Below are 115,343 nucleotides of genomic sequence, written 5' to 3'. Positions count from 1 at the left end.
GTCGAGCAGGATAATGCCGCTGACGTTACGACGGATACGTTTGACCTGAGCCACCGAATTACTCCTTGGTGTCTTCAGGTTCAGCAGCGACCGGGTGCTGATTGTCTTCAGCAACGGCACGCTCGATCAGCGCTGACAAATGCGCGCCACGCACGACGGATTCGTCGTAGTGGAAGTGCAGTTGCGGCACGCTGCGCAGCTTCATTTCACGGGCCAGTTGCATGCGCAGGAAACCTGCGGCGGCATTCAGCACCTTGATGCTTTGCGCGATGTCTTCAGCGTTGTCCTGCCCCATCACGGTGATGAAAATCTTCGCGTGACCGACGTCACGGCTGACTTCAACGGCGGTAATGGTGACCAGACCCACACGTGGATCTTTGACTTCACGACGGATCAGTTGGGCCAGCTCGCGCTGCATCTGATCGCCGATACGTTGGGTACGGCTGTATTCTTTTGCCATGATTTTGTTACCTGTTACTGCCCTGCGGTGAAACCCGCAAGGTCTGAAAGCGGCAAACGCCCGGCCTGACAAATGCCAGACCGGGCGTTGCGTTTAGAGTCCTTGTGATGCGCCACACCCTTGGGTGCGGCCGGCCATCACGGCTCCTGAAGTGCGCGAGTTAGAGGCTGCGAGCAACCTGAACCTTCTCGAAGACTTCGATCTTGTCGCCGACTTTAACGTCGTTGTAGCTCTTAACGCCGATACCGCATTCCATGCCGGCACGTACTTCGGAAGCGTCATCCTTGAAGCGGCGCAGAGATTCCAGCTCGCCTTCGAAGATAACGATGTCTTCACGCAGTACGCGGATTGGACGGTTTCGGTGCACAACACCTTCGATCACCATGCAACCAGCGATCGCGCCAAACTTCGGCGAACGGAACACGTCACGCACTTCGGCGATACCCAGGATATTCTCGCGAACATCGCTGCCGAGCATACCGGTCAGGGCTTTCTTGACGTCTTCGATGATGTCGTAGATCACGTTGTAGTAACGCATATCCAGACCTTCCTGCTCGACGATCTTCCGTGCGCCAGCATCGGCACGCACGTTGAAGCCGAACAGTACAGCGTTGGAAGCCAGTGCCAGGTTAGCGTCGGATTCGGTGATACCACCCACGCCGCCGCCTACTACGCGCACTTGTACTTCGTCGTTGCCCAGGCCATTCAAGGCACCGTTCAACGCTTCCAGCGAACCACGGACGTCGGATTTGAGGACGATGTTGAGCGTCTTCTTCTCGGCCTGACCCATGTTTTCGAAGATGTTTTCCAGCTTGCCGGCGTGAGCGCGAGCCAGTTTGACTTCGCGGAACTTGCCTTGACGGAACAGAGCCACTTCACGGGCTTTCTTCTCGTCAGCAACAACGCTCATCTCGTCGCCAGCGTCCGGGGTACCGTCCAGGCCGAGGATCTCGACAGGGATGGAAGGACCGGCTTCTTTGATTGGCTTGCCGTTCTCGTCGAGCATGGCGCGCACGCGGCCATAGTTCGAACCGACCAGCACCATATCGCCTTGACGCAGGGTACCGTCTTGAACCAGAACGGTTGCAACCGGGCCACGACCTTTGTCGAGACGCGATTCAACCACAACGCCACGGCCAGGAGCCGATGGAGTTGCTTTCAGTTCGAGAACTTCAGCTTGCAGCAGAACAGCTTCGAGCAGTTCGTCCACGCCAGTACCGACTTTCGCCGAAACCGGTACGAACGGCGTATCACCGCCCCACTCTTCGGAGGTCACGCCGTGAACCGACAGTTCGCTACGGATGCGATCGAGATCGGCGCCCGGCTTGTCGATTTTGTTCACCGCTACAACCAGTGGAACGCCAGCCGCTACCGCGTGCTGAACAGCTTCAATGGTCTGCGGCATCACGCCGTCGTCCGCTGCAACCACCAGGATCACGATGTCAGTCGCCTTGGCACCACGAGCACGCATTGCGGTAAACGCGGCGTGACCCGGGGTGTCGAGGAAGGTGACCATGCCGCGTTCGGTTTCAACGTGGTATGCACCGATGTGCTGGGTGATACCACCGGCTTCGCCAGCAGCTACCTTGGCACGACGGATGTAGTCGAGCAGGGACGTTTTACCGTGGTCAACGTGGCCCATTACGGTCACGACTGGTGCACGGGAGAACGACTCACCTTCAAACTTCAGGGACTCGGCCAGGGAATCTTCCAGGGCGGTGTCGCTGACCAGGGTCACTTTGTGGCCCAGTTCTTCTGCTACCAGTTGAGCAGTTTCCTGATCAAGCACCTGGTTGATGGTCGCTGGAGTACCCAGTTTGAACATGAACTTGATGATTTCAGCAGCCTTGACCGACATCTGATTGGCGAGATCGCCAACCGTGATGGTCTCGCCGATCTGCACATCACGCACGACAGGGCCGGTTGGGCTCTGGAAACCGTGAGCGTTGCGCTTCTTCAGCTTGGCCTTGCCGCGACCACCACGACGGAAGCCATCGCTTTCTTCGTCGGTAGTGCGTGGCGCCACACGTGGAGCCGGCGCTTTTTCTTTGACCGAGGCGCGATGCGGAGCGTTTTTGCGCTCGCCATCACCGCCACCGCTGCGACGATTGTTATCGTCAGCACGTGGCTTGTCCGGACGGCGCTGTTCGTTCTGCTTGTTACGAACTTCAGCAGACGGCGCTGGAGCAGCGGCAGAGACCGGTGCGCTTTCGCGTACAGGTTCGGCAGCGGCAACCGGCGCAGCAGCAGGGGCGCTATTAGCGTTCTGCGCAGCAGCAGGCTGATTACGCGCTTCTACTTCGGCGCGTTGCTTGGCTTCTTCTTCAGCCTTCTGACGGGCAGCATTTTCTACTGCGCGACGCTCATCCAGTTCACGCTTGCGCTCGGCTTCGATTTCTTCCGGGCTGCGCTGTACGAAAACTTTCTTTTTGCGGACTTCAACGCTGATGCTTTTGCTGCCAGCAACACGCAGGGTGCTGGTGGTTTTACGCTGCAGCGTGATCTTGCGTGGTTCTTCCACTTTCGCCTTGTGGCTGCTTTTCAAGTGAGTCAGCAGGGACTGCTTCTCACTGTCAGTCACATTTTCTTCGGCGGCGGTGTGCGGCAGACCTGCCTCACGCATCTGCTGCAACAGGCGCTCTACCGGTGTTTTGACCTCATCGGCCAGTTGTTTCACCGTGACTTGCGTCATGCACTTCTCTCCTCAGGCCGCGCCTAATTACTCGAACCAGTGGGCTCGGGCGGCCATGATCAACTTGCCGGCACGATCATCGTCAATGCCGTCGATGTCGAGCAGGTCGTCAATAGACTGCTCGGCCAGGTCTTCGCGGGTAATTACGCCGCGCACCGCCAGTTCCATCGCCAAATCCTTGTCCATACCCTCAAGCGAGAGCAGGTCTTCGGCCGGATGGGCGTCTGCCAGCTTTTCCTCAGTAGCGATGGCTTTGGTCAACAAACGATCCTTGGCACGAGCGCGAAGCTCGTTGACGGTATCTTCGTCAAAGCCGTCGATGTTGAGCATTTCTTCCACCGGTACGTAGGCAATCTCTTCCAGGCTGGTGAAGCCTTCATCTACCAGCACCTGTGCCAGGTCTTCGTCGACTTCCAGCTCGTCGATGAAGTTGCGCAGGATGTCGCCGGTTTCTGCTTGCTGCTTAGCCTGGATGTCCGATTCGGTCATCACGTTCAGGGTCCAGCCAGTCAACTGGCTAGCCAGACGCACGTTCTGACCACCGCGACCGATGGCCTGAGCCAGATTGTCTGCGCCAACGGCGATGTCCATTGCGTGGGCATCTTCGTCAACGATAATTGCCGCAACCTCAGCCGGGGACATGGCGTTGATCACGAACTGAGCCGGGTTGTCGTCCCAAAGAACGATATCAACACGCTCACCGCCCAACTCACCCGACACTGCCTGGACGCGCGAACCGCGCATACCGATGCAAGCACCTTGTGGGTCAATGCGTTTGTCCTTGGAGCGGACGGCGATCTTGGCGCGCGAACCCGGATCACGGGACGCTGCCATCACTTCGATCAGGCCTTCAGCAATTTCCGGCACTTCGATGCGGAACAACTCGATCAGCATTTCCGGCGCGGTACGCGACAGGATCAGCTGCGGGCCGCGGTTCTCGGTGCGGATTTCCTTGAGCAGCGCACGCAGACGCACGCCGACACGGAAGGTTTCGCGAGAAATGATGTCTTCACGGGCCAGCAACGCTTCAGCGTTGTTACCCAGATCGACGATCACGTTGTCGCGGGTGACTTTCTTCACGGTGCCGGAGATGATTTCTCCCAGGCGCTCGCGATAAGCGTCAACCACTTGAGCGCGCTCGGCTTCACGCACTTTCTGCACGATGACTTGCTTGGCAGTCTGTGCAGCAATGCGGCCGAACTCGATGGATTCGATCTTTTCTTCGACGACGTCGCCAACGTTGGCACCCGGATGCGTTTCAGCAACCTTGCTCGGCCAGGTTTCGATGGCCGGATCGTCGAGATCATTCTCTTCGACGACCGTCCAGCGACGGAAAGTTTCGTATGCCCCGGTGTGGCGGTTAATTTCCACACGCAGGTCAACTTCGTCTTCAAAACGCTTTTTGGTAGCAGTGGCCAAAGCCAGCTCCAGCGCTTCAAAAATTACGCTTGCCGGTACGCCCTTTTCATTGGATACCGACTCAACAACCAGCAGTACTTCTTTGCTCATCGTACGCCTCGCCTTTCGCAAGCCATTGGATCCGCGGGATCCGCGTCTCAGTCAAAACTGGGAATAATGTTGGCCTTGTCGATCATATCGATCGGCAACAGGAATTCATGGTCGTCTACCTGCACCACGACATCCTGTTCTTCTACACCGCGCAGAAGGCCCTGAAAGTTGCGTCGACCTTCAAAAGGCGAGCGCAGCTTGATCTTCACTTGTTCACCGACAAACTGGGCGAACTGCTCAATAGTGAACAGTGGGCGCTCCATGCCAGGCGAGGAAACTTCAAGGGTGTATTCAACGGTGATTGGATCTTCAACATCCAGCACACCACTGATCTGACGGCTGACAATGGCGCAATCGTCCACCAGCACGCCACCCTCTTTATCGATATAAACGCGCAACATCGAGTGACGACCCTGAGCCGAAAACTCGATACCCCAGCATTCATAGCCCAGGGCCACGACCACCGGGGCCAGCAAGGCCTGCAACTCTTCTAGCTTGCTCGACACCTGAACCCCCTAGTGCATGATATGTGCATGCTTTGCAAAATAAAAAAATGGGCGAAACGCCCATCCTTGAAACGCCGTCGAACAGCGGCGTTGAAAGTGTCCAGCTAACAAAAAGCCCCTGAAAAGGGGCTCCTTAAACTGGTTGCGGGGGCCGGATTTGAACCGACGACCTTCGGGTTATGAGCCCGACGAGCTACCAGACTGCTCCACCCCGCGACAAAGCTGGGGCGGAAGTATACGACCGATCCCTTATAGGGTCAATGTAACCTTCCACCTGCAAGAAAGCCCGCAACAGCGGGCTCTCCTGACTAATTGGTACCGAGAAGGGGACTCGAACCCCTACACCCTATGGGCACAACCACCTCAAGGTTGCGTGTCTACCAATTCCACCACCTCGGCAAAACTACGTTTGAAACCCTTCTTACTTCTGCTCTTGAGCTGGAGGTACGTCAGTCGCTGGAGTAGCCGACTTTTGCTCTTGAAGCACCGGGACATCATCAGAAGCCGGTTGTTGTTGCTTAGGTACTTCCAACACTGCCGGGTTTGGCAAACCTGCTTGAGTCAGCTGATGAGCTTTCTCTTTAGCAAAGTAACCTAACCCTAAGCTGGTTATGAAGAAACCGGCGGCAAGTATAGCAGTAAACTTACTAAGAAAGGTAGAGGAACCTTGGCTTCCGAACACAGTATTTGAAGCACCTGCTCCGAAAGACGCGCCAGCGTCCGCACCCTTACCCTGCTGCAGCAAAACCAGAGCAACTACGCCCAATGCACCCAGCAGATGAAAAACGACTACGACTGTTTCCAGCATTTTTTCAGTTTCCCGCGGCGCGACAGATCGCACCGAACTCATCTGCATTCAGGGAAGCTCCACCAATGAGCCCCCCATCGATATCCGGCATGCCGAACAGTTCGACCGCATTGGCCGCCTTCACGCTGCCGCCGTATAGAAGCCGCACACCTCGTGCGACTTCAGAATTCTCTGCCGCCAACTGCTCGCGAATGGCTTTATGCACATCCTGCGCCTGTTGCGGCGTTGCAGTCAGTCCGGTGCCAATGGCCCAGACAGGCTCGTAAGCAATGACTGCTTTTGCAAAAGCACCAACACCCAGCTCCTCGATGATGCTGCCCAGCTGACGCCCGACAACCTCAAGAGTTTTCCCGGCTTCGCGCTGCTCGAGGGTTTCCCCTACACACAACACCGGAATCAAGCCACATGCCTGTGCCGCTGCGAACTTGCGATTCAGCATCCCGTCTCGCTCGCCCATGATCTGGCGGCGTTCGGAGTGCCCGACAAGCACAAGGGAACAACCTGCATCCACCAACTGACTCGGTGCAATTTCACCGGTCAATGCACCTTGCATGGATTCCACCGCAGAATTCTGCGCACCGACCGAAATCGATTTACCTTTCAAGCCATCAACCACTTGGTTGATATACAAGCAAGGCGGGAATACCGCGACATCAACACCGCTTGGCAAGGCCAGATGACGAAGGCCGTTGATCAGCTCAGCGACGCTGGCGCGGGTACCGTGCATCTTCCAGTTACCAGCTACCATAGGGCGACGCATGCTGTACCTCGTCGGTCAAAGTGGGCGCAGATGTTACCCAACACAATCATGCCTTGCAAGCCGAATCAGGCAGAAACTTCAGTTACCAGTTTTGCCAGTTCTTCGGCGTAGCTTCGAACCTGCGTTTCGTCCTCGCCTTCGACCATGACGCGCACCAGAGGCTCTGTCCCGGACTTGCGCAAAAGCACACGACCACGACCCGCCATTGCCTGGGTCACACGCGCACTGGCTTCCTTGACAGCAGGATGCTCCAGCGGATTATCGCCGCCGCCAAAACGCACGTTGATCAGCACTTGAGGGCACTTGCGCAGCGCCTGACGGCTTTGCGCCAGACCCTCGTTACGAGTCTTGAGCGCCATCAGCACCTGCAACGCCGCGATGATCGCATCACCGGTCGTGGTGTGATTGAAGCAAACGATGTGCCCGGAATTTTCACCACCGACCAGCCAGTTGCGTTCGAGCAATTCAGCAATCACATAGCGGTCGCCGACATTGGCACGGATAAACGGAATTGAAAGCTCCGCCAGCGCCAACTCAAGACCCAGGTTGCTCATCAGCGTACCAACCACGCCGCCTTGCAGTTTGCCGCGTTCATGCAGGTCACGGGCGATGATGAACAACAACTCGTCACCATCAACGATGGCACCGGTGTGATCGACCATCAACACGCGATCACCGTCGCCATCGAAGGCAATACCCAGATCAGCATGCTCAGCCAGCACCGCCGCCTGCAACTGGCCCATATGGGTCGAGCCGCAGTTGTCGTTGATGTTCAAGCCATTAGGTTGCGCCGACAGCACCACCACTTCAGCACCCAGCTCGCGGAACACGCTAGGCGCTACCTTGTAGGTCGCACCGTGGGCGCAGTCGATAACAATTTTCAGCCCGGAGAAGCTGGTACCGGTCGGCACACTGCTTTTGCAGAACTCGATGTAACGACCGGATGCGTCGTTGATACGCGACACCTTGCCGATCTTGCTCGACTCAACCACCGTCATCGGTGTGTCGAGCAACTCTTCAATCATCAGCTCCAGCTCATCTGGCAGCTTGGTGCCTTTGCCGGAGAAAAACTTGATACCGTTATCGTCGTGCGGATTGTGCGAGGCACTGATCACAATGCCGGCTTCAGCCTGGAACGTACGTGACAGATAAGCGATGGCCGGCGTCGGCATCGGGCCCAGCAGCATCACATCGGCACCCGCCGAAGTCAGGCCGGCTTCAAGCGCCGATTCGAACATGTAGCCGGAAATCCGCGTGTCCTTGCCGACCAGCACCTTGCAGGCACCCATCTTGCGGAACGCCATGCCGGCAGCCCAGCCAAGCTTGAGCATGAAGTCAGGGGTAATCGGGTATTCACCGACTCGACCACGAATGCCGTCAGTACCAAAATATTTCTTGCTCATAAGTGCTCCATCATTCTTATTCAGCTGATTCCACGGCCGCGAGCATCCGCACCACGTCTACCGTTTCGGCCACATCATGGACACGCAATATACGCGCACCTTTCAGCGACGCCAGTGCCGCCAGTGCCAAACCGCCGTGCAGCCGCTCACCGACAGGACGATTCAGCGCCTGCCCGATCATGCTTTTACGAGAAACGCCCACCAGCAGCGGCCGGCCCAACGCATGCAGGGCTTCCATGTGCTTGAACAAGCTTAGATTGTGCTGCAGGGTTTTGGCGAAGCCAAACCCCGGGTCGAGGATGATTCGCTCGGCAGGAATACCGGCAGCCGCACATTGCGTCATGCGCTCAGCGAGAAACTCACCGACTTCCCGAGTGACATCCTGATAATGCGGATTGTCCTGCATATCGCCAGGCTCACCCAGCATATGCATCAGGCACACCGGCAAACCAGTTGCCGCTGCTGCATCCAGTGCACCATCACGCTGCAATGAACGGACATCGTTAATCAGACCAGCACCGAGCCGCGCCGTTTCGCGCATCACGGCAGGCGTCGAGGTATCAACCGAAATAACTACATCAAGCTCGCGATTGATCAGCTCGACGATCGGCGCGACGCGTTCAAGCTCTTCAAGCGGCGAAACCGCACGCGCGCCGGGGCGAGTCGACTCGCCGCCCACATCGATCAGAGTTGCACCAGCGGCGACCATGGCTTCGGCGTGGCGCAGGGCCGCGTCGAGCTGGCTGTAGCGGCCGCCGTCGGAGAAAGAATCGGGAGTGACATTGAGAATGCCCATGACATGCGTATGGGCCAAATCAAGAACCCGGTTGCCGCAAGGCAACCGGGTCAGGGACTGTGCAAAAGTCATTTCAAACCTTAAACGTCAGCAGCCGGACCGCCAATCGGTGTTTCCGGACGCTCATCCTGAACAACCGGAGGAGGCGGCGGTGTACCCGTGCCACCCGACCAGTCGCGAGGTTCGCGAGGTGTGCGACCGGCCATGATGTCGTCGATCTGTTCAGCATCGATCGTTTCGTACTTCATCAGAGCGTCAGCCATGGCATCGAGCTTGTCACGGTTGTCCGTGAGGATCTGCTTGGCCGTGCCGTAGCATTGATCAATGATGCTGCGCACTTCGGAGTCAATCAGCTTGGCAGTCTCACCAGAGAAGCTGGCAGCCTGACCACCACCGCCGCGACCGAGGAACACTTCGCCCTCTTCTTCGGCGTACATCAGCGGACCGAGTTTTTCCGACAGGCCCCATTTCGTCACCATGTTCCGTGCAATCTGGCTGGCACGCATGATGTCGTTGGAAGCACCGGTGGTAACACCGTCGAAGCCCAGTGTCATTTCTTCAGCAATACGGCCGCCGTACAGCGAGCAGATCTGACTGATCAGTGCGCGCTTGGACAGGCTGTAGCGATCTTCTTCCGGCAGGAACATGGTCACACCCAGTGCACGACCGCGCGGGATGATCGACACCTTGTAGACCGGATCATGCTCAGGCACGACGCGACCCACAATGGCGTGGCCCGCTTCGTGATAAGCAGTGTTCTGCTTTTCTTTCTCGGACATGACCATCGATTTGCGCTCGGCGCCCATCATGATCTTGTCTTTGGCCAGTTCGAATTCTTTCATCTCGACGATGCGCTTGCCGCTACGTGCAGCGAACAGCGACGCTTCGTTGACCAGGTTAGCCAGGTCAGCACCGGAGAAGCCCGGAGTACCACGTGCGATCACGGCCGGAGCGACGTCGTCACCCATTGGCACTTTGCGCATGTGGACTTTGAGGATCTGCTCGCGACCACGGATATCCGGCAGACCGACAACAACCTGACGGTCGAAACGGCCCGGACGCAGCAGCGCAGGGTCGAGTACGTCAGGACGGTTGGTTGCAGCGATAACAATGATGCCGTCGTTCATTTCGAAGCCGTCCATCTCAACCAGCAACTGGTTGAGAGTCTGCTCACGCTCATCGTGACCACCACCCATGCCGGCGCCACGATGGCGGCCGACGGCGTCGATTTCGTCGATGAAGATGATGCAAGGCGCGTGTTTCTTCGCCTGCTCGAACATGTCACGCACACGGCTGGCACCGACACCGACGAACATCTCGACGAAGTCAGAACCGGAAATGGTGAAGAACGGCACTTTGGCTTCGCCGGCAATCGCCTTGGCCAGCAAGGTTTTACCGGTACCCGGAGGACCGACCATCAGCACACCGCGAGGAATACGACCGCCCAGGCGCTGGAACTTGCCCGGGTCACGGAGGAATTCAACCAGCTCGCCCACTTCTTCCTTGGCTTCGTCGCAACCGGCAACGTCAGCCAACGTGGTTTTTACCTGATCTTCGGAGAGCAGGCGCGCCTTGCTCTTGCCGAAGCTCATCGGCCCGCCCTTGCCGCCGGCACCGCCCTGCATCTGGCGCATGAAGAACATGAACACCGCGATGATCACCAGGATCGGGAAGCTGGCCACCAGAAGCTGGGTCCAGATGCTTTGCTGCTCAGGCTGCTTGCCTTCAACCACAACGTGATTGTCGACCAGATCGCCGATCAGGCCATTGTCCTGAATCGCCGGACGAATGGTCTTGAAGCTGTCGCCATCGTTGCGTTTGCCGGTAATCACATAGCCATCAACCGCTACGCGTTCGACCTTGCCATCCTTGACCTGCTGGATGAAGTCGGAATAGTTGAGGGTCTGCGGCTCGTTAGGGCTGGAGAAGTTGTTCATCACTGTCACCAGGACAGCCGCGATGATCAACCACAGGATCAGATTCTTTGCCATATCGTTCAATTAACTACCCTCTGAAGCAAGCTCCGCTACTGGCGCGCGCTTCGCATGATATTCACCGGCCTAACTTACTACATTACCTACGGCTCTGGCAGGCGCCGTCTGTAACCCTTTGTGAAACACTTTCTACACAATATTCGCTAATGCGCTCGGGGCGAAATACGAAAAACCTATCACCCCGCCAAAAAAACTCCGTTTTACTCACTACGCCCGCGGTAGCCCCAAGCCAGCATGTATTGCTCGCGGGAGGTGCCTCGAGAAGAGTCCGGCTTGATCATCTGGATCTTGTCGAACTTCTTGCGAGCATCCTTCAGGTAGGTATCGAACCCTTCACCCTGAAAAATCTTGATTACAAAATTACCGCCCGGCTTGAGGATTCGCTCCGCCAAGTCTAGCGCCAGTTCACAAAGAAACATGGCTTTGGGCATGTCCACTTCGGGCGTACCACTCATATTGGGGGCCATATCGGAAATCACAAGGTCCACCTGCGAATTACCTACCGCCTCAAGGATCTGTGCGAGCACTGCATCCTCGGTGAAGTCACCTTGAATGAAAGTCACGTCCGGAATGCTGTCCATTTCCAGAATGTCCGAGGCGATCAGACGCCCCTGACCGCCGATCAACCGGCTGGTGACCTGCGACCAGCCGCCAGGCGCTGCGCCCAGGTCGACAACGCTCATGCCGGGACGGATCAGCTTGTACTTCTCCTGGACTTCCAGAAGCTTGTAACTCGCACGCGAGCGGTAGCCATCCTTCTGGGCCTGCTTCACATACGGGTCATTAACATGTCTTTTCAGCCAACCAAGGCTTGTCTTGGAACGCGCCATTGGGCACCTCGATAATTAGGGTCGTGATTAATTGGGCGGATCCACGAGCCCTCGGGTAAAATGGCCGCCATTTTACAGAATCCAGACGAAAGGGTCAGATTATGCCGCTCACTCAAGAGCAGAAGAAACAGTACAAATCCATTGGCCACCATCTGAAACCCGTTTTGACGGTAGCCGACAATGGTTTGACAGAAGGTGTGTTAGCCGAATTTGAACGTGCATTGGCGGATCACGAGCTGATCAAGATCAAGCTCACCATCCTTGATCGCGAAGCGCGCCTGGCGCAAATCGCAGAGCTGTGCAAGGTCGGCAAAGCGGATCTGGTACAGGTCATCGGCAAGATGGCACTGGTGTATCGCAAGAACTTCAGCGCCAACAAGCAGCTGTCGAACGTTCATCGCTTCAAGTGATGACAGGGGTCAAGGGTGTGCTTCGCGCACCCTGACACTCCACCCCGGCACCGGTTGCATTACCAGTATCAAACCGGAAAAGCCCAGAATCAGAAAACTGAATTCCTGCCAGCGCTGCGCCTCCGGCCAGCCGACACGCACCGCGACAAACATCGCGCACGCGTACAACGCCATCAGCAGCACCTGCCCGCGAAAATCCCGCCATAGACTGGCAAGGCCTTCGGCCTGAACCAGCACCAAAGCCTGAAATATCACGCAAGCGGCAGCGAATCCCACCACCAGCACTTCAAATGCAGCGGCTACTTCATCGATCAGCAGCGGCGCCAGGCCAATTTTGCCCAGTGCCGGCTGCAAACCGAGATGAATAAGCCATAGACCGCCGACCCATAACATCTGGGTCAGCTGCCAAAGCATGGCGCCCGCGTGCAGCGGGCGCCCTTTTTCAGATGTGACGGACTTCGACAATCTCGTACTCGATCACGCCACCAGGCGTTTTAACCGCCACCACATCACCCTCTTCCTTAGCAATCAAGGCGCGGGCCAGTGGCGAACCGACGGAAATCTTGCCGAGTTTGAAGTCAGCCTCGTCCTCACCCACGATGTGGTAAGTAACGCGCTCATCCGTCTCGACGTTGGCAATTTCCACGGTCGTGCCGAAAATCACTTTGCCAGTGTGCGGGATCGACGTGACATCAATGATGACCTGATTCTGAATCCGGCCTTCGATGTCACGAATCCGCGCCTCGACCATGCCTTGCTGTTCGCGCGCGGCATGGTATTCAGCGTTTTCCTTCAAGTCACCCAGCTCGCGAGCCGTACCGATGTCCTGGCTGAGCTTCGGACGGACGACCTTGGTCAGGTGAGTGTGTTCTTCTTCCAGGGCTTTGGCGCCCTGAACAGTCATTGGGTATTTGGTTATGCTCATGCCTTCAATCCTGCGTGTAGATCTTGCAAGCGGCGCACGGTCTTTTCCGGACCGAACTTCAGCGCTTCACAGATAGCTTCGCCAGCAGCAATGGTAGTGGTGCAGTAGATCTTGTGCTGCAAGGCATTACGACGAATGGAGTACGAATCAGCGATCGACTGACGACCTTCGGTGGTGTTGATGATCAGCGTGACTTCGTCATTCTTGATCATGTCGACCACGTGCGGACGACCCTCGGTCACCTTGTTCACACGGCGCACTTTCAGGCCTGCGGCTTCGATCAGCTTGGCAGTACCGGCAGTGGCAACCACTTCGAAACCCAAGTTGATCAGATCACGGGCCACGCCTGCAACCAATGGCTTGTCGTCGTCACGTACGCTGATGAACGCAGTACCGCCGGTCGGCAGCACTTCGCTCGCGCCCATCTGGGCTTTGGCGAATGCTTCACCGAAGGTGTCGCCGACGCCCATCACTTCACCGGTCGACTTCATTTCTGGGCCGAGGATCGGGTCAACGCCAGGGAATTTGGCGAACGGGAAGACCGCCTCTTTCACGCTGTAGAAGTTCGGGATGATTTCTTTGGTGAAGCCGATTTCTTTCAGGGTTTTACCAGCCATCACGCGGGCAGCGATCATGGCCAGGGAAACACCGATGCACTTCGATACGAACGGCACGGTACGGGAGGCACGCGGGTTGACTTCGATGACGTAAATGTCTTCGCCTTGCAGCGCCAACTGTACGTTCATCAGACCGACAACGCCCAGCTCCAGGGCCATCTTCTTGACCTGTTCGCGCATCTCGTCCTGGATGTGCGCAGGCAGCGAGTACGGCGGCAGCGAGCACGCCGAGTCACCGGAGTGAACGCCAGCCTGTTCGATGTGCTGCATGATTGCGCCGATGACAACGTCTTTGCCGTCGCAGACCGCGTCCACGTCCATTTCGATGGCGCAGTTGAGGAAGTGGTCGAGCAGCACCGGGCTGTCGTTGGACACTTTCACCGCATCACGCAGGTAGCGCTTGAGTTCTTCTTCTTCGTAAACGATTTCCATCGCGCGGCCACCCAGTACATAGGATGGGCGTACGACCAACGGGTAACCGATCTTGCTGGCGGCACGAATTGCTTCGTCTTCGCTGCGCACGGTGGCGTTTGGCGGCTGACGCAGGTTCAGGCGCTCAACCATTTGCTGGAAACGCTCACGGTCTTCGGCACGGTCGATCGCGTCAGGGCTGGTGCCGATGATTGGCACGCCGGCGGCTTCCAGAGCGCGAGCCAGTTTCAGCGGAGTCTGGCCGCCGTACTGGACGATCACGCCTTTTGGCTTCTCGACGCGGCAGATTTCCAGCACGTCTTCGAGGGTTACCGATTCGAAGTACAGACGATCGGAGGTGTCGTAGTCAGTGGAAACAGTTTCCGGGTTGCAGTTGACCATGATGGTTTCGTAGCCGTCTTCGCGCAGTGCGAGGGCAGCGTGAACGCAGCAGTAGTCGAACTCGATACCTTGGCCGATACGGTTCGGGCCACCACCCAGAATCATGATCTTGTCGCGACCCGACGGCGCGGCTTCGCACTCTTCTTCGTAAGTCGAATAGAGATAAGCGGTGTCGGTGGCGAACTCGGCGGCGCAGGTGTCAACGCGCTTGTAGACCGGGAACACTTCCAGCTTGTGACGGTGAGTCCGCAGGTTCTTCTCGGTCACACCCAGCAGCTTGGCCAGACGCTGATCGGAGAAGCCTTTGCGCTTGAGCTTGTACATCACGTCGCGGTCGATCGCGGACAGACCGAGGGTCTTGACCTTCTCTTCGTCCTTGATCAGATCTTCGATCTGTACCAGGAACCAAGGGTCGATCATGTTCATCGCGAAGATTTCTTCGACGGTCATGCCGGCGCGGAAAGCGTCTGCCACGTACCAGATGCGCTCGGCGCCCGGCACGGTCAGTTCACGCTTGAGCACGCTCATGCTTTCCGGGTTGCTCAGGTCGAGCTTCTCGTCCAGACCGCAAACGCCTACTTCCAGACCGCGCAGAGCTTTCTGCAGGGATTCCTGGAAGGTACGGCCGATGGCCATGACTTCGCCGACCGACTTCATCTGAGTGGTCAGGCGCGCGTCAGCCTTGGCGAATTTTTCGAAGGCGAAGCGCGGCAGCTTGGTGACGACGTAGTCGATCGACGGCTCGAAGGACGCCGGGGTTTTGCCGCCGGTGATGTCGTTCGACAGTTCGTCGAGGGTGTAGCCCACAGCCAGTTTGGCCGCGACTTTGGCGATCGGGAAACCGGTGGCTTTCGAAGCCAGCGCCGAGGAACGCGATACGCGCGGGTTCATTTCGATCACGACCATACGGCCAGTGTCCGGGCAGATACCGAATTGCACGTTGGAACCGCCGGTCTCGACGCCGATCTCGCGCAGTACCGCCAGGGAGGCGTTACGCAGGATCTGGTATTCCTTGTCGGTCAGGGTTTGTGCTGGAGCCACGGTGATCGAGTCACCGGTGTGCACGCCCATCGGGTCAAAGTTTTCGATCGAGCAGACGATGATGCAGTTGTCCTTTTTGTCGCGGACAACTTCCATCTCATATTCTTTCCAGCCGATCAGCGATTCGTCGATCAGCAGCTCTTTGGTCGGCGACAGGTCGAGACCGCGGGCGCAGATTTCTTCGAACTCTTCACGGTTGTACGCGATGCCACCACCGGTGCCGCCCATGGTGAAGGACGGACGGATGATGCACGGGAAGCCGAGGGTTTCGAGAACCGCGTTGGCTTCTTCCATGCTGTGGGCGATACCGGAACGCGGGCACGCCAGGCCGATGGATTTCATCGCCTTGTCGAAACGCGAACGGTCTTCAGCCTTGTCGATGGTGTCGGCGTTGGCGCCGATCATTTCTACGCCGAACTTCTCCAGAATGCCTTCGCGTTCCAGGTCCAGGGCGCAGTTCAGAGCAGTCTGGCCGCCCATGGTTGGCAACACAGCGTCCGGACGCTCTTTCTCGATGATCTTGGCAACGGTCTGCCACTTGATCGGCTCGATGTAAGTCGCGTCGGCCATGTCCGGGTCGGTCATGATGGTGGCCGGGTTGGAGTTCACCAGGATGACGCGGTAGCCCTCTTCGCGCAGGGCTTTACAGGCCTGGGCGCCGGAGTAGTCGAATTCGCAGGCCTGGCCGATAACGATCGGGCCAGCGCCGAGAATCAGGATGCTTTTAATGTCTGTACGTTTTGGCATGGGTTTGTCACTCAAATCCGCAGGTCAGTCGGCAAGCCGTCTTGATCGATTTCTGAAGTCCCGAGGGGGCCGCCGGTGCCGGGGCCGCCCTCGAGGGGCTTCTCTCTACAGTCTCAAGGCGAACGCTTAGCGTCGCTTGGCCATCTCGTTGATGAAGCGGTCGAACAGTGGCGCGACGTCGTTCGGGCCCGGGCTCGCTTCAGGGTGACCCTGGAAGCTGAACGCGCTCTTGTCGGTGCGCTCGATGCCTTGCAGGGTGCCGTCGAACAGCGATTTGTGGATCGCACGCACGTTGGCTGGCAGGGTTTCTTCGTCTACCGCGAAACCGTGGTTCTGGCTGGTGATCATCACAACGCCAGTGTCCAGATCCTGTACCGGGTGGTTGGCACCGTGGTGGCCATGGCCCATTTTCAGGGTCTTGGCGCCGGAGGCCAGAGCCAGCAGTTGGTGACCGAGGCAGATGCCGAATACCGGAATTTCGGTTTCCAGGACTTCCTTGATCGCCTTGATCGCGTAGTCGCATGGCTCCGGATCACCCGGGCCGTTGGACAGGAACACGCCGTCCGGCTTCAGCGCCAGCACATCGGCCGCTGGGGTCTGGGCAGGTACGACGGTGACGCGGCAGCCGCGTTCGACCAGCATGCGCAGGATGTTGACCTTGACGCCGTAGTCGTAGGCAACCACGTGGTAAGGCAGCTCGGAGGCTTCGATGGTCGCGTGGCTGTCGGTTTTCAGATCCCAGACAGTCGAGCGCCATTCGTATTGCTTCTTGGTGCTGACGACTTTCGCCAGATCCATGCCCTTCAGGCCCGGGAAGCCTTGCGCAGCAGCGATTGCAGCTTCTTCGGAGATGTTGTCGCCGGCCATGATGCAGCCGTTCTGTGCGCCTTTTTCACGCAGGATGCGGGTCAGGCGGCGGGTGTCGATACCGGCGATTGCCACAACGTTGTTGGCTTTCAGGTAATCGGACAGGGACATCGTGTTACGCCAGTTGCTCGCTACCAGCGGCAGGTCACGAATGACCAGGCCAGCGGACCAGACGCGGTCGGACTCGGCGTCTTCCGGCGTGGTGCCGGTGTTGCCGATGTGCGGGTAAGTCAGGGTAACGATTTGTTGGGCGTAGGAAGGATCGGTAAGGATTTCCTGATAGCCGGTCATTGCGGTGTTGAACACCACCTCACCAACGGTCTGACCGTCGGCTCCAATGGCTTCGCCGCGAAAAATGCTGCCATCAGCAAGGGCGAGTATGGCTGGCTTAGTCAAGAAGACCTCCCGTAAATAAAGCATGAAGGGGCAATCGCAGGTTGTAAAAAAGCGGAGTGACGTATGGACACGTCACCCCGCTTCTTCACTGAATTATTCTGCGCGCTTTTAGTGGACACACTAAAGCTGTAGCTTACAGGAAAGACCTCGATTTCGGAAGGGCGAAACACACACAAACTCGCCTTATAAAGGCATGGCGACGCGCGACCACGGTGATGGCACGGTTGACACCCCTTCACCCCTCTCTAGAATAGGTACCCATCTCAAGTTTCGAGCAAGAAACCCTGAATGAGTACCCATATCAGCATCGCTGACGCCGCCACGCTGCTGAATGTCAGTACGCAACGGGTCAGAACCCTTTGCCGCAACGGCGACCTCCAGTCCGAAAAGATCGGTAACACCTGGATCATCGACCACGCCAGCTTAAAAAATTACGGGCTCCGAACCGCACATATGATTGCACAAGATCACCCTGCTTACGCCGTGCAGACGTCGTCGAGCGAGCGCAAACCTATCGCTCTGAGTTTTTTCTCCGGCGCCATGGGCCTCGATCTCGGCCTGGAAAAGGCTGGTTTCGATATCCGCCTGGCCTGCGAATCGAACAAGCATTGCCGCCAGACCATCACCCTGAATCGCCCCAACACCGCGCTGCTCGGTGACATCAATGACTGCACCGCCGAGCAAGTGCTGGAAGCCGCACAGGTGCGCGCCGAAGACGTCGACCTGATCGTCGGCGGCCCGCCCTGCCAGGCCTTCAGCACCGCCGGCAAGCGCAAGGCGTTCAATGATGATCGCGGCAACGCCTTCCTCAAGTACATCGATCTGGCGCTGGAAATTCGCCCTCGCTTCATCGTGATCGAGAACGTGCGCGGGCTGTTGTCGTGCCCGATGGATCATCGCCCGCACAATCAGCGCGGCAGCGAATTCCCCGATCTGTCCCTCGACGAAATGAAGGGCGGCGCGCTTAACTTCGTCATCAGCGTGCTGCGACGTGCCGGCTACACCTGCACGTTCAACCTGTACAACTCAGCGAATTTCGGCACGCCGCAAATTCGCGAGCGGGTCATCATTGTCTGCTCCCGCGATGGCAAAGAAGCGCCATTCCTGACGCCGACCCACTCCGAAGACGGCTCCCATGGCTTGCCGGTCTGGAACAAGCTGCGCGGCGCACTGGTCGGTCTGGATCAGCACACGCACCTGAACTTCCCGGAAAAACGCCTCAAGTACTACCGCATGCTCACCGCCGGACAGAACTGGCGCAGCCTGACTCCGGACTTGCAGCAAGAAGCTCTCGGCAAGTCGTATTTCTCCGGCGGCGGCAAAACCGGTTTCCTGCGCCGTCTGCATTGGGAAAAACCCTCGCCGACGCTGGTCACTCACCCGGCCATGCCGGCCACCGACCTCGCGCACCCGGAAGAGGATCGCCCGCTGTCGATTCAGGAATACAAACGCATCCAGGAGTTTCCGGACGATTGGCAACTGGCCGGCCCGCTGATCGAGCAATACAAACAGGTCGGCAACGCCGTACCGGTCAGCCTCGGCCATGCGGTCGGCAAGTTGATTCGCGACCTGCTCAGCGGCACCGATCAGGCGCCGCCGCAGGACTTCCGCTTCTCGCGCTACCAGGCCACGTCGCACAACGACTGGCTGCAAGTGTTCGAGCAGCAGAAGAAGAAGCTCCAATTCGACCTGGAACTGGCCTGATTCACCGCCGAGGGAGCGTCTGCTCCCTCAAGCCTCACGCCTCACTCATCGCTTGAAGAGTTGAGGCGTACCAGACGATCCCACTGGATCGCACCCTCAGCGTTGCAAAACTCACTGGTGAATTCTTCCGTGAACTGGTTGACCAGTTGCGTGTACGAGTCCTGGAATTGGGCATTACGCTCGTGCGCCTTAAAGCCCAGCGGCCCGATCAGCTCGACAAACAGATCCGGGTCGCCCGAGATAAACTCCCAGAAACGCTGCCCGCAGAGTTTGCTGTAGTCGCCCTTGTCCGGATTGTTATCACGCCCGTAGCAGCAACCGTTGACGGCAACGATGTTCAGGCCGGACTGGCTGGTACGCAATGTCCGCTGCGCCGTTTTGAAGTTGGTGCGCATTTGGGTGATCTGCGAGCTGTTGCCCCAGTTCGGCCCGGACTTGATCGCGACCAGATGACGGCGCCCGTCTTTATCAAACTCCAGATCAACACCGGCGACCGCTGACTTCCAGCCTCCATAGGTCTTGCCATTGATGAAGATCGCCAGCCCTTCCAGCCAATCGCCGAACAGGGTTTCCTCGTTAGAGGACACGTGCGCATCAACAATCCCGCGAACGATCTGCTCCGCCGTCTGCATGTCCTTGGCTTTGAACATGTAGGGATTCTTGCGCTTGAGCACACTCTTGAGCTTCAACCGCGACAGGCTGTCGAGGCGCTTCTGGTGAAACGTGCCGATATTGTCTTCGACGTACTTGGCCACATCGGCCAGATCCAATGGTTGCATCCGTTGCATTCCTTTCAAAAATTGAAACTTCAGACAAAACAAAGGCGCTTTACGCGCCTTGTTTTTTTCACGATCGAATTACTTCAGATCGAGCACATCCTGCATGTCATACAGGCCCGGCTCACGGCCATCGAGCCATAGCGCAGCACGCACCGCGCCCTTGGCGAAGGTCATGCGGCTGGAAGCCTTGTGGGTGATTTCCAGACGCTCGCCCTCACAGGCAAACAGCACGGTGTGATCGCCGACCACATCACCGCCGCGAACTGTGGCAAAACCGATGGTTTCACGCTCACGCGCGCCGGTGTGGCCTTCACGCCCATAGACCGCAACCTTCTGCAGATCTCGATCCAGCGCATCGGCAATCACTTCGCCCATGCGCAGCGCGGTACCCGAAGGCGCGTCGATCTTGTGCCGGTGATGAGCTTCGATGATCTCGATGTCAGCCTCATCGCCCAGCACCCGCGCGGTCATCTCAAGCAATTTCAGCGACAGGTTGACCCCGACGCTGAAGTTGGCGGCAAACACGATCGGGATGTCTTTCCCGGCATCGGCCAGCAATTGCTTCTGCGCCGCGTCCAGCCCGGTGGTACCGATAACCATGGCTTTGCCTGCCTTGCGGCAGAACGCCAGGTTTTTCAGCATCACTTCGGGCAGAGTGAAGTCGATCAGTACGTCGAATTCTTCAGCCACGGCTTCGATGTGAGCGGACAGCGGCACGCCAATACGACCCAGCGAAGCCAGCTCACCGGCATCGACGCCGATCAACGTGCTGCCCGGACGCACCACGGCAGCGGTCAAACCGGTCAGCGGCGCGCGCTGTTGCACGGCTTCGACCAGAATCTTACCCATGCGCCCAGCAGCGCCCATCACAGCTATACGTCGCATGCCGACTCCTTACAGATCGCCGAAGAAACGCTTCACACCGTCAAACCAACCGGTGGTTTTCGGTGAATGGCTGTTGTCGTCGGCCAGCGAGCTGCGGAATTCTTCCAGCAGTTCGCGCTGACGACGGTTCAGATTCACCGGCGTTTCGACCGCAACGCGGCACATCAGATCGCCTGCACCGCCGCCACGCACCGGCGCAACGCCTTTGCCACGCACACGGAACTGCTTGCCGGTCTGGGTGCCTTCAGGGATTTTCAGTTTGACGCGACCGTCGAGGGTCGGGATTTCCAGCTCGCCGCCCAATGCTGCGTCGACGAAGCTGATCGGCACTTCGCAGAACAGATGCTTGCCGTCACGCTGGAAGATGTCGTGCTCGCGGACGTTGATGACCACGTACAGGTCGCCCGTCGGGCCGCCCTGCGTACCCGCTTCGCCTTCGCCGGACAGACGAATGCGGTCGCCGGTGTCGACGCCGGCCGGTACTTTGACCGACAGGGTTTTGTACTCTTCAACGCGACCGTCACCGTGGCAGGAATCGCACGGATCGGAAATGATCTTGCCTTGACCATGGCAGCGCGGGCAGGTTTGCTGCACCGAGAAGAAGCCTTGCTGCATGCGCACCTGACCGATGCCGCCGCAGGTCGGGCACGTCGATGGCGAGGAGCCTTTCTTGGCACCCGAACCGTCGCACGGCTTGCAGTTGACCAGTGTCGGAACGCGGATATTCACCGACGTGCCGCGCACCGCTTCTTCCAGATTCAGCTCCAAAGTGTAGCGCAGATCACTGCCACGCTGAGCGCCGCCACGACCACCGCCGCGACCGCCACCGAAGAAATCACTGAAGACATCGCCAAAGATGTCAGAGAAGTTCTGACCGCCAAAACCGGCACCGCCGCCACCCATGCTTGGGTCGACGCCGGCATGACCGTACTGGTCGTAAGCCGCACGCTTGCTGGAATCGGACAGTACTTCGTAGGCCTCGTTGGCCTCTTTGAACAGTTCTTCCGACGCTTTGTCATCGGGATTACGGTCCGGGTGATGCTTCATCGCCAGACGACGGTAGGCCTTCTTCAGGTCTGCATCGCTTGAGCCACGCTCAACACCCAACACTTCGTAATAGTCACGCTTTGCCATAAGTCTTCTGCACTCTTGAGGACGTCCGGCAAACCCCTCCTGAGGATCGCCAAACTCGTTGAGCCCCAATACAGGCCCGGACCCAACTCACGTCAATTCAACGATCCTGGTCTTTGATTCTGCGGTACTTGCGGCGCGAAAAGCAGGAGCATTCCCGGCCATACCGCCAGCATCCGAACGTTGTCGCATGCTGTAAAAATTCGCGTATTCCAGATACGCCAACGCGGGAGCTAGCTCCCGCGCGGCGACATCCTACCAGTCACTGCCCGAAGGCAGTCAACCGGCCGACCAACAACTTACTTGTGGTCTTTGACTTCTTCGAACTCTGCATCGACAACGTCGTCAGCCTTCTCAGCCGATTCGCCTTGCGGGGCTGCGCCATCAGTTGGCTGAGCCTGTTCGGCGTACATCTTCTGAGCAACCGGAGCGGAGACTTTCGACAACTCTTCAACCTTCGCTTCGATAGCAGCCTTGTCGTCGCCTTTGACAGCGGCTTCCAGAGCAACCACAGCCGCTTCGATCGCAGTCTTCTCTTCGGCGGTGACTTTGTCGCCCGCGTCAGCAACCATTTTGCGAGTCGAGTGAACCAGTGCATCACCCTGGTTACGGGCAGCGGCCAATTCTTCGAACTTGCGGTCTTCTTCAGCGTTGACTTCAGCATCACGAATCATTTGCTGAATTTCGTCATCGGACAGACCGGAGTTGGCCTTGATCACGATCGACTGAGTCTTGCCGGTAGCCTTGTCTTTCGCGCCGACGTGCAGGATGCCGTTGGCGTCGATGTCGAAGGTTACTTCGATCTGTGGCACGCCACGTGGTGCAGGTGGAATGTCCGCCAGGTCGAACTTGCCCAAGGACTTGTTCTGAGTGGCTTGCTTACGCTCACCCTGCAGCACGTGAATGGTCACAGCGCCCTGGTTGTCGTCGGCAGTCGAGAACACTTGCGATTTCTTGGTAGGAATCGTGGTGTTTTTCTCGATCAGCGCGGTCATCACGCCACCCATGGTTTCGATACCTAGGGTCAGCGGGCTGACGTCGAGCAGCAGAACGTCTTTCACGTCACCGGCCAGAACAGCGCCCTGAATCGCAGCACCCATGGCAACAGCTTCGTCCGGGTTCACGTCTTTACGTGCTTCTTTACCGAAGAAATCGGTTACCAGCTTCTGTACCAGCGGCATACGGGTCTGACCACCGACCAGAATCACGTCGTTGATCGCGCCAACGTCCAGACCAGCGTCTTTCATGGCGATGCGGCAAGGTTCGATGGTGCGCTGAACCAGGTCTTCAACCAGTGCTTCGAGCTTGGCACGCGAAATTTTCACGTTCAGGTGCTTCGGACCGGTCGCATCTGCAGTGATGTACGGCAGGTTAACGTCGGTCGACTGGCTCGAGGACAGTTCGATCTTGGCTTTCTCAGCGGCTTCTTTCAGGCGCTGCATCGCCAGCGGGTCACCTTTGAGGTTCATGCCGCTTTCTTTCTTGAATTCGTCGACGAGGTAGTCGATCAGACGAATGTCAAAGTCTTCACCGCCCAGGAACGTGTCACCGTTGGTGGCCAACACTTCGAACTGGTGCTCGCCGTCAACTTCAGCGATTTCGATCACGGAGACGTCGAAAGTACCGCCACCCAGGTCATAAACGATCACGGTGTGATCGCCCTTGGCCTTGTCCATACCGTAAGCCAGAGCGGCTGCGGTTGGTTCGTTGATGATACGTTTTACGTCCAGACCCGCGATGCGGCCGGCGTCTTTGGTCGCCTGACGCTGGCTGTCGTTGAAGTAGGCCGGAACGGTAATGACCGCTTCAGTCACTGGCTCGCCGAGGTAGTCTTCGGCGGTCTTCTTCATCTTCTTCAGAATTTCAGCCGAGATTTGTGGCGGCGCCATTTTCTGGCCGTTCACTTCAACCCAAGCGTCGCCGTTGTCAGCCTTGGCGATCTTGTACGGAACCATCTGAATGTCTTTCTGCACAACTTCTTCGTCGAAACGACGACCGATCAGACGCTTAACGGCGTACAGAGTGTTGTGCGGGTTGGTCACAGCCTGACGCTTGGCCGACTGACCTACCAGGATTTCGCCATCGTTGGCGTAAGCGATGATCGACGGCGTGGTACGCGCGCCTTCAGCGTTTTCAATAACTTTTGCTTTGCCGTTTTCCAGCACGGAGACGCAGGAGTTGGTGGTCCCCAGGTCGATACCGATAATTTTGCCCATGTTAACTCTCCCGAAACTTTGGATTTGGATGCCGCAGCAGTGGTGGCTGACTGCGGTAGCACTTAAACGCTTGACTTCTAAATGGGGGCCTTGCGGCTAATTTCAAGCCTTCTCGTCAATCGAAGGCGAAATTGGCGCAGGCGCCTTGCTGACCACAACCATGGCCGGGCGCAACAGGCGACCGTTGAGCTGGTAGCCTTTCTGAAACACCTTCAGAACGCTGTTCGGTTCTACGTCGGCGCTTTCTTGTGCAGCCATCGCCTGATGGTAAACAGCGTTGAACGGTTCGCCATGCGGATCGATCGCTTCAAGCTGATAACGCTTGAGGGTGTCGTGGAACATTTTCAACGTCAGCTCGATGCCTTCACGCATCGGACGGATGCTTTCGTCGTCCGGGTTCGACAACTCGAGACCGCGCTCCAGACTGTCGACGATCGGCAGCAGGTCGCTGGCGAATTTCTCCAGGGCGAATTTGTGCGCCTTCTCGACGTCCAGTTCGGCACGGCGGCGGACGTTCTGCAGATCGGCAGCTACGCGCAGAGATTGATCTTGCGCTGCGGCCAATTGCTCTTCGAGCACTTGCACACGGGTCGCCAGGTCATCACTCGAACCTTCCGGCGCCTGAGGGGCATCTGGGTTTTGCGTATCTACTGTCTGTTCGTCAGCCATAGAATTCTCCTTTCAATTTCTTCCGCGAGCCTGACCCGCGCTTCTGTCCCGATATATGGGGCCGCAAAATCAGGCTTCAAGGGCCTTCAAGCATTAACCCTACAAAAAAGTGCCGCATTCTCATTCCCTGATGCGCTAAGAAGTTTTGCGGTTCAAGCAAATCGAGCTAAGCGAGGGCATTGTCAGGCCGAAACAAAACACTGTATAAATAACCAGACCTAAAGCCTGGGAGCGGCCTTTATGCTGGTGCACCTGTCCGTACATAACTACGCCATCGTTGAACATCTCGATCTCGAACTTGATCGCGGGATGAGCGTGATCACAGGGGAAACCGGCGCCGGCAAGTCGATCATGCTCGACGCCCTCGGCCTGACCCTGGGCGATCGTGCCGACAGCGGCGTGGTTCGCCCGGGCGCCGACAAGGCCGACATCCTCGCGACGTTCGATCTGGTCGACATCCCCGAGGCCAGCGCCTGGCTGGCCGAGCGCGATCTGGACATCGACGGCCCGTGCATCCTCCGTCGGGTCATCACCAGCGAAGGCCGTTCGCGTGGCTACATCAACGGCACGCCCTGCCCGCTCGGCGACCTCAAGTCCCTTGGCGAATTGCTGATCGATATCCACAGCCAGCATGAACACCAGTCGCTGCTGAAAACCGATACCCATCGCCGTTTGCTCGACGAATACGCCGGCGCGACCGATCTGGCCCGTCAGGTTCAACTGGCTGCCCAGCGCTGGCGCCAGACTCGTCAGGAACTGGAGCGCCTTTCCAATTCCGGTGACGAACAACGCGCGCGCCATCAACTGCTCAGCTATCAGCTCGAAGAACTTGAAAATCTCGGTCTCGGCGATAACGAACTGGAGCAACTGGAGCAGGAACACAAAAACCTGACCAACGCCGAAACCTTGCTGGGCATTTGCCGGCAAGTGGTCGAGCAATGCAGCGAAAGTGATTCGGGCAATGTCCTGAACGCGCTGACCGCCAGTCTCAATCGCCTGTCGAGCGTAAATAATTCGGTCGGTGCTCTGGGCGAAGCCAGCAGCTTGCTGACCAGCGCGCAGATTCAGGTTGAAGAGGCGGTGGGCGAACTCAATCGATTCCTCGACAACTTCGATGCCGATCCGGCACGTCTGCAATATCTGGAAGAACGCCTCGACGCTATTTATACGCTAGCGCGCAAACACCGGATCCAGCCGACCGAAGTCGCGGAAATGCAGCAGAAGCTGCTGGATGAAATCGAAACCCTGAATGCCAACGATGAATCCATCGAGCGTCTGGGTGAGGAGCTGGCGTCCTACGCCCGTCATTATCAGGAGAAGGCTCGCGAGCTGAGCGATTTGCGTCATCAGGCCGCCGGCAGCCTTGCCAGTGCAGTGGAACAAGAGATTCAGCGTCTGGGCATGCCCGGCGGCCGATTCACCATCGAGCTGCGCGCCAACAGCAGTGACGAACTGCTGCCGAACGGGTTGGAACAGGTCGAATTGTTGGTCAGCGCCAACCCCGGACAACCGCTCAAAGCGCTTGCTAAAGTGGCGTCCGGTGGTGAGCTGTCGCGGATCAGCCTGGCGATTCAGGTGATCACTGCGCAGACATCCCGCGTTCCAACGCTGGTATTCGACGAAGTGGACGTGGGCATTGGTGGCCCGACGGCGGAAATTGTCGGCCAGTTGCTACGTCGCTTGGGTGAACGCGGACAGGTACTGACGGTGACGCATTTGCCGCAGGTGGCCGCGCAGGGTCATCAGCACCTGTTTGTGCACAAAGTGCGTGGCGATGAGGCAACCCACACAGCCGTGTCCAAGCTGAGCAAGACCGAACGAATAGAAGAAGTCGCACGGATGCTCGGCGGCATCGATCTGACCAAGGAATCGTTGGCTCACGCGAAAAAAATGGTGGTTACCGCGAAAGTTTAAGATTTTGAAACAATAGAAAGCACGAAGGCGACCCTTGGGTCGCCTTCGCTCGTTTCGCGAACCTGAATTCGCGCGACATGCTTACTTTTTCTTGCGGACGTACAGCACCAGGTTGTGATCAACCATCTCAAAGCCATGCTTCTCGACGATCGACTTCTGGAGTTTTTCGATTTCTTCGTCGAAGAATTCGATCACTTCACCGGTTTCCACGTTGACCATATGGTCGTGGTGGCCACCGTCAGCCAGTTCGAATACCGCGTGGCCGCCGTCGAAGTTGTGACGGACCACCAGGCCAGCTGCTTCGAACTGGGTCAGAACACGGTAAACCGTGGCCAGACCGACGTCCTCGCCAGCTTCCATCAACGCCTTGTAGACGTCCTCGGCACTCATGTGACGCTGCTCGGTAGAGTCGAGCATTTGCAGGATCTTGACCCGTGGCAGGGTCACTTTGAGGCCGGCTTTGCGTAGTTCGCTATTTTCAACCATGGTCAGCTTTCTCGCGATGCTGCTTCGCAGCTTCTCTTAATGCGGGTATGATCGGCGTTTACGTTGTCCCAGCCAAGATAGTGGAAGTCGCCCACCGATGCAAAACACCAAGCTCTTGCTAACCAGTTTCACCTTTGTGGGACTGCTCGCACTCGCCGGTTGTTCATTCCCCGGGGTTTACAAAATCGACATCCAGCAGGGCAATGTCGTCACGCAGGATATGATAGACCAGTTACGCCCGGGAATGACCCGGCCGCAAGTACGGTTTATTATGGGTAACCCCCTGCTGACCGACACGTTCCATGCCGATCGCTGGGATTATCTGTATAGCCTGCAACCGGGTGGCGGTGAACGCCAACAGGAACGCGTCAGCGTTATCTTCAATTCCAACGACCAGCTTGTCAGCTTGTCCGGTGACTTTATGCCGGGCGTCAGCCGTGACGAAGCCATTCTCGGTAAGGACAGTGGCACTAACGTGACCGCTCCTGCTGAAAACACCGAGAAGCCAGCACCGGAAAAACCGGTCAAGCCAGGTTCCTTGCTGGATCAGATCCAGAAGGACGTCGATGGTGTGGAAACCGTTCCGGTTCCGACACCAGAGCCGCTGGACACCACGCCGCAATAATTTGCGACGCAATAAAAAACCCGGAAATTCCGGGTTTTTTATTGTCTGGCGTTTGGCATCTTAAAGATTTCGGGCTTTTGCCTCAGCCGCTTTGGCTGCACGCAAGCGTCGAACTTCCTTCGGATCAGCGAGCAGAGGGCGGTAAATCTCAATGCGCTCGCCTGCCTGAATCACCCGCGAATCGGGATTCGGCACTACCTTGCCGAAAATCCCCAACGGACACTCCCCCAGATTCAGCTCAGGAAACTCGTCAGCAATCGCCGAAGCGAGCACGGCTGCGCGCACTGTCGCACCCTCTGCCACGCTGACCGTGCCCAGAACCTGGCGATCAACCGCGGCATACACCACTTCTATCTCGATCACCGGCTTAACCATGTATCTGCTTGGCGCGCTGGCAGAACGCATCCACCAACGTGTTGGCAGCCTGATTGAACAGCGGCCCCAACGTCGCACGCACCAGCGGCCCGGCGTAATCGAACGATAAATCCAGGCTGATCTTGCAGGCCTTTTCGTTCAACGCCTTGAATACCCAGACGCCGTGCAACTGGTTGAACGGGCCTTCCTCAAGATTCATCTCGATCGACTGTCCCGGCACCAGCGTATTGCGCGTGACGAAATGCTGACTCAGCCCGCCCTTCGCCACGCCAACACTGGCACGCATGTGCTCAGGCGAGCTTTCCAGCACCTCGGCCGCCGAGCACCACGGCAGAAATTCCGGGTAACGCGCTACGTCGTTGACCAGGTCGTAGAGGAATTGCGCCGGGTACGGCAACAGGGCTGAGCGTTGAATATGAGTCGTCATGTAAGCGTTACTTCCAGAGCTGAGCGGCAAACACTACAACAATGCCGATTGGCGCCACGTAGCGCATCAAGAACAGAGACAGGGCAAACAGTTTCGGGTTGCGGATCGACAACTCGTCACGCACCGCTTCACGCCCCATCACCCATCCGGCGAACAATACAAAACACAGGCCACCGAGCGGCAACATGATCCGCGAGGTGAAGAAATCGATCACACCGAAGAAGTCCAGACCGCTCTTCGCACCCCATTGGTAGAGGTGGAACAGACCGTCTTCGTTCACGAAAAATTTGGCTTCCTTCCAGATATTGAAGGAAAACACCGTGCCCAAACCGACGAACCAGCAGGTGAACGCCAACCAGAACGTCACCCAGGCGCGGCTGACTTTGGTGCGTTCAACCAGATACGCCACCATCGGCTCGAGCAGGGAAATCGCCGAGCTCCAGGCCGCGACGGCGACCAGCACGAAGAACACCACGCCCATCAATTGGCCGAAGGCTACGTTACCAAAGGCAAATGGCAGGCTGACGAACATCAGGCCCGGGCCTTCGCTCGGGTTCAGGCCGGCAGCGAAGACAATTGGAAACAACGCCAGACCGGCGACCAGCGAGACAAAGGTATCAAGCAGCGCCACGCCGACCACCGTGCCGGACAGCGACGCGTTCTTCGGCATGTACGCGCCGTAGATCATGATCGAGCCGACGCCAACGCTCAGCGAGAAGAACGCGTGGCCCATCGCAGGCAACAGACCGTCGAGGACTTTTTCCGGATGGAAGTCGAACATGAAATGCACGCCTTCCATGAAATGCCCGGTGGTCATGCTGTAACCGAGCAACACCAGCACCATCACAAACAGCAACGGCATCATGATGCGCAGGCTGCGTTCCAGGCCGGCGACCACGCCTTTGGCGATGACGAAGGCGGACAGCAGCATAAAAATCGTGTGCCAAAGTGTCAGGCGCCATGGATCGGCGATGACATTGCCGAAATACGCACCGACTTGATCGGCCGTCGCGCCCTGGAAGTCACCGCGACCCATGTCGACGATGTAATCCAGCGACCAGCCGCCGACCACACTATAGAAAGACAGGATCAGCAATGCCGTGATCATCCCGGCAAACGCGCCCCACGACCATTTGGCCGAGTGCCCGGCTTCCAGCGCCAATACCTTCAAGGCGTTCGCCGGACTCTGCCGTGCGCGGCGGCCAATCAGGGTTTCAGCGAGCATGACCGGGATGCCGATCAGGGCGATACACGCCAGAAACATCAGTACAAACGCACCGCCGCCGTAGACCCCGACCATGTAGGGGAATTTCCAGATACTACCCAGTCCCACGGCCGAACCGGTCGCGGCGAGTATGAATACCCAGCGGCTAGCCCAACTGCCGTGGACAGAAACCTTGTCTGTCGACATCGTTTATCACGCCCAAGCGTTAGAAAAAGAGGCCGCATTGTCCGGGATTCACTCAACCTGCTCAAGCACGCAGCATCACCGTAGCCGACGGCCGTTTATCTCCATATAATGCCGCCCCTATGGCTAAACAGAAGAAACACCCAACAGGGACCATCGCGCAGAACAAAAAGGCGCGACACGATTACTTCATCGAGCATAAGTTCGAGGCTGGTCTGGTCCTGGCCGGCTGGGAAGTAAAAAGTCTGCGGGCAAGCAAGCTACAGCTGGTTGACAGCTATGTCCTGCTCAAGGATGGCGAAGCGTGGCTGCTCGGTAGCCACATCACGCCTCTGATGACCGCAAGTACCCACGTCATCGCTGACCCGGTGCGCACACGCAAATTGCTGCTCAACCGCCGCGAGCTGGAAAAGCTTGCCGCGATGGTGCAGCAAAAGGGTTACGCCTGCGTCTGCCTGTCCTGGTACTGGAGCAAGCACATGGTCAAGTGCGAGATTGCTCTGGGCAAGGGTAAGAAGGAATACGACAAGCGTGACACCGAGCGCGAACGCGATGCTGGTCGTGAGCTGCAGCGTGCTGTGCGCAACAAGGGCAAGGAAGACTAGTCTTCGCCTTTGAAGGCAAAGATCGCAGCCTTCGGCAGCTCCTACAGGAAAATACATATTCCTGTGTAGGAGCTGCCGCAGGCTGCGATCTTTTGCTTTAAAAAAATCACATGCCCTTGCGCCGCTCCGCCCGAGCCATGCGCTGAACCTCCTGCCGCACCTCTTCCAGCACTTCCTGCACATACAGAATGTGTCGGCTGGAGACTTCCCGCGCTTGCTCCGCGCGACCTTCAATAATCGCCAGATACAATTCCCGATGCTGGGTGATCAGCATGTCGCGGGTTTCCGTGCGCTGCTTGTACATGCCGCCAATGTTGGTCACCACGTTGCGCTTGAGCAGATCGAACAAACCACGAATGGTGTGCAGCAACACCGCGTTATGACTGGCTTCAGCAATCGCCAGATGGAATTTCGCATCCGCCGCGCCTTCTTCCACCCGACTGACTTCGTCGTGGCGCGAGTAGCAATCCTGCAACTCATCGAACGCCGCCGTCAGCCGTTCACGATCGAAGTCCGTCGCGCGCAATGCTGCGTAATAGGCGCACGATGCCTCCAGGGTGTGGCGAAACTCGAGCAAGTCGCGCTGCGCTTCAGGATTGTTTTCGAGCAGATGCAGCAGCGGATCGCTGAACGTTGAGCCCAGGCTTTCCACCACATAATTGCCGCCGCCCTGACGGCTGACCAGCAAGCCTTTGGCCGCGAGCTTCTGAATCGCCTCACGCAATGACGGACGCGACACGCCAAATTGCTCGGCCAGCGTGCGCTCCGCCGGAAGCCGTTCGCCGGACTTCAGCGTGCCCTCAAGGATCATCCCCTCGAGTCGCTCGACAATATCGTCAGACAAACGGCGCTGACGTATCTGATCAAACCCCATAACTCACTTCTCCACGATCCCGACCGCTCGCCGGGCTCTCTATTCTGGCCTATCGGCGCCTTGCCGACACCTACCAGACGCCACTTCGTCAAAGCGGATCAGACGCGATCTGCACTGCACGTTCGACAAAAGTTTTAGGGCGACAAATTGACACACCGATACCAAGGCTTTTACCCTAGCCAACAGCGATTGTAAATTGGTCTTACCAATTAACCAAGAACGCTGACAGTGCCTGACCAACAACAATTAGGGGCCACCCCATATGCAAACCTGGCAACAGCTCTACAGCCCGCTCGGCAGTCTCGGCGTGTCCGCACTCGCGGCCGTCATCCCCATCGTGTTCTTTTTCCTCGCGCTGGCGGTGTTCCGTCTCAAGGGCCACGTGGCCGGGAGCATCACCCTCGCCCTGTCGATTGCCGTGGCGATCTTCGCGTTTCAGATGCCGGTCGACATGGCTTTCGCCGCCGCCGGTTATGGTTTCGCCTACGGTTTGTGGCCGATTGCCTGGATCATTGTCGCGGCGGTGTTCCTCTACAAACTGACGGTGAAAAGTGGTCAGTTCGAGGTCATTCGCAGTTCGGTGTTATCGATTACTGACGACCAGCGCCTGCAAGTGCTGCTGATCGGTTTCTGCTTCGGGGCGTTCCTGGAAGGTGCCGCCGGTTTCGGCGCGCCCGTGGCGATTACCGCCGCGCTACTTGTCGGGTTGGGCTTCAACCCGCTGTACGCCGCCGGCCTGTGCCTGATCGCCAACACCGCACCGGTTGCGTTCGGCGCCCTGGGGATCCCGATCATCGTTGCCGGTCAAGTGACCGGAATTGACGCGTTCAAGATCGGCGCCATGACCGGTCGCCAACTGCCGCTACTGTCGCTGTTCGTGCCGTTCTGGCTGGTGTTCATGATGGACGGCCTGCGCGGCGTTCGTGAAACCTGGCCGGCTGCATTGGTCGCGGGCCTGAGCTTCGCCATCACCCAATACTTCACCTCCAACTTCATTGGCCCGGAACTGCCGGACATCACTTCGGCACTGGCCAGCCTGATTTCCCTAACCCTGTTCCTCAAAGTCTGGCAACCGAAACGCACCGCCGGCACACAAATCGCAGGCGCTACCTCCAGCGCAGCGATTACCGCCAGCGTCGGCGGTTTCGGCCAGAAGCGCACTACCGTGGCTTCGCCTTACAGCCTCGGGGAAATTTTCAAAGCGTGGTCACCATTCCTGATCCTCACCGTGCTGGTAACGATCTGGACGCTGAAGCCTTTCAAAGCGATGTTCGCCGCTGGCGGCTCGATGTACAGCTGGGTGTTCAACTTTGCGATTCCGCACCTTGATCAACTGGTGATCAAGACCGCACCGATCGTTGCTGCGCCAACCGCGATTCCAGCGGTATTCAAACTCGACCCGATTTCCGCGACCGGCACGGCGATTTTCTTCTCGGCGCTGATCTCGATGCTGGTGCTGAAGATCAATTTCAAAACTGGTCTGACCACTTTGAAAGAGACTTTCTACGAACTGCGCTGGCCCATCCTCTCGATCGGCATGGTGTTGGCGTTCGCCTTTGTCACTAACTATTCCGGCATGTCCTCGACCATGGCCCTCGTGCTGGCCGGCACTGGCGCGGCGTTCCCGTTCTTCTCGCCGTTCCTCGGCTGGCTCGGCGTGTTCCTCACCGGTTCCGATACATCGTCCAACGCGCTGTTCAGTTCGCTGCAAGCGACCACCGCGCACCAGATCGGCGTCAATGACACCCTGCTTGTCGCAGCGAACACCAGCGGCGGCGTGACCGGCAAAATGATCTCGCCACAATCGATCGCCGTGGCCTGCGCCGCGACCGGTTTGGTCGGCAAGGAATCGGATCTGTTCCGCTTCACCCTCAAGCACAGCCTATTCTTTGCAACGATTGTCGGTCTGATCACCCTGGCTCAGGCCTACTGGTTCACCGGCATGCTGGTGCACTAAACCTACAAGAACCATGGAAAAAACCGACGCCGGTTGGTGATGCCGGCGTCAGCAATTCACCACCCGGTCTGTAAGGCTGCTGAAAGCAACACTCTCTATATTCAGCAGCCTCAGCGGACGGATAACCGGGTTCACCCGGAGACACGCCTGATGAGCGAGCTTTTTTACAACGCTGTGCCGAACGCGACCCGCGTGGCACCGCCACTGCCCGAACCTCGGCAATACCCCAGCGAGAAACCGTCGCGGGTTTATCTGTTCGGGACGTGCGTGGTTGATCTGTTCTACCCCGAAGCTGGGATGGACGCGATCCACTTGCTGGAGCGCGAAGGGATTCGGGTCGAGTATCCGCAAGGGCAGAGCTGCTGCGGCCAACCGGCCTACACCTCGGGTTACACCGAGCAGGCGCGGACGGTAGCGCGCTCGCAACTGGCGCTGTTTGCCGGCGATTATCCGGTGGTGGTGCCGTCGGGTTCCTGCGCGGGCATGCTGCGCGAGCATTACGCCGACTTGTTCAAGGACGAGCCGGACACGTTGAAACAGGTTCAGGCCCTCGCGGCCCGCACCTATGAACTGGCCGAGTTTCTACTGTTCGTCTGCAAGGTGCAGCTCAAGGACAGCGGCGAACCGGTCAAAGTCGCGCTGCACACTTCGTGTTCGGCACGCCGCGAAATGAACACCCACCTGCACGGTCGCGAGTTGTTGGCGCAGTTGAGCAACGTGGAACGGGTCAACCACGACCACGAAAGCGAATGCTGTGGCTTCGGCGGAACATTCAGCGTCCGTATGCCAGACATTTCCGGCGCGATGGTGGCTGACAAGACCCGCTCGCTGAAGGATTCCGGCGCGCATAAGGTGTTGAGCGCCGACTGTGGCTGTTTGATGAACATCAACGGCGCATTGGAGAAACAAAAAGAAACGCTACGCGGGCAACATCTCGCCAGCTTTCTGTGGCAACGAACCGGAGGTGCGCAATGAGCACTTCCGCGATTATTCCTACGGTCGCCGTAGAAGAAGATTTCCGCACCCGGGCCCACAACGCCTTGGGTGATCAGCAGTTGCGGAACAACTTCCGCACTGCGATGGATTCATTGATGACCAAACGGGCAGCCGCTTTCAGCGATGCCCACGAAAGAGAACACTTGCGTGCTCTGGGCAACTCGATCAGAGCCCGCGCGCTCTCCAAGTTGCCCGACCTGCTCGAGCAACTGGAAACAAACCTGACCCGCAACGGTGTGACAGTGCACTGGGCGGAAACGGTGGACGAGGCCAATGGCATCGTCTTATCGATCATCCGTGCTCACGAGGCGCGGCAAGTGATCAAGGGCAAATCGATGGTCAGCGAAGAGATGGAGATGAACCATTTCCTCGAGGCTCAAGGCATTGAATGCCTGGAGTCCGATATGGGGGAATACATCGTCCAGCTCGACCACGAGAAGCCTTCACACATCATTATGCCGGCGATCCACAAGAATGCCGGTCAGGTCGCGTCCTTGTTCCACGACAAACTTGGCGTGGAATACACCAAGGACGTTGACCAACTCATTCAGATCGGTCGCAGAGTCCTGCGGCAGAAATTCTTCGAAGCGGACATCGGCGTCTCCGGTGTCAACTTCGCCGTGGCCGAAACCGGCACCCTGCTGCTGGTGGAAAACGAAGGCAACGGCCGCATGACCACCACCGTGCCGCCAGTGCACATCGCCGTCACCGGTATCGAAAAGGTTGTGGAAAACTTGCGCGACGTGGTGCCGTTATTGTCGCTGCTGACCCGCTCAGCGCTGGGCATTCCGATCACAACCTACGTCAACATGATCTCCGGGCCGCGCAAGGAACACGAACTCGACGGCCCGCAGGAAGTGCATCTTGTGCTGCTCGACAACGGTCGCAGCCAGGCATTCGCCGACAGTGAATTGCGTCAGACCCTGAACTGCATCCGCTGCGGCGCCTGCATGAACCATTGCCCGGTTTATACCCGCGTCGGCGGTCATACCTATGGCGAGGTTTATCCGGGGCCGATCGGCAAAATCATCACCCCGCACATGGTTGGCCTGGCAAAAGTCCCGGATCATCCGAGCGCGTCATCGCTGTGCGGTGCCTGCGGTGAAGTCTGCCCGGTAAAAATTCCCATCCCGGCAATCCTGCGGCGCTTGCGCGAAGAAAACGTCAAAGCCCCGGACAGTCCCCATCAAGTGATGCGCGGTCAGGGCAGCAAGTATTCGCGCAAGGAACGTTTTATCTGGAACGCCTGGGCCAGGCTCAACAGCTCGCCAATTTTGTATCGATTATTCGGATTCTTCGCCACGCGCCTGCGGGCGCTGACGCCAAGCAACGTCGGCCCGTGGACACAAAACCACAGCGCACCAAAACCCGCCGCCCGCTCACTGCACGACATGGCCCGCGAGCATCTGGCCAAACAGGGAGATCGCTGATGAGCGCCAAGCAAAATATCCTCGGCAAACTGCGGAAAAGTCTGACCGGCGCCACGCCGATTGCCGACGACTTCGACGTCGATTTGGTGACGCAGCCCTACACCTACAGCGCCGAACAACGCATCCCGCAACTGCGCAAACTGATGGAAGCGGTACACACCGAAATCCACATGACCTCCGGCGAAGAGTGGCCAGCACTGCTTGCGCAATTGCTGCGCGATCGTCAGTTACCGAGCCTGTTGATTGCACCGACTACCGCCCACGGGCAGAAAATCACACAACACTGGGCGAACAATCCTGACCTGCCGACGCTGAAATCCTACGACCGGCCCATGGAAGAATGGAAAGCCGAGCTGTTCAACGACACTCCGGCCAGCCTCACCGGCACCCTTGGCGCGATCGCCGCCACCGGCAGCCTGATCCTGTGGCCAACCCGCGAAGAACCACGGCTGATGAGTCTGGTACCACCGGTGCATTTCGCGCTGCTCAAGGCCAGCGAAATCCGCGACAACTTTTATCAGGTTCAACAGGAATTCGAATGGGCGCAAGGCATGCCGACCAATGCGTTGCTGGTGTCCGGCCCGTCGAAAACCGCCGACATTGAACAAGTGCTTGCCTACGGCGCCCACGGCCCGAAAGACCTCGTGGTGCTGATCCTGGAGAACCAATGACGCTTCCAGTGAATTTCCTGCGTGATGCGCAGCAACTGATTCCGGCCGAGCGCCGTTTTGATGATCCGTTATCGACGCTGGCCTTCGGCACCGATGCGAGTTTTTATCGGCTGATTCCGCAGTTGGTGATCCGCGTTGAATCTGAAGACGAAGTCGTGGCGCTGCTGAAGTTGGCTCAACGTGACCATGTCCCGGTGACCTTCCGCGCGGCGGGTACCAGTCTGTCCGGGCAAGCAATCAGCGATTCCGTGTTGATTGTGCTTGGGGATAACTGGAACGCCCGCGAGATTCGTGGCCAAGGTACGCAAATCCGCCTGCAACCGGGCGTGATCGGTGCGCAAGCCAACGCGTGGCTGGCGCCGTTCGGACGCAAGATCGGCCCGGATCCGGCGTCGATCAACGCCTGCAAAATCGGCGGCATCGTCGCCAACAACGCCAGCGGCATGTGCTGCGGCACCGCGCAAAATACCTATCACACGCTGGCCGGCATTCGTCTGGTGCTGGCCGATGGCACACGGCTCGATACCGAAGACGCGGCGAGTGTCGCGGCATTCCACGCCAGCCACGGCGAACTGCTCGAACGCTTGGCGACGTTGGGCCGCGAGACCCGCGCCAATGCTGAACTGGCTGCACGAATCCGCCACAAATACCGTCTGAAAAATACCACCGGCCTGTCACTCAACGCCCTGGTGGATTTCGATGAGCCTGTGGATATCTTGAGCCACTTGCTGGTCGGCTCCGAAGGCACGCTCGGCTTCATCAGCGCGGTGACGTACGACACGGTAATCGATCACCCGAACAAGGCCTCGGCGCTGATCGTCTTCCCCGATGTGGAAACCTGCTGCAACGCGGTTACCGTGCTGAAAAACCAACCGGTGTCCGCCGTAGAACTGCTTGATCGCCGCAGTCTGCGCTCGGTGCAAGACAAACCCGGCATGCCCGCTTTCGTACAACAACTGTCGAACAATGCCTGCGCGCTACTGATCGAATCCCGCGCAGCGACCTCTGCACTCCTACAGGAACAACTGGCGCAAATCATGGCGTCGCTCGGTGGTTTCCCGGTGGAGAAGCAGGTCGACTTCACCGAAGACCCTGCCGAGAACGCCAAGCTCTGGGCCATTCGCAAAGACACCTTCCCTGCCGTCGGCGCCGTACGTAAAACCGGCACCACGGTGATCATCGAAGACGTGACCTTCCCGGTCGCACAACTGGCCATCGGTGTGAACCGCTTGATCGAGTTGTTCGACAAACATTCCTACGACGAAGCGATCCTTTTCGGACACGCGCTGGAAGGTAATCTGCACTTTGTCTTCACTCAAGGCTTCAACAACCCGGAAGAAGTCGCACGCTATCAAGCGTTCATGGATGACGTCGCGCAACTGGTCGCTGTGGAGTTCGGCGGCTCGCTGAAAGCCGAGCACGGCACCGGGCGCAACATGGCGCCGTTCGTGGAACTGGAATGGGGCAGCGACGCCTATCAACTGATGTGGCAACTGAAACGTCTGCTCGACCCTAAAGGAATTCTCAACCCGGACGTGGTGCTCAGCGAAGATCCGCAGATCCATCTCAAGCACCTGAAGCCGCTGCCGGCGGCCGACGAGATTGTGGATAAGTGCATCGAGTGCGGCTTCTGCGAACCGGTTTGCCCGTCGAAAGGACTGACCTTGAGCCCGCGCCAGCGCATCGTAATCTGGCGCGATATTCAGGCGAAAAAACGTGCCGGCGTCGACACCACCGAACTGGAACAAGCCTACGAATACCAAGGCATCGAAACCTGCGCCGCCACCGGTCTGTGCGCACAACGTTGTCCTGTAGGCATTAACACCGGCGAGCTGGTGAAAAAGCTCCGAGGCCGACACGCAACGCATCAGAAAACGGCTGACTGGATTGAAGGAAATTTCGCCAAGACTCTGCAGGGGGCACGCTTCACTCTGCATGTCGCTAATGGTGCGCGGATGATGCTCGGCGCGCCGCGTCTGGCGAAACTCTCGGCAACGATTACGCGCCTGTCCAAAGGCCAGGTGCCGTTGTGGACAAATGCGATGCCGCAACCGGAGAAAGTCATTCGCTTCAACCCGAGTGTGTCGGACGAACGCCCGCGTGTGGTGTATCTGGCCGCGTGTGTCTCGCGGGTCATGGGCCCAGCGGCGGGTGATAAAGAGCAGATGTCGCTCTACGACAAAACCCGTGGCCTGCTGGAAAAGGCCGGTTACCAAGTGGTCTTCCCGGACAATCATGACAACCTCTGCTGCGGTCAGCCCTTCGCCTCAAAAGGCTACGCCGAGCAAGCCGAACACAAGCGTCAGGAGTTGATCAGCGCCCTGCTCCACGCCAGTCGCGGCGGTCTCGATCCGATTTATTGCGACACCAGCCCATGCACGTTGCGCCTGGTGCAGGACGTAGGAGAAACCCGTCTCGATCTGTACGACCCGGTGCGCTTCATCCGTACGCATCTTCTCGATCGACTGGATTTCACCCCGCAAGACGCACCGATTGCCGTGCATGTGACCTGCAGCACCCAGCACCTGGGTGAAAGCCAGGCGTTGATCGATCTGGCGCGCAAATGCAGCAAAACCGTGGTGATTCCGGAAGGCATTCATTGCTGCGGTTTTGCCGGCGACAAGGGCTTCACCACGCCGGAGCTGAACAGCCATTCGCTACGCACTTTGAAGGACGCGGTGCAGCATTGCAGTGAAGGAATTTCCACCAGCCGCACGTGCGAAATCGGCCTGACGCAACACGGCGGCATCGACTATCACGGCCTGGTTTATCTGGTCGATCGAGTCACTCAGGCGAAGGCCTGCTGAAGAAAATCAGAACCCTTGCGCAAGACCGCAGTCCACAGAACAGGCCCCGAACACTCGGGGCCGTTCCTTCTTTCGGTGACCGGCACTCCGGGTCAGCGAAGTCTGGATCCCTCAGCGCAAGGAGATACACATGAAACGTTCTGTACTGCTCGGTCTGTTCGTAACTGCCTCGGTGATGGCGTCGACTTCGTTTGCCGCCGGGCCAGACAGCCTGTGCGAAGCCAATCTGCAAACCATCAATAACGCGAAATCGGAATATCAGACTTCATCGGAGCTGAACGCGCGCGTCTCCGCCAGTGTGGCGAAAGCCCAGGCCCTCAAGGCCCAAGGCAAGATTGACGACTGCGTCGCGGAAACCCAGCAAACAATTCTGGAAATCCAGAAAACCTCGGGGGACACCAAGAAGTGATCGTGAGCAGGCGTTTTGATACCAGATGTAAAAAAAACCGAATTCCTGCGTAGCGCGGCGGTCGATTGAACAGGCCCTACGCTAACGTAGCCTGTTATGACCTCGGCATCGCCGCCAGACCGTCCGGCAGCACCGAGACCTACCGTTCAAGGAGATACCCATGAAGCATTCTGCAATTGCTGGATTGTTCATCGCTGGTGCACTTCTGGCGTCGCCGGTGTTTGCGGCGGATAAAGACCTGTGTGCCGGGAATCTTCAAGTTATTAAAGACTTTGTCACCAGCCAGCCTTCCATTCCGGAAACCTCGCTGAACAACGTCAAGACCGCCCAGGAAGACGCCATGAAGGCGCAGGCTGCCGGGGACGATGGCAAATGCGTTGAAATCACCAACGGCATGATCACGAAAATGCAGATCCGCAATCCAACGCGTAACTGACACACCCGGAAGCCAACCTTCGGGTTGGCCTTCCCGGCCGATTGACGTACACTGCACAGGCTTGTTGCTCAAACAGATGTACTGAGCAATGAGTTCGGGGCCGTTTAGGATTCGACGCCGGTTGCGAAACTTTAGGTGCATGCCGACTTGGTAACAGAAGTCGTAAATCCACTGTTGCAACTACTTATAGTTGCCAATGACGAAAACTACGGCCAGGAATTCGCTCTCGCTGCGTAAGCAGCCTTAGCCCTGAGCTTCTGGTACCTTCGGGTCCAGCAATCACCAGGGGATGTCTGTAAACCCAAAGTGATTGTCATATAGAACAGAATCGCCGTGCAGTACGTTGTGGACGAAGCGGCTAAAACTTACACAACTCGCCCAAAGCACCCTGCCCTTCGGGTCGCTGAGGGTTAACTTAATAGAAACGGCTACGCATGTAGTACCGACAGCGGAGTACTGGCGGACGGGGGTTCAAATCCCCCCGGCTCCACCACTTCATCATCTAAAGACGTCCACGGACGTCTTTTTTTGTGTCTGAAGCCCAGTAAATACGGGGCTTTCAGCGCCATCAACGTCCACAGACGTCCAACAGCAGCCACGCTTTGTGGCATTCCAAATGGCATTCCAAGCCCAACAGTGCTAATTTTTGGAATGCCAACACCATTCTGGAATGCCAATGTGCGCACAAGCTACTCGCCTCTCTGAGCTCAAAATCAAATCTGCCAAGCCTTCTGAAAAGGATTACGTCCTGTTTGACGGTGGCGGACTTCAAATGCGGGTGAGAAGCAATGGCTCTAAGCTACGGTACCGACGTCACTCGCCAAGTGTCGTACGTCGAAGCTGGCAGTCTACTGATGAAGTTCTACCTGCATGCAGGTGTCCCGGACAATGAGCTGATCTCGACATTCGATAAGCGTTACATCAGTGGTTGGGCAGCATGGAATCAGGAGAAGGGCGGAGCTGTATCAGCGGCAGTGAAGACTTCTGCTAATCCCCAATCCGAGTGGCCAGAAGTCAAAACCGCCTGGTGTAACCCACGGATGGACGACGACTGCTACATCAACAGCAAGAAGGTACCGATTGCCGAGTTGGGCAAATACCTTCCAGCGATCAGTGAATCTAATGTCGACCAGTTAGGTGGCCACTGTGAAACCATCCTCTGCTTCGACAAAGATGACCAGCCGATGGGCTATCTGTTGCAATAACAAACTTTGTGCCGGGGGGGACCAATCAACGTCAGCGAAGCTCCGCTACTATCCCACCCATTCCTTCGGTAGCCACATTACTAATAGAGGGAGCATAACGATTTCCCTCTTTTTTTAGTTATCGGTGAAATGGCATGGTGTTCTGATCGCGCCGTCGACCAGAACACCTCAACATCCGACTACAGATCCTGTATCACTAGCTTCGCCTTATGAGCATGACACTGAATCGAGGCGGGCGGGATGCTGAACTTGACTTCAGCATTTTTGAAAATGGCCATGTTTTTCTGTACGTGCTCACTCACTAGACAACAAGCTGTTCCAGCGTCTTGACGTCCTTGAAAACAACATCCGGCACCAACTTGAAGTGCTCACGGCCACATTCGATCTTCAGGTTCTCCTTGCTTCTTCGCTCCCCCGTAACCGTGCTCGACTTGGTTTCCGCGACAAAATAAACACGGGCATCGTTTTCGAACACTACCGCCCAATCCGGGTTATAGCTTCCCAGCGGGGTTGCGATCTTGAACTCACCGGGCAGCTTGAAGAAAAACTTCACCCGCTCGTCGATACTGCAATCGTGTGCGAACTGGCTTTCCGGATCGCTTTCACTCAGCACGCAAGTAAAGGCGTCGCCCAAGGGGTTCTTGTCTTCATCAACCGGCTGGGCCTCAAGCAGCGTCTTGCGGATCGGCGTCGTCAGCTCGTCATTTGCAGGCGGGTACACGCTGCTCAGATAGGTTTCTAGCTCTTCGTCGAACAGCGCCATTTCATAGCGCCGCCCATTGATCTGGTGGTACTCGATTCCTTTCACCAGCAGCGCTTGCAGGCAATTCTTGATCGCCGCAATGGCGGTATCGAGAAACACCTGTGGGTTGATCAACAACTCGCCAAGCCTGCCCGACCCATCCAGAATCGCGAATATGGATGAGCGGGACAAATGCACCCGGTTCTGGATGTAGGCATACACGTCCGGCACAACGATCTGTTCCATTTGCGCATCGGAGCTGCCCACGCCGGTTTCCACACCGTGCACACCATCCTTGCGCATGACGATCTTGGCTTTCAGCGCACGAATTTTCGGCGCTTGCACTTTCGGGTACTGATTCACATCCGCCAGCGCCTCAACGCACTGCTTGACCAACTCAGGGGTATCGAGTTTGACGGTGTAGCGCGTCTGATAGCTGATTTCTTGCCAGATCGCCTTGAATAGCTCCTCCTCTTCTGCGCTGAGTTTTTTGCGTTTTACCCGCGCCTTGGCACGTGCGTTCTTCACGCGGTTGTCAAAGCTCACACCGGTTTCTTCCTCGATCTCGGTCTGCAGTGCTTTGGCAAAGGCTTCGTAGCTTTCGTTCGGAATCACGGTCAGCACATTAACGCGCTTGTCCTGTACCCGTTCACCTTTCTGGTTCACACACAAGCGCAGACCCCGACCGATTTCTTGCCGCTTTTTCAGAGCACTGTGGCTTTCGTTCAGCGTGCAAATCTGGAACACATTCGGGTTGTCCCAACCTTCGCGCAGAGCTGAGTGACTGAAGATGAATTGCAAGGGCTCATCCATACTCAGCAAGCGTTCTTTTTCTTTCATGATCAGGGCGTAAGTGTCATCGTCCTTCGCCACATTGCCTTTGGTATCCACCCAGATGGTCTTGGCGGCCGTGCCTTTTCCCTTTTTGTCGCCAGAAAAATAGCCGTTGTGCACAGCACTGGCGGCATGGGGGATCAAGCCCTTGTATTGCGACTTGCTGGCGTACGTGTTGAAGGCGGCTTCAAAATACTCGGCAAACTTGCCGGGCACGGGATTACCGTCTGCATCAAAAGCACGATAGTTGGCCACCTTGTCGATAAAGAACAGGCTCAGCACTTTGACGCCAATGTCCTTCAGGTTTTTCAGCTTGGCGAAGTGGGCGGCCACGGTGCGCTCGATCTGGAAGCGCATTACATCTTCTTCCAGGCCGCCTTGCTGCGCGTGCAGGCTCAGCACCCGCCCGCCAGAAAACTCGATCTCCTCATCCTCTGCGCGGATTTCGTTGAGGATGTAGCCATCGGCATACACATCGCGCTCATTGGATTTGGCGTGCAAATCCTCGCCCAGCTTCAGGGTGAGCGCCTTGCGCCTCACGCCTGTCTTTTCGTTGACGTCGATGCTGACCTTGACGGTAATGCCCCTCGCCTTCGCGTCGATGCTGATTAGCTCAATGAAGGCCTGATTGTGGCTCTCGTCGGCCAGCACGCCGTCCACTTCAATCTGCTTGACCAGCCCCAAATCGTAGGCCTGCACCGGGTTCAATGAATACAGCAGGTTGTAAGGGTTTTTGTGGGTGGCGGAGTAGCGCAGCGTGCATAGTGGATTCAGCTCCATCAGGGCACGGCGGCGGATGTCAGTTTCAAAGTTCTGCGGCTCATCCACGATCACGATGGGATTCACCGCCTTGATGTATTCAATCGGTGCAAACGCCCGCTCGCCCTTCTGGTTGATCTTGTTGCTGTCTTTGGTGAAGCTGTCGATATTGATCACCAGCACGCTGAGCGCATCGCTCTGCGCAAAGTGGCGCAAGTCGCTAAGCTTGTTGCTGTCGAACAGCATCGGCACGCAGGGCACATTGGCGTAATCCAGCGCGAAGTGCTCTCGGGTGATCTGCAGGTTTTTCATCGTGCCTTCGCGAATCGCCACGCTGGGCACCACCACCACAAACTTCCTGAACCCATACATCTTGTTCAGCTCGTACATGGTCTTGATGAAGGTGTAGGTCTTGCCGGTGCCGGTTTCCATCTCCAGCGTAAGGTTAAGTGGGCAAAACTCTTCTTTGCCATTGTCGGACACGGACTTCACCAGCTCGCTCGACACCGCCACGCCATTGGCTTGCTGCACCTTCTGCACATTGGCCAGCAAGGCTTCGTCCGAAAGCTTGAGCGCGTTGCCAATGCTGCCGTCGTTAGCATATTCCACACTGGCGGCTTGCCCGGCCAGCGAGAAATCCGACTTGGCCAAAGGCTGACCATCAAACACCTGCACGACTGCCTCAACCGCACGGGTCTGGTAGGCCTGATGCGAGAACTGTAACTTCATGGTTTGCGTCATGGCACGGCCCCTCAGATCACGGTCAGGGCAATATCCAGCCCTGCCAATTCCAGCTGCAGGTTGGATAGCAACTCATCAGCTTTGTCGCCTACAAAGCAGGAGTTCAGCAACACCACCTGCGCCGGCCGAGCCTTGGATATTTCCTCCTTCAAGGCCGAGGAGTAAGACTCAAAACACAGCCAGAGCTGCTTGTCATCGGGCATCAGCACGCGATGCACCGTCACCCCAGCAAGCTGCACCGGTTTGCTGATCGCATGCACGCACAGCGCGCCCAAACCATGCTTCAGCAACAGCTCTGCGAGCATCGCCGTCTGGGCCTCTGCCGCTTCAGGTGAATGCCCATCTTTCTCCGCACGCTGGAACAGATTGAGCGTTTCGCGCAGCGCGGCCTCATCAGCCACATCACCGCGCCAGACTTTGAAATTGGAGGGTGCTAAGGTGAAATGGGCACAAGCCAGATCAGCGGTTTTGTCAGGATGTTCGGCCTTGAGCTTGGCAATCACCTTGTCGATGCGAACACGGGTAATGTCGGCAATCGTGCGATAGCCGGCTTTGTATGCCTCACTTTCTTTATCGAGCATCTCAGGTATTTGAACACTGATGCTTTGACGAGTGCCGCCGTCTTCTCGGTTCAACTCCATTACAGCCTGTGCAGTTGTGCCACTGCCAGCGAAAAAATCCAGTGCGATGAAATCATTGCCACGGATCATTTTTCCTAAATACTTAACTAGTGCAATGGGTTTGGGATAGTCGGTAAATGGAACATCTAATGCCATAAGATTTGCTGTTGCTTTTTGTGGTCCACCAAACCCTGTTAGAACTGAAATGACATGGCTAGGCTCGCCACGAACCTTTACCGCCTCAATTGCACCGGATGCTGCAATTTCAAATGTTGTAGCTTGTCCTTTTGCGTCTTCGATCTCACGACACCCATTGGCAATGAAAGCCTCAAGCAAATCTTTCGAACTCCACCCACTAAATACTGTTGCAGGTTGCGTTAGCCGACCTCCTACCACTTTTATTTCATCGAGAACATGTGGCCATGAGTCTTGACGAACCCCAATCGTTCCCGCCTCGAAAGCTGCAGGAAAACCTGCCGGGAGAATCACTTCACTAGTTGGATTTTTTGGCCCATTCTTTACGATGGTATTTCTGATTTCTGCTCGGAATATTTTGCTATCACTTGGCGTGCTCGGATCAACAGCTAATGGATGAGGGAAGAGGTATTCATTTTTTGCATAAGCCAGAACATATTCATGGCAACGCTTAAATTTTGCTTGATTGTCAAAGTTTCCATCAGTTCGCCATGCAAATTGACACAGCAGATTTTCCCCACCGAAAACTTCATCGCACAACAACCTCAAATTCGCAATTTCATTTTCATCGATACTAATGAAAATAACTCCATCGTCGCGCAACAAATTCCGAGCCAAATACAAGCGCGGATACATCATCGACAACCACGCACTGTGGTATTGACCACTTTCTTTGCTGTTCTTTTTCCAAAGACTTTGCTTATTCAGATAACCCGCTTCGCTCTTTTCGCCCGAACGCTTTTGATATTCGTCCAGCGTCTCGGAATAATCGTCGGGATACACAAAGCTATCATTGCCAGTGTTGTACGGCGGGTCGATGTAAATGATCTTGACCTTGCCGTGGTAGGATTTTTGCAGCGCGCGCAGCACTTCGAGGTTTTCGCCTTCGATCAGCATGTGCGGAGCATGGGGCGGGTTGCTGGCGGCGGGCAGCAGGGTGTGGCTGGTGGATTTCTGGATTTCGCGCCGGGCGGCGGCCTTGCCTGCCCATGAAAGCTCGTAGTGTTCAGCCGGAGCAATGCGCTCTTGGCCGATCAGCTCTTTGAGCTTTTCAATGTCGATCTGGTTGTCGCTGATGACTTCCGGCGCAGTGTGGCGTAGCAGAGCCAGCAGTTCGGCCTGGCGCTCGGCCAACGCATCGGGGCTGTAACCCAGTTCGGTATTGTTGTTTTCCATAAGCAACATCCTGTGATCTTCAGATTTGTTTCGTTTACACCAACTGCCAGCGCAGGGTGAAAAGTATTTGGGTTTCGGTTTTTTCCTGCATCCGCTGTTGCAGCGTTTCAATCAGCTCGTCCCGCTTGGCAATGATCTCGTCCTCAGTATTGAAGATTTCCTGCCTCAGACGGCGTTGCTTGCGCTCCAGCTCAGATAGCTCACGCTGGATGGACTCCTGCTCTTGCAGCGTCGCAGCTTTGCGGGCATCACGCTTTAGTTGGGCAATCCTGGCCTTGGTGTTCTTAAGCGCTTCCTCAGCAGCGACGAGCTTGTCATCTGCCCAACGCTCCAGCTTGTCACGCTCTTCATTGAACAGTCGCTGGTTGGCCTCCAGCACGCTGGCAATGGTGGCCTGCACCAAACGCTGACTGTTCGCCGCTAGGGCATTGGGTGCTGCATCATTGATAGCGACGGGCTTACCAGCCGCAGGAATGGTCAGCAGTTTTTCGCAGACTTCCTGATCAAGCAGCTCACCGTCGTCCGTCTGGCCGGAGAACAAAAGCGCCTCGGTTGTCTCAAAGGCTGTAACTTCGAGTCGCACCAGAGTGAGCCAACCGGACTTGCCGAGTAACTTTTCAATAACCGAGATGCGCGTGCCATGCTGGGCGTAGTCGAGTTTGAGCAGGGCAATTGGAGTAGAGGCGTCAAGGCTTGTGGCAATGCTCCACTCGCCCAACGGATGGCTAAGCCGGTAGGCGTGCGCCAACATATCGAGCTGAGCGGCACCACGGATGAGCTGATAGCGGCCGGGCACTATTTGCGGGGTATTACCTTCTGGCGGGCTGTTCAGCGAAAAAGCATAAGCCTGATGGTCAAAGCGTGCCCGATCATTCAGGGCATAGCATGTCACACCCCAGAACCAGCGCCCTACTCTGTCTAGCCGGGCTTCAGCTTCGTCCAGTCGTAGCTTGAGGCGGTCGTGAACATCCTCATCGAAGTTCTCCAGCAGCTGGGACTGGGTGTCCTTTATGCGATCATTGATCGCTTCTTCTAGCTCTGTCTGCAACGCATTAAAGGCAGCTGCTATCTGATCTGGCTGGCGACAGGTATCGTAGATTTTCTGTATTCGTTTCTCGAAGTCCAGGCCACCTTCGATGCTGCCTAACACCTCATCACTGGCACCGAACACACCAGAAAACAGGCTGAATTTTTCAGTCAGCAACTCCAATACGCGCTGATCTGCCTGATTGCGGGTGTTGAGGAAGTTAATAACCACCACATCGAATTTCTGACCGTAGCGGTGGCAGCGACCTATGCGCTGCTCGACACGCTGTGGATTCCAAGGGAGATCGTAGTTAATTAGCAAGGCGCAGAACTGAAGGTTCACACCTTCAGCAGCAGCCTCTGTGGCGATCATGATTTCCGCACCGCTGCCATCGATCTTGCGAAAGTGATCAATCAGCGCAGTGCGGCGGTCCACTTGAGGGGATCCGGTTATCCGATCAGTGCCTTTATGTTCAGTCAGCCATTGCTGGTAGACAAGGGTGGAGTCGGGATGGTTGTTCGTGCCACTGAACAGCACCAACTTGCCGTCATAACCGCTGGCAGACAGGAACTGATGCAGGTACTCCTGAGTACGTTTAGATTCGGTGAATATGATGGCCTTACGCGAGGCCCCAAGCTCAGCCATGCTGGCAAAGCCTAGTTGCAAAGCAGTGAGCAGGGACTGAGCTTTGGTATCAGTACGCAGCCCATGTGCGAGATCAATGATGGCCGTCAGCTCATCTATTTCTGCCTGGATAAACTGTTTTTTATGCTCCGGATTATGAACGGTCGGCTGTGACGGCAGCAGTTCATCGGTATCAGGTTCGTCCTCTTCCAAATAGTCGGTTTCGAGGTCGTCCTCTTCTACCCACTGCTCCAGTAGATTGATCTGCTCTGCCGAGGCCTCGTCTACTAGCATCTGCTCCAGTCGAGCCCGGACGGTAATCAACGTAGCGAGAATGGCCGGCGTACTAGATGCGAGCAATTTGCGCAGAATCAGACCTGTGAGGTGGCGCTGACTCTTGGGTAAAGCAAAAGAATGCTCGCGCAGCAGAAAGGTAGATACCTGATCGTAAAGCGCGTGCTCATCATCCGTGGGACTGAATGGCTGAGTCATAGCCTTGCGCTCAGTGTACTGGATGTACTCCAACACATCCTTACGCAAAGTCCGCTGGGTGAAACCAGCAAGCCGTCCTCGCAGCTCCTCTAGTCCACCAGAGTTATTTAGATACTGCTTTCGAAAGGCTTTTTCATCGCCGAAGAGATGCTCATCGATAAGGGTGGACAGCCCATACAACTCCATCAACGAGTTCTGCATCGGAGTAGCCGTTAGCAACAACTTCTTGCGACCTTCCAGCGCCCGTCGCAAGGCCTGGCCAGTTCGGTTGCTCTGGCGGTGTGCATTGCGAAGCTTGTGAGCTTCGTCGAGAACCACTACATGCCAGGGAATGGCGCGCAGTTCAGCCTCAAGACGAGCAGCAAACTGGTAGGACATGATCAGGACTGATTTGCCAGCGAGATGCTGCAAAGTCTCAAGTGCGCTGCCGGATGACTGCTTCTTGAGTGCCACGGCATCCAGCACAGTGCAGGGCACGGCAAACTTCTCTGACAGCTCTTGCGCCCACTGCTTGCGCAGGCTGGCCGGGGCAATAATCAGCAGCCTGCGACTGCGCTCCGCCCATAGCTGACAGACAACCAGCGCGGCTTCGATGGTTTTGCCCAAACCTACTTCATCGGCGAGCAACACTCCTTGCTGCAAAGGATTACGTAAAGCAAACAGTGCTGCCTCGATCTGATGAGGATTCAGATCAACACTTGCGTCAAACAGGGACTGAGACAGGCGGTCAATGCCATCGGCAGCATGGCGTCTTGTTAACTCGTGCGCGTAGTACTTGGCGTGGTAGGCAGAAATCATTTCTTTGCTCCGGCCGTACGCTCCGGCTCCGAATATCCTGGCGCTAGCACAGCATTTTTAACGCCGTATATTGCCAATGAGTCCTTCAGCCAAAGACGGTGTTCTGGCCCTCGCAGACTATGATCCGGGGTACAGTCCACGCTCCATTTGCGCAACACATAGCCCACCGTTGCAGCACGCAGTTTCATTCGCACTACGCCTCCATGCATGCCGTAATCCATCTCGGTAATTTCCGGGTGCGGCTGATCCGGGTGCGGCACCAACTCCAACTCAACAATGCGAGTCCACTGGATATCCTGATCGCTCAGCTCATGGGATGCCGGCGACTCCTCCTTGAGCAAGCGCGGGCGTTTGATTCGCGTGATTACAAAGTCACGAAACTCTTGGTTTCTGCGATCAAAGGCTCGTACATGCCAATGCAGCCCTGTATCGATCAACGCGAAAGGCACAATCTCGCGTTTGGACTTACCGCTGGAAATAGAGTGGTACTCGATAGCCAGGGGGCAGCCCTTATGAATGGAGCGAGTCACACTCGCCAGCACATCCAAATCGGGGTTCGTCAGCCTGAAGGGAATCTCACAAGGCACCCAGGTTTTGAACAGCAGCGGTTCGCCATCGCCGAAGGCCTGCGCCAGCCAAGACATGACTCTTTCGGCCGGGTAATTGAATAGCGCACAGAAATCTGCGCCAAGTACATATGCCTTACCCTTGGAGTCATAATCGATGTTGCCGGGTGCTAGCTCCCTATACAGCGCAAGATCTCGGGTGGCTGCAGCAGACTGAATAGCAAAGCGCTCGACCAGATCCTGCCGACGAACATCCCCAACGAAGCGCACGCGCAGCTCGATAAAAGCCAGGCGATCACGCTGTGGCTGAGCGAACTCTGCAAGCGGGTTCATGGGCGTCATGTGGTTTTGCAACTCTTGATGAAAATAATTTAGCAGAGCTTATGGCATGCCTTTAAGCACGTCCATGGTTTCATTTAACAAATGAAGTCATGATCATTTTGATCGCTATAAATTCAGGACTAAGAAGGGTCATCACGCAAACCCGAAGAGGCCCGCCGCAACACAGCATCCTGTATCGTCGGACAGGAAATCAGCAATCGCCGTTACCGCCAGCAGGGCTCATAAATTAAACGAGCCCCCAAAGATCACGCACCGATGGCGGCATTACCCCCTACTGGTATCGAATCCTCGCTGACGATCCCCGTAGGACTTCGTAGCTGCCTTGCAGAAGTAGCTCGCCCTATAGAACAGTGCAGGCAATTCGTCGACATCACCAGGTCGGACATTTCGCAGGATCCGGTATTCAGCGTTCGGCGGGATATTCACCAGTCCTCTCACTTCATCAACTGACAGCCCCAGAGCACTGGCCCAGGCTTCCTTCATGCGGTTATTGATGTTGCTGACTTTAGATTTGAGCCACCCACCCGTGCAAACTGAATAGTCATCTCCCAAAGAAAATCTATGATCTCAGTCTCGTCGAGCGAGCTCGCATCTTCAACATCCCTCATTGGCTTACGAAAAAATGCGCTGATGTCACCTCGGACGCCAAGGAAAAAGTCTGATTTAGCTACATCTAGCGGCTCCCAGTGCCGCGCCAGAAGCTCTGTCACGCAACCGCTCAGAAAAGTAAGCGTCCAGCGAAGTCATCTTCTCGATCCCAGCCATAAGGACGATGGTGTCCACCTAAAAATACGTGGACACCTCAGTTCCCACGCACCGTGATCCGTCACGAGCCAGAAAATACCCAATGCGCATGCGGCTGCCAACTTCAACGCATCGGCGAAGACGTCAGCGAGAAGCTCGATTACACACCCGGCGTGTTCACCGTCGAGCAGCACATACGTGGAAAATGGGCCTGTCGCCAGTGCGAAACGCTAATCCAGGCACCGGTACCGGCCCAGGTAATCGATAAGGGCATCGCTGGCGAATACGCCAGGAAAAAGCAGCGCCGATAATCAAAACGCTACATGACTGGATGTTGGCCCAGCGAGATTTGGTGCCCAACGGATCGGCAACGGCCAAAGCCCTGGATTACAGCCTAAAACGCTGGGTAGCGCTGACGCGTTACCTGGAGGATGGGGCTGTGCCCATCGACAACAACCAAGTCGAAAACCAGATCCGACCGTGGGCACTGGGGCGCTCGAACTGGTTGTTTGCCGGATCGCTACGCAGCGGAAAACGGGCAGCAGCGATCATGAGTTTGATCCAGTCGGCACGCATGAATGGGCATGATCCATATGCGTATCTGAAGGATGTTCTGACCCGTCTGCCGACGCAGAGGATGATCAGCCAGAACAATCAGCACCGTTGGACTTAAATTCAAGCCCGACCGATGATTTCCCTCACGCTCAAACCGACAACCCTTCACCCGTGGTGAAAATCAGTCCACAAAAGAGAAAAACGTTCAGGTTATCCAGCGCTCGCTTACCAAAAGCCTGGGACAAGGAACAAAGTGATTAACTGTCCGATCTGAAGCGACATACAACGTTTGGCATTCCAAATGGCATTCCAGACAAAAAAAATAAAACCGATCTTTTTCTTAATAAACAATAAGTTATATTTCATTTTCAGATTACCCCGGCCCCATCAACTCAAAAAAAAGACGTCCTCGGACGTCTTTTTTTATGGCTGAAATTCAAGCACGCACGCATCATGAAATTGCGAAAAATGGGGATTTGCACTGCGCCTAGACAGTGTGATGATTATGCATTTCGTCGGCGAACACCCTGCAATGACAGCTCTTCGCCTGTAAATGCGCCACCTGTATGTGCTCATCTCAAATCAAAGTTTATTTTCAACCTTATGGGTACTCTCTCCATGATAAGCGGCCAGCAGCATTCAAAAGACCTTAGCTTTGCGGGCTTGATGAGCCTTAAAAGCAGGTCACGTGACCGCCAGGTTGATGCTGTCTATTCATCTGCCCCTGAGATGCTTGAAATGGCTGCTGTCAGTGCAAAAGCCGCGCTTCGAAGCAGCTCTACTTTACTCCCTCGCCCACAACGATTTTCTGCGCTTAGCGACTGATGCCTGACACGGATAGCGAAGACGCTCGGTTCGCCCAGCTTGAAGGTTCGGAGCTCCGTAAACACTCTTAAGCTAGAGTTTGGAGGTCAGGTAACCGTCGACCTATTACTCAAGCATATCGACAACTCTGGACGACTCTATAAAGCTGGCGTCGATAAGATCGACCACCATATCCCCGAGCGACACTCGCGAGCCGACTTGATGGCCGAGCTAGGGTTTTAACATCAGGAGTTCATTGATGACCGCAACCAAGTCCGGCTCACCCAACGACCAAAAAAGCGCCTTCGCCGATTTCATCCGCAATGCCGGATCCGAGCAAAAAAAGCGTATTTACAGTGAAGTGTTGGCCGAAGCCACCAAGCAACAAAATCAGGTGATAGCGGAAGCAGAAGCCAAACGGATCTGATCCGAATTATTGGCATGAAGCCCGGCAGATGACCGGGCTTTCTTGTGCACAGGGGTTCGCTCAATCCTCAGCATTTCTCTTCGGAAATCTCCGAAAAAAACCTCGCCCCCCAACCCCCACCAACACCCCCAACACAATCGCCGCTAACGGCACCGCCCCCACCCATGTCATCGTCGGAAACACCAACAAGATCTGCGAGTCATTCCCGCCCAGCATCATCGACGCGCCAATCCCCATCAGCATCCCGGCCAGTAAATGCCGAACAACCGGCAACCACTGCAACCGCTGATAACAAAACGTCCGTCGCTTCAACGTGTACACCAGCATCCCCAACAGCAACATGCCAAATACTGCCACTCGCTGAACCGTCAACGCGCCCTCATCCATCGCCCAGAACATCCGCGACAAGTCATAAAAGAACACGCTCGGCGTCCACTGCGGTTCGAAGGTGTAGAGCGCGCTGGTCAGAGCGCCGAGCAGCAGGCTCGAAACCACCACACGCCGATCGCCATGCATCTGTGACAAAAACACCAGAACCAGTAAGACGATGCCGATAGTCAGCCAATACTGATGGCTGGATATTTCCGCCATCTGCTGAATCTTGTGTTCAGTGAGCATGTTGAGGTGGTGCCAAAGCACGATGCCCAGCACCCAGCCGATCACCGTAAACATTTTCGCCAGATGACCGCTGGCGAGTTTGGTCAGGGTGCCGACGCTGCATCCGTCGTTGAGCACCGAGGCGATACCGAACAGCAAGCCGCCAAGTACCAGTGACCAATAGCCCACCTCAGGAATAAACAGCGGCTGACTGAACCCGGACAATCCATACAACGGCCCCAGCAACAATCCAAACAAGCCACAGGAAACCAACGACACAAACAGTGTCGGCCGGCGTCGCAACAATTGCCCGACCGCGTTGACCAGGCACATGCCCATGCGTTGGGACACGAAGCCGATGAGGAAGGCCAGCAGTAGCGAAATCAACAGTGAAAGCACAAGGCTCTCCGTTTTTGGAACGTGAGGTCGGTTGGACGTTATCGCAGATCGCGCGCGGTGCAAACCTTGCGGATGAAGTGCGAAAGCGCTTCTACACTCACAGCGCACATGCCTTTCAACGCCGACACCCGAGTGATGATGACTTCCTTAAAAGACCGCATGCAAACCGGCAAGGACGCACGCAAGCAGTGCCCGCGTAGTGCTCAGGCGTCGACGGGCAAGATGAGTCGTGATCCGATTCCGCTGATCAAGGCGTCGAGTCAGGGGCGTGTCGAATCGTTGGTGGAGTTGCGTTACGGGCGCATGCTGGTGTCGCCGTTTACGTTTTTTCGCGGCAATGCGTTGTTGCAGGCGCATGACTTGTCGAGCACGGCGACCATGGGTTTGATTTCGCCGATCTGCGGTGATTGTCATTTGATGAATTTCGGTGGTTTCGCCACGCCGGAGCGCAATCTGCTGTTCAGCGTCAATGATTTTGACGAGGCGCATCCCGGGCCGTGGGAGTGGGATTTGAAACGTCTGGCCGCCAGTCTGGTGATTGCCGCGCGCGACTTGCGCCACGGCGATTCGGTCGAAGAGTCAGTGTGTCGCGACATGATCGGCGCGTATCAAGCGACGCTGCTGGAGTGCGCCGAACAGAGTTCGCTGGAGAACTGGTACGAGTCGATCAGTTACACCGACTTGCTCGCGCAGGCGCGCAAAACCACGCTTGAACACGTGCAGCGCGCTATCGAAAAAGCTGAGCAGCGCACTCACGCAGGACTGCTGCCGAAGATCAGCGAGCGCGATAAACACGGGCGTCTGATTATTCGCGATGACTTGCCGGAAATTTTCCATCTGCACAACAACTCCACGTTGCTCGATGCCGAGGATGACTGGCTGCGACTGTCGGACTGGCGTCCGCTTTACGAGATGTTCATGCGCGATTATCGCGGCACTCTGCAACCCGATCGTCTCGAATTGTTGTCGCGGTTTCATGTGCAAGACATGGCGTTCAAAGTGGTCGGCGTCGGCAGTGTCGGCACCCGTTGTCTGGTGGCGCTGATGACCGACGATCAGGAATTTCCGCTGTTTCTGCAATTCAAGGAGGCGCGGCGCTCGGTGCTTGCCGATTACGTCAAAGGCAAATCGCGGGTGCGCCACGAAGGTCAGCGCGTGGTCGAGTGTCAGCGTTTAATGCAGGCGGCCAGCGATCTGTTTCTCGGCTGGACGACGGGGCCCAACGGTCGGCATTTTTATGTGCGGCAACTGCGCGACATGAAAATCTCCGCCGAACTGGAAACCTTCGACGCTGAAACCTTCGCCGCCTATGGACGGGTTTGCGGTCGTGCCCTGGCCCGCGCGCATGCGAAAGCGTCCGGACAAGCTGCGCAAATCAGCGGCTACATCGGCAAAAGCGATGCGCTCGCCGATGCGTTGTTGAAGTACGCGCAAAGCTACACCGCGCAAAATGAACGCGACTTCGAACGCTTTCAATTGGCCTGTCGCAAAGGTCGATTGCGCGCACGTTCGGAAGCCGACTTTACCGCTGATTACCTGCCTTGAACCGGGCTAGAGCGGCCGCCAACGAGATGAATTTTTCTTCACTGCCCCTGCCCGACCGAACCTGTAAAGTTCGCTCGCTCATTCAAGAAACTACGGTTCGCCCGCGCTCCTGCGGGCTTTTTTTTGCCTGAAATTCCTCATCGTTGAAAGTTTCCCGTATAGGCGCTGCCGAAGGCTGCGATCTTTTGATCTTGAAAACGCAGGAGCGAAAGATCGCAGCCTTCGGCAGCTCCTACAGAACATCAACCGGTTTGTATTTTCTGCGGTGTCGGGCAATGCTGTCTGACAACCCTGCCGACCGGAACGTCCGATGCCGCTGTTGACCCTACCCTGCCAACGCCTGACGCTGGCGATTCTTGCCCCGGATCAGGCGGAACTCGAAAGTGAGTTCTATCGCCGCAACCTGCGCCATCTCGCGCCGTGGTCGCCGATTCGTACCACTGAATATTTCTCCACTGCACAAATCCGTCGACGTCTCGAGATTCAGGCCAGTGCCTTCGAGGCCGGGCTGGCGATGCATTTCGCGCTGTTGTCGCCGGACGGCCAGCAGATGATCGGCGCGTGCAATTTCAGCGGGGTTATTCGCGGGGCGTTTCAGGCGTGTTATCTGGGTTATCACATCGATGAAGCCCATCAGGGCCAGGGTTTGATGCAGGAAGCCCTGGAGGCTGGCATCGCGTACATGTTCGAGGGGCAGAACCTGCACCGGATCATGGCCAACTACATTCCCGGTAACGAGCGCAGTGCGCGGTTGCTGGAGCGCTTGGGTTTCGAGCGTGAGGGTTACGCCAAGGCGTATCTGAACATTGCCGGACGCTGGCAGGATCATGTGCTGACGGCGCTGGTCAATCCGCGGTTCGAAACACCGGACAAACGTTGGTCGCGACCACTCGCTTAAGCTTCACGAATTGTTCAGCATTGCCGACGTATGCTCGGGGTTCCCGCCCCTTTCGGTAGCCTGAACGTCATGTCGCGTGCCGTCACTTCGCTGTTTCTGCTTGCCGCCCTGCTGTTTTTCTTTGCGCTGGGCAACCATCAGCTGCAAGGCTCCACCGAGGCCCGCGTCGCCGGCATCGCCATGGAAATGCATCTGGACAACGACTGGGTGACGCCGCGTCTGTTTGGCGAAGCGTTTCTGGAAAAACCCCCGCTGAGTTTGTGGCTGGACGCCGGTGCAATGCGCGTGTTCGGCGTTTCGCCGTGGGCGGTGCGGTTGGCCTCGGCGGTGGCCGGGCTGCTCAGCGTGATGTTGTTGTACGGCATGTTGCGTCGCTTCGAGCGGCCGAAAAGGGTCGCGTGGACGGCGGGGATTCTGCTGGCAACCATGGCCAGTTACTGGAGCAACGTACGTGGCGTCGGTGAAGACGCGCTGCTGGCGCTCGGTGTAACAGCAGCATTGTTGGCGTTTTTCCAGGCGCAGCGATTGCCAACGCAGGGCAATTCGCTGCTGTTTGTCGTCGGCATTGCCATCGCGACGTTGAGTAAAGGTGTGCTCGGTTTGGCGATGCCGGGCGTGGTGATTTTTGCTTATCTGCTGACGGACAACCTGATCGACAGGCGCTTGAAGATCAGGGATTGGTTGCGGCCGGGAGTGCTCACGGCGGTCGGTCTGATTCCGCTGCTGATCTGGCTGGTGGTGCTTTATCAGCATGGCGGTGCGCAAGCGGTCAGAGAAGTGTTGCTGACTAACAGTGTCGGACGTTTCAGCGGGTCGTTCGTTGAGGCCGGGCATTACGAGCCGTTTTATTACTACCTCGCCAAGCTGCCGCAAGCGTTTTTGCCGTGGAATATCCTGGTGTATCTGGGGCTGTGGCACTTCCGTAAAGAGTTGAAGGCGAATCGGTATCTGCTGTTTTTCAGCCTGTGGATCGTGGCGCAGTTTGTGATGCTGACGTTGGCGTCGAGCAAGCGCACGGTGTACTTGATGTCGATGACGCCGGCGGCTGCGGTGATCGCGGCTGAGTATGCATTTGTGTTGTTTGAGAGGTTGAAAGCGTACGAATCGGCGAATCGATTTGTAGGCTGGGTCGCTCGACGACGTCAGGCATTGGCGTTCGGCGTGTTGGCTGTGGTGATCGCCGGTTATCTCGGCGCGGCGCAGTGGGCGCTGCCGAATGCGGATAAACACCTGTCGTTCCTGCCGCTGACGGAACACATTCAATCGCTGCAGGCGAGTGGTCATCAGGTGGCGTTGTTTCAGGCGAATGAACGGGTGGGCGGCGCGAGCGTGTTTTATACGCAGAGTGTGCTGAAGGGACTGGATAAGGAGGCGCAGTTACGGGCGTTTCTGGGGGCAGCAGCGACGAATGTGGCGGTGATCTCGGCGGATGCTGAGCCTGCGGCGCCGCTGAAAGTGCTGAAGACCATGAAGGTTGGGCGGCAGGCTTATTACTTTGTCACCGACTAGATCGGGCTAAACACAAAGCCCTGTGGTGAGGGGATTTATCCCCGATGGGCTGCGCAGCAGCCCTTTCTTTTGAATCAAGAGAGGGGCCGCTTCGCGCCCCATCGGGGATAAATCCCCTCGCCACAGGTTATTCACTGGATGGGCATTCCAACTGTTGCCGACGTGGCGACTGACACTGTCCGCTCATGCTTCTCCAACACCGGCATCTCCAACCGCGCCCGTCCATAAAACGCCAACGCCGTCAGCAAACACGCCAACCAGACAAAGATCCCTGCCCAAAACGTGTGGGACATGTAGTGCCAGCCTTGCAGGACGCGTGTCGTGCCGTAGACAAAACCGAGCAACAACGAGCCCCACAAAATCGCCTTGGAAAACCGCCACTGGTAGCGTCGCGCAACAAAGTACAGCGCCAGCATGGTGAAGCCACCCGACGCGTGCCCGCCCGGCCAGCAACGGCCCTCGCCCGCTTCATGGAACAACTGGAAATTCTCGTACCACTCGACATGAGCCATTTTGCCGCCGTACAGCGTGGTCTCGATCGGGCAGTAAACGCTGGTGTGCGCCTTGAGGAAGTGGATCACTCCGGTGCAAACGGCGAACGCCACCACAACGAAGAAAAAATCCCTACGGTGATCGGCGGTAAATCGCAGCACCGGCGCGACTCGGCTGCGCTGCAGAAAGGCACCCAGTCGTGGACGTTTCTGCGGATTGACCAATGGCCAGATGACCGAGAGCATCGCACCGATCACGGCGATTTCCCCTGTCCAGTTCGGAATGATCCGCGCCCATTTGTGCGTGAGTTTTTCGAAGAGGTGGATTTTGTCGAGCGGGAAAGTCTGGGTCAGCGGATCGAACAACAGGTTGCTGAGAGCGATGTCGATTTTGGTCATGTCGAACAGCAGAAACACCACCGCTGCACAGAGCAGCGGGATGCCAAAGTTATAAGCGTAGAAACGCGATTTCATCGGGTGGTCACCGTGCGCCAGTCGGAGGCTTCAATGAAGCCGAGCATTTGTGGGGCCGCCGGATTGGCAGCGGCGACAAACAGCGAAGAGCCGTAACCGGGATCGGAGGCCGGTACGTTCAGGTCTTTCTCCAGTTGCCCCATGCATTCGCTGTGGGTCACCAGGATCAGATTGCGCCCCGGCACTTTGTGCGCCAGCGCCTCCTGCAACATCCGCCCCTTGCAACTGATCAACCAGTCGGCGGCGGTGGAGGTCTTGGTGAACATGTAACCGGCGGTCTGCACGGTGCGCTCGATCGGGCTGTTGTAGAGGTCGGCGTTGCTCAGGCCCAGTTGTTCAAACTGCGAACCTACCGCATCCGCGACACTGCGCGAACGTTGAGTGATGCCGTCATTGCCGCTCAGGCACGGCGCTTTGGAGTGATCGCAGCGTTCGACGTGGCGCACCAGCACGATCATGTCGCCTTGCGCCCAGCCCTGCGCCAACGCCTGCGCGCCGGCGACATTGCCGTGGGCCAGGTCAGGCACGGCAGCGGGTGCCAGCAACCACAAGGTCAGCGGAATCACCAGCACGGAGGCGGCCAACACCACCCACGTGTTGCGAAAACGCGCCAAACCGCTCAGATCGATCGAGCGTTTGACGCCGAACAGATTCAGTCTCAATTCCACAAAAAGCCGCCTCACCGGCATGCATCACTTGTCATTCGATGCGGCGAAGGTACAGAGGCGGGCGTGGGCAGCCAGTGAAACCCATGTGAAAAAAGTCTTGGGATCCTTTGTTACAAATTCCGTAGGACAAAATCCTTTCAGCTCTCGGCATTGCGGCCGATACAGACCTGCTAACACCCTTGCTGGCTCAAAAAAACAACAATCTTCCAGCCTAACCGACGACCAAGAAACCCAACGTTTCTGGAGGATTTTTGATGAATAGCTGGTTCGGCAACATCAGCGTGAACATGAAATTGGGCCTGGGCTTCGGCCTGGTGCTGGCCCTGACCTGCGTCCTGGCCCTGACCGGTTGGACCAGCCTCGGCGGCCTGATCGACCGCAGCAACTGGATGAGCGACATCACCCAGCTCAACTCCGGCCTGACCAAACTGCGCGTGGTGCGCCTGCAATACATGCTGACCAACGGCGACGAAACCGCCGCGCAAAACGTGCAGACCACCCTGGAGGCATTCGCCGCGCAACAGCAGAAGTTGATCAGCAGCTTCAAGAGCCCGGAAAACGTCAAGTTGCTCAAGGCGCAGGCGGCGACCATCGCTGAATACCAGACCTCGCTGAACAAAATGCGCAACGCCTACCGCACCGCCAACAGTGCGCGCGACGCCATGAGCGTGAATGCCGAGGCCGCGTACCGTCAGATCGAATCGATCAGCAAACATGTGCAGCAAATGGACATGAGCGAGCAACGTTTCGAACAGTTCCAGGCCATCACCACGGCCAAGGAAGCGTTCATCCTCACCCGCTACGAAGTGCGCAGCTACATGGCCGCCACCAACGCCGACACCGAGCAGAAAGCCGTCGCCCAACTCGACGTCGCGATCGCCAGCCTCAAGCAATTGAACGTGCATTTCGCTGACACTCAGGCAGATGCCCTGCGTCAGCTGGAGACCGCGCTGGTCAATTACCGCAGCGCATTGCAGGCGTTTAAAAACGCCAACAGCGAAGCCGTGCAGGCGCGCAAGGAAATGACCGATCAGGGCGCGACCATCGTGACCCAGAGCGAGCAGCTGTATCAGATCCAACTCGATCGTCGTGACGCCGAAAGCGCTCAGGCCCGTACTCTGCAACTGATCAGCACCCTGCTGGCGTTGCTGGTTGGCGTGATTGCCGCGGTGTTGATCACCCGTCAGATCACCCGTCCGCTGCGCGAAACCATGGCCGTGGTCGACCGCATCGCCAGCGGCGACCTGACCCACAATGTCATCGTTACCCGTCGCGACGAACTCGGTGTGCTGCAACAAGGCATCGCGCGCATGGGCGTGACCCTGCGCGACTTGATCAGCGGCATCCGCGACGGCGTCACCCAGATCGCCAGCGCCGCCGAAGAGTTGTCCGCCGTCACCGAGCAGACCAGCGCCGGCGTGAACAGCCAGAAAGTCGAGACCGATCAGGTCGCCACCGCAATGCACGAAATGACTGCCACCGTGCAGGAAGTCGCGCGCAACGCCGAGGAAGCCTCACAAGCCGCTGCCGCCGCTGACGGCGAAGCCCGTGAAGGCGACAAAGTGGTCAACGAAGCCATCGCGCAGATCGAACGTCTGGCCAGCGAAGTGGTGCGTTCGACCGAAGCCATGAGCGTGCTGCAACAGGAAAGCGACAAGATCGGCAGCGTCATGGACGTGATCAAAGCCGTCGCCGAACAGACCAACCTGCTCGCGCTCAACGCTGCGATTGAAGCGGCACGTGCCGGTGAAGCCGGTCGTGGATTTGCCGTGGTTGCCGACGAAGTGCGTGGCCTGGCCCAGCGCACACAGAAATCCACCGAAGAAATCGAAGGCCTGGTCGCCGGTCTGCAGAACGGCACCCAGCAGGTTTCGGCGGTGATGAACAACAGCCGCGCACTGACCGACAGCAGCGTCGCGCTGACCCGCAAGGCTGGCCTGTCGCTGGAAAGCATCACCCGCACGGTGTCGAATATTCAGTCGATGAACCAGCAAATTGCTGCGGCGGCTGAACAGCAGAGCGCGGTGGCGGAAGAGATCAGCCGCAGCATCATCAACGTGCGCGACGTCTCGGAACAAACCGCAGCGGCGAGTGATGAAACCGCGGCGTCGAGTGTTGAGCTGGCGCGCTTGGGTGGTCAGCTGCAGCAGATGGTCAGCCACTTCCGGGTCTGATTCGACCGCTAAACTGTCCGTTGCACGTCTCCGGCGCTGGAGCCGTGCAACGACATCTACTGCGCCCGATGCATGTCCCGCCCCCGCCCTTCAAATTCCTACATCCTCGTGATCCCTTTCCGATGTGCAGCGGTGAATATCCTGTGTCCAACGGCTGCAATGGCTGACAGCGCTGTCGAAGCGTCCCGCGTAGTGTCGATTCTCCACAGAGAAGGAGACAACCGGGATGACCGACCGAACACTGCTCAAGACGTTGATCCAGACGCACAGTCCGAAAGATCAGGAGAGCGAGTTCAAAGAGCTTTTCGACAAAGATCTGAAGTTCGGCTCGATCTTCGACATCACCCGACTGACCGAGGCCGAATTCGCCGCCAGGGTCCGCGCCGGCATTGAAGCCAGACAATCACTCAGCCAACTGTCGTCCTCAATCGATACAAAAATGCTTTTCGACAATGTCAGATGCCTTGCGGCGCAGCTCACTCATCTCTACCGGGAACAGCGCACTTCAGATGGAAAAGCACAACACCACTGGCATCCGTCGAGCATTCGCAAAGCCGAGGAACAAGCCCCCACTTATACCCATCTGTTCATGGAAAACTGGGACGATGCCTGCAAGGTCGATTCGATTGCCGCCATCGATTCGCAGGTCGCCTATCTCCGCGCGCTGTACCTGTTTGCCCTGCAACTGGAGTCAAGTCCCTCAGTAAACAGCGAAGAGAAAAACGATCGAATTCTTTTGGCTGCACGACGCCCGGATCTGTCGCTACTGTCGATCAGTCATCAAAGCACCTTCACTGCTCAACCGATGCTCAGGATCGTCAACGAAACGCTGGATAACAATATTCGCGCAGGGCTGTTATCGGCCCCCGACAAAGCTCAATCGACCTATCAACTGCTGGCTCAACGGCAGTTCCCTTTCGTCCTTCCCTACGAATTCTTTCATCACCAATGCCTGTTGGGGCTGAACGAAAAAAACACTGCGCTGGGCGAGTTGAACTATCGCATCAGCCAGCATCTCCCCTTAAACCAGCATGAAAGCCATCTTTATGGCAGCGTGCCGCAATCTTCACCGCGTGTGGCACAGGCCCTGATGTCAGGATTGGGACCCAAGCGTCAGGCACTTCTGACTGACTGGCCTGATGCCAGAACACTGTCGAGCGTCGCAAGTGATTCGTTTACAGCCGAGCAACAGTCGCAATACTGGAAACCTGTTTACGGCCCGGCAACGACCGACGATCTCAGTCACATCAGCACCTTCCTCGAGCGAACCGGGCTCAATGCCGACCAGTTGGAGGCATTACTCGCGCAAGGCCGATACGCCCTGCACAACTCCCCTCAGAATCGTCTGGGGGCTAGCTCATTCGGTGCCGGTACAGCTCGTTACGTCAACGGTGCGACTAGCGCCCGCTACCCGGCGATGACGATCGACCGAAACACGAAACCTGCGCGCATCACACATGCAACCGCGCAACGTTTAGAGCGCCTGCATCGAATGATTCGCCTGCAACGCTGGCTGGAGATGCCCTTTGCCGATCTGGATGTCCTCATCTGCAGTGCCATGGGCTCGCCGCGCGCACCGGAACCCACGCTGCAAATTGATCGCCATGTGATTCGCGCACTCGGTGTGTATCGATATTTTCAGCGCAACTATTCACTCAAGGCTGAGGAATTCGCCGCATTACTGCACCTTGTATCAACGTCCGCGACCAGTGATGAGCCGGCACTCTTTGACCGGATCTTCAATCAGGCGCGCTTGTTCGATGAGCCGCTGTTGCTTGATGGCCGAGCGTTTTCGTCAAACCCGACAGATCCACTCTCGCATTCGGTTCTGCAGCATTTGAGCGCCAGCCTGGGTATTTCCCTGTCGGAAAACGCGCTGTTGCACATTGTGAAAAATACCGAGAAACAACTGGGCTCGCTGAAGTGCGACGCGCACACGTTGTCTTCCATTTACCGCCAGGCTCGCATTGCGCAGCTGTTCGGCTTCACCGTCAGTGAAAGTGCGACGCTGGCGAATCTGTTGGGCGGAGAAAGGATTGCCGCGTATCTGGTGTCAGGTCAGACCAAAGAGCATGAAATCAAGGTCGATTGCTCCGATCTTGAAGGGCTCAAGATAAACCTGTGCATCGGCGCCCCGTTGTCGGCGGACATGAAGCACTGGCACTTGCTTCCAGGCTCCAGCATCGAGATAGGAACGGCTTTTTTTTCCGACTCGATCGACAACGTGATCACTGTCCGCTATCCCCGCAATTTATCCGGGGAGCTGCCTGAACTCTATTTCAAGATGCCTCATGAGGTCGCGGCGAATACCGTCACGCCCTTAGCGGGGACTGTGTCCACCTACGGTGGCACTCTCGATGAACTGCTGCAGTTGCAAAGCCCTTTCGTAACGCTAACCAGGCAGGGCGCAAACCGGGCACTGTTTGAAACCTACGTAAAGGTCACACTGACCAGCGCCGAGAGCGCGCCACGGGATCTCGACATGCTTGATGTCCTGATGCAAATGGACTGGATCAGCCGCTGGATCAAGCAGTCCGTCTTTGACATCCCGGGACTTCAGCAGCTCCTCGAGCCGGCAAGCAGCAGCGAGCAAATGCTGGGTAAGTTGCTGCAACACTTCACCAGTCTGCAGGCTGCAACACGAAAAGCCGTGGTGACGACGCCCGAGTTGGCAGCCTTGTCATTGCCCGACAGTGCGAATTTGCGCGCAGAGTTGGCGATCGACTTGCTCGATGAAAAGGGTCTGGTGAAAAATTTCGCGCCGCTGGCAACGGACGACGCCTCTGAAAAGATGGACGCGGCCCTCGAGAAATTACCCGCGCTGTTGATTCACGTCGACGACGACGCGGAAAGTCAGAGACTAAAGAAAAACGCCCGACAAAAACTCAAAGACCTGCTCCTGCCAGCCCATGATCGACAGCAACATCTGATCGAGACGTTTCTTCAGGAAACCTGCTGGCTTCCCATGACGTGTGCAAAGGGCGTAGTGATCTGGGCGAAGTCCTCGATCCACCGAATCCTGCTTGCCGCATTGTCCTCGGAACGATTGAACGATCTCGCATCGACCCTCGAACCCGTCCTGCGCCATGCCCGGGCGGCCGTTCAGCTGCAAATGAGCAACAGGGCATTACAGGTTTTCCAGAACCATCCCGATTGGCTGCAACGCTCGAATTCGGCATTGGCGCTGACACTCGAGACCCTCTACCTGCTCGACCGGATAGTCCATTGCATGACGACCCATCAGCATGATGAAGAAAGCCTGTTGAATTATCTGGAGCTGGCCAACGAACCCGGCTCATCCGCGGACGCCAGCAACCTTCATCTGGCTCGTCTGCTGAACTGGACGCCGGCGCAAGTCAGTCTGTTGACCGCCCGACTACCCCGCTCACGGGCCAGCACCATGGAGGACATTGACTGGCTTGTGCGCTGTCACGACACCTGCGCAAAAACCGGGCTCGGCGCGGCGGCCTTGCTTGACGCGACCAGACTGCAGAACGACAGCCCTGAAGAACACTGGAAATCCGTCGGTGAGGCGGTAATGGCCAGCGGAAACTGATCCCATCTCATGCTCAAGGAACGAACATGAAAGCACTGATCGAAAAACAACTTGAAGAAAGTCTGCGTGACGCGCTGCTCGGGCTCTATCTGTCCTTGATCGATTCGGACGTTTCAAACAGCGGCGACATTGAAACGCAGCTCAAGACCGCGAATGACCTCTACCACCACTTGCTGCTGGACGTACTGGTCAGCCAGGACGTGCCGACCAGCCCGGTGGCTTGCGCTATCGCCAGCCTGCAGCAATACATCAACAGCATTCTGGATAGCATGGAGCAGGGGTATCAAACGGCAGTCGTTGCACCCGACCAGATTGAAACCTGGCGCACGGCGATGCATGAATACCAAGGCTGGGCAACTAACGAACGCCTGCACTATTTCCCGGCGGCCTATCTTGATCCAACGTTGCGCCAGAACTGCACCGAGAGCTTCAAGAAACTGGAAAACGACCTCAACCAGAACCAGTTAAGCATTGAGTCTGTACAAACCACGGTACTGGCTTATCTGAGCAGGCTGGAAGAAGTGGCAAACCTGAAAACCGTCAACGGTTACATCGACGGCAGCGTTTTCAGCGCCAGTACTTATTACTTTGTTGCCCGATCCAGAACGGCGAACACCTGGTACTGGCGCTCACTGGACATGACGAAAAGACCTAGCGTCCCTGAGTCACTGACCAGCCAATACGATGCGCCCGAACCCCAGGCCTGGTCGGACTGGAACCGCTTCGATCTGCCCTTTTCCGAAAGCGCCATTGAACACACTGTCCGTCCCGTGATGTTCAACAAGCGCCTGTATGTGATCTGGGCCGAATGCATCTTTCAAGACAAAGCCTCAAGCAACAGCGATCCAGCGAAGCCCAAGACCAACCCCTTATTCCGTCTGAATATGTGTTTCAAGAAATACGATGGAAGCTGGAGTACGCCCACAAGCTGCGTGCGAGCCTATGGGCTACATACAGAGATGCACACGCGGAGCGTGGAGCAAGTGCTGAAGGGCACACAGACTATCGCTGTCTACGATCAGAATAATGCGTGCCTGTTGGTCACGCTGTATGTCACTGACGTGCCATACGTCAAAAAGGCTGCGAAACATTTGCTCTGGATGTCGGCGCAGATCGACAAGGATGCCATCTCCAGATCCGACATTCGTGCAAGCGGTCTGCTAGAGGCTGACACAGACATTCCTCTGAGAAATCTTGCCGAGCACTTTCCGCCGGGTGAGCAACGACAACTGCAATTTCTCCATGAAGCGCTTCAGAACGAGCGCACCGCCCCCAGCATCAACACTCACTTCGATGGGAAGACAGGAACCACTGAGTTCATCGACTTCGCCGGATCCGAGATCGAGTTCACGGAATCCGGCAGCACAGTCACTGAAAAGCAAAAACGCTCGCCCATCCGAATGAACATCACGTTCGCCAGGCACCTGATCGAACGTGCCGAAGCCAGCATGGATGAGTTGCTGAGCTGGAGTTCACAGCACTTGCCCGAGCCGCCCTTCGAGGCGGGCGGCGATGCCGGGGTAATGGATTTCCATGGTGCCTACGGTCGTTATTTCTTCGAGCTATTTCTCTATTTGCCGTGGCTGGTGGCCCATCGTTTCAATCAGGAGCGGCAATACGCTCACGCCGAAAACTGGTTGCAGTACCTGTTCAATCCCGGTCGTAAAAAAATCGAGGGCGGCAGCCCTGATTACTGGAACTCAGTACCGCTGACTTCCAGCACTCCGGTGCCAGGGCAACTCAGCCATGCCATTCAGGGCCCGCAGGATCCGCATCAAATCGCACTGAGTCACCCGGTTCACTTTCGAAAAGCCTTGTACATGCTCCATATCGACATCTTGCTCAATCGCGCCGATGCCGCCTATCGCCGGTTGACCCCCGACGGTTTATCGCAGGCAAAGCTATGGTATGTCCGGGCAGCGGATTTGCTCGGGCCGCGACCGGATATCCGCCAGACCGACATCTGGAACGCGATAACCCTCGGCGACTTCAGCAGCGAGATCAACGCGGATCTGCGCAGTTTTGAAAAAAAACTGAGCACCGAAAACAAAGACATATCGGCACAGGAAAATCTGGCACCTGAGGTGTGCGTGCGACCTTACGCCCATCCACCGTCGATCCATACCATCGATACCCCGCACCTGCGGTTGCCCTTCAATCCCGTATTGATCGCGCACTGGGACAGACTGGAAAGTCGCTTGCACAACCTCAGACACAATCTCGATATCGTTGGCCGGCCCTTAAACCCTCCAATGTTCGGTTCAACTCCGGACTCGAGCGATCCATTGAGCACCAATCCGCCAAAAGCGGCGGAGCCCGGCAACGTCCAGCGCTCCGGTCTGGTGATTCCACCCTACCGCTTCAGCGCAATGCACGCCCAAGCCATGACGGCGGTGGAAAGTGTCATCCAGTTCGGCGCAACGCTGCTGTCCTTTATCGAGCGTAGCGAGCAGGCCAGCTATCTGGAGCTGCAACAACACCATGTCTGGGACATCGCCAACATGGCCGTCGAACTGCAGACGCATTCCCTGACCATCGACCGCAAGTCCCGCGAGGCATTGCTTGCCGGTAGAGCCATCCTTGAGGGACGCCGGGACTACTACGGCAAGCTGGTTGATGAAGTCCTCAATCCTGAAGAAGTCGGCGCCGCCGTTGCCCATCTGACCGGGCGCATTGCCGAGGCTGGCGCACATGCGGCACAGGCCGTCGGCCATGGATTGAAGCTCGTACCGAATATTTTCGGCCTGGCCGACGGTGGATTTCGTCTGGAAGGCGGCCCTATGGCTGTGGCAGCAGCGGCAATGGGTGCAGCCACTGCCGCCCACGGAACCGGCGAAGCGCTCGAACGGGCCGCCCAATACCGTCGCCGCCATCAGGAATGGCTATTCGCCCGCGACCAGGTCACTCTCGAAATTGCCCAGATCGATGCCCAACTGGCGCTGGAGGCCGAAAAGGAAGCCGCCTCGCAACTGCTATTACGACAAACCCGGACGGCACTGAACCAAGCCCGCAACGCCTACAACTTTCTCAGCAAGCGTTTTACCAACTCACAGCTTTATCAGTGGTTCACCAATCAGCTCTCGAGCTTCTACTATCAGGTGTATGACTCGACACTCGCCCTGTGCCGACTGACGGAACAGTGTTGGCGCTATGAGCTGGCCGATGATTCAACCCCGCCCTTCTTTGAGCATCTGGCATGGAATACCACCTATCGGGGTCTGGGCCCGGGTGAGCGAATGAAGCTTGGGTTGCTGAAGATGAACGATGCCTACCTGCTGTGCCATGACCGCGAACTGGAGATTCGCAAGACCGTGTCGCTGCGACGACTCAAGCAGAAAGAGGACGATCTGCCAGGCGGGGCGAAATCCATCAACAAGCCCTGGGATGACATCGTCCCCGGGGATGGCGGCAACCCGGCGATGCAAGGCATCAAATTCGAGCTGGTGAACAATGGATCCTGCGAGTTCGAGTTGAGCCAATCGCTCTTCGACCATGACTATCCCGGACACTGTCTGCGCCGGATCAAAAGCATCAGTGTTTCGCTGCCGGCCATCGTCGGCCCTTATGAAGATATCCGCGCCACGCTGACCCAAACCGCGAGTGAAGTGGTCTTGCCCGGCGACGGCAAGACTGTCCTCAAACAGGCAAGATTGAATCAGCAAATCGCATTGTCGACGGGCGTCGATGACAGCGGCCTGTTCATGCTGAACTTTCAGGATGAGCGCTTCTTGCCGTTCGAATACACCGGTGCGGTCTCGAAATGGAAGTTGTCCTTTCCCAATCACCGCTCGCAAAAAGCCATGCTCGAATCGCTCACTGATGTCATCGTTCACCTGCGCTACACCGCCAGGGTCGGAGGGCTCACGCCATGACCCAAGACCCTCAACTCATTGCAACGCCGCAGTCGCTACCCAAGGGAGGCGGTGCGATTCAATCGCTCGGAGCGGACATCGGCACGGTCGGTTCCAGCGGCACGGCCACCTGCGAAATCGCCTTGCCGATCTCGGCAGGTCGCGGTTATGCACCAGCACTGTCCTTACGCTACAGCTCCAGCCACGGCAATGGGGTATTCGGTCTGGGTTGGTACCTGCCAGTGCCGACCATATCCAGGCGCACCAGCCTGGGCGTACCGGCATACAACGATGAGGATTTGTTCGTCGGCCCCGAAGGCACGGTCTGGATGCCCGACCGGAACAAGGACAGCGGTGCAATCGAATCCACCCGGAAACACTACGCTGACGATACGACAAACCCCGTTCATAGCGTGGTGCGCTACCGCCCCCGGGTCGAGCGCGGCTTCGATCGCATCGAACACTGGTCGAGCGCTGATAACCCGGTCGGGTTCTGGCTGGTAGGCAGCGCGGATGGCCACCAGCACGTCTATGGCAAAACACCGTCGGCACGCCGCGCTGATCCGGCCCACCCTGATCATGTTGCGGAATGGTTGCTTGAAGAAAGCATGAATGCCCACGGTGAACACATCCTTTACGAGTACACCGCCGAGCCCCTCGCTACAGGCATCCAGCGTTACTTGACCCGTGTGCGCTATGGCAACGTCACTGGCGCTCCACAGCTTTACGCATTCACCCATCCATCCGCCAATGATCGACGCTGCCATTTCGAGTTATGTTTCGACTACGGCGAACGTGCGGCCACGCTGGAGGACAAACCTGACGTCGCCGGGCGAGCCATCGTAGAGGAGCGTCCAGATCCGTTCTCGGACTTTCGCTATGGTTTCGAGTTGCGCACCACGCGCCTGTGCCGGCAGGTGCTGATGTTTCACCATTTCCCTGATGAAGAAAAAATGACCAGAGGCCCGGTACTGGTACGCCGCGCTTTGTTCGAGTACCAGACCTCGCCCCTGTCCTGTAGTTTGCTGACCGCCGTGTTCAATCAGGCCTATGGCAGTGACGGCAATACCGATTACCTGCCTCCGCTCGAGTTCTCCTACACCCCGTTTGACTGGCAACCCGAGACAAACCGGTTCCAGCCCTTCGAAGTGCTGAACACGCTGCAACATCCGCCCTTGTTCCAGTTTGTCGACCTGTACGGCGAGGGTCTGCCGGGGATTCTTCAGCAGACTGAAAAAGCATGGCGTTACTGTGCCCCCAAACGTCATGAGGACGGCGGCGATCGTGTGGACTATTTGCCTGCGCAATTACTGCCACGCATCCCCGTCGCTGACACCGACAAATCTGTCCGGCAAATCCTTGGCCATTTCACCGGCAATGACCGGCCGGACTGGCTAATGCTCCAACCGGGCATCAGCGGCTTTTTCACCCTTGATGCTTTAGGCAAATGGTCGGGATTCACGCCCTTTGAGGCATTCCCCACAGAGTTTTTCCAGGCCAACGGACAGTTGGTCGATCTGATGGGGACGGGCCTCGGCGATCTGGCCATCATCGGCCCCCGCAGCGTGAGGCTGAATGCCAGCCTGGGCAAGGCAGGGTTCAAAATGGCAACCGACATACTGCGCATGCCTGATGACGATGACTTGCCCAGTGACAACCACTCCCCCAGCGAACTGGTGGCCTTCAGCGATGTGCTGGGCAGCGGCCAGCAACATCTGGTGCGCATTCGTCACAACGAAATGAAGTGCTGGCCGAATCTTGGACGAGGCCGATTCGGCACAGGCCGGGTCATTGCCCCACTTGATTTTGCCTACGAATCCTTCGATGCATCGCGCATTTTGCTGGCTGACCTGGATGGCAGCGGCGCTACCGACCTGATCTATCTGCAAGCCGATGGTGCCCGTATTTTCATGAACTGCTTTGGCAACGGACTGGCGGCACCGATCAAATTGCCTTGGCCCAATGGACTGCACCTGGATCGTTTCTGTCAGGTCAGGGCAGCCGACCTGCAGGGAACCGGTTGCTCCAGCCTGGTGATCGAGATACCGGGAAGCGCGACGAGGTATTGGCGCTATGACTTCGTCAACGGTAAACCGTACTTGCTCGGTACAACCGACAACAACATGGGCGCCATTCACAGCATCCGCTATCGCAGTTCTGCCCAAGAGTGGCTGGATGAGAAAAAACAGTTACTGGCGAAAAACAAAAAAACGCTCTGTCGATTGCCGTTTCCGTTACCCGTGGTCAAGGAGCAGACCGTGCACGACGAAATTACCGACAATCGATTGACCCGCCATTTCACTTACCGACGCGCAGCCTACGACAGTGCAGAGCGTGAGTTCCGCGGTTTCGGATTGCTTGAACAGACAGACAGCCTCGAGAGCGGATCCAGCCCCTACAGCGCTCATACCCCGCCAATGCTCAGCAAAACCTGGTTCCACAGCGGTGACACCATTGATCCACTGTTGCCGGTTTCGGACTGGCGTGACAAAGACGCGGTCGCCTTGAAACCAGCCATTCAGAACATAGGCGAAAGCTGGTCTCCCGACACCCACAAACGCAAGGCGGCGACAGCCCACTGGAAATCCCGTCAGCGTGAGATGGCCATCGCGTTGGCGGGCAGCGTCCTCCGTGAAGAAACTTACGCCCGCGATGCCGATGCCCGATCAGTGGTTCCTTACTCAGTGCAGACGTATCGTTATCAACTGAACGAACTCCGGGGACGCGGCAAGCACAGTCCGTGTTCCATCGTGCACCCCGTACTTGCCGAAACGGTACGCCTTGATTACGAGCGGATCGCCGATGATCCGCAATGCCGCCATACACTCAATCTGCAATGGGATCAGTACGGGTTTACCACCCACTCCATGGAGATCCGTTATGCCCGACGCAAACAGGCCACTGATGCCAGTCCCTTCACTGATGAGTGGCAACAACAATGGTGGCGTGATGCGCATGACGATCAACAGCAGTTTTACTACGTGCAGGAAAACCGAGAACGCTTCATTCATCTGGATGCAGGGCAGAGCCATCGCCTGGGATTGCCGTATCTACAATGCGCCCACGCCTTGAGATTGCCCAAGTCGCCGCTCCCCGACGGACTCGACCCCGCCGGCATCAACCATGAAAGCATGCTGAAACTGAGCGCCACCGCTCGCTGGAAAACCTTGCGCGTCTTGACCGCTCTGTCGGTGCTGCGCTACCGCGACAGCAAGACTGATGAAACATTGGCCGATGGCCAGGCAAGTATCGAAGCGCTGGTGGATCATCGCGAAACTGCCGAGATCAACGACTTGGCACTCAAAGCCTTCGCCACACTCCAGACCGCGCCCCGTGCTGTTGATATCCGCGAAAAACTGCAAGCCAGCGGCTACCGGAATATGACCATCGCGCCGCCACTGCAAGACACTTGGGCGATTGCCGCAGACCTCTGGTCGGTGCGACGCGATTACACCACTTACCAGGGCGCGGACGGTTTTTTCAGACCCAAAACGTTCAGCGCCAGCAGACAACAGGCGCCGACTACGATCGGCTATGACCGTTACCATTGCCTGATTACTTCGATCACGCTGCCGGATCAATGCACCACACGAACACGCGCCATTGACTATCGAACCCTGAGCGCCACCCAACTGATCGACCCCAACGGCATCATCCGAGAAGCGCGTTACGATGGCTTTGGAAACGTACGCGTGCTCAGCCAGTACAAAAACATCGTCGACAAGCAACAGGGTTTCAAACCGCTCGACGCTCATCCGTTGAACACGTCAACTGTCGCCGCCATCGAGTCGCCTCAGCGATCCTTGCAACAAGCGGCCAGCGCATTCTTCTATGCCCCTCTGAGCTGGATGGGAATGGTGGCACCTGTCGATACTGAACAAGAGTCGCAATGGCGCAATCAGGCGATTGCGTCCGGCGAATTGCTCCCGGGCGGGTTCATTCGCGCCAGCACCCGCAAACGCTTGCAGCAACTCGCAACCCTGACACCGGCGCAACGCTACTTGCGGCGTGAGACAAGTAACGCCGTGCGTGAACCGGTGCACAGTGTTGCATTGCAGGCTGATCGCTACCCGGACGCTGCCGGGCAACAGATCGGCATCATGATCGCCAGTCAGGACGGCTTTGGCCGGCCTCTGCAAAACAAACAGAAAGTCGATGCACGCTGGCGAGTCAGTGCACCGGTGGAATACGACAACAAGGGTCGAGTCATCCGCCTCTACCGGCCATGGTTCAGTGACGATTACCGCTACAGCCACGACGCGATAAAACGTACATCGGGCTTTTGCGATCAACAATTCTACGATCCCGCAGGGCGATTGATCAGGGTCATCAATGCCAGCGGTGATGAGCGCCGATATGCCTATCACCCTTGGTACACCCTGAGCGAGGACGAAAACGATACCCACGCCGACAAGCCTTTCGAGAACACGCTTTCGCTTGAGCCGGGAGACGCATCATGAGCGCTCTTCATCGCCATACGCCGACCCTGAACGTCGTCGATAGCCGCGGGGTTCAAATCCGCCAGGTCAGGTACTTGTGCAATGACCCTTTCAGCCGTCCGCAGGCACGCATCAGCAGAAGCCTGCACGACATCTCTCGGCAGTCCGTCGAGCACTATTCACCCACGGTCGATGCCAGTCCCCCCATCACAGATTTCAGCGAAATCACCAGCCTGTCCGGCGCAATACTGTTGACCCGAAGCGTTGATGCTGGCTGGTGCGTCAGCCTGTTTGGGGAGGCTGGCCAACTTGAGGAGAAATGGGATGCTCGCGGCAGTCACTGGCAATTCGAACACGACAGACTGATGCGTCCAACGGCAATCCACGAGCAACACGAGGCAGAATCACGACAAAGCATTGAGCGCTTTATCTACGCCGATGGCTCAGCCGACCATGCGCACGACAACCTGTGCGGCCGCCTGATACGTCATGACGATACCGCCGGCAGTCGAGCCTTGGCCGGGTACGATCTGGATGGCAACCTCATCAGGGAAACCCGGCGCTTTGTGCTGCAGCCACTCGCAGTGGACTGGCCACAACTCCCCGAAGAGCGGAACACCCTGCTGGAAGATGCCCCCGGTTTTTCGACAGCCTGGGACTACGCTGTGACGGGTGAGTGGCTCATGCAAAAGGACGCGAGCGGGCATATTCAACGTCGCGACTTCGATCTGGCGGGCCAGTTGAAGAGCGTCACCTTGCAAAAGCACGATGACACCGGGCAAACGCTGATTCTTGACCAGGTGACCTACAACGAGCAGGGGCAGATCACTTCGCAGAATGTCGGTGGCAAAATCACCCAGCAGACGTCTTACCAGCCCGCCAATGGCTGGGTGAAGGAACGCAAGGTGGCCACGGCCGATGGTCGAATCCTGCAATCAATGCACGTCGACTACGATCGGGTCGGCAATATCGTGAGCGTTACGGATAGCAGCAAGGCCGAGCAACACCACACTAACCAGCGCATCCTCCCCGTCAGTACTTATGAGTACGACAGCCTTTATCAACTGATCCAGGCGACAGGACGGGAGATAAAAGGGGCGCGCGTGCAAGCGTCGCTCCCTGCCTGGCTCCCTGTATCCGGCGACCTCAGTCGTTTGGTCAATTTCACTCAGCGATACAGCTACGACACGCGTGGCAACCTCATAACGTTGCGGCATCAATCTGAAGGCAACAACTACACCCGCGCCCTGCAAGTCGCCGCCGGCAGTAACCGCGCCCTGCGCAGGAAAAAGGGCGATGTCCCACCCGATCTCGACAATGGCTTCGACGCCAATGGCAACCAGCTCGCCCTGCAACCGGGCCAGCCGCTGGAGTGGAATAACCGCAACCAACTGCAACGTGTTGCGGTGATCGAACGGGCCGATGGCGACGCCGACCAGGAAACCTATCTCTACGACGCCACTGGTCAACGCGTACGCAAACGTCAAATTCGAAAAGCCCACGCCACCACACATCTGCGCCAGACGCTTTATTTGCCGGGACTGGAAGTGCGCACTGACAGCAGGTCAACGCTTGATGTCATCACCGTCGATGCGGGAGCGTGCCAGGTCACGTGTCTGTACTGGAAAAAAGGCCGCCCTGACGCCATCAACAATGGTGCTCTGCGATACACCTTTAATGACCATCCCGCCTGCACCACACTGGAACTCGATGGCGACGGCCAACGCATCAGCGAGGAAGGTTATTACCCTTTTGGTTCGACCGCATGGCGGGCGGCACGGAGCGAAATCGTGGCCAATTACCGCACCGTTCGCTACTCCGGCAAAGAGCGCGATGCCAGCGGGCTGTATTACTACGGCTCGCGTTACTACGCGCCCTGGCTCCATCGCTGGATCAGTGCGGATCCGGCCGGGAGGGTAGACGGGTTGAATCTGTATGGGTTCGTCGCCAACAACCCACTGCGGTACAAGGATCATGCCGGTCTCTTCAAGTATGAAGTCGGCACTTTCAGTACCCAGCCCACTGCCCCGGCCCCGGCGGCTACACGCGCTTCGGTTGCGCACAGCGCCTCCAGCGCGTATCTGGATCCTGGCGATCTTGAGCGTTACAGACTGGCCTATGACACGATCTGGACGACACGCTCATTACTTTCAAACGGCCCAGGCAATCAGATCGGCGCCATTTCCAATAGTCTGGAGCTGTCCTCGGCAATGACCAATGCCCTGCGCGCCAACGTCGGGCAACCATCGGCCGTGCAGCCCTGGGCACAACACGCAGTGGCCGCTGCGACCGGCAATTGCGATGAATACGCTGTCGTCAGTTCCAGCCTGCTCTCATCCTCAGCACGCAACAGCCAGCTACTTCCCGTTCACCTCTCGGAAATTCCCGGACACAGATTCACGTTACTGGGAGACCCTGGCCTGGATCCGCTGGTCATCGATCCTTGGGTGATTTATCCGATGCCGCACTTGCTCTCGGAGAGTCGCTACCCCCAAGTAGCTTCAAGCCTCAACGTCACTCCGCGGATGCCGCAGGATCCTGCGTATGAAATTGCCATGGCTGACGTCGCTGCGCTCGCGCCGCTGTATACGCAACAGCCGCAACAAAATCCGACGCTGGTTAACGACCAGTTGGTGCAGGCCTATTCAACCGGGGCTTCAAGTACCTGGATATGGCATCAACTGACTTCCCAGCAGCAATCCAGCGACATCAACATCAGCGACGGCTTCAATTTCTTCAACTTCGCTGAAGTCCCCGTGGGGCATCTCAACCAGATTGAGATTGAAACCCGCCTGGCTGATGACATAGGCAACATGTTCCCCGCGAACTACTTCAAGCGGTTCTGATTAAGCATTCTGCCTTGATCGAGTTGGCCCAGGTCATGCCCTGCACGAGGCATGGCCTGGTTCCAAGTCGGTTACCGCGTGCCGCGCTGGCGCAACGCCGACGGCATAAAGTACGCATCCTCGGGCACCGGCTGGGCGAAATCCACGGTCTCGGCTTCTTCGTTGTCGAGGTTCTGCACGTAGTAACGACGGGCCTGCAAATCATGGAAAACGTCCAGCGCACTCCACGTTGTGGGCAGGTCGTAGAAGTTTTTCAGGTAGGCCATCGACACGCGCCACAGCTCCCCTCGCCCGTCGTATTGATCGACCAGCGCAGCGCCCCAGCTGTCTTCATCGAGGAACAACACGCGTTTCGAGTAGATATGCCGCGAGCCCGGTTTCAAGTTGCCTTCCACCACCCAGACCCGGTGCAGTTCGTAACGGGTGTATTGCGGGTTGAGGTGGCCCGGGGTGAGCAGTTGCGCGTACTTCACGTCGGGGCTGGAAACTTTGTAGTTGTTGTAGGGAATGTAGATTTCCTGTTTGCCCTTGAGCTTCCACTCGTAGCGATCCGGCGAGCCGTTGAACAGGTCGGTGTCGTCGGCGGTGCGCAGGCCATCGGAGGATGAGATCGGCGTGTCGTACGCGAGATTGGGCGCGCGGCGTACGCGGCGTTGGCCGGCGTCGTAGACCCAGGCCTGACGTGGGTCTTTGAGTTGGTCGAGGGTTTCGTGAACGAGGGCTGCGCCACCGGCCAGACGCGCCGGACTTTTTACGAAGGCGAGGTAGTAGAACAGGATGTTTTTCAGGTCGGCGAACTGGCCGTTCGGGCGGTAGTAGTTGAACAGTGCTTCCTGTTGCGACGTCACCAGCGCAAAGCTGCCGTTGCGCTGCACCGGCGCTTCGGAAGCGCGGCGCACGACGTAGATGCCGCGATAGCGAGTGATGTGATTCCACAGCACTTCGACGCCGTCTTTCGGCACTGGAAACGGCACGCCGCCGTAGGCATCGGAGAAACCGCTGCCGCCTTCGAGCAGTTTCGCCGAGGTCGCGTTTTTCAAGGTGTTGTCGTACAGCCACTGCGGCGCCGAGCCGGAGCGACGGGACGGGTAGATCGGCATCTGAAAGGTGTCGGGATAGCTGTTGAACAGCGCGATCTGGCCGGGGCTGAGGTGGGCTTTGTATTGGTCGAGATTGGCTTTGGTGATGGTGAACAACGGTTTGTCCGCCGCGTACGGATCAGGGTGATGCTGACCCGGTTTGTAGCCGGCCGGGGCTTGGATGATGCCGCCCGTCCAGGCCGGGATGGTGCCGGCGGCGTTGCCAGCCCGCTCGGCGCCCATGGGGGTCAGGGTGGTTTTCAGTTGTTCGGCTTGTTGCGGGGTGATGGCGGCGAAAACGCTGCCGGCGGCCAGGCTCATGACAAGCGCCAGCGTGGTCTTGGTCAATCGTGAAGTGTGAAACATGACTTTCTCCAGAATGCGAAACCTGTGGGAGCGAGCTTGCTCGCGAAAGCGGTATATCAGTCGATACCTAAGTTGAATGTGCCGGCCTCTTCGCGAGCAAGCTCGCTCCCACAGGGGGATGAGGTGTTGCAGAAATCTCGTGTGCAGCTCAAAGGAAATACTTGAGGTTGAACCCGACGTTGTCGCGGTCGCGGATGCCGTTGTTTTGTCCGCCGCCGTAGAACTCGGTGTACTGCAATTCGGCTTCGAGCTTGTTCTGATAGTTGGCCTTGATCCCCAGCGTGTAGGCCTTGCGACCTTCGATGGTGTTGCCGGCCTGGTAGCTGTTGCCCTGAAAGTCGTCTTTGTAAACGATGTAAGGCGAGACGTTGACCCCGGCGTACACGTCGTTCCACGTGCCGTTGAGCATTGCCGTGTAGCTGTAGGAATCACGGTTGACCTGATCGTCGCGATCACCACCGGACACATAGGAATAGTTACCAGTCCCCGCGTAATAACGCGTGCTGCCGTCATAAGCGGTGTATTGCAAACTGCTGCCGCGCAGATGTTCCGAGGCCAGTTCGAAGATGCCGAACAGCGAGTCGAACGAGGCCGTCGGGCCGAAGTTGTAGATGGTGCCCAGCGAGGTGTTGAACGCTTCGACGCGCTCGGCGTTGTTGATCTCGCTGTTGAGATTGACCATCTGCCCGCCGACGTTGATCGACCGGCCCGTCACCGCCACCGCCGCACCGTTGGCCAGGTCGCCGATCAAATCGTTAGTGGCCGCGACGCCAATCGGCAGGTTCGGCCGATAAGCGATTTCGCCAAACACCGAGGCCTCGCCCAGCGTGGTGTTGAAGCTGAAGCCGTACATGCGGATGTCTTCGGCGTAACGACGATGCGCCTGAATGTTGCCCATCACATCGGCCGTGGCCAGACCACCGGCGAGCGCCCCGGCCTGATCGCCGGCAACGCCGGACAACAGGTTGGTCAGCGCATCCATGTCGATGCCCTTGTACCCGCCCAGATCCGCCGCGATGGTCGGTTCCTTCGCGTGGTAGTTGACCATGTACAACCCGAACTCGGTGCTGTTGAGCTGCTCGGCGATGTAGCGGAAAGCGAAGCCGAACTGCCCGTCGTTGCGCGCGTTGTAGTCCTTGCCGATCGACGCCACTTTCAACGTGTTGCCGTACGCAGGCGTCACACCGTTGGCGTACAGCCCGGTGGTTTGCAGGGCTGAACTCAGCAACGGGTTGTTACCCAGTGCGCTGTACAGGCCGATGACGTTGCCAAACCCCGGCACCGGCGTATCGAGCGCGGTGCCGCTGAAGTTGTTGTAACCAGTGTTGCCGCCATCGGCGAACAGGTCGGTTTGCGAGTAGAAAGTGCCGACCGGATCGATGCGGGTTTCTTTCCAGTTGGTCTGATAGAAACTCTCCATGGTCAGCGAATCGGTGAGGCCGACGTTGAAGCTCAGCGCCTCTACCGGCACCAGCACTTCCTTAACTTCGGCGCCGGGCAAACGGTACTTGGCCGCGTCCACCGGGTTGGTGGTGTTGATCCCGCCGCGATAGAAAATCCCCTCGCCCCAGTTGAACACTTGTCGCCCGACTCGGGCGGTCACCGGCATCTGCGCGACGTCCCAACTGCCGTGCACATACGCGTCGAGCATCTCAATGCGGCTGCCGGCAATATCGCGGGTCTGGCTGGTAAAACGGTCGTCCTGCGGGTAGCTCTGGCTCGGTTGCGAGGGGCTGTTGTTGTCGTAGTAGTTGTTGCGCTTGTCCATCAATTGCGTGTCGTAAAACCCCGTGCCGCGCATGAACAAACCGTAGTTCTGATAGTTGGCTTCAAGCTCGGAAGTGATCTTGTACACCTCGGAAACCAGCCCGGTGTCGAAGTTGCGATTGCCGTCGTTGGTGTTGACGTCATCGTTGGATTTGTCGCGGCCCTGCACCCGCCACATACGACCGTACGACAACGTCGTATCGATCGAACCGGTGACCTGTTTGTCCATGAAGCTGAACTCCACCGCGTGCGCCGCATCGACTGCGCACAGTTGCAGCAGCCCTGCCAGGCCGACACCGGGGAGCGCCGCGCCCGTCAGGCGCAATCGAGTGTTGATCATGTGTTCCTCCTTCCCTGTTTTTTATTGTTTTTTGTCCTGTCGCGGTGGCTAGGGCGCCAATCCCGCGCTGACGTAAATCCGGCTGTGCGCGCCGAAATGGCCGAGCAGTTTGAACAGCTGTTGATTGAGTGCCGGATGGTCGAAATCTTCGCGTTGCAGCTGATTACCGCTGCTGAAATCGCTGGTCGCTGGCGCCGTTTCCAGCCACTGGCCGATCGCTTCGTCGAAGGCGGCGGAATCATCGACCGACTCGGCGCTGACCACTTCGCGCAGGTAGTCGACCGAGTACGGCGGATAGCTTTTGTCTTGAGCGACATTGGTATAGGCGTCGAGCATCGGATGCGGATTGCCTGCGCGCAGCAAACGCCGCAGCCAGGTCGATTGATACTTTTCGACTTCCATGTGCCGGGTCGCAACGCGTTCGATGGAGGCCTGTTTGTCGGCGGCGAAACCGGCCAGCGCCTTGCCTTCCAGCAGCAGAAGACTGGCGAGGTCGACGCCCGGCAATGGCTTGGCGTGATACGGCTGTGTCAGATCCTGAACGTGGTGCAGGCCCCAGCCGAGAAAGCGATAACCCCAATACGGATGGCCGCTGGCAAATGCCAGTCGCGCCAGGCCCATGTATTGATACGCGCGCCAGTCCGGCCAACTGCGTTCGAGGAATCCGGCAGCGGCATAGACCACCGGGCTTTCGTGGAAGAAGCCCATGTGGAACGGCGCTTGCGAGCTGTACTGGAAACGCTCGTCACCAAAGGGTTGCGGGCCGAAACCGTAGCGCGCGCCAGCGTCGCCGGGGTTGTCAGTGAAGAGGTTGATGTCGTGGCCGTAATCCGGCTCGTCGGCGGCGCTGGCCAGCACGGCCAGTGGCGCGACTTTTTCATGGTTGGCGACGACGATAAAGCGCTGGCGATTCCACGGTGACAGGGTTTGTTCGACCATGACTTGATTGGCCTGCAAATGCTCGCGCTCGGGCAGGTCTTTGCCGGGTAATGGCTGGATGACCATCGCCAGATGAATCTGCGGGTTGATGCGCAGCGCGGTGAAAAAGTCGTGGCGCAGATTGTCACCCGGCGTGGCCGGTAATTTCAGCGCATCGGGGCGTGGCGGGTATTGAGCGAAGTGATCGCGGGCGAAGTTTTCCTGCTCTTCCAGCAATGCGCTGATCGCTTGGTATTGCAGCGTGAGGAAGGTTTCCAGCGGCTCGACTTCGACGGTCGGCGCATCGCGCAACGCCGGCAGATCCTGCAACGCCAGGTAGCTGCCCACCGTATGGTTCGACCAGCCCCAAGCACTTGGGGCCGTTGCACAAAGCAGCAACAGGAGGAATGTCAGCTTCATTGCCGGGTTCTTATTGGAGGTGCCGTGGGGAATGAGCCTAACAACCGCCCCCGCCGCTGACACTGTCCGATCTCACCAGAAAAAGTCTCCGATGGCGCCAATTCAAATCTCAACACGATCCCTGTAGGAGCTGCCGAAGGCTGCGATCTTTTGATGTTGATCCTGAAAAAAAAGATCAAAAGATCGCAGCCTTCGGCAGCTCCTACAGGGGGATTGTGGTGTGCTTTTTAGGCGGGGTAGCCGGTGATTTTGCGGATGCTCTGGTACAGCGGTTTGAGCTGGCGGTACGCCATTTCAGGTGACGATACGATCCCTGTAGGAGCTGCCGAAGGCTGCGATCTTTTGATGTTGATCTTAAAAAACAAGATCAAAAGATCGCAGCCTTCGGCAGCTCCTACAGGGGGAATTGTGCTGTGCTTTTCAGGCGGGGTAGCCGGTGATTTTGCGGATGCTCTGGTACAGCGGTTTGAGTTGGCGGTACATGCGCAGGTAAACCTCTTTGTACAGTTGCTCGTAAATTTTCTGCGCATCGGGTTGTGGGGTGAAGACCTCGCCGACGCGGGTCATCGCGGCGATTGCAGTTGGGAAATCTGCGTGCAACCCGAGCCCCACTGCACAGCAGATCGCCGCCCCCAAGCCAGATGCTTCGTACACATGCGGTCGCTCCGCCGGCAGGCCGAAAATATTCGCCGTCAGCTGCATCGCCGCATCACTCTGCGAACCGCCACCGGCCACGCGCAGGCGCTTTATCGACACCTTCGAACGCCGCTCGATGTTCTCCATGCCTTGGCGCAACGCATACGCCAGCCCCTCAAGAATCGCCCGGTAAATATGCGCGCGGGTGTGCACATCGCCGAAGCCGATCATCGCGCCCTTCGCTTCCACGCCCGGCTCACGAATCCCCGGCGACCAGTACGGTTGCAGCATCAAACCCATCGAGCCCGGTGGCACCGCATCGACCAGCGCATCGAACAACTGCTCCGGCTCGATGCCCTGCTCTTTGGCCTGCTGCATCTCGCGCAAGCCGAACTCGTTTTTGAACCAACTGACCATCCAGTAACCGCGATAAATCATCACTTCGCAGTTGAACTGATCCGGCACCGCCGACGGGTACGGCGGAATCAACGGGACGATTTCCAGATAGCGCGAACGGGTGCTGGTGATCGTCGCCGTGGTGCCGTAGGACAGGCACACCGTGCCCGCATCGACCACGCCGGCACCGACCACTTCACAAGCCTTGTCGGCGCCCGCCGCAATCAGCGGCAAGCCTTCGGGAATGCCGGTGTGGCGAGCGGCTTCAGCGGTGATGTAGCCGAGGGTTTCACCGGGTTTGTGCAGGGTCGGCAATTGCTCCGGACGTACCGCCAGCGCCTGCCATTTCCAGTCACTCGGCGCGGCCCATTTCAGCCGTTTGAAATCGAACGGCAGGTAGCCAACGCAGCAACCCACCGAGTCGACAAAACGTCCGCACAGTCGATGCGTGAGAAACCCCGACAGCAGCAAAAACTTGTCGGTCGCCGCCCACACCTCTGGCTGATGCTGCGCAATCCAGTTGGCCTCAGCCTGGGCACGAAAATAATCCACCGTACCCTGCGCGCCGACCAGTTTGAACAGCCAGCCCCAGGGCCCTTTGATCCCGCCCTTGACCTCGCTCTGCCGCTGATCGAGCCACAAAATCGCCGGGCGCAGCGGTTTGCCCTCCGCATCAACATTGATCACCGTGCCGCGCTGAGTGGTCAGGGAAACGCCAGCAATCTGCGAACGATCAATGCCGGTTTGCGCCCAGACTTGCTGACACGCCTCGCCGAGTTTCGCCCAGTAATACTCCGGATCCTGCTCGGCCCAACCCGGTTGCGTCGAGTAATACGCCTGCAGTTCGACCTTGCCTTTGCCGAGCAGATTGCCCTGCAGATCGAAGAGCAGCGCGCGCACGCTCTGGGTGCCGTTGTCGATCGCCAGCAGGTAACGCTTGTTCGGGTGGTTATCCATGGAGCTCTCTTCAAGGGGCATCAAGGCGTGGCATCCGGCAGACCGTGATGGCGTTGCCACAACGCCCGATAACGCTGAATTTCCTGCTGCCAGTATGCGTCGCTCCAGCCGAGTCGTGGCTGGCAGATTTGGCGGATGGCGGTGAAATGGTCTTCGCCACCGTGAGGCAGCAAAAGGCCGAGACGCGTGCGGCGCAACAGTAGATCGTCGAGGTGCAGAACCATTTCCGCTTCGCAAGCGAAGGCCAGTTCCGCCCACAAGGTGTCCGTGGCGCCGACCGTTTCGTGGCCGATATCGTTGATCAGTTGCGCCAGCCTCGGCAGGTTTCGGCCATGCCTTCCGGCCAGTCGTCGCCATTGCTGGTTGCTCAATTCTGCAATCGCCAGCGCAGGTACGGCGGCAAACACCGGCGCGGCGTCATCGACGAAGGGACGTTCGAGCATGTCCGCGCAGGCCTTGAGCACTTCGATGGCTTGCGGGCGAAACGTGGTCAGTTTGCCGCCGGCCAGGGTCACGCAACCGGGCTCCTGCCACAGCACATGTTCACGGGTTTCGTTCGACGGTTGGTCTTGATGATTGCCCGCCGCATTGCCAACTACTGGACGTACGCCCGACCAGGTCGACAGCACGTCATCGGCCGTCACTTCAGCACCGGGAAATTGTTGTGTGCAGGCCGCCAGCAGATAGTCGAGTTCTTCGCCGCTGATGCTCGCGCTGTGATCCAGATCTTCGCGGTGATCGAGATCCGTGGTGCCCACCACCGTCGCGCCTTCCCACGGAAAAACGAACACCGGACGGCGGTCGCGTTCATGCAAAAACGTAAACGCCTGCGCCACCGGCAAACGCCAACCCGGCAGCAATAAATGACTGCCACGCAACGGCCGCAATTGCCCTGGTGCCTCAGTCGGCCGCAAGCGCTCAGCCCATGCACCGGTGGCCACAGCAAGCACGCCACAGCGCAATTGCAGGGTCGCGCCGGCCTCGCAGTCTTCGATCTGCACGCCGCACACTCGGCCGTTTTCTCGCAGCAAATGCTCGACACGAACGCCGTTAACTACGACCGCGCCATCCGCTCGCGCCTCGCTCAACACGCGCATCACCAGCCGTGCATCGTCGGTCAGCGCATCGACAAAACTGGTGCCGCCGAGCAAGTCACTTTCCTTCACGCCCGGCGCCAGATATCGGAGCTGTTGTGCATCATGAAAACGATGGCTGCGCCGCCCCGCCAAGGCGTCGTAAACGCTCAGCAAACCACCCAACACCCGAGGCCCGGGAAAGCCGCCGCGATAGTGCGGCATCATGAAACTCATCGGCTCGACCAGCCCCGGCGCTTCGTCGAGCAAGCGCTGACGCTCGCGCACCGAATCGCGGGTCAGGCGCCACTGGCCCTTGGCGATGTAACGCAAACCGCCATGGACCATTTTCGACGATCGACTGGACGTGCCCCAGGCAAAATCGCGCTGTTCCAGCAACAGGCAGCGCCAGCCACGACGCGCCGCTTCACGCAGGATTCCGGCGCCGCTGATGCCGCCGCCGATGACGATCAGATCCCAAGTTTCCTCGGCCAGCGTCGGCAACATCTGCTGGCGCCACGCCGCGTTCCAGTCCTGACTCATGGCCATCACTCCGGCAACAGCGTGCCGGGGTTGAGGCGCCCGGCCGGATCGAAGTGTTTGCTCAGCGCCTGCAAGGTATCCATCGCCAGTGCGCCCTTCTCGCGCAACAGGTACGGCGCGTGATCTTTGCCGACGCCGTGCTGGTGACTGATGGTGCCGTGGTTGTCGACAATGGTCTGGCTGGCCGCGTGTTTGAGCGCTTTCCAGCGCGCGAGCGTCGCCGGATAGTCAGCCGCCGGGCGAAACACATAAGTGGTGTAGATGCTCGAACCTTCGCCATAGACGTGCGACAAGTGGGTGAAGACATGCACGCGTTCGCCCTCGGCGGCCAAGGCCTCGCGCAGACTGTTTTCGATGAGGTTGAGCAGGTTGTCGACGTTGCTCCAGTCGGTGGCGGTTTCGAGGGTGTCGACCACGTAACCGGCGTTCCACAGATTTTCGCGCAGGTAAGGGAATCGGAAGCGGTTCTGCGCCCATTTCTTGCCGAGCAAGGTGCCGGTGAACACGCCGCCGAACGCCTTCAGATGTTGCCGCGCCTGTGTCAGCGACAATGCGTTTTGCCGACGATTGCCGGTGACGCCGAAGGTCAGCAGGCATTTGCCCTCTGCTGCCCCCCTTAGCTTCAGATACTTTTCCAGCCAGGCGATTTGTTGCGGATGACCGGCCAGTGCCAGTTGCGTTTCGGTTTCCACGGCGTTGGATAAACGCAGCATCGACAGCGGCACGCGTGCCTGGGCCAATTGGCGGATGGCTTGCAGGGCCTTGGTCCAAGAGGGCAGAAATACACCGTAGAAACGCTCATCCGCCGGCAACGCGCTGACCCGCACCTTGACCTCGGAAATGATCCCGAAACGGCCCTCGCAACCGAGCACCACTTCGCGCAAATCTGGCCCGGCAGCCGAAGCAGGAAAGGTTGGAATGTGCATCGGCCCGGCAAAGGTTTCCAGCGTTCCGCCCGCAAATAATTGCTCGATCCGGCCATAGCGCAACGACTGCTGACCGCTGGAACGACTGGCAACCCAACCACCCAATGTCGACAATTCCCACGACTGCGGAAAATGCCCCAACGTGTAGCCCCGCGCACGCAACTGACTTTCCACCTGCGGCCCACTCGCACCGGGGCCGAACGTCGCCAGCAGGCTTTGCTCGTCGAGATCGATCAGCCGATTCATCCGCGCCAGTGACACCGTCACCACTGGCCGCGCCGAATCCGGCGGATTGATGTGCCCGGCCACCGAGGTGCCGCCGCCATACGGGATCAGGCACAAGTCCTGTTCGTGGGCGAGCGCCAGCAATTGGCGAATATGTTCAGCGGTCTCGGGAAACGCCACCGCATCGGGATAATTGCCCAGCGCACCTTCGCGCAACGCCAGCCAGTCCGGCAGGCTCTGGCCCCGCGCATGCAACAAACGATCATGAGCATCGATACTGTACAAAGTGTGCGCCGACAACCGCGAGGCCGGCACACGCGCCAATGCCGCTTCAAGCGTGGCATCGGGCAGCGCGCGTCCCTCGCCCAGTCGCTCATGAAGAAACTCCGCGCCCTGGGCCGGCAGTTCGACCACCGTGCTTGCATCTCCCCAGCCGTTCCAGCGTCGCATGCGTGTGTCCTTTTTTGCCGTCAGATCAGTGATATTTCAGGCCCCCATACTAGCCAGCGGCCGCAAAGTGTCACGGTCGCATCCGGCCAGTTCGTGTAGCCAATTGAGTCAAACGTCGCGCAAGCGTCAGCCATTTACTTTAGTAGTGGTTTCAAATTACCTTTCAGGCATTCATCCGCCCACGCGGCCGTCGATCAAAGGAAGGGATCATGCAATCGCTCGGCTTCACCTCAGTTCCGCCCCTGCTCAAATACCTGCGCCACGCCGAACAACTGGGCATGGCCGTCGAACCGGCGTTGGCGGCGGCGGGTTTGCAGGCGCAGCAGTTGAGCGACAACACCCTGCGTTTGCCCGGTGAGGCGCATGAGCGGCTGCTGGATTATTTCTGCGAACACTCGGGGGATCCGTTGTTCGGGCTCAACGCGGCGAATTTCGTCCTGCCCAATTCGTGGAGCGTGCTCGGTTACATCACCATGAACTGCGCGACGTTGGGCGATGCGATGAGCCGGATCATGCCGTTCGAAAAACTGGTCGGCGACATGGGCGTGAGTCGTGCCGAGGTGCTGGATGGCCACGTGCATTTGATCTGGACGTGCCGTTATCAGCGCCCACGGATTCGTCGGCATCTGGTGGAAAATGTGCTCGGTTCCTGGCTGCAATATGCACGCTGGATCGCCGACACGCAGATGTCGCCGGCCGCTGTGTGGCTCGAACACTCGTGCCCGGCCGAGGCGACGCCTGCGCAGTACGAGGCGTTTTTCGATTGCCCGGTGGTGTTTGATCAGGCGTATTCGGCGCTGATCGTGCCGCTGGCGTATTTGCAGTTGCCGCTGCGACAGGCCGATGCGCAGTTACTGCGCACGCTGGAGGAACATGCGCTGGGGTTGATGGCGACGCTAGAGGATGCGTCGCTGGAGCAGCAGGTGAAGAATATTCTGCGGCAGTTGCTCAAGGAAGGATTGCCGCGCAAGGAACAGGTGGCTGAGCATCTTGCTGTTTCTGTTCGCACGTTACAGCGCCAGTTGCATCAGGCGGGGACGTCGTATCAGCAGATTCTCGATGATTTGCGCCAGGAACTGGCTGAGCATTATTTGCTCAACAGTACGTTGCCGATTCAGGACATCGCGCAGTATCTGGGGTTTACCGAACCGAGGTCGTTTCACCGCACGTTCAAGAGCCGACGCGGGATGCCGCCGGGGGAGTTTCGGCAGATGCATCGGGGGTGATCGCTCCGGCCTCTTCGCGAGCAAGCCCGCTCCCACATTGCGTCGGCGGTGAACATCAACTTTGTGAACAACGGAGATCAACTGTGGGAGCGAGCTTGCTCGCGAAGACGTCAGTTGCAGCACCCGATGCCTACAGGTAAATCTTAGATACTTGAGCGCAATAAACATCCAGCATCACAGATGTTTAAGGACACTCAGCGTTACGCGAAACAGCCCACAAATCCTTGCGCCATAACCTACGCCTAAGCCAGAATCCGCCGGCTTGTGCGCCCTGAGCATGCTGCGTAACTTGATTGCGTCACTGATTTCCAGTGATCGGGTTTAGTAGCCCGGTGGTAACTCGGCTGGTCGTACATTCATCACAGGTGCTTGCATACCTGAGCTTGATGGTGGCTGTACGCAGGGCGCTTCGGCGCGCCGGCTTAGCTGAGTTCCCCGGTCTACTAACCTGCGTACAGCTGCCACCCTTTCGTTTAGTAGCCAAAGGGTTGCCGCTCAACAAAGGGAACACAGCTATGTTCAAGATAACGCCAAACCCGCCGGCCACCGACCCGGCATCCCCCTACGAATCCCCCGACTCCAGAAAATTCCACGAAGCCGCCGAGCGCGCGCTCGACCACTACCTCGGTCCGACGAACGCCGACCTCATGGCCACGCCCTACTCGCCCAACACACTGTACATGGCCAACCCCGCAGCAAACACCGAATCCCTGCTGACCGACGCCAGCGAAACCCTTGGCTCGGCCAGCGTCATGCTCAACAACCATGCCGCGCAGGTTGAAGGCACCCATCGCAAGACTTTGCAGGGCATTGCGCAAGTGGTGATGGTGGCGGAAATGGCGGTCAATCGCGTGCTGGACCAGTTAGTGCCGACCGAGTAACGCAAGAGCCCGCGGCCCAACAGGAAGGGTTGGATGGCGGGCTTCTTTTTGCGGTGTGCCATGTTCCCCTCACCCCAGCCCTCTCCCGAGGGAGAGGGGGCCGACCGAGGTGTCTGGCGCTATACATCGACCTGAATGACCGAGTCGATTATGGATTCGACCGAGCAGGTTCAGGTCGGCGTATCTCTCAAGCAACCCCGGATCTGTCCCCTCTCCCTCTGGGAGAGGGCTAGGGTGAGGGGCTTTTCAGCTCAGAGACAAATCGCATTGGTAAACACCAACCGATTACCAAACGGATCCGCAATCGTCATGTCCTGACTCCCCCACGGCATCGCCTGAATCTGCGGGTGCGAGAACTTGTAGTCCTTGGCGATCAATTGCTGCTGAAACGCCTCCAGCTCATCCGTCTCGATACGCAGCGCCGAACCCGGGCTCGCGTCGCCATGGTGCTCGGACAAATGCAGCACACACTCGCCACGCGACACCTGCAGATACAGCGGGAAATTCGCTTCAAAGCGATGCTGCCAGTCGATCTTGAATCCGAGAAAGTCGACGTAAAACTCTACCGCTTTGGCTTCATCGAAGATCCGCAGGATCGGGGTGGTTTTGCCGAAGCTCATGGGGTGCTCCCTGACTGGTTGGCCCCACAGTGTAGACGGGGTGGATGTCAGGAATTCGGCTTGTTGATGGCTTTCTTTAATCTCAGATTGCCACTATGAGACGTAGATCAAAAGATCGCAGCCTTCGGCAGCTTCTACAGGGGGGATTTCGACTGATGAAATCCTTTGCGTAAATCACCTTCGCGCGCCAGAAACCGCCCTTCCCTGCGCCCATTTGCCTGCCCGTCGCGGTAACTCAACACGCCATTGATCCAAACCCCGTCAATACCCTGCGCCGCTCTTTGCGGATCGTTGAAATCCGCGACATCACGCACTGTCGCCGGATCGAACACCACCAGATCCGCCCAATACCCTTCACGAATCTCGCCGCGCGCCTTCAAACCAAACCGCGCCGCCGACAAACCGGTCATCTTGTGTACGGCGGTGTGCAGCGGAAACAGGCCGACGTCGCGACTGAAATGGCCCAACACCCGTGGGAACGCGCCCCACAGGCGTGGATGCGGGAACGGATCTTCCGGCAGTCCGTCGGAACCGACCATCGACAACGGATGCGCGAGGATTCTTCGTACATCCGCCTCGTCCATGCCGTAGTAAACAGCCCCCGCCGGTTGCAAGCGTTTCGCGGCATCAAGCAGCGGCAGATTCCATTCCGCAGCGATGTCGATCAAGTCGCGACCGCTGACTTCCGGGTGCGGCGTCGACCAGGTGATGGTGATGCGATGCGCATCGGTGACTTGCTTCAAATCCAGCGTCGAAGAACTCGCCGCATACGGATAGCAATCGCAGCCAACCGGGTGGGTTTTCGCGGCCTCTTCCAATGAAGCGAGGAGCTCAGGGCTGCGCCCCCAGTTACCCACCCCTGCACACTTGAGGTGGGAAATAATCACCGGCGATTTGGCGTGACGACCGATCTGAAACGCCTCATCCATCGCCTCAAGAACCGGGGCGAACTCGCTACGCAAATGCGTGGTGTACACCGCGCCGAATGCCGTCAGTTCTTCGGTCAGTTGCATCACTTCATCGGTGGACGCGTTGTAAGCACTGGCGTAGGCCAGACCTGTGGATAAACCCAACGCACCGTCCTCAAGGCTTTCACGCAATTGCTCGCGCATCGCCGTGATTTCTTCCGGAGTCGCGGTGCGCAACAGGTCATCCAGATGATTGCTGCGCAGCGCCGTGTGGCCGATCAGTGCGGCGACGTTCAGCGTGGTGTTCGCCGCTTCAACCGCCGCGCGGTAATCGCTAAAACGTGGATAAACAAACGCCGCCGCCGTGCCGAGCAGGTTCATCGGATCCGGCGGATTGCCTTTCAAACTCACGGGCGAGGCGCTGATCCCGCAGTTGCCGACAATCACCGTGGTCACACCTTGGCTGAGTTTTGGCAGCATCTCTGGCTGACGAATCACCACCGTGTCGTCATGGGTGTGCACGTCGATAAAACCCGGCGCCAGCACGCGGCCAGCGGCGTCGATTTCTTCGGTCGCCGTGGCCTCGGACAAATCGCCGATGCGCTCGATACGGCCATCGCGGATGGCCACGTCGGCCTGGTAGCCGGGCGTGTTGCTGCCGTCGATGATCAGGGCATTGCGAATCAGGGTGTCGTACAACATGTCAGTCTCCCAGCGGTAGGTGATCGTCGCCGCCACGGTATTCGTCGAGGGCCAGTTTGATCCGCCGCAGACGTTCTTGATTGTCTTCAGGATTGGCCAGCGCTAGCTCGGTGGCGAGCACGTCGATGGCGAGCAGCATGCCGTAGCGCGCCGCCGTCGGTTTGAAAATGAACGAGGTTTCCGCACTCTGCAGCGGCAGCACGACGTCGGCCAATTCGGCCAGCGGCGAGTCGGCGCGGGTGATGGCGAGAATGCGTGCGCCGTAGTTGCGTGCCAGTTCGACGGTCTCGAGCAGCTCCGGGGTGATGCCGGTCAGCGAGCAGACGATGACCACTTGTTCGGCGTTGAGGCTGGCGGCGGTGACGCGCATCATCACCGCGTCATGACACACCGCAACCGGGTAGCCGAGGCGCACCAGCCGCACCTGCAATTCATCGCTGCACAGCGTCGAGCAACCGCCCATGCCGAAGGCGTGAATCATCCGCGCCTGGCCGAGCAATCTCACTGCATCGGCGAAGCGTGATTCATCGAAACCGGCCAGATGCTGACGCAAGGTGGTTTCGATATCGCCGACGATTTGTCCGTAAAACGCTGACTGATCGGGCGTACCGGCAGGGTCGAGAAAACGGCTGCCAACACCGCTGGCCTGGGCCAGTTGCAGGCGCAGATCACGCAGGTCACGACAGCCAACCGTGCGCGCAAACCGCGACAGCGTGGCGGTGCTGACTTCGGCGCGTTGCGCGAGGTCTTCGAGGCTGGCACTCGCGGCGAAACCGACGTCGTCGAGCATCAGCCGGGCGATGCGGCCTTCGCCGGCGCTGAAGGAATCCTGACGGGCGCGGATCTGATAAAGGATGTCCATGACGGCTGGCTCCGGTTACAGCAGATAAGAAAGACCGAGGGTCATTGCAAAAGCGACCACCGAAATCAGGGTCTCCAATACAGTCCAGGTCTTGAAAGTCTGGGCGACCGTCATGTTGAAGTATTCCTTGATCAACCAGAAGCCGCCGTCGTTGACGTGGGAAAAGATAACCGACCCGGCGCCGGTCGCCAGCACCAACAGCTCCGGGTGTGGATATCCCAGACCAATGGCCACCGGCGCGACCACTCCAGACGCAGTGGTCATGGCCACGGTCGCCGAGCCAGTGGCGATGCGCATCAGCGCTGCAAACAGCCAGCCCATGATCAGCGGCGACAGGTGAAATTCGTGAGCGAGGCCGACGATCTGATCGGTCACACCAGCGTCGACCAGAATGCGGTTCAAGCCGCCGCCCGCGCCGACCAGCAAAGTGATACTGGCCGTTGGCGCGAGGCATTCGTTGGTGAACTTGAGGATCGATTCACGGCTGAAACCCTGGGCGATACCCAGCGTCCAGAAACTCAGCAACGTCGCCAGCAACAGCGCGATCACCGAGTTGCCGATGAACAGCAGGAACTGGTTGAAACCGCTGCCCGGCGTGGAAATCAGGTTGGCCCAACCGCCGATCAACATCAACACCACCGGCAACAGAATGGTCGCCATGGTGATGCCGAAACCCGGCAGCTTGTCGCGCGGTTCGCGGTCGAGGAATTGTTTTTCCAGCGGGTTATCCGCCGGCAAGTGAATGCGCGGCACGATGAATTTGGCGTACAGCGGGCCGGCAATGATTGCCGTCGGAATGCCGATGGCAATCGCGTAGAGCAAGGTCTGCCCGACCGACGCCTGATAGGCCTGCACCGCCAGCATCGCCGCTGGGTGCGGCGGCACCAGCGCGTGCACCACCGACAGACCAGCGACCATCGGCAAACCGACCATCAAAATCGACACACCCACGCGGCGCGCCACGGTGAATGCAATCGGCACCAGCAAGACAAAACCGACCTCGAAGAACAGCGGCAAACCGACCAGAAACGCGATGCAGACCATCGCCCAGTGCGCGTTCTTTTCACCGAATTTATCGATCAGCGTGCGCGCCAACTGCTCGGCGCCGCCGGACTCGGCCATCATCTTGCCGAGCATCGTCCCCAGCGCGACCACCAGCGCAATATGCCCCAGCGTCTTGCCCACCCCGGCCTCATATGCCCCGACAACCCCGGAGGCCGGCATCCCGGCCACCAGCGCCAGACCGATGGAAATCAAGGTGATGACAATGAACGGATTGAGCCGGTAACGGGCGATCAGAACGATCAGAGCAATGATGGCAACGGCTGCATAAACCAGCAGCCAATAGCCGAAGTCAGGCGTCATGCGGTACTCCTCGAAAGGGTCACGTTCGAATGGGTTGTGAAACTCATAAATCATTTCGAGATCGAGATTTCAAACCACATGAAAGTAATTTTCGTGGAGAGGTACGGTGTGTCGCTAACAGATATGTCTTGTCGTGATTAATGAAAATCCACCCCGCGAATTTTCATGCCCACACAAGACCTGTAGGAGCTGAGCTTGCTCGCGAAGACGATGTCACATCCAACATTTCTGTCGACGGACACAGCGCTTTCGCGAGCAAGCTTTGCTCCTACAGTTTGAGTGCATTCCTTCAGTTAGAACGCGGTTAACTTGTAGGAGCCAGCCTGCTGGCGATGGCGGTTGCACATTCAATATCTGTGTTGCCAGGGATACCGCATTCGCGAGCAAGCCCGCTCCCACAGTTTTGAGTGCATTCCTTCAGTGAGAATGCGGTCAAACTGTGGGAGCGGGCTTGCTCGCGAATGGCTTCACTCGGTGTTGCGTGAACTCACACCATTTCGTTACGAATCCATTCAACCACCGACGTACGTTTCGGCGTCCAGCCCAGTATTTCGCGCGCATGTTTGCTGCGCACACGGCTGTTTGAGCCGAGGCCATAGTTGGCCATTTCATAGCCCCATTCCGCTTCAGCGTCTTTCAATGGCCAGTCTTGCGGTTGGCCCAGGTTCAGCGCTGCGGCCATGGCGGTGGTCATGTCGATAAACGACGCTTCGCCGCTTTCAACAAAGTAGAACGTGCCCGGAACGTTTTTGGTCAGCGCCAACAGGTACAGGGCGACGACGTCTTCGATGTGCACGTTGGACCAGATGTTCTGGCCTGTGCCGACGTGGCGAACGACACCGCTTTTGCGCGCTTGTTTGAGCAATCGCGGCAACTGCACGCTGTCGCGATTGACGCCCAGGCTATGCCCGTAGATCAGCGTGTTGCAGATGACGGCGGAGTTCACGCCGTCCTTCGCCGCCGCGAGGATCAGGTTGTCGATGGCCACGCGTGCGGCTTTATCGACGGTCGGCTCCGGCAGATTGTCTTCGTAGTAGATGACGTCGCTGGACTTGCCGCCCGACGCATCGCCAACGATGCTCGAACCGCTGGTGTGCAGGAACACTTTGTTGGTACCGCGCAAGGCATCGAGCAACGCTTCCACCGCGCCGCGATGGTCGCTGCTGGCGGCGTTGATCACGGCGTCGGCGGCGCGGGCCTGTTCGGCGAGCAGTGCTTGGTCGTCGAGTGTGCCGATAACCGGGGTGATGCCGAGTGCTTTCAGCTCATCAGCCTGTTCAGCGCTGCGCACCAGGCCGGTGACGTTGTGCCCGGCCTGAACCAGACCGGTAGCGATCGAGCCGCCGATAAAACCGGCAGCGCCGGTGACGAATACGTTCATGGAGAAACTCCCTGCGTGAGTAAGTGATGGGACGAGTATCGGCCCGTGAGCCCGGGGGAAAAACCCGCTCCCGCCCAATTCACTCTTGCGCAGAGGTCACGAATCAGCCTTTGAAATCGGCGCTGGCGTAGGCGGCGAGCTTGCTCTGGATAAAGTCGAGGAAGCACTGAATGCGCAGCGCCAGTTGCGAGTTACGGTAGTACACCGCGTTGATCGGCTGGCGATAACCGCTGTTGAATTCACCGAGCAGGACTTTCAAACGGCCGGCGCGGATGTCGTCGATGGTCATGAAGTGCGACAGGCAAGCGATGCCCTGCCCTTCCAGCGCCAGATGCCGCACAGTCTCGCCGCTGGAGGCGCTGATCGCCGGGGTGATCGGCCAGCGATCGCCGTGCACATAGCGCAGCGGCCATTGGTTGAGGCCTTCGTTCTGAGTGAAGCCGAGCAAAGTGTGTTCGCTCAGATCGGCGACTTGCTGCGGCGCGCCGTGCTTTTCCAGATACGCAGGGCTGGCGACGATCAGCAGCGGACTGCAACCGAGCGAACGCGCGTGCAGCGTCGAATCGGCGAGGGTGCCGATGCGGATGGCGATGTCGGTGCTTTGTTCCAGCAGGTCAATGATCAGGTCATTGCTGTTCAGTTCGAGCTGAATGTCTGGGTAGAGCCGGCGGAATTCGTCGATGTAGGGGACGACGGCGTGGAGCATGAACGGCGACGCCGCGTTGATGCGCAAACGCCCGGACGGAGTTTGCTGGCGTGAGGACAGGCGTTCTTCGAGTTGATCCATCTGATCGAGAATCAGCTTGGCGTGCTCGAAAAAGTACTTGCCCTCCTCGGTCAGATCCATGCGCCGCGTGGTGCGGTTGATCAGCGTGGTGTCGAGCTTGGCTTCCAGCTTCGACAGCGTGCGGCTGACGGCCGACGGTGTTTGCCCGACCTGCTCGGCAGCGGCGGAGATGGAACCGCACTCGATCACGCAGACGAAAATCTGCAACTCATCGGATCTGGCTTTCACGGGTGTCCTCTTTGAGATCGCCAAGATCGCAGCCTTCGGCAGCTCCTACATGTGAACTCTGTAGGAGCTGCCGCAGGCTGCGATCTTTTGCTATTACCACCGATAGTAGCTCGAAACACTCAAGCCTTAAGCCCAAACACCTCGGTCAGATGCTGCTCATAACGCGCCACATCGCCTTCGATGTTCGGACGCTTCATCACATCCACACACAGGAACGTCGGCAACGCGGTCATGCCCAGAAACTCGTTGGCCTTGTGGAACGGGAAGTACACCGCATCAACACCTTTGGCCTCAAAGAAATCGGTCGGGTCATCGAAGGCTTGCTGCGGTGCGTTCCAGGTCAGCGACAGCATGTATTGCTTGCCCTGAATCAGACCGCCGCTGCCGTACTTCTGCGAGGCGTCGGAGCGGGTGCGGCCATCGCTGGCGTAGAGGCTGCCGTGGCCTTCGGTGAAGACTTCGTCGAGGTACTTTTTCACCGTCCACGGCGCGCCCATCCACCAGCCCGGCATCTGATAAATGATCACGTCGGCCCAGAGGAATTTCGCCACTTCTTCAGCGACGTCGTAGCCCTCATCGATGAAGGTAGTTTTGACATCACAACCGCCGCGATCCAGCACGCTCAGCGCGGCTTCGTGCAGGGTGGCGTTGTAACGACCATCAGAGTGGGCGAATTTTTTACCGCCATTCAGCAACAATACTTTTTTCATGAGAAAGCCTCGGCGCAGCCATTCCGGCTGGGTGGAGAAGGGAAACTGGAATGGCGGCAGATTAACCATCTGCCTCGCGCGGAATAAGCCGTGATTGCGCAAAATACATTTGACCAAAAAGCACGAATCGAACACAGATTGTTGCAATAGCATGCTCGGCCATCTGTATTTGAGGAGTCGTTGTTATGAGTGAACGCCAGGGTTTTATCCTGCACGCCAAGACCCGCCCGGAAAAAGCCGAGGCCTTTGAAGCGCTGTTCCGCGCTTATGTTGAACCGAGCCGCGCCGAGCCCGGCTGCATCGAGTACCACATGCTGCGCGACAAGGAAGATCCGTCGCTGTTTATCTTCTACGAGATCTGGGAGAGCCAGGCACACCTGGATGTGCACTCGAGTCTGCCGCACATGAAGGCGTTTTTCGCCGAGCGCATGGACTATCTGGAACGCGATTTCGACATTCGCGCCATCGACATGCTCAGCGCAGCCTCGGCTAACCGCTGATCAATAAGTGGGCGCCGAGCGCGCCCAGACCGATGAAGAAAACCCGTTTGAATAGTACGGCGCTGATGCGTTGCCGCAGCCATTGGCCGAGCAACATGCCCAGCACGGCGGGGATCAGCGCCAGCAGCGAGGCGCTCAATTCACCGCCGCCGAGTGCGCCGCGCCAGAGCAAACCGCCGGCCAGCGCCAGAGTCGAGACGGTGAAGGACAGGCCGAGCGCCTGCACCAGTTCATCGCGGTTCAAACCCAGCGCCTGCAGGTAGGGCACCGCCGGAATCACGAACACGCCGGTGGCTGAAGTGATGACGCCGGTGATTAAACCGCAGGCCGGGCCGAGCCAGGGTTCGTGGCGGGGATTTACGCTCAGCGTCGGCAGGAACAATCCGCTCAGCGCATACAACAGCAACGCCGCGCCGAGCCCGCGCACCACCCAATGTCCGCCGGCCATGCCGATCCACAACGTGCCGATGCCGGTACCGAGGAAGATCATCAGCAGCATCGGCCAGAGGCGTTTGATCAGGCCTTTTAAATGCCCGCCGAATGCCAGTTGCCAGAGGTTGGTCAGGGTAGCCGGGATGATCAACAACGCGGCTGCCTGCGATGGCGCCATAGCCAGACCGAGCAGGCCCATGGCGACCGTGGGCAAGCCGAGGCCGATGATGCCTTTGATCAGGCCGGCGAGGATGAAGGTGGCGACGACCAGCAATGACAGGGTCAGGCCCAGGTGTTGGTAGAAGTCTGTGAGTGTGTTCATGGCGGTACTGTGCGCCAGTCGAGGTTGGCTGAAAATCTGCCATATACTGAGGGTGCCTCTGCTTTTGGGAGAGGCTGATGATTTCGTTGGGGCTGATGGCCTCTTCGCGAGCAAGCTCGGCTCCTACAGGTTTTGTGTCAAACACAGATGTTGTGCACAACACAAAACACTGTAGGAGCCGAGCTTGCTCGCGAAGAGGCCCGCCCACACACCACAAAAACCGGCTGCCGACATGCACTTCGACCTCACCGACCTGCGCCTCTACCTGCACATCCTCGACACCGGCAATATCACCGCCGGCGCCGCGCGCAGCCATTTATCCCTCGCCGCCGCCAGCGCCAGAATCCGCGCCATGGAAGCCTCGCTCGGCACCGACTTCCTCGAACGCGGTCGCCGTGGCGTCAGCCCGACACCCGCCGGCAAAGCCCTCGCCCACCACGCGCGCATCCTCCTGCAACAAGCCGAGCGTATGCAGCAGGATCTCGCCGACTACGCGCAAGGCGTCAAAGGCCAGGTGCGACTGCTGTGCAACACGACGGCGATCACCGAATACCTGCCGGAAGTGCTCGCCGATTTCCTGCGCAATCACCCCAATCTCGACATCGATTTGCAGGAATTGCCGAGTGCGCGCATTACCCACGCCTTACGCCAAGGCGCAGCGGATCTCGGGATTGTTTCCGACGCCGTAGACACCCGCGACCTACAAACCCAACCCTTTCGCGATGATCCACTGGTACTGATTCTGCCCCTCGATCACCCGTTGTCTGACGTCGACGAGGTCAGTTTCAGCGATGCGTTACACCATGATTTTGTAGGACTCAGCGCCAACAGCGCTTTGGCGATCTACCTCGAAGAACAGGCCCTGCACAGCGGCGCCCGCATGCAGGTGCGTATCCGCGCCGACGGTTTCGACGGCGTGATGCGCATGGTCAGCCATGGCGCCGGGCTCGCCATCGTGCCACTGGCGGCCATCGAACGCGCGGCGCCACGCAGCTTCAAAAGCGTTGCGCTCAACGAACCGTGGGCGCGCCGCACCTTGATGCTCTGCGCCAAGGACTTCACCGCCCTGCCGGGTTACGCCAAAGCCCTGCTGCACGCCTTGACTCTCCCCTAACGGACAGACTTCATCCAAACAGATTCAGCCGCTGGAAAAACTCTGAACGTGCGCGCGTTTCTGAGCAGCTCGATGTCGACCCCAGACAACTGGGCAGCGCCCGGGCGCTATACGGTGCGACTTCAATTCCTTCTGCCCGGAGCTCCCATGACCGCGACCGCCCCTATCACTGTTCTGCGCGACACCCATCCCCTGCCGGTACTCGATGCCTGCAAATGGGAAAAACTCGAGGGCGACCCGCACACCGTCAACCTCAACGCCTACACCAGCGAAGACGGCAGCAAGATCATGGGCACGTGGATCTGCACGCCGGGCAAGTGGCGCGTGGAATACGTGAAGTGGGAATACTGCCATTTCCAGGAAGGCTACTGCGTGATCACCCCGGACGGCATGTCGCCGATTCACTTGCGTGCTCGCGACATCTTTGTGATTGAGCCGGGGATGAAAGGTACGTGGGAAGTGGTTGAGACAGTGCGTAAGTATTTCGTGTTTGCCTGATAAAGCAAAAGATCGCAGCCTTCGGCAGCTCCTACAGAGATACGTTTCCTGTAGGAGCTGCCGCAGGCTGCGATCTTTTTTTGGCACAAAAAAGCCGGGAAATCACCCGACGTGATTTCCCGGCAACACCTACTGCAAATTTTTAAACCCACCCCAATGATCCCTATGGAAATAGAGATCCCTGTGGCGAGGGGATTTAGCGAAACGTCGCACCGCCCCGCTCGGCTGCGCAGCAGTCGCAAAACCTGAGCACTCGGTTTACCTGACACACTGTAGGGGGCTGCTGCGCACCCCATCGGGGATAAATCCCCTCACCACAAAGTCTCACTTGCCACAAAAGTATTGCTGACCCAAGTTACTGCGGTTTCCGGTAACTGTTGATAATCGCCGAGAAGTCTTTTCCGCCATCCCCACGCTGACTCATCGCCTGATACAACTGCTGCGCCACCGCGCCAAGCACCACCGGCTGATGCGCCTGACGCGCCGCTTCCGTCGCCAGGCCCAAATCCTTCAGCATCAATTCCGCACCAAACCCACCGGTGTACCCGCGCGAAGCCGGCGCCGTTTCAACGATCCCCGGCCACGGGTTGTACATCTCCGAACTCCAGCAACGTCCGGTCGAGCTGTTGATGATCCCGGCGAGCACAGATGTATCAATCCCCAACGCATCGCCCAGCGCCATCGCCTCACTGACGCCAACCATCGAAATCGCCAGCAGCAAGTTGTTGCAGATCTTGGCGATCTGCCCGGTGCCGACTTCACCGCAATGCACAATGTTGCGGCCCATCTGCGCCAGCACCGGTTGCAGTGTGGCGAACAGTTCCGGGGTGGCGCCAACCATAAAGGTCAACGTCCCGGCCGTCGCGCCGCCCGTACCGCCAGATACCGGCGCATCCGCCATCGCCACGCCTTGTTTGGCGGCAGCGGCAGCCACATCACGCGCCGTCTGCGGATCAATCGTGCTGCAATCCACCGCCGGCACGCCGTTGCCAATCCCGGCCAAAACGCCGTCCTCACCCAACCAGACACTGCGCACGTGCACAGCGGCCGGCAGCATGGTGATCACCAGTTCAGCATCCTCGGCCGCCTCACGCGCCGAAGCGCGAATGCTGCCGCCGAGTTGTTCCAGTTCCGCCAGCACGGTTTTGTTGAGGTCGACCAGGTTCAGCGAATGGCCAGCCTTGATCAGGTTGCGCGCCATCGGCGCGCCCATGTTGCCCAGCCCGATAAATGCGATTTTCATGGCCGTTCCTCAGCGCAGGTTGATGGTGGTGTTCACGCCGTCGTTGACGCTGTCGTCGTCGAACCAGCGCGCCGTGACCGTTTTGGTCTGCGTGTAGAAATGCACCACTTGCTTGCCGTACGGGCCGAGGTCGCCGAGTTTCGAACCGCGCGAACCGGTGAAGCTGAAGAACGGTACCGGCACTGGAATCGGGATGTTGATGCCGACCTGACCGACGTCGATTTCCGTCTGGAATTTACGTGCCGCTGCGCCGCTCTGGGTGAACAGGCCGGTGCCGTTGCCGAACGGATTGGCGTTGACCAGCGCAATCGCCTGATCAAGGGTATCGACTTCCAGCACCACCAGCACCGGGCCGAAGATTTCCTGGGTGTAGATCTGCATGTCGGTGGTCACGCCCGAGAACAGGGTTGGGCCGACAAAATTGCCTTGCTCGTAACCCGGCACCTTGACGTCGCGCCCGTCAAGTTCCAGCTTGGCGCCTTCCTTGATGCCGCTTTCGATCAGGTCGAGAATTCGTGCCTTGGCTTTTTTCGAGATCACCGGGCCAACGTCGGTGCCCGGCTCGCTGCCAGCGTTGACGGTAAGTTTCTGCGCCAGCGCTTTCAGATCCGGCAACCATTGTTTCGCCGCACCAACCAGCACCACCACCGAAGTGGCCATGCAGCGTTGCCCGGCCGCACCGAAACCGGCGCCGACCAAGGCATTCAGCGCTTGCTCGCGATTGGCGTCGGCCAGCACCACAGCGTGGTTTTTCGCGCCCATCATCGATTGCACGCGTTTGCCGTGCTTACCGGCCAAATCGTAAACGTGAGTGCCAACGGCGGTCGAACCGACGAAGGACACCGCTTTGATGTCCTTGTGCGTGCACAGGCCATCGACCACGTCTTTACCGCCATGCACCACATTCAACACGCCCGCCGGAACGCCCGCCTCGACGGCCAACTCAACCAGCAACATGGTCGACAGCGGATCCTGCTCCGAAGGCTTCAACACAAACGTATTGCCGCAAGCGATGGCCATCGGAAACATCCACAGCGGAATCATCGCCGGGAAGTTGAACGGCGTGATGCCGGCGCAAACGCCGATTGGCTGGCGCAAGGTGTAGGTATCAACACCGCCCGCAACGTTTTCAGCGAATTCGCCCATTTGCAGAGTGCCGATCGAGCAAGCGTGCTCGACCACTTCCAGGCCACGGAAAATATCGCCCTCGGCGTCGGCAATGGTTTTGCCCTGCTCGGCGCTGAGCACCACGGCGATGCGTTTGGAGTGTTCGCGGATCAGCGCTTGCAGCTTGAGCATGATGCGCATCCGCGCGCCGATCGGAGTCAGTTTCCAGGTCTGGAAGGCACGCTGTGCGGCGCTGACGGCGGCATCGACTTCAGCGGCGGTGGCGAACGGTACTTTGGCCAGCACTTGCTGGGTGGCCGGGTTGACGATGTCGTGCCATTCGGTGGTCTGCGACTCGACCCATTCGCCGTCGATCAGCAGCTTGACCTTCTGCAGCGTGGTTTCGTTGGGCGTAAGCGATGCGTTCATGCTGGTCTCCGAAACTTGTTTTTATCGTAGGAGCCAAGGCGAAAGGTTCGCCTTGAGATGAGGCGTGTGTCACGAATTGGTTGTCGGACTGTTTTTGGAGTATAGATGTGCAAACTTCTAATAAGAACGCACATAAAAGCCCGTCCATCATGCAAAAAAACATCACATCTCTAGGTTCGCTGAACTGGGATGACCTCAAGTTTTTCCTCGAAGTCGCCCGCACCCGCAAGGCCAGCACCGCCGCCAAACGGCTCGCCGTCGACTACACCACGGTGTCGCGACGGATCAGTTCGCTGGAAGCGGCGCTCGGCACGCTGCTGTTTGAAAAGTCGCGCACCAGCGGTTTCGTCCTGACCGCTGAAGGCCAGCGTTTGCTGGGTTATGCCGAGTCGATTGAAAGCACGTTGCACATGGCTTGCGAGCAGGTCTCCGGCTCCGGCGTCGCCTTGTCCGGCCACGTGCGCATGGGCTGCACCGAAGGCTTCGGCAGTTTTTTCATCACCCCGCAACTGAGCCATTTCGTCGACGCCTACCCGGCGATCTCGGTGGACATCCTGCCGCTACCGCACTTCATCAGCCTGTCCAAGCGCGAGGCCGACATCGTCATCGCCCTCGAACGCCCGGAGCACGGCCCGTACGTCTGCTGCAAACTCTGCGACTATCGCTTGCAGCTCTACGCAACCCAGGACTATCTCGACAAACACCCACCGATCCGCCGCCCGGCAGATTTGGGCAAGCATCAATTCATCAGTTATGTGGACGATCTGGCGTTCAGCTCGGAGCTTTTGTACCTGGCCAACGTGCTGCCCGGTGCCCACGCAAATTTGCGCAGCACCAGCGTGATCGCGCAATTCGTCGCAGCGCAGCAGGGCCGCTCACTGGCGATTCTGCCGTGCTTCCTCGCCGCGCAGGATCCGCGCTTGCTGCCGGTGCTGCCGGAGGAAATCAACATCACCCGGCAGTTCTGGATGTACTGCCGGGAGGATCTGCGGAAGTTGAAGCGGATCACCCTGTTGTGGGATTACATCCGCGAGGTGACTGAACAGAATCAGGGTCTGTTGATGGGCGAGACCCGCGAGATGCAGTTCGCCGATTAGTCGGCGCTGACCACGATCGCCACCCGGCGGTTTTCCGTGCGGCCGGCGGCGGTGCTGTTGGAAGCTACCGGGTCTTTGCTGCCCAGGCCTTGCAGTTGGATGTTCTCTTGCTTCATGCCGACAGTGCTGAGCACGGCGGCCACACTTTTCGCGCGGCGCAGCGACAGTTGCTGGTTGTAGGTTTCTTTGCCCGATGCATCGGTGTGGCCATCGACCCGCACGCGCTCAATGCCGACACCGAGCAAGGCTTTGCCGATGCGCTCGACGATTTCGGTGCTTTGATTGTTCAGGCTTTCGACGTCGCTGCCAAATAGCACTTTGCCGGACAGGCCAAATTCCCAGCCCTCATCGGTCAGCTCGAAACCTTGTTGTTTGAGCACGGCGACTTGCGCCGGGGTCAGGCCTTTTTGCGGCGCGGTCTGGCAACCGGTCAGGGCCAGCACGGCCATCAACAGCACAGCGGAGAACAATCGAAATGGAAGTTTGAACACGGGAATCAGCTCCTGGTTTGAACGGGATCGACCGGGTGCTCCGACCCGGCCGTGAATTGCGCGCCACGGGAGAGGCGCTTGGCTTGATACATCGCCGCGTCGGCAGCGTTGAGCAGGGCGCCGGGGGTGGCGCCATGATCAGGGAAAACCGCGATGCCGATACTGAGCGACGTCACGACACTGGTGTCGCCGGGCAACGCGATGGGCGTGTCCATGCTGGCAAGAATTTTGTCGGCAATGCGTTCGGCATCTTCGATCTTGTGCAACGGCGTGAGCAGCACGGCGAACTCGTCACCGCCCAATCGCGCGACCAGATCTTCTTCACGCAACTGTGCGCGGACACGATTGGCAATCGCCACCAGCACTGCGTCGCCGGCGGCATGGCCGAAATTGTCATTGATGCCTTTGAAACGGTCGCTGTCGAGAAACAGCACCGCCACGCGCTCGTTGAGCTTGCTGGCGTTACGCAGGGCACGCATCAAGCGGCCTTCAAAAAAGGCGCGGTTCGGCAGACCGGTAAGGCTGTCGTGACTGGCCTGGTGCGCGAGGGTTTCGTTTTCGCTTTGCAGGTTGCTCTGCCAGGATTCGAGTTCGTCGAGCAAGGCATTGAAGTCGTTGCCGAGGTTGTCCAGTTCGGCGATTTGCGCCGGTGGCACGCGGCGATCCAGCGCCCGTTCGCTGCGTGCGGCGTGGGCCACGGTGGCGAGGCTGCGCAGCGGGCCGATGATTTCACGCAGTTGCCGACGCGCCAGATAGATCGCCACAAAAGCGCTGATCGCGGTGCAAAGAATGATCCCCGCCAGACCGCTCAGCAGAAAGCGCATCAGGCTGCCGCCGTGTCCGGTGAGCAGGATGCGGCCGATTTCATGCTCTTGATGCACGATCGGCAGGCTGATCGGTTTTTCCAGAAGGGCGCGGGTGATCTGCATTTCCAGATCGGAGAACAGGCCGTTTTCCGCGCGATGCCAGCGCGCCAGCAATTTTCCCTGAGCGTCCAGTACTTGCGCGTCGGCGACTTCTTCGGTCGAGGCGATCATTTCCAGCGCTTCCGTCGCCGCCGCTTTGTCGTTGAACACCACCGCGGCTTCGACGGTGTAGCTGATCGAACGGGCGATCAGATGCAGATTGTGGTCGGCATAAACCCGCAGCGCCAAAACACCGAGCAGCGTCAGCGAGACACTGGCCATCGCTACCGCCAGCAATGCCACGGTTAAATGTCCACGGCCCAGTACCGAGCCCAACGTGGGGCGCTTATTCGATCTGAACAATTTCATGGGGCCGCCGATTTACGGCGCGACAACTGCAGCACGCTCGGGTGAATGCGCACGCCACTGCGGGCAACGGAATCGAGATTGACTTCAAAGGACACCTGCTCGTCACCGACGCGCAGGCAGAACAGACTGCCGACCGTGCATTGGTCGTCGGCTTCGCTGATGCTAAGCACCGGGTGTCCGATCAATGCGGCGAACAGGCGACTGCGCTCATCGGCGGTGAGCTTGCCGATGTACACGGCATTGCATTCGCTGACGATGGCCGGGTTATCGGCCAGCAAGCGGCGCACGACAACCGGTCGGCCGGTGGCTTGAGTGGTGCCTTTGACCAGGTCGTCGGTGTATTCGGTGGGGCCGACGATGCACAGACGCAATTGCGCAGGCTCTACCGGCCAGCGAGCATAACTGAGGATGCCCAGCACGACTTGGGTGACAGATTTGGCGCGTTGTTCGGCCATGCCCGTCGGCGCTTGCGGTTGTGCGACGGCCACGCTCGTCAACAACCAGAGCAGGCCGACAAGCAGCGCGTGCTTGCAGCCAACCACGTGCTCTGCCGCCCAGACAGACACCTTCATGCAGGGATTCTCTTGGATCTTACCGAAATGATGCCGCAACGATAGCACAGCGGCGAATGGCCAGCGAGGCAGCGGCCTCTGACTGGTCGGTCAGAAACCGCTGGCCATCATCGCGGTTATCATTCAGGAGACTGGGCGCCCTCCTCCAGTTCCAGCATCAGTCCGCTGAGGCGTTTGACCTTGCGTTGTACAGCCTCTTCGAACACCCCGGCACGCGGTTCGATCAGGGTGAACCAGTGCTTGGCTCGGGTGATCCCCGTGTAGATCAACTCCTTGGTCAGCACCGGATTCAGGGCATCCGGCAAGATCAACGCGGTGTGGGCGAACTCAGAGCCCTGAGATTTGTGTACGGTCATGGCGTACACGGTTTCCACATCGTTTAGCCGACTCGGCAGGACGAAACGCACGCCGCCCTGACCGTCATTGCGCGGAAACGCCACGCGCAACACCGGTTTGCCGGCGTCGGGCCCTTCACGTTCCGGCAGTTTGAGGGCGATGCCGATGTCGCCGTTCATCAAGCCCAGGCCGTAGTCGTTGCGCGTCATCAACACCGGCCGGCCTTCGTACCATTGCTGGTCGTGCTCGATCAGCCGGGCCTTGAGCAACGCGGCGGTGATGCGCTGGTTCAAACCTTCAACGCCCCACGGGCCCTTGCGTACCGCGCACAACAACTGGAAGGTGTCGAACGCCTGCAAGACGTCGCGGGCCCAGAGAATCCAGTCCGGATGTTCCAGCGGTTTGCCAGATGCAGGGCGTTGATTGCGCAGCACGCTCAGGTAATGCCGATACCCCTGCGGGCCCTCGCCATGACCGTCGAGCAGCAGCCGCTCGAGTTTGTGATCGTGCTCGCCCTTGAGCGGCAGCGAAAACACATCGTCATAGTGCCCCGCCGCGAGCAATTGCCGCGCCTCTTCCGGAAGCTGCTGATTGACCCGACGCGCCAGTTGACCGATGCCGCTGCCTTCACCGAAACGCCGCGAGTGACGCAACATCACCACCTGCTGAGCCAACGGATGCGAGCCGTCGAGATCTTCGTGCAGACCACTGTCCTGCAACGACTCACCGCTGACCGACTCCAGCCATTGGCGGGTTTGCCGGTTGTACCAGCCGCCCTCGGCATCGCGGCACAGATCACCCAGCACCGCACCTGCCTCCACGGACGCCAACTGATCCTTGTCGCCGAGCAACACCAGTCGCGCATGGGCCGGCAAGGCGTCGAGCAGATTGGCCATCATTTCCAGGTCGATCATCGAGGCTTCGTCGACCACCAGCACATCCAGCGGTAGACGATTACCGGCGTGATGGCGGAAATGTCGGGTGCCCGGACGACTGCCGAGCAAACGGTGCACGGTAGTCACGTCGCAAGGGATTTTCGCCCGCACGTCTTCGCTGACTTTCAGCGATTGCACTTGCTGGCTGATCGACTCGGTCAAGCGTGCGGCGGCTTTACCGGTGGGCGCTGCCAGGCGAATGCGCAACGGATGGCCGGCCTCCACCGCCGGCGCCTGCAGCAACGCCAACAAACGCACGACGGTGGTGGTTTTGCCGGTACCGGGGCCACCGGTGACGATGCTGAAGGCACCGCGCGTGGCGAGCGCACAAGCAAGTTTTTGCCAGTCGATGACCTCGCCGGACTTGGCTGAACCGAACAGCTCATTGAGGCGCTGCGGCAGATCGGCCGGCGTCGCTTCGGATTGGGCGAGGCGCTGGCGCAACGCGGAATCGATACGCCGCTCGTAAGCCCAGTAGCGCCGCAAGTACAGACGTTTCGAGGACAACACCAGCGGGCGTTGCTGAGCTTCTTCACTGGTATCGGCAGCCAGGGCGACCAGAGCGCTGCCCGCCAGAGCCTTGCACCAATGAGCACCGTCGAGCGCCTCAAGCAATTGCGAAGGCAGCAACAAGACGCCACCCTGCACATCGCCTTCGGGCGGCAATGACAGCGCAAAGTCCGGCGCCTTGAGGGTTTCGAACAGATCCAGACAAACGTGACCATGGCCGAGTTGATGGCTGGTCAGCGCCGCCGCGAGCAACACCAGCGGATCGGTGTCCGGTTCGAGCTCATGCAGAAACGCGACGAATGCCTTGTCCAGTGCACGCAGCCAGCCGCGCTCGACCCAGCGGGTAAGCAAGAGCAACAAGTCTTCGGCACGGGTCAGCGGCGAAAGTTTCGACAGGCTGTCGGCGGCCAAAGGCGTCGGCAGCAGATCGGCGAAGGTGCGGCTCATAGCAAGACTCCCTGTTCCCACGCGGGTTCGGCCTTGGGCTCGGGTTTGCCCTGAAACAGCCGATCCAGACGTTCGATCAATTCACGGGGTGGCCGGGCGAAGTACACCCCGCGACTGTCTGCGCGGGTGCCACGCAGGAAAAGATAAAGCGCACCACCGACATGCCGGTCGTAGTCATAGTCGGGCAACCGCGCCTTGAGCTGACGGTGCAAGGCCAACAGGTACAAGACGTATTGCAGGTCGTAACGGTTGTCGAGAATCGACTGCTCCATGGCTTGCTCGGTGTAGGCGAAATCATCGACGCCCAGCCAGTTGGATTTGTAGTCGGCCACGTAGTAACGGCCATCGTGTTCGAAGGTCAGGTCGATAAAGCCCTTGAACATGCCGTTGAGTTGCACCGGTTCGGCAGCCACCCGCGCCACGCCGTTGTGGGTGTGCTGACGTACCAGCTCATCAAGTTTGAGCACATCGACTTTATGGCTGGCGAACCAGAATTCCATCTCGACGCGATACTGCGTTAACTGCTCAAGCACCACCGGCGGTTGCCCGGCGCCGATCGGCAGCGGCGATTTGAGGAGGTGTTGCAACCAGTCGCTCAACGTGGTGATCCAGCCTTCCCAGCCGCGCAGATTGCAACGCCGGCCGATCGTGTCTTCCACGGCTTTGGGCGTGACGGCGAAACCGTCATCCCCTGCCCACTCGAGCAAACCGTGAAGGAATGTCCCGGGGTTGGGGCCACGCGGGAAGCGATGGATATCAGCGCCGCCGGCGATGATTTCGCGTGGTGCATCCGGATCGAGGCGTTCGTCATCGAAGAGTTTTTGCGCTTGCGGACTGTCCGGCGCCTCATCGCTGCCGACGCTCAAAACGTCGCTGATGCGCAGCGCACTGTACGAGGCGATCCACCAGTTCTCGCTGGCCTTGCGCTTGGGCACAAGCGTGGCGCTGAGAACCGCTTCGTTGCGCGCAGGTTCGTAATGTTCGGCGCTGGCCGGCGGCATTTCACCGACGCTGATCGCCGGGCAATCCTGCTGCAAATCTCGTAGCCAGATATTCAAACCGCTGGACTCACCCAACGACGCACCACCGCCCAATAAATAGCCCAGCGCTGAAAGGTGCAGCACCGAACTGTTGTTATTGCCGCGTTTGAGATCGGTCACGCCCAACCAGCAGGCATGTTGCGCACGCGTCAGCGCTACGTAGAGCAAACGCAGGTCTTCAGCCAGACGCTCGTCATCGGCCAACGCAATCAGCTCAGGCGTCGGTTTCAGACTCAATTGCGCGTTGCCCGAGGCGTCGTGGTAATGCAGCGGCAGGCGGCTACCGTCGACCGGTTTGGCCGAGCAGATGAACGGCAGGAACACCAACGGATATTCCAGGCCTTTCGATTTGTGGATGGTCACCACTTTGACCAATTGCTCATCACTTTCGAGGCGCAGAATCTGTTCTTCGCCGGCCTGCCCGGACAAGGCCAGCAGCTCGGCCAGATGCCGGATCAGCGCTTGTTCGCCGTCGAGTTCAGCAGCGGCTTGCTGCATCAATTCGGACAAATGCAGCAGGTTGGTCAGCACGCGCTCGCCATCACTGCGGGCAATCAATGTCTGCGGCAAATGGAAGTCATGCAGCAGACGTCGCAGCATCGGCAGCACGCCCTGTTTGCGCCACAACTCGCGATAGCCACGGAACTGCATGACGCGGGATTCCCACACCAGTTCGTCCTGATTCAAACGCTCCAGTTCGGCCAGCGGCAGGTTCAGCGTGATGCAGGCCAGCGCGGCTTTCAGAGAACGTTCAACGTCAGGCTCGGCACAGGCCTTGAGCCAGGACAGCAAGTCTCGGGCTTCCTGCGCAGCAAACACGGAATCCTTGTCTGACAGATAAACGCTGCGCACGCCACGGGCGGCCAATTCACCACGAACGGCCTGCGCCTCTTTACCGTCACGAACCAGAATCGCGATGTCTGAAGGTCGCAGGCCTTTGAAGTCTTTGCCGTCCTGCACAAATCCGGCCTGACCGGTTTGCCCGCCATTGAGCAACGCGGTGATTTCACTGGCGCAGGCGGCAGCCAACTGTTGGCGATACACCGCGCCGGACAACGGCTGATCGCTGGACAACTGCCAGACGTTCAGCGCCGCGACTTCCTGCCCGGCAATCTGCAGATGCTCCTTGCGGCCTTGCGAGTCGACGGGTTGAAACGGTACCGGGTTCTCGCCACTTTTCTCGCGGAACAAAAACGCGCCGCGTCCCAGCTCGCGGGACTCGGCGCGTTCGAATACGTGATTGACCGCTGTCACCATGCCGTGACTGGAGCGGAAGTTGGTGCCCAGGGTATGCAAGCGGCCGATCGTAGCCTTGCGCGCGCGCAGATAGGTATAGATGTCCGCACCACGGAAGGCGTAGATCGCCTGCTTGGGATCGCCGATCAGAAACAGCCCGGTGTCAGGACTGTTTTCTTCTATGCGGTAAATGCTTTCGAAGATCCGGTACTGCACTGGATCGGTGTCTTGGAATTCGTCGATCAGCGCTACCGGGAACTGCTCGCGAATCAGTGTCGCGAGACGCTCGCCACCTTCTGATTGCAGCGCGGCATCGAGGCGCAGCAGCATGTCGTCGAAGCCCATTTCGGCGCGGCGACGCTTCTCTTCTTCAAAGCGCGCGCCCACCCATTTCGCGGCGTGCTGCAGGACGGCGGCGTCTGGCGTGGGCAAGCCATCCAGACTCGACTTGAGTGCGGGCATGGCATCCAGCCCCGGATGACTCGGTGCCTGACCTTTCCACGCTTCGGCCATGCCGTCGGGGGTGAGTCGGGTGAAGCCGGTGCCGATATCCAGTTGCTCCATGGATTCATCTTCGGCCCAGCTTTTGAGCTTCTCGAACCAAGGTTCAAAGTAGCGCGCCTGCATCTTGCGACCGTCGACGGTTTTGCTGGCAACGCCTTGATGACAAATGGCGAGCAACTCATCGGCCCACTGCCGCCAAGGCATTTTCAGCTCGACCAATGCTGCGCGACGCTCCAGCAAGCATTCCTCGATCAGCTCGGCGGGGGCTTTGCCTTCGTCGCTGTCGCGCTCGCTGGCGAACAATCCACGGACACGCGGCAACAGCGCTGCCGGCCCACCCCAATTGTTGCGAACCCAGTTCAGCGCATCGCCCTGCATCGGGTAGCAGAACAGCCGCCAGTAATCGCGCAGCACTTCACCGAGCAAATCGCTGTGATCGGTTTCCAGCGATTGAGTAAACAGGCTGCCGCTGTCGAATGCGTGCTCGCGCAGCATGCGCTGGCACCAACTGTGAATCGTCGAAACGGCGGCTTCATCCATCCACTGTGCGGCGATGTCGAGACGATTGGCGCAGCCGGGCCATTGCTGTGGCTCGAACTGTTCTCGCAGTTCGGCGATAAGCGCGTCAGGCGCCGGCGTCTCGTCGCGGAAGAATCGCGCAGCTTCGGCCAGACGCGTGCGGATCCGCTCGCGCAGTTCTTTGGTCGCTGCGTCCGTGAAGGTCACCACGAGAATTTGTGGTGGCAGCAGGTCGCGACCGAAGCCATTGGTGTCGCCGCCGTGACCAAGGATCAGCCGCAGATAGAGTGCAGAAATGGTGAACGTCTTGCCGGTGCCGGCGCTGGCTTCGATCAGTTGGCTGCCGTGCAGCGGGAAGGCCAGTGCCAGTGGAGTTTTACTGCTCATGCGCGCGCTCCTTCACTGGACAACGAACGCCAAGGCGCTTCCAGCAGTGGCCGATAGAGCGCGTCGCACCAACCAGAGAACGTCTCATCGGCGAGCAAGGCATCGAAGTCGGCAAACTGTCGAGACAAGGCCGGGCTTTCGCGGCGCTCACCTTCGCTGGTCTGGCCGTCACCTTCGTACGCTTTGCGCGCGGCGGCTTCTGCCTTGAGTGGGTCGATCTGGGACAGCCAGGCGAACGCAGTTTTTACTGCAATCGGCAGTGGTTGGCGCATGCCGGTCTGCCAGGCGAGCAGCAGATCGCTGAGGATGCGAACCGCGCGGTCTTTTTCCATGGGCTCCAACAGCAGTGAATCGTCACTGGCCACCAGCGCTGTGGTTAACGAAAGCCCGCTGGCACAGGCCACCAGATGGTTGACCCACGGTTTGGTCAGCCGATGCCATTTGCGGCTTTTGATCGAGCCGATACTGTTGGGAATGGTTGTGACCGACAACAGGCCACCATCGGCGCGCTCATGCAAACCTGAGAGCCAGCCTTCAAGGCGCAAGCCCTGCAATTCAAGGCTGATCGGAATTGCGCTGGTCAGCGGGGTCGGCCACAACGTCAGCAGTTGTTGATAGCGCTGCAGCAAGTCCGGCAGCGGCTCGATCAGCTCGCGCTGCAGGCATTCGCCAAAACCGGCCATTGGCAACAACCCACTGTTTTGCAGGCGACGGGCCTGAGATTCGAGGGCCTGATCGATATTGTCCGGCTGCCTCATTGCGGCTTCGAGCAGACTGTCGCTGAGCGTGTAGCGCTGCAACGCGTCGAGCACGAATGGCTCTTCGTCCGCGAGCGGCGCCTCGGCGGCTTCGAAATAGACCTTGAGGCGCTGGGTGAAAAAGTGTCGAACCGGGTTGCGCAGGAAGTCCTGTAACAGTGCGAGGGTCAACGGTTCCTCTTGGACATAGGGCGCAAGCAGTTCCACAGCGGTTTGAGATCCGTGCTGTTGGTGCAGCACCTGCCATTCGCTGGCATAGCTGAAGAGCTGATCGCCCTCATGAAAATAGCGCACACTGAACGGTTGCAACGGATGCTCCTCGGTCATGGCGCTCAAAATATCCTGGGTCTCGTCGAGCAATCGCCAGCCGCTGGCGAGGTGATCGCGTAACTGGCCGATCAGCACCGAAGCAGGCCGCTCGCTGTTGTCGCGAATGCTGCGGCCGACCCAACTGATGTAGAGCTGATTGCGCGCGGACAGCAATGCTTCGAGCAACAGATAACGGTCATCCTCACGCCGCGAACGGTCGCCGGGACGGTAATCGCTGCCCATCAAATCGAAGTCGAGCGGCGGTTGTGCACGCGGATAATCGCCATCGTTCATCCCCAGCAGGCAGACCAGTTTGAACGGGATCGCACGCATGGGCATCAGCGTGCAAAAGTTCACCGCGCCGGCGAGGAAACGCTGCGATAAACGCCCCTGATCCAGACCGGCGAGCCAGGCTTCACGGACGACAGTCAGCGGTAACTGATCGTCAAGACCGACGGCCTCGCAAGTCTCCAGCCAGGTTTCGCGAAGCTCTTCGAGTTGGGTGAGCAAATAGTCGTCATGCTCGTTGCTGGCTTTGAAGAACAATTGCATCAGCGCCTGCAACCGGTAGCCCCACTCTTTGGGTTGAGCCGGTTGCATCAATTCCTGATGAGCGAGTTCCAAGGCATCGAGCAGTGCCACCAGTGGCCCGATCAACGCGGCGTCCAGTCCGCCGATTTCATCGTAGGGTTCGATACCGGCGCAGGCATTCGCACTGCCGACGGCGTAACCCAGCAGCATCCGGCGCAGGCCGAAGTGCCAGCTGTTCTGCTCCAGCTCATCCGGCAAACCGAGGCCGGCACGTTGTTCGGCGCTCATGCCCCAACGCACACCGGCGCCTTCGATCCAGCGATGCAGCGTCGGCAGGTCGCGTTCTTCCACACCGAAACGAGCGCGCAGTGCAGGAACGTCGAGCAGGTCGAGGATTTCGCTGACGGGGAAGCGGCTGTCTGGCAGCTTTAGCAGATGCTCGACTGCAATCAGCAAGGGGTCACGGCCGCGTTGGCCCTGATCCGCCAAGGTGAATGGAATGAATCGCGGATCATGGCGATCAAGCTGGCCGAATACGGCGCGGATGTGCGGCGCGTAGCTGTCGATGTCCGGCACCATCACGATTACATCACGGGGACGCAGATCGGGATTGGCACTGAAGCGTGCGAGGAGTTGGTCGTGAAGGATTTCCACTTCACGCTGGGCGCTGTGAGCAATGTGAAAACGGATCGATTGGTCGTGTTTCAAATCGACGGCCGGCCAAAGCTCGCGTGTCTCGTTGAGCGGGCGCAGTTCAAGGATGTCGTTCTGCAGCTGATTGAGCAGGTTCTCGGGTTGAGTGTCGCTGAACAGATCGATGCGACCATCCCGGAAAGCCGCGCGATAACTGTTGGGATCGTCGTAGCTGTCGAGCAGGTTGATGTAGTCGCGGCCCTGCTTGCCCCATGCAGCCAGCAGCGGATGGGCGTGTTGGTGCAAAGCGTCCGGATCGAGTACGACGGGCATACCGCTCTTGCGTGCCTGGCGTTTGTACTGGTGTCGCAGCAGATCCTTATCGGCAACGATATCGGCCCAATGGTGGCGACATGGATTGTGCACACAAAGCAGAACCTGACTGAAACGTGCAAGCCCGGCCAAAGCTTCGAGCGCTTGAGCGGGCAACGAAGAAATCCCGAAAACGATCACTCGCGAGGGCAGGCCGACGGGTGCCTCTGTGAGGGTGTTGATGCGCTCGATAAATCGTTGATGAACACCGGCGCGACTTTGCGCCATGCCTTGTTCACCGACATCCTCCAGCAGCGCACGCCACAGTTCAGCCTGCCAGCAGCTCGCGGGTGCCAGTGGCTTTACTTCACCACGTACATTCCGGATTTGGTGCAGCCCTTCGGCCCAATCTTCGAGCCAGTCGGCCCGATAGACCTGGTACTGGTCGAAGAGATCCGCCAGTCGCTCGGACAACTGGTAACGCTTACGCAAGTCAGTGTCGTGAGTGAGGAAGCGTTGCAGCGGCTCGAAATGCGGGCGATCGATCACTTGAGGTAGCAAGCGCATCAGGCGCCAGGTCAGCGGGGCTTTATCGAGCAGGGATTTCGGTGGGATTTCATCACGGCCCAACACCATCCGGTACAGCTGCCACATGAAGCTGCCGGGCAGTTGCACATCGATAGCAGCGGCAATACCGCAGCCACCGAGGTCATCTTCTTCAGGGTCTTCAGCCAAGGCCAATTTGAGCCACTGGGCGATGCCGTTGCTTTGTACGAGGGCAATTTCGTTTTCCAAGGGCGCCAGTGGATAGCGCCGCATTATGCTGATCACCAAGCTGCGCAGTTCGTCCAGGCTATTGCTTTGAACCACCATGAATGCAGCGTTGAGGGACTGGGCGCCCGGCATAAAGGATTCCTTGGAAAAGTGCGAAAGCCAGGGCAGAACCTTAGCATTGTCAGCAGGTTGTGACAGCCGGACGACGCCGTTGAATGCTGTAGGAACTTTCCTGCGGGCAAAACAAAACCCCAACTGCTTTCGCAATTGGGGTTTCGGAATTTAATCTTGACGATGACCTACTCTCACATGGGGAAACCCCACACTACCATCGGCGATGCATCGTTTCACTGCTGAGTTCGGGATGGGATCAGGTGGTTCCAACGCTCTATGGTCGTCAAGAAATTCGGGTACTGAGTCGTGGCCAGATGGCCTCGCTTCAGCAAATTGGGTATGTGACAGCTTTCGGTGTTTGTGAACATCGAACTTTCGGTTCGTTTCGTCTTCACACACCGCAATCTGGTGCTCTTTCGCTTTTCAGCTTCGAAGCAAGCAAATTGCTTGGGTGTTATATGGTCAAGCCTCACGGGCAATTAGTATTGGTTAGCTCAACGCCTCACAGCGCTTACACACCCAACCTATCAACGTCGTAGTCTTCGACGGCCCTTCAGGGAACTCAAGGTTCCAGTGAGATCTCATCTTGAGGCTAGTTTCCCGCTTAGATGCTTTCAGCGGTTATCTATTCCGAACATAGCTACCCGGCAATGCCACTGGCGTGACAACCGGAACAC

The 115,343-nt window shown here is 58.2% G+C and carries 82 protein-coding genes, 2 tRNA genes, 2 rRNA genes, 1 other RNA gene and 4 pseudogenes (1 of these 91 running past the window's edge); 32 read left to right on the top strand and 59 right to left on the bottom strand.

Annotation, left to right across the window (positions count from 1 at the left end):
• The 13 genes from truB to rlmE all read right to left on the bottom strand — a co-directional run.
• Positions 1–54: the 5' end (the start) of a tRNA pseudouridine(55) synthase TruB gene (truB, locus tag AD669_RS03785; RefSeq protein WP_053117035.1), read on the bottom strand. It extends 864 nt beyond the left edge of the window; the window shows 54 of its 918 coding nt (coding positions 1–54); the start codon lies at positions 52–54; the stop codon falls past the left edge of the window.
• A 4-nt stretch (positions 55–58) separates the two neighbouring features.
• Entirely contained in the window at positions 59–460 is a 402-nt protein-coding gene (gene rbfA, locus AD669_RS03780) for a 30S ribosome-binding factor RbfA (protein WP_007915259.1), read from the bottom strand.
• A 160-nt stretch (positions 461–620) separates the two neighbouring features.
• Positions 621–3,152: a translation initiation factor IF-2 gene (infB, locus tag AD669_RS03775; protein ID WP_053117034.1), complete on the bottom strand. Its 2,532-nt coding sequence runs from the start codon at positions 3,150–3,152 to the stop codon at positions 621–623.
• Between the two features lie 27 nt (positions 3,153–3,179).
• Entirely contained in the window at positions 3,180–4,661 is a 1,482-nt protein-coding gene (nusA, locus tag AD669_RS03770) for a transcription termination factor NusA (RefSeq protein WP_053117033.1), read from the bottom strand.
• Positions 4,662–4,708: 47 nt separating this feature from the next.
• Positions 4,709–5,167 (bottom strand): ribosome maturation factor RimP, encoded by a 459-nt coding sequence (gene rimP, locus AD669_RS03765; RefSeq protein ID WP_008088338.1) that lies wholly within the window; start codon positions 5,165–5,167, stop codon positions 4,709–4,711.
• 139 nt (positions 5,168–5,306) lie between these two features.
• Positions 5,307–5,383, bottom strand: a tRNA-Met gene (locus AD669_RS03760).
• 97 nt (positions 5,384–5,480) lie between these two features.
• A tRNA-Leu gene (locus AD669_RS03755) sits at positions 5,481–5,566 on the bottom strand.
• Between the two features lie 22 nt (positions 5,567–5,588).
• Positions 5,589–5,975 (bottom strand): preprotein translocase subunit SecG, encoded by a 387-nt coding sequence (gene secG / locus AD669_RS03750; RefSeq protein WP_016986497.1) that lies wholly within the window; start codon positions 5,973–5,975, stop codon positions 5,589–5,591.
• Between the two features lie 4 nt (positions 5,976–5,979).
• On the bottom strand, positions 5,980–6,735 hold the full coding sequence (gene tpiA, locus AD669_RS03745; RefSeq protein WP_053117032.1) for a triose-phosphate isomerase: 756 nt from the start codon (positions 6,733–6,735) through the stop codon (positions 5,980–5,982).
• 65 nt (positions 6,736–6,800) lie between these two features.
• Complete coding sequence (gene glmM / locus AD669_RS03740) at positions 6,801–8,138, bottom strand: phosphoglucosamine mutase (protein ID WP_053117031.1); 1,338 nt, start codon at positions 8,136–8,138, stop codon at positions 6,801–6,803.
• A gap of 16 nt (positions 8,139–8,154) precedes the next feature.
• Positions 8,155–9,006 (bottom strand): dihydropteroate synthase, encoded by an 852-nt coding sequence (gene folP, locus AD669_RS03735; RefSeq protein ID WP_053117030.1) that lies wholly within the window; start codon positions 9,004–9,006, stop codon positions 8,155–8,157.
• Between the two features lie 8 nt (positions 9,007–9,014).
• Complete coding sequence (ftsH, locus tag AD669_RS03730) at positions 9,015–10,925, bottom strand: ATP-dependent zinc metalloprotease FtsH (protein WP_053117029.1); 1,911 nt, start codon at positions 10,923–10,925, stop codon at positions 9,015–9,017.
• 203 nt (positions 10,926–11,128) lie between these two features.
• Positions 11,129–11,758, bottom strand: coding sequence for a 23S rRNA (uridine(2552)-2'-O)-methyltransferase RlmE (gene rlmE, locus AD669_RS03725; RefSeq protein ID WP_053117028.1), 630 nt, complete (start codon positions 11,756–11,758; stop codon positions 11,129–11,131).
• A gap of 101 nt (positions 11,759–11,859) precedes the next feature.
• Here rlmE and AD669_RS03720 point away from each other — a divergent pair, with 101 nt between their 5' ends.
• Positions 11,860–12,168, top strand: a complete 309-nt coding sequence (locus AD669_RS03720) for a YhbY family RNA-binding protein (protein WP_053117027.1) — start codon at positions 11,860–11,862, stop codon at positions 12,166–12,168.
• Between the two features lie 9 nt (positions 12,169–12,177).
• On the opposite strand, the gene AD669_RS03715 is transcribed toward AD669_RS03720, so the two are convergent.
• From AD669_RS03715 to carA, 4 genes are all read right to left on the bottom strand, one after another.
• On the bottom strand, positions 12,178–12,582 hold the full coding sequence (locus tag AD669_RS03715) for a hypothetical protein (protein WP_053117026.1): 405 nt from the start codon (positions 12,580–12,582) through the stop codon (positions 12,178–12,180).
• A gap of 28 nt (positions 12,583–12,610) precedes the next feature.
• Entirely contained in the window at positions 12,611–13,087 is a 477-nt protein-coding gene (gene greA, locus AD669_RS03710) for a transcription elongation factor GreA (protein WP_053117947.1), read from the bottom strand.
• A gap of 2 nt (positions 13,088–13,089) precedes the next feature.
• Positions 13,090–16,311, bottom strand: a complete 3,222-nt coding sequence (gene carB, locus AD669_RS03705) for a carbamoyl-phosphate synthase large subunit (protein WP_053117025.1) — start codon at positions 16,309–16,311, stop codon at positions 13,090–13,092.
• Between the two features lie 126 nt (positions 16,312–16,437).
• The gene (gene carA, locus AD669_RS03700; protein WP_053117024.1) at positions 16,438–17,574 is read right to left on the bottom strand and encodes a glutamine-hydrolyzing carbamoyl-phosphate synthase small subunit; all 1,137 of its coding nucleotides are present in this window, start codon (positions 17,572–17,574) and stop codon (positions 16,438–16,440) included.
• A 288-nt stretch (positions 17,575–17,862) separates the two neighbouring features.
• On the opposite strand from carA, the gene AD669_RS03695 reads away from it, so the two are divergent.
• A complete protein-coding gene (locus AD669_RS03695) occupies positions 17,863–19,278 on the top strand; it encodes a DNA cytosine methyltransferase (RefSeq protein ID WP_053117023.1) in 1,416 nt (471 codons plus the stop codon).
• Between the two features lie 41 nt (positions 19,279–19,319).
• Here AD669_RS03695 and AD669_RS03690 read toward each other — a convergent pair whose 3' ends face one another.
• The 5 genes from AD669_RS03690 to grpE form a co-directional block, all read right to left on the bottom strand.
• Positions 19,320–20,057, bottom strand: a complete 738-nt coding sequence (locus AD669_RS03690; RefSeq protein ID WP_053117022.1) for a PmeII family type II restriction endonuclease — start codon at positions 20,055–20,057, stop codon at positions 19,320–19,322.
• Positions 20,058–20,135: 78 nt separating this feature from the next.
• Positions 20,136–20,942: a 4-hydroxy-tetrahydrodipicolinate reductase gene (gene dapB / locus AD669_RS03685; RefSeq protein ID WP_053117021.1), complete on the bottom strand. Its 807-nt coding sequence runs from the start codon at positions 20,940–20,942 to the stop codon at positions 20,136–20,138.
• Positions 20,943–20,951: 9 nt separating this feature from the next.
• Positions 20,952–22,076 (bottom strand): molecular chaperone DnaJ, encoded by a 1,125-nt coding sequence (gene dnaJ, locus AD669_RS03680; protein ID WP_053117020.1) that lies wholly within the window; start codon positions 22,074–22,076, stop codon positions 20,952–20,954.
• A gap of 296 nt (positions 22,077–22,372) precedes the next feature.
• Positions 22,373–24,289, bottom strand: coding sequence for a molecular chaperone DnaK (gene dnaK / locus AD669_RS03675; RefSeq protein ID WP_053117019.1), 1,917 nt, complete (start codon positions 24,287–24,289; stop codon positions 22,373–22,375).
• Positions 24,290–24,391: 102 nt separating this feature from the next.
• Entirely contained in the window at positions 24,392–24,958 is a 567-nt protein-coding gene (gene grpE / locus AD669_RS03670; RefSeq protein ID WP_053117018.1) for a nucleotide exchange factor GrpE, read from the bottom strand.
• 240 nt (positions 24,959–25,198) lie between these two features.
• Here grpE and recN point away from each other — a divergent pair, with 240 nt between their 5' ends.
• Positions 25,199–26,872 (top strand): DNA repair protein RecN, encoded by a 1,674-nt coding sequence (recN, locus tag AD669_RS03665; RefSeq protein ID WP_053117017.1) that lies wholly within the window; start codon positions 25,199–25,201, stop codon positions 26,870–26,872.
• 81 nt (positions 26,873–26,953) lie between these two features.
• Here recN and fur read toward each other — a convergent pair whose 3' ends face one another.
• Complete coding sequence (fur, locus tag AD669_RS03660) at positions 26,954–27,358, bottom strand: ferric iron uptake transcriptional regulator (protein ID WP_008088309.1); 405 nt, start codon at positions 27,356–27,358, stop codon at positions 26,954–26,956.
• Positions 27,359–27,455: 97 nt separating this feature from the next.
• Here fur and AD669_RS03655 point away from each other — a divergent pair, with 97 nt between their 5' ends.
• Complete coding sequence (locus AD669_RS03655) at positions 27,456–27,983, top strand: outer membrane protein assembly factor BamE (RefSeq protein ID WP_053117016.1); 528 nt, start codon at positions 27,456–27,458, stop codon at positions 27,981–27,983.
• A 60-nt stretch (positions 27,984–28,043) separates the two neighbouring features.
• Here AD669_RS03655 and AD669_RS03650 read toward each other — a convergent pair whose 3' ends face one another.
• Genes AD669_RS03650 through AD669_RS03640 form a run of 3 tightly spaced genes read right to left on the bottom strand, consistent with a single transcriptional unit; the run spans position 28,044 to position 30,196 of the window.
• Complete coding sequence (locus AD669_RS03650; RefSeq protein ID WP_053117015.1) at positions 28,044–28,358, bottom strand: RnfH family protein; 315 nt, start codon at positions 28,356–28,358, stop codon at positions 28,044–28,046.
• Positions 28,351–28,785, bottom strand: a complete 435-nt coding sequence (locus AD669_RS03645) for a type II toxin-antitoxin system RatA family toxin (protein ID WP_053117014.1) — start codon at positions 28,783–28,785, stop codon at positions 28,351–28,353. The genes AD669_RS03650 and AD669_RS03645 overlap by 8 nt, the downstream gene beginning before the upstream one ends.
• A 7-nt stretch (positions 28,786–28,792) precedes the next feature.
• Complete coding sequence (locus AD669_RS03640; RefSeq protein WP_053117013.1) at positions 28,793–30,196, bottom strand: sodium-dependent transporter; 1,404 nt, start codon at positions 30,194–30,196, stop codon at positions 28,793–28,795.
• A gap of 119 nt (positions 30,197–30,315) precedes the next feature.
• On the opposite strand from AD669_RS03640, the gene smpB reads away from it, so the two are divergent.
• Positions 30,316–30,798 carry an SsrA-binding protein SmpB gene (smpB, locus tag AD669_RS03635; protein WP_008088297.1) on the top strand — a complete coding sequence of 161 codons (483 nt, stop codon included), beginning with the start codon at positions 30,316–30,318 and terminating at the stop codon, positions 30,796–30,798.
• Positions 30,799–30,904: 106 nt separating this feature from the next.
• Here the strand turns inward: smpB and AD669_RS03630 are convergent, their stop codons facing one another.
• Entirely contained in the window at positions 30,905–31,672 is a 768-nt protein-coding gene (locus tag AD669_RS03630; protein WP_053117012.1) for an FCD domain-containing protein, read from the bottom strand.
• A 262-nt stretch (positions 31,673–31,934) separates the two neighbouring features.
• Between AD669_RS03630 and AD669_RS03625 the strand changes: the two genes are divergently transcribed.
• From AD669_RS03625 to AD669_RS03590, 10 genes and pseudogenes are all read left to right on the top strand, one after another.
• Positions 31,935–33,629 (top strand): lactate permease LctP family transporter, encoded by a 1,695-nt coding sequence (locus AD669_RS03625; RefSeq protein WP_053117011.1) that lies wholly within the window; start codon positions 31,935–31,937, stop codon positions 33,627–33,629.
• A 150-nt stretch (positions 33,630–33,779) separates the two neighbouring features.
• Entirely contained in the window at positions 33,780–34,604 is an 825-nt protein-coding gene (locus tag AD669_RS03620; protein ID WP_008088292.1) for a (Fe-S)-binding protein, read from the top strand.
• Complete coding sequence (locus AD669_RS03615) at positions 34,601–36,055, top strand: LutB/LldF family L-lactate oxidation iron-sulfur protein (RefSeq protein ID WP_053117010.1); 1,455 nt, start codon at positions 34,601–34,603, stop codon at positions 36,053–36,055. The genes AD669_RS03620 and AD669_RS03615 overlap by 4 nt, the downstream gene beginning before the upstream one ends.
• Positions 36,055–36,726 carry a lactate utilization protein gene (locus AD669_RS03610; RefSeq protein WP_053117009.1) on the top strand — a complete coding sequence of 224 codons (672 nt, stop codon included), beginning with the start codon at positions 36,055–36,057 and terminating at the stop codon, positions 36,724–36,726. The genes AD669_RS03615 and AD669_RS03610 overlap by 1 nt, the downstream gene beginning before the upstream one ends.
• Positions 36,723–39,533: an FAD-binding and (Fe-S)-binding domain-containing protein gene (locus tag AD669_RS03605; protein ID WP_053117008.1), complete on the top strand. Its 2,811-nt coding sequence runs from the start codon at positions 36,723–36,725 to the stop codon at positions 39,531–39,533. The genes AD669_RS03610 and AD669_RS03605 overlap by 4 nt, the downstream gene beginning before the upstream one ends.
• 130 nt (positions 39,534–39,663) lie before the next feature.
• Positions 39,664–39,942: a hypothetical protein gene (locus AD669_RS03600; protein ID WP_053117007.1), complete on the top strand. Its 279-nt coding sequence runs from the start codon at positions 39,664–39,666 to the stop codon at positions 39,940–39,942.
• 160 nt (positions 39,943–40,102) lie between these two features.
• Positions 40,103–40,378 (top strand): hypothetical protein, encoded by a 276-nt coding sequence (locus AD669_RS03595; RefSeq protein ID WP_053117006.1) that lies wholly within the window; start codon positions 40,103–40,105, stop codon positions 40,376–40,378.
• 96 nt (positions 40,379–40,474) lie between these two features.
• Positions 40,475–40,871: a transfer-messenger RNA gene (gene ssrA / locus AD669_RS27905) on the top strand.
• Between the two features lie 183 nt (positions 40,872–41,054).
• Positions 41,055–41,180, top strand: a pseudogene (locus tag AD669_RS28700) (integrase); the annotation flags it as partial.
• 52 nt (positions 41,181–41,232) lie between these two features.
• Positions 41,233–41,583 (top strand): hypothetical protein, encoded by a 351-nt coding sequence (locus tag AD669_RS03590; RefSeq protein WP_256218806.1) that lies wholly within the window; start codon positions 41,233–41,235, stop codon positions 41,581–41,583.
• A gap of 301 nt (positions 41,584–41,884) precedes the next feature.
• Here the strand turns inward: AD669_RS03590 and AD669_RS03585 are convergent, their stop codons facing one another.
• From AD669_RS03585 to AD669_RS27890, 5 genes and pseudogenes are all read right to left on the bottom strand, one after another.
• Entirely contained in the window at positions 41,885–44,647 is a 2,763-nt protein-coding gene (locus AD669_RS03585) for a DEAD/DEAH box helicase family protein (protein WP_053117944.1), read from the bottom strand.
• 23 nt (positions 44,648–44,670) lie between these two features.
• Positions 44,671–46,650, bottom strand: a complete 1,980-nt coding sequence (locus AD669_RS27895) for a site-specific DNA-methyltransferase (protein WP_172680071.1) — start codon at positions 46,648–46,650, stop codon at positions 44,671–44,673.
• Between the two features lie 34 nt (positions 46,651–46,684).
• On the bottom strand, positions 46,685–49,591 hold the full coding sequence (locus AD669_RS03570; protein ID WP_053117003.1) for an SNF2-related protein: 2,907 nt from the start codon (positions 49,589–49,591) through the stop codon (positions 46,685–46,687).
• Positions 49,588–50,499 carry a WYL domain-containing protein gene (locus AD669_RS03565; protein ID WP_053117002.1) on the bottom strand — a complete coding sequence of 304 codons (912 nt, stop codon included), beginning with the start codon at positions 50,497–50,499 and terminating at the stop codon, positions 49,588–49,590. Before AD669_RS03565 ends, AD669_RS03570 begins: the two co-directional genes overlap by 4 nt.
• 264 nt (positions 50,500–50,763) lie before the next feature.
• Positions 50,764–51,027: pseudogene (locus AD669_RS27890) on the bottom strand (inovirus-type Gp2 protein); the annotation flags it as partial.
• 254 nt (positions 51,028–51,281) lie between these two features.
• Here AD669_RS27890 and AD669_RS27885 point away from each other — a divergent pair.
• Together AD669_RS27885 and AD669_RS28545 are read left to right on the top strand one after the other, a co-directional pair.
• A pseudogene (locus AD669_RS27885) lies at positions 51,282–51,916 on the top strand (transposase); the annotation flags it as partial.
• Between the two features lie 945 nt (positions 51,917–52,861).
• Positions 52,862–53,029: a hypothetical protein gene (locus tag AD669_RS28545; RefSeq protein WP_172680070.1), complete on the top strand. Its 168-nt coding sequence runs from the start codon at positions 52,862–52,864 to the stop codon at positions 53,027–53,029.
• Positions 53,030–53,089: 60 nt separating this feature from the next.
• Here the strand turns inward: AD669_RS28545 and AD669_RS03555 are convergent, their stop codons facing one another.
• Positions 53,090–54,025 carry a YeeE/YedE thiosulfate transporter family protein gene (locus tag AD669_RS03555; protein ID WP_053117001.1) on the bottom strand — a complete coding sequence of 312 codons (936 nt, stop codon included), beginning with the start codon at positions 54,023–54,025 and terminating at the stop codon, positions 53,090–53,092.
• Positions 54,026–54,163: 138 nt separating this feature from the next.
• Between AD669_RS03555 and AD669_RS03550 the strand changes: the two genes are divergently transcribed.
• The 3 genes from AD669_RS03550 (at position 54,164) to AD669_RS03540 (ending at position 57,977) form a co-directional block, all read left to right on the top strand.
• The gene (locus AD669_RS03550; RefSeq protein WP_053117942.1) at positions 54,164–55,570 is read left to right on the top strand and encodes a DUF2252 domain-containing protein; all 1,407 of its coding nucleotides are present in this window, start codon (positions 54,164–54,166) and stop codon (positions 55,568–55,570) included.
• 310 nt (positions 55,571–55,880) lie between these two features.
• On the top strand, positions 55,881–56,468 hold the full coding sequence (rimJ, locus tag AD669_RS03545; RefSeq protein WP_053117000.1) for a ribosomal protein S5-alanine N-acetyltransferase: 588 nt from the start codon (positions 55,881–55,883) through the stop codon (positions 56,466–56,468).
• Between the two features lie 69 nt (positions 56,469–56,537).
• Positions 56,538–57,977, top strand: coding sequence for a glycosyltransferase family 39 protein (locus AD669_RS03540; RefSeq protein WP_156316125.1), 1,440 nt, complete (start codon positions 56,538–56,540; stop codon positions 57,975–57,977).
• 131 nt (positions 57,978–58,108) lie between these two features.
• Here AD669_RS03540 and AD669_RS03535 read toward each other — a convergent pair whose 3' ends face one another.
• Positions 58,109–58,942, bottom strand: coding sequence for a phosphatase PAP2 family protein (locus AD669_RS03535; protein ID WP_053116998.1), 834 nt, complete (start codon positions 58,940–58,942; stop codon positions 58,109–58,111).
• The gene (locus AD669_RS03530; protein WP_053116997.1) at positions 58,939–59,610 is read right to left on the bottom strand and encodes a histidine phosphatase family protein; all 672 of its coding nucleotides are present in this window, start codon (positions 59,608–59,610) and stop codon (positions 58,939–58,941) included. The genes AD669_RS03535 and AD669_RS03530 overlap by 4 nt, the downstream gene beginning before the upstream one ends.
• 254 nt (positions 59,611–59,864) lie before the next feature.
• Between AD669_RS03530 and AD669_RS28970 the strand changes: the two are divergent.
• From AD669_RS28970 to AD669_RS03505, 6 genes and pseudogenes are all read left to right on the top strand, one after another.
• Positions 59,865–60,926: pseudogene (locus tag AD669_RS28970) on the top strand (methyl-accepting chemotaxis protein); the annotation flags it as partial.
• Positions 60,921–61,784, top strand: coding sequence for a methyl-accepting chemotaxis protein (locus AD669_RS28965; protein ID WP_371262359.1), 864 nt, complete (start codon positions 60,921–60,923; stop codon positions 61,782–61,784). The pseudogene AD669_RS28970 and the gene AD669_RS28965, both read left to right, overlap by 6 nt.
• A 226-nt stretch (positions 61,785–62,010) precedes the next feature.
• The gene (locus AD669_RS03520; RefSeq protein ID WP_053116995.1) at positions 62,011–65,340 is read left to right on the top strand and encodes a Tc toxin subunit A; all 3,330 of its coding nucleotides are present in this window, start codon (positions 62,011–62,013) and stop codon (positions 65,338–65,340) included.
• A 26-nt stretch (positions 65,341–65,366) separates the two neighbouring features.
• On the top strand, positions 65,367–69,212 hold the full coding sequence (locus AD669_RS03515; protein ID WP_053116994.1) for a neuraminidase-like domain-containing protein: 3,846 nt from the start codon (positions 65,367–65,369) through the stop codon (positions 69,210–69,212).
• The gene (locus AD669_RS03510) at positions 69,209–73,651 is read left to right on the top strand and encodes a SpvB/TcaC N-terminal domain-containing protein (protein ID WP_053116993.1); all 4,443 of its coding nucleotides are present in this window, start codon (positions 69,209–69,211) and stop codon (positions 73,649–73,651) included. Before AD669_RS03515 ends, AD669_RS03510 begins: the two co-directional genes overlap by 4 nt.
• Positions 73,648–76,476, top strand: a complete 2,829-nt coding sequence (locus AD669_RS03505; RefSeq protein ID WP_053116992.1) for an RHS repeat-associated core domain-containing protein — start codon at positions 73,648–73,650, stop codon at positions 76,474–76,476. The genes AD669_RS03510 and AD669_RS03505 overlap by 4 nt, the downstream gene beginning before the upstream one ends.
• Before the next feature lie 71 nt (positions 76,477–76,547).
• On the opposite strand, the gene AD669_RS03500 is transcribed toward AD669_RS03505, so the two are convergent.
• From AD669_RS03500 to AD669_RS03475, 6 genes are all read right to left on the bottom strand, one after another.
• Complete coding sequence (locus AD669_RS03500) at positions 76,548–77,876, bottom strand: DUF1329 domain-containing protein (protein WP_371262358.1); 1,329 nt, start codon at positions 77,874–77,876, stop codon at positions 76,548–76,550.
• A gap of 193 nt (positions 77,877–78,069) precedes the next feature.
• On the bottom strand, positions 78,070–80,028 hold the full coding sequence (locus AD669_RS03495; RefSeq protein ID WP_053116990.1) for a DUF1302 domain-containing protein: 1,959 nt from the start codon (positions 80,026–80,028) through the stop codon (positions 78,070–78,072).
• 48 nt (positions 80,029–80,076) lie between these two features.
• Entirely contained in the window at positions 80,077–81,366 is a 1,290-nt protein-coding gene (locus AD669_RS03490; protein ID WP_053116989.1) for a phospholipase, read from the bottom strand.
• A 420-nt stretch (positions 81,367–81,786) separates the two neighbouring features.
• Positions 81,787–83,355, bottom strand: coding sequence for an FGGY-family carbohydrate kinase (locus AD669_RS03485; protein ID WP_053116988.1), 1,569 nt, complete (start codon positions 83,353–83,355; stop codon positions 81,787–81,789).
• Positions 83,356–83,375: 20 nt separating this feature from the next.
• Complete coding sequence (locus AD669_RS03480) at positions 83,376–84,971, bottom strand: glycerol-3-phosphate dehydrogenase/oxidase (RefSeq protein ID WP_053116987.1); 1,596 nt, start codon at positions 84,969–84,971, stop codon at positions 83,376–83,378.
• Positions 84,972–84,976: 5 nt separating this feature from the next.
• Complete coding sequence (locus tag AD669_RS03475; protein WP_053116986.1) at positions 84,977–86,572, bottom strand: FAD-binding oxidoreductase; 1,596 nt, start codon at positions 86,570–86,572, stop codon at positions 84,977–84,979.
• A gap of 209 nt (positions 86,573–86,781) precedes the next feature.
• On the opposite strand from AD669_RS03475, the gene AD669_RS03470 reads away from it, so the two are divergent.
• Both AD669_RS03470 and AD669_RS03465 read left to right on the top strand, forming a co-directional pair.
• Positions 86,782–87,798 carry an AraC family transcriptional regulator gene (locus tag AD669_RS03470; protein WP_053116985.1) on the top strand — a complete coding sequence of 339 codons (1,017 nt, stop codon included), beginning with the start codon at positions 86,782–86,784 and terminating at the stop codon, positions 87,796–87,798.
• 515 nt (positions 87,799–88,313) lie between these two features.
• Positions 88,314–88,679, top strand: coding sequence for a DUF6124 family protein (locus tag AD669_RS03465; RefSeq protein WP_053116984.1), 366 nt, complete (start codon positions 88,314–88,316; stop codon positions 88,677–88,679).
• A 251-nt stretch (positions 88,680–88,930) separates the two neighbouring features.
• Here AD669_RS03465 and AD669_RS03460 read toward each other — a convergent pair whose 3' ends face one another.
• The 7 genes from AD669_RS03460 to AD669_RS03430 form a co-directional block, all read right to left on the bottom strand.
• Entirely contained in the window at positions 88,931–89,299 is a 369-nt protein-coding gene (locus AD669_RS03460) for a glyoxalase superfamily protein (protein ID WP_053116983.1), read from the bottom strand.
• Between the two features lie 134 nt (positions 89,300–89,433).
• Entirely contained in the window at positions 89,434–90,909 is a 1,476-nt protein-coding gene (locus AD669_RS03455; protein WP_053116982.1) for an amidohydrolase family protein, read from the bottom strand.
• Between the two features lies 1 nt (position 90,910).
• Complete coding sequence (locus tag AD669_RS03450; RefSeq protein ID WP_053116981.1) at positions 90,911–91,771, bottom strand: MurR/RpiR family transcriptional regulator; 861 nt, start codon at positions 91,769–91,771, stop codon at positions 90,911–90,913.
• Positions 91,772–91,786: 15 nt separating this feature from the next.
• Positions 91,787–93,136, bottom strand: coding sequence for a GntP family permease (locus tag AD669_RS03445; RefSeq protein ID WP_053117940.1), 1,350 nt, complete (start codon positions 93,134–93,136; stop codon positions 91,787–91,789).
• Between the two features lie 487 nt (positions 93,137–93,623).
• Entirely contained in the window at positions 93,624–94,517 is an 894-nt protein-coding gene (locus tag AD669_RS03440) for an NAD-dependent epimerase/dehydratase family protein (RefSeq protein ID WP_053116980.1), read from the bottom strand.
• Positions 94,518–94,620: 103 nt separating this feature from the next.
• Positions 94,621–95,532 carry a LysR family transcriptional regulator gene (locus tag AD669_RS03435; protein ID WP_053116979.1) on the bottom strand — a complete coding sequence of 304 codons (912 nt, stop codon included), beginning with the start codon at positions 95,530–95,532 and terminating at the stop codon, positions 94,621–94,623.
• Between the two features lie 119 nt (positions 95,533–95,651).
• Positions 95,652–96,242 (bottom strand): NAD(P)H-dependent oxidoreductase, encoded by a 591-nt coding sequence (locus tag AD669_RS03430; protein ID WP_053117939.1) that lies wholly within the window; start codon positions 96,240–96,242, stop codon positions 95,652–95,654.
• A 185-nt stretch (positions 96,243–96,427) separates the two neighbouring features.
• Here AD669_RS03430 and AD669_RS03425 point away from each other — a divergent pair, with 185 nt between their 5' ends.
• Positions 96,428–96,742: a putative quinol monooxygenase gene (locus AD669_RS03425; protein WP_053116978.1), complete on the top strand. Its 315-nt coding sequence runs from the start codon at positions 96,428–96,430 to the stop codon at positions 96,740–96,742.
• Here AD669_RS03425 and AD669_RS03420 read toward each other — a convergent pair.
• A complete protein-coding gene (locus tag AD669_RS03420) occupies positions 96,732–97,496 on the bottom strand; it encodes a sulfite exporter TauE/SafE family protein (RefSeq protein ID WP_053116977.1) in 765 nt (254 codons plus the stop codon). The genes AD669_RS03425 and AD669_RS03420 overlap by 11 nt on opposite strands.
• Before the next feature lie 232 nt (positions 97,497–97,728).
• Here AD669_RS03420 and AD669_RS03415 point away from each other — a divergent pair, with 232 nt between their 5' ends.
• Positions 97,729–98,610, top strand: a complete 882-nt coding sequence (locus AD669_RS03415) for a LysR family transcriptional regulator (RefSeq protein ID WP_053116976.1) — start codon at positions 97,729–97,731, stop codon at positions 98,608–98,610.
• Positions 98,611–98,757: 147 nt separating this feature from the next.
• Positions 98,758–99,108 (top strand): cupin domain-containing protein, encoded by a 351-nt coding sequence (locus AD669_RS03410; RefSeq protein WP_053116975.1) that lies wholly within the window; start codon positions 98,758–98,760, stop codon positions 99,106–99,108.
• A gap of 355 nt (positions 99,109–99,463) precedes the next feature.
• Here the strand turns inward: AD669_RS03410 and mmsB are convergent, their stop codons facing one another.
• Positions 99,464–100,351: a 3-hydroxyisobutyrate dehydrogenase gene (gene mmsB, locus AD669_RS03405; RefSeq protein WP_053116974.1), complete on the bottom strand. Its 888-nt coding sequence runs from the start codon at positions 100,349–100,351 to the stop codon at positions 99,464–99,466.
• Positions 100,352–100,360: 9 nt separating this feature from the next.
• Positions 100,361–101,887, bottom strand: a complete 1,527-nt coding sequence (locus AD669_RS03400) for a CoA-acylating methylmalonate-semialdehyde dehydrogenase (RefSeq protein ID WP_053116973.1) — start codon at positions 101,885–101,887, stop codon at positions 100,361–100,363.
• Between the two features lie 149 nt (positions 101,888–102,036).
• Here AD669_RS03400 and AD669_RS03395 point away from each other — a divergent pair, with 149 nt between their 5' ends.
• Entirely contained in the window at positions 102,037–102,984 is a 948-nt protein-coding gene (locus tag AD669_RS03395; protein ID WP_053116972.1) for a LysR family transcriptional regulator, read from the top strand.
• Here the strand turns inward: AD669_RS03395 and AD669_RS03390 are convergent.
• The 8 genes from AD669_RS03390 to AD669_RS03355 form a co-directional block, all read right to left on the bottom strand.
• On the bottom strand, positions 102,981–103,433 hold the full coding sequence (locus tag AD669_RS03390; protein ID WP_172680078.1) for an OmpA family protein: 453 nt from the start codon (positions 103,431–103,433) through the stop codon (positions 102,981–102,983). The two genes, AD669_RS03395 and AD669_RS03390, sit on opposite strands and share 4 nt — an antisense overlap.
• Positions 103,434–103,480: 47 nt before the next feature.
• Positions 103,481–104,749 (bottom strand): diguanylate cyclase domain-containing protein, encoded by a 1,269-nt coding sequence (locus AD669_RS03385; RefSeq protein ID WP_053116970.1) that lies wholly within the window; start codon positions 104,747–104,749, stop codon positions 103,481–103,483.
• Complete coding sequence (locus AD669_RS03380) at positions 104,746–105,321, bottom strand: YfiR family protein (RefSeq protein ID WP_053116969.1); 576 nt, start codon at positions 105,319–105,321, stop codon at positions 104,746–104,748. Before AD669_RS03380 ends, AD669_RS03385 begins: the two co-directional genes overlap by 4 nt.
• Positions 105,322–105,440: 119 nt before the next feature.
• Positions 105,441–107,549 (bottom strand): exodeoxyribonuclease V subunit alpha, encoded by a 2,109-nt coding sequence (recD, locus tag AD669_RS03375; RefSeq protein WP_053116968.1) that lies wholly within the window; start codon positions 107,547–107,549, stop codon positions 105,441–105,443.
• Positions 107,546–111,235 (bottom strand): exodeoxyribonuclease V subunit beta, encoded by a 3,690-nt coding sequence (gene recB / locus AD669_RS03370; protein ID WP_053116967.1) that lies wholly within the window; start codon positions 111,233–111,235, stop codon positions 107,546–107,548. Before recB ends, recD begins: the two co-directional genes overlap by 4 nt.
• A complete protein-coding gene (gene recC / locus AD669_RS03365; protein WP_053116966.1) occupies positions 111,232–114,684 on the bottom strand; it encodes an exodeoxyribonuclease V subunit gamma in 3,453 nt (1,150 codons plus the stop codon). The genes recB and recC overlap by 4 nt, the downstream gene beginning before the upstream one ends.
• A gap of 154 nt (positions 114,685–114,838) precedes the next feature.
• Positions 114,839–114,954: ribosomal RNA gene (gene rrf, locus AD669_RS03360) — 5S ribosomal RNA — on the bottom strand.
• 170 nt (positions 114,955–115,124) lie between these two features.
• Positions 115,125–115,343: ribosomal RNA gene (locus AD669_RS03355) — 23S ribosomal RNA — on the bottom strand; the annotation flags it as partial.

The sequence above is a fragment of the Pseudomonas sp. P1.31 genome (assembly GCF_001269815.1).
GTDB classification, from domain to species: Bacteria; Pseudomonadota; Gammaproteobacteria; order Pseudomonadales; family Pseudomonadaceae; genus Aquipseudomonas; species Aquipseudomonas rustica.
The sequence above is the reverse complement of the archived record's forward strand: the minus strand, read 5'-3'. Positions and strand labels throughout refer to the sequence as shown.

Coding starts and splice junctions, on each gene's coding strand:
- AD669_RS03515 (WP_053116994.1), top strand. CDS start 65,367: ATGAAAGCACTGATCGAAAAACAACTTGAAGAAAGTCTGCGTGACGCG.
- AD669_RS03440 (WP_053116980.1), bottom strand. CDS start 94,517: ATGAACGTATTCGTCACCGGCGCTGCCGGTTTTATCGGCGGCTCGATC.
- smpB (WP_008088297.1), top strand. CDS start 30,316: ATGGCTAAACAGAAGAAACACCCAACAGGGACCATCGCGCAGAACAAA.
- AD669_RS03595 (WP_053117006.1), top strand. CDS start 40,103: ATGAAGCATTCTGCAATTGCTGGATTGTTCATCGCTGGTGCACTTCTG.
- grpE (WP_053117018.1), bottom strand. CDS start 24,958: ATGGCTGACGAACAGACAGTAGATACGCAAAACCCAGATGCCCCTCAG.
- AD669_RS03425 (WP_053116978.1), top strand. CDS start 96,428: ATGAGTGAACGCCAGGGTTTTATCCTGCACGCCAAGACCCGCCCGGAA.
- AD669_RS03490 (WP_053116989.1), bottom strand. CDS start 81,366: ATGAAGCTGACATTCCTCCTGTTGCTGCTTTGTGCAACGGCCCCAAGT.
- AD669_RS03415 (WP_053116976.1), top strand. CDS start 97,729: ATGCACTTCGACCTCACCGACCTGCGCCTCTACCTGCACATCCTCGAC.
- mmsB (WP_053116974.1), bottom strand. CDS start 100,351: ATGAAAATCGCATTTATCGGGCTGGGCAACATGGGCGCGCCGATGGCG.
- AD669_RS03715 (WP_053117026.1), bottom strand. CDS start 12,582: ATGCTTTGGCAGCTGACCCAGATGTTATGGGTCGGCGGTCTATGGCTT.
- recN (WP_053117017.1), top strand. CDS start 25,199: ATGCTGGTGCACCTGTCCGTACATAACTACGCCATCGTTGAACATCTC.
- recB (WP_053116967.1), bottom strand. CDS start 111,235: ATGAGCAGTAAAACTCCACTGGCACTGGCCTTCCCGCTGCACGGCAGC.
- AD669_RS03430 (WP_053117939.1), bottom strand. CDS start 96,242: ATGAAAAAAGTATTGTTGCTGAATGGCGGTAAAAAATTCGCCCACTCT.
- fur (WP_008088309.1), bottom strand. CDS start 27,358: ATGGTTGAAAATAGCGAACTACGCAAAGCCGGCCTCAAAGTGACCCTG.
- rimJ (WP_053117000.1), top strand. CDS start 55,881: ATGCCGCTGTTGACCCTACCCTGCCAACGCCTGACGCTGGCGATTCTT.
- AD669_RS03385 (WP_053116970.1), bottom strand. CDS start 104,749: ATGAAATTGTTCAGATCGAATAAGCGCCCCACGTTGGGCTCGGTACTG.
- AD669_RS03540 (WP_156316125.1), top strand. CDS start 56,538: ATGTCGCGTGCCGTCACTTCGCTGTTTCTGCTTGCCGCCCTGCTGTTT.
- AD669_RS03655 (WP_053117016.1), top strand. CDS start 27,456: ATGCAAAACACCAAGCTCTTGCTAACCAGTTTCACCTTTGTGGGACTG.
- AD669_RS03630 (WP_053117012.1), bottom strand. CDS start 31,672: ATGGGGTTTGATCAGATACGTCAGCGCCGTTTGTCTGACGATATTGTC.
- dapB (WP_053117021.1), bottom strand. CDS start 20,942: ATGCGACGTATAGCTGTGATGGGCGCTGCTGGGCGCATGGGTAAGATT.
- AD669_RS03720 (WP_053117027.1), top strand. CDS start 11,860: ATGCCGCTCACTCAAGAGCAGAAGAAACAGTACAAATCCATTGGCCAC.
- AD669_RS03485 (WP_053116988.1), bottom strand. CDS start 83,355: ATGGATAACCACCCGAACAAGCGTTACCTGCTGGCGATCGACAACGGC.
- AD669_RS03610 (WP_053117009.1), top strand. CDS start 36,055: ATGAGCGCCAAGCAAAATATCCTCGGCAAACTGCGGAAAAGTCTGACC.
- dnaJ (WP_053117020.1), bottom strand. CDS start 22,076: ATGGCAAAGCGTGACTATTACGAAGTGTTGGGTGTTGAGCGTGGCTCA.
- AD669_RS03460 (WP_053116983.1), bottom strand. CDS start 89,299: ATGAGCTTCGGCAAAACCACCCCGATCCTGCGGATCTTCGATGAAGCC.
- AD669_RS03420 (WP_053116977.1), bottom strand. CDS start 97,496: ATGAACACACTCACAGACTTCTACCAACACCTGGGCCTGACCCTGTCA.
- AD669_RS03590 (WP_256218806.1), top strand. CDS start 41,233: ATGAAGTTCTACCTGCATGCAGGTGTCCCGGACAATGAGCTGATCTCG.
- AD669_RS27895 (WP_172680071.1), bottom strand. CDS start 46,650: ATGGAAAACAACAATACCGAACTGGGTTACAGCCCCGATGCGTTGGCC.
- AD669_RS03535 (WP_053116998.1), bottom strand. CDS start 58,942: ATGAAATCGCGTTTCTACGCTTATAACTTTGGCATCCCGCTGCTCTGT.
- AD669_RS03650 (WP_053117015.1), bottom strand. CDS start 28,358: ATGGTTAAGCCGGTGATCGAGATAGAAGTGGTGTATGCCGCGGTTGAT.
- AD669_RS03615 (WP_053117010.1), top strand. CDS start 34,601: ATGAGCACTTCCGCGATTATTCCTACGGTCGCCGTAGAAGAAGATTTC.
- AD669_RS03410 (WP_053116975.1), top strand. CDS start 98,758: ATGACCGCGACCGCCCCTATCACTGTTCTGCGCGACACCCATCCCCTG.
- secG (WP_016986497.1), bottom strand. CDS start 5,975: ATGCTGGAAACAGTCGTAGTCGTTTTTCATCTGCTGGGTGCATTGGGC.
- folP (WP_053117030.1), bottom strand. CDS start 9,006: ATGACTTTTGCACAGTCCCTGACCCGGTTGCCTTGCGGCAACCGGGTT.
- AD669_RS03600 (WP_053117007.1), top strand. CDS start 39,664: ATGAAACGTTCTGTACTGCTCGGTCTGTTCGTAACTGCCTCGGTGATG.
- AD669_RS03645 (WP_053117014.1), bottom strand. CDS start 28,785: ATGACGACTCATATTCAACGCTCAGCCCTGTTGCCGTACCCGGCGCAA.
- recD (WP_053116968.1), bottom strand. CDS start 107,549: ATGAGCCGCACCTTCGCCGATCTGCTGCCGACGCCTTTGGCCGCCGAC.
- ftsH (WP_053117029.1), bottom strand. CDS start 10,925: ATGGCAAAGAATCTGATCCTGTGGTTGATCATCGCGGCTGTCCTGGTG.
- AD669_RS03465 (WP_053116984.1), top strand. CDS start 88,314: ATGTTCAAGATAACGCCAAACCCGCCGGCCACCGACCCGGCATCCCCC.
- AD669_RS03395 (WP_053116972.1), top strand. CDS start 102,037: ATGCAAAAAAACATCACATCTCTAGGTTCGCTGAACTGGGATGACCTC.
- AD669_RS03520 (WP_053116995.1), top strand. CDS start 62,011: ATGACCGACCGAACACTGCTCAAGACGTTGATCCAGACGCACAGTCCG.
- tpiA (WP_053117032.1), bottom strand. CDS start 6,735: ATGCGTCGCCCTATGGTAGCTGGTAACTGGAAGATGCACGGTACCCGC.
- AD669_RS03690 (WP_053117022.1), bottom strand. CDS start 20,057: ATGCAACCATTGGATCTGGCCGATGTGGCCAAGTACGTCGAAGACAAT.
- infB (WP_053117034.1), bottom strand. CDS start 3,152: ATGACGCAAGTCACGGTGAAACAACTGGCCGATGAGGTCAAAACACCG.
- AD669_RS03450 (WP_053116981.1), bottom strand. CDS start 91,771: ATGGACATCCTTTATCAGATCCGCGCCCGTCAGGATTCCTTCAGCGCC.
- AD669_RS03565 (WP_053117002.1), bottom strand. CDS start 50,499: ATGACGCCCATGAACCCGCTTGCAGAGTTCGCTCAGCCACAGCGTGAT.
- AD669_RS03500 (WP_371262358.1), bottom strand. CDS start 77,876: ATGAGCCTGGCCGCCGGCAGCGTTTTCGCCGCCATCACCCCGCAACAA.
- AD669_RS03585 (WP_053117944.1), bottom strand. CDS start 44,647: ATGAAGTTACAGTTCTCGCATCAGGCCTACCAGACCCGTGCGGTTGAG.
- AD669_RS03695 (WP_053117023.1), top strand. CDS start 17,863: ATGAGTACCCATATCAGCATCGCTGACGCCGCCACGCTGCTGAATGTC.
- AD669_RS03445 (WP_053117940.1), bottom strand. CDS start 93,136: ATGACGCCTGACTTCGGCTATTGGCTGCTGGTTTATGCAGCCGTTGCC.
- AD669_RS03625 (WP_053117011.1), top strand. CDS start 31,935: ATGCAAACCTGGCAACAGCTCTACAGCCCGCTCGGCAGTCTCGGCGTG.
- AD669_RS03470 (WP_053116985.1), top strand. CDS start 86,782: ATGCAATCGCTCGGCTTCACCTCAGTTCCGCCCCTGCTCAAATACCTG.
- AD669_RS03570 (WP_053117003.1), bottom strand. CDS start 49,591: ATGATTTCTGCCTACCACGCCAAGTACTACGCGCACGAGTTAACAAGA.
- AD669_RS03475 (WP_053116986.1), bottom strand. CDS start 86,572: ATGCGACGCTGGAACGGCTGGGGAGATGCAAGCACGGTGGTCGAACTG.
- AD669_RS03550 (WP_053117942.1), top strand. CDS start 54,164: ATGACTTCCTTAAAAGACCGCATGCAAACCGGCAAGGACGCACGCAAG.
- AD669_RS03620 (WP_008088292.1), top strand. CDS start 33,780: ATGAGCGAGCTTTTTTACAACGCTGTGCCGAACGCGACCCGCGTGGCA.
- rlmE (WP_053117028.1), bottom strand. CDS start 11,758: ATGGCGCGTTCCAAGACAAGCCTTGGTTGGCTGAAAAGACATGTTAAT.
- carB (WP_053117025.1), bottom strand. CDS start 16,311: ATGCCAAAACGTACAGACATTAAAAGCATCCTGATTCTCGGCGCTGGC.
- AD669_RS03605 (WP_053117008.1), top strand. CDS start 36,723: ATGACGCTTCCAGTGAATTTCCTGCGTGATGCGCAGCAACTGATTCCG.
- AD669_RS03640 (WP_053117013.1), bottom strand. CDS start 30,196: ATGTCGACAGACAAGGTTTCTGTCCACGGCAGTTGGGCTAGCCGCTGG.
- AD669_RS28545 (WP_172680070.1), top strand. CDS start 52,862: ATGACCGCAACCAAGTCCGGCTCACCCAACGACCAAAAAAGCGCCTTC.
- AD669_RS03400 (WP_053116973.1), bottom strand. CDS start 101,887: ATGAACGCATCGCTTACGCCCAACGAAACCACGCTGCAGAAGGTCAAG.
- AD669_RS03480 (WP_053116987.1), bottom strand. CDS start 84,971: ATGAGTCAGGACTGGAACGCGGCGTGGCGCCAGCAGATGTTGCCGACG.
- AD669_RS28965 (WP_371262359.1), top strand. CDS start 60,921: ATGGGCGTGACCCTGCGCGACTTGATCAGCGGCATCCGCGACGGCGTC.
- AD669_RS03380 (WP_053116969.1), bottom strand. CDS start 105,321: ATGAAGGTGTCTGTCTGGGCGGCAGAGCACGTGGTTGGCTGCAAGCAC.
- nusA (WP_053117033.1), bottom strand. CDS start 4,661: ATGAGCAAAGAAGTACTGCTGGTTGTTGAGTCGGTATCCAATGAAAAG.
- rbfA (WP_007915259.1), bottom strand. CDS start 460: ATGGCAAAAGAATACAGCCGTACCCAACGTATCGGCGATCAGATGCAG.
- AD669_RS03455 (WP_053116982.1), bottom strand. CDS start 90,909: ATGTTGTACGACACCCTGATTCGCAATGCCCTGATCATCGACGGCAGC.
- AD669_RS03505 (WP_053116992.1), top strand. CDS start 73,648: ATGAGCGCTCTTCATCGCCATACGCCGACCCTGAACGTCGTCGATAGC.
- dnaK (WP_053117019.1), bottom strand. CDS start 24,289: ATGGGCAAAATTATCGGTATCGACCTGGGGACCACCAACTCCTGCGTC.
- AD669_RS03495 (WP_053116990.1), bottom strand. CDS start 80,028: ATGATCAACACTCGATTGCGCCTGACGGGCGCGGCGCTCCCCGGTGTC.
- recC (WP_053116966.1), bottom strand. CDS start 114,684: ATGCCGGGCGCCCAGTCCCTCAACGCTGCATTCATGGTGGTTCAAAGC.
- glmM (WP_053117031.1), bottom strand. CDS start 8,138: ATGAGCAAGAAATATTTTGGTACTGACGGCATTCGTGGTCGAGTCGGT.
- AD669_RS03510 (WP_053116993.1), top strand. CDS start 69,209: ATGACCCAAGACCCTCAACTCATTGCAACGCCGCAGTCGCTACCCAAG.
- AD669_RS03390 (WP_172680078.1), bottom strand. CDS start 103,433: ATGGCCGTGCTGGCCCTGACCGGTTGCCAGACCGCGCCGCAAAAAGGC.